The organism is Arthrobacter globiformis (assembly GCF_003261175.1).
Taxonomy (GTDB): Bacteria; Actinomycetota; Actinomycetes; order Actinomycetales; family Micrococcaceae; genus Arthrobacter; species Arthrobacter globiformis_A.
Genome location: NZ_QLNP01000105.1, coordinates 1 through 113,823 on the forward strand (window position 1 = coordinate 1; position 113,823 = coordinate 113,823).

The following is a 113,823-nucleotide window of genomic DNA, read 5'->3' on the forward strand; positions in this document are numbered from 1 at the left end:
GCGGCACGCGGCACCGCGGGCGCCGCCGAACCCGCACCGGACGGCGGTTCGGTCGCCGCGCCGCAGCCGGCCAAAAACACGCTGGCGGCGATGACCGGGCCAATCAGGAGGGCCCGCGTCGAGGCTTGTAACATCCGTGGACTCCTGGCCTGTTCGTAAGTGGTCTAGCAATAGTGGTGGATCACTTTCGGAAAAGCCAGTGATTTTGCTCACGTGACGCGCCGCCGGATTCACGATTTGGTAACGCGCCGGATGTGGGGGGAGGTTTCCGTTTTAGGCCAATAAATGGCTCAGCGTTTAGACTGGAGGCAGGTGCCCTGTGTAAAGGGTCTGATCCGTCGTGCGTTCCGGTTGGAAATGTCGCGATACAACAGCTGACTTCACCACTGAATCGAGCAATAACGCATGTCTGAAACCACCACCAACACCGCGGTAGCAACTGCAGTTCGCAGTGACCTGCGCAACGTCGCGATTGTGGCCCACGTTGACCACGGCAAGACCACCCTTGTGGACGCCATGCTCAAGCAGACCAACTCCTTTGCCGAGCACAACCACCTCGAAGACCGCGTCATGGACTCCGGTGACCTGGAGCGCGAAAAGGGCATCACCATCCTGGCCAAGAACACCACGGTGGCCTACAACGGACCGTCCTCCAACGGCGAAACCATCACCATCAACGTCATCGACACCCCCGGCCACGCCGACTTCGGCGGCGAAGTGGAACGCGGACTGTCCATGGTGGACGGCGTTGTTCTTCTCGTGGATGCCTCTGAGGGCCCGCTGCCCCAGACCCGCTTCGTCCTCCGCAAGGCACTCGCCGCGCACCTGCCGGTGATCCTCCTGGTCAACAAGACCGACCGCCCCGACGCCCGCATCGAAGAGGTCGTCCACGAGTCCATGGACCTGCTCCTGGGCCTGGCCTCCGACCTTGCCGATGAGGTGCCGGACCTTGACCTGGACAAGATCCTCAACGTCCCGGTGGTTTACGCCGCCGCAAAGGTAGGCCGCGCCTCCCTCGAGCAGCCGGCCGACGGCACTGCCCCGGAGAACGAGGACCTCGAGCCGCTCTTCAGCGCGATCATCGAGCACATCCCCGCCCCCACCTACAACCCGGAAGGTGTCCTGCAGGCGCACGTCACCAACCTGGACGCCTCCCCGTTCCTGGGCCGTCTCGCCCTGCTGCGCATCTACAACGGCACCCTCCGCAAGGGCCAGCAGGTTGCCTGGGCCCGCGCCAACGGTGAGCTGAAGACCGTCAAGATCACTGAACTCCTCGCCACCAAGGCGCTCGAGCGCGTTCCGGCCGAGTCCGCCGGCCCGGGCGAGATCGTCGCCGTCGCCGGCATCGAGGAAATCACCATCGGCGAGACCCTGACCGACGTCGAGAACCCGCAGCCGCTGCCCCTGATCACCGTTGACGATCCCGCCATCTCGATGACCATCGGTATCAACACGTCCCCGCTGGCCGGCAAGGTCAAGGGCGCCAAGGTCACGGCCCGCCAGGTGAAGGACCGCCTGGACAAGGAACTGATCGGTAACGTCTCCATCAAGGTCCTCCCCACCGAGCGCCCGGATGCCTGGGAAGTCCAGGGCCGCGGCGAGCTCGCGCTGGCCATCCTGGTGGAGCAGATGCGCCGCGAAGGCTTCGAACTGACCGTGGGCAAGCCGCAGGTTGTCACCCGGACGGTCGACGGCAAGATCCACGAGCCGATGGAGCACATGACCATCGACGTGCCGGAAGAGTACCTCGGCGCCGTCACCCAGCTCATGGCCGCCCGCAAGGGCCGCATGACCAACATGGCGAACCACGGCACCGGCTGGTGCCGCATGGAGTTCATCGTTCCCGCCCGCGGCCTGATCGGCTTCCGCACCAAGTTCCTCACGGACACCCGCGGCGCCGGCATCGCAGCCTCCATCTCCGAGGGCTACGAGCCCTGGGCCGGCCCGATTGAATACCGCACCAACGGTTCCATGGTGGCTGACCGTGCAGGCGTCGTGACCCCGTTCGCCATGATCAACCTGCAGGAACGCGGCTCCTTCTTCGTCAAGCCCACCTCCGAGGTGTACGAAGGCATGATTGTGGGCGAGAACTCCCGCGCCGACGACATGGACGTGAACATCACGAAGGAAAAGAAGCTCACCAACATGCGTGCGGCTTCCTCGGACACCTTCGAGAACCTGACGCCGCCGCGCGACCTGACCCTCGAAGAGTCCCTCGAATTCGCCCGCGAGGACGAGTGCGTTGAGGTTACCCCGGACGCCATCCGCATCCGCAAGGTCATCCTTGACACCAACGAGCGCGCCAAGGCCAACCGCGCCCGCGCAAAGGCATAACGGCACCCTTCGCGGGGAACTGAAATCGTGAACAGAAGAACTGCCGGCATGGCAGGCGGCCTGGCCGCCGCCGTGCCGGCAGCTCTTTTTGCAGCCCTCGCCGGAACCGCGCTGCACGGCCAGGAGCTTGCCGCCGCCGGTTCCGCTCTGCCGGTGGGTGCCGTGGCAGCGCTGTTGCTCCTGGCGTCGCTTCAGCTGTTTCTCGGGGCGGCGTTCCGGACGCTGATTCCGACGGCGGTGTGCGGCGCGGTCTGTTATGCCTTGGCCGGCTGGTGGTCCGGGATGGAGCCGGGCAAGCGGCTCATCGCCGGTGACCTGGCCGGCGGCATCTGGGTCTACGGGATCGTGGTGGTTACCGTCGCGATGCTGGCCTGGTGCCGGCGGTACAGCCGCTCGTCCAGTTCCGCCCGCTAGTCTGCCGCCGGGTCCCGGTGGTGGGCAATCATGAGTGAGGTTGCCTCGCCGTCGTCGTCTGCGGGAAGTGCCATGTACTCCTCCATCACGGCGCGGAGCTTGGCCAGCATTTCCTCTCGCCTGGCGGCGTTGAACTTCACACCGAGGCGCCACACCTCGATGTCCTCGGGCGGAAGGTCCCGCGTTTCCAGCAGGAACGTCTCGATGAGGATGGGCGCAACGTTGTCCACTGGAGTGCTCCACGACTTGTGGCTGGCGATGTAGGGCACCTCGGTGGCTCCCCGCCGCCCTTTCCGGCGCTCCTCGGCCACCAGGAACCCGGTCCTCACCAGGGTGCGGACGTGGTGGAGGCTGGACGCGGGATTGAGGCCCAGCAGCTCGGCGATCTCCTTGTTGGTACGTGACTGGTGCAGGCATAGACGAAGAATCCTCAGCCGTAGCGGAGAACTCAGTGCGCGGCCCTTTGCCACCAGGTCTGCATCATCGCTTTCCGGCGGGGGTGTCATAGACGCCAGTGTAACGAGCAATGAACGATTGACGTATGCCAATCACTGCCCCAAAAATGGAGCCAATGCGCGGGAGGCCGGTTGTCACTCCGCGGCTGGCGGGGTCAGCCGCGAACTCCGCCGCGGAGGTGCCGGCGGCACCTGTTTGGCGGCCACCACGCTGTCTAGGGGAATGCCGACGTCGGACCTGCGGGTCCGCACGGTGCACTCACTTTCCCCGCACTCCAGGAGGTCTCCCAGCGCATCCGTAAAGCCGCCGTCGATCCTGTACCGCACCACCACGCGTGTTCCGGCCGGGGCTGTGGCCAGGAACTGCCGGGGCGTTGGTGTTGTCTGACTCACCGGTCCATCGTATGACGCGTCCGGAGTGTGACGCGCCCGCTTCGTTCGCGGGACTGGCCTGGGAGATAATAGGCTCTGAAGTGGACAGCCCGGCATGCAGGCCGGATGCAGCAACCGGCCAGTCGCCGGGAATCAACGTGGAGAGGCAAGGGACGTGACGTACGTAATCGCGCAGCCGTGTGTAGATGTTAAGGACAAGGCATGCATTGAGGAGTGCCCCGTCGATTGCATCTACGAAGGCGATCGCTCCCTCTATATCCATCCCGATGAGTGCGTCGACTGCGGTGCATGCGAGCCCGTCTGCCCGGTGGAAGCCATCTACTACGAGGATGACACCCCGGAGGAGTGGGCAGACTACTACAAGGCGAACGTCGAGTTCTTTGACGACCTCGGCTCCCCGGGCGGCGCCGCCAAGGTGGGCAATACGGGGAAGGACCACCCGATGATTGCAGCGCTCCCGCCGCAGAACCAGGACCACTGAGGCGGACCCCTTCGTGACTATAGCTGTGCGCAGTTTCGGCCTTAGCCTGCCCGACTACCCGTGGGAAGCGATGGCGCCGTACCTGGCCAAAGCGGCTGAACACCCGGGCGGTGCGGTCAACCTGTCCATCGGCACGCCCGTGGACCCGACGCCGCCTATCATCCAGGACGCCCTGACGGCGGCCGCGGATGCGCCCGGTTACCCCACCGTGCACGGCACGCCCGCGCTGCGGGAGGCCATCGCCGCGTGGTTCGCCCGCCGCCGCGGCGTCGAGGGGCTGGACCCCCGTGCCGTCATGCCGACCGTGGGCTCCAAGGAGCTCGTGGCGTGGCTGCCGTTCCTGCTGGGCCTCATGCCGGGAGACGTCGTCGTCCGGCCCACGGTCGCCTACCCCACCTACGACATCGGAGCCACGTTCGCCGGGGCCACGGCGGTTGCGGCTGATGACCTCGACGAACTGGACGCGGCCACCCGGGCGAAGGTGCGGCTGGTCTGGGTCAACTCGCCGGGCAACCCCACAGGCAGCGTTCGGGACGCCGCGTCGCTGAAGAAGATCGTGGGCCAGGCCCGCGAAATCGGCGCCTTGGTGGCATCCGATGAATGCTACGCCGAGCTTGGGTGGGGCGAATGGGACCTTCAGCGCGGGGGACAGGCTGTTCCGAGCATCCTGGATCCGCGCGTCGCCGGTGCGTCCCACGACGGACTCCTCGCCGTGTACTCGCTGAGCAAGCAGTCCAACGTTGCCGGCTACCGGGCCGCCTTCGTCGCCGGCGATGCGGCCCTCATGGCCAACCTCGTCAACAGCCGCAAGCACGCCGGCATGATCGTGCCGTATCCCGTGCAGGAAGCCATGCGCGTGGCCCTTGGCGACGACGCGCACGTGCAGGCACAGAAGGATCTGTACCGCGGGCGGCGGGAGCGGCTCCTGCCGGCGCTCGAGGCCTTCGGGCTGAAGCTGCACGAGTCCGCCGCCGGCCTCTACCTGTGGTGCACGGCGGGCGAAGCAACCTGGGACACCGTGGCACGCCTCGCCGAGCGCGGGATTGTGGTGGGTCCGGGGGTGTTCTACGGCGACGCGGGGCAGGGCTATGTTCGCGTGGCCCTCACCGGAACCGACGAACGGATCGACGCCGCGGTGTCCCGCCTGGCATAGGGCGGCGCCGTAACAATGGTGTGACTCGCGCCACAACTTGCCCGTTTTGAGGATAATTTGGCGCTTCCGGATTAGTGGCAGCCCGCAAGTGGCGGTAGTTTTTAACTGACTATCAATGGTGGCTTTCTACAAGAAGGCAGCACGGCCGTTGGATGTCCCGCCGTGCGGGATCCCGCGCGGCTCACCTGATGTTGGATCAAGCTTTCTAGCGAGGCCAAGAGGCCTCATGAAGGGGACTCCATGACTGAGACCACCAGCGCAACTGAGACCACCAGTGCGATCTTGCGCCACGCAGGCGGCGAACTCGAACTTCCGCGCATCAAGGTTGTTGAGGGAAACGAAGGCTACGACGTTTCCAAGCTCCTGAAGCAGACCGGCGCCGTTGCCTTTGACCCTGGCTTCATGAACACGGCTGCCACGACGTCGGCCATCACCTACATCGACGGCGACGCAGGCATCCTGCGGTACCGCGGTTACCCGATCGAGCAGCTTGCCCAGCACTCCAGCTTCCTGGAAGTCTCGTACCTGCTGATCTACGGCAACCTTCCGACGCCGGCCGAGCTGGAGGACTTCGATCAGAAGATCCGCCGCCACACCCTGCTGCACGAGGAGCTCAAGGGCTTCTTCGGCGGCTTCCCCCGGGACGCGCACCCGATGCCCGTCCTGTCCTCGGCTGTGTCCGCGCTGTCCACCTTCTACCAGGACTCGCTGGACCCGTTCAATGACGAGCAGGTGGAGGTTTCCACCATCCGCCTGATGGCGAAGCTGCCGGTCATTGCGGCCTACGCCCACAAGAAGTCGATCGGGCAGCCGATGCTGTACCCGGACAACTCCCACAACCTGGTGGAGAACTTCCTGCGCCTGAGCTTCGGCCTGCCGGCCGAGCAGTACGAGGTTGACCCGGTGGTCGCCAAGGCACTGGATCTGCTCCTCATCCTGCACGCCGACCACGAGCAGAACTGCTCGACCTCCACGGTCCGGCTGGTGGGCTCTTCCAACGCCAACCTCTTCGCCTCCGTGTCCGCAGGCATCAACGCCCTCTTCGGCCCCGCCCACGGCGGCGCCAACGAGGCCGTCCTGAAGATGCTCCGCCAGATACAGGCCGACGGCACCAAGCCCGAGGACTACATGGAGAAGGTCAAGAACAAGGAAGACGGCGTCCGCCTCATGGGCTTCGGCCACCGGGTCTACAAGAACTACGACCCGCGCGCCAAGATCGTGAAGGCAACCGCGCACGAGATCCTCAGCAAGCTCGGCGGCCACGACGAACTCCTGGAGATCGCCCTGCGCCTCGAAGAGAAGGCCCTGAATGATGACTACTTCATCCAGCGCAAGCTGTACCCGAACGTGGACTTCTACACCGGCCTGATCTACAAGGCCATGGGCTTCCCGGAGAAGATGTTCACCGTGCTGTTCGCCATCGGCCGCCTGCCGGGCTGGATTGCCCAGTGGCGCGAAATGATCAACGATCCGAACACCAAGATCGGCCGTCCGCGGCAGCTCTACACAGGAGAGCCCGAGCGGCAGTACCCCGCCCGCTGAAATCACGACGGCGGCCGTCCACGTTAGGTGGGCGGCCGCCGTCGCGCTTTAACCACGACCTAAACCGCTGACCATATGTGGGGGAGTCGCCGCCGTTTCGGCGCACGCCCGTGCTAAAAACAAGAGTGCCGAAAATTGTGGACGCCGCGCAGCGCCGGCAGGAGATCGTAGGCGCCGTGTGCAGGATCATCGCCACAGACGGGCTGGAAGGCGCGTCCCTGCGGGAAGTGGCGGATGAGGCGGGCCTCGCCGTGGGCTCCGTCCGGCACTACTTCGACAGCAGCGATGACCTGCTGAACTACTCCTTTACAGCTGTTTCCGACCGCATCCTGACGCGCCTCAACAAAGCGCTTATAGGGCTCGGGCCCGCCGCCGGTGACCCGGACGCGGGCCGTGCTGTATTAACACTGCTGGGCGAATTCCTGCCCCTGGACGAAGAACGAGCCCTGGATGCGTGCGCCTGGCTGGCGTTCCGGAACGCGGCGAGGATCAGGCCCTTCCTGGCCACCGAGGCGGACAGGAGCCACCGGGCCGTGGCTGCCGTCATCGGCCGGGTGATCACCCGGCTTCTGCATGCGGACGACACCAAGGGGGCCGACACTGCGCCGCAGCTCGTGACTGCGGCCGAACACCTGCTGGCCACTTTGGACGGTTTGGTCATGCATGCCCTGCTGCAGCCCGGCTGGATGTCCCCGGAAATGTGCCTTGACGTGCTCGAATCCCACCTCGAGGGCCTTCGCAGGAGGGTCGGCGCAAGCCATTAACCTCCCCGGGCTGGGGGAATAGACTGAAAGCCGGAGAGCGGGTTGCCGGCACAACGCGGTGGAAATCGAGATGCCAAGGAGGCATACGCATGCAGCACACAGGCGGTCCAGGCTGGCGAATCACTATGGACACGTCGGGTCCCATGCTTATTGCCCTTTATATACGTGATGTTGCCGGGCTCGACGGTGCGGGCTTTCCGCCGCTTTCGCATGCCGCGCCCAAGGTCCGCCACGTGGACCATTCCCACCTCACCGCCGAAGTGGGCGGCATCAGCGCCCTGAAAACCGAGTGGGAAGCCTGGTGGGAGCAGCTCCTCAAGGCACACCCGCAGATGTCCCCTGAACTGTCGCCCCCGGGATTCCGCTCCTTTGCCAACTCGCCGGCGTTGCGCAAGGTCCTGCAGGCGCACTTCGGCGCAGCCCTGACGTGGGCCAGGGAGCGGCGCGCGGAGTATGCCGAACTGGAGGCCGAACGCGTGGCCGGAGGCTCCGCGCACCTCATCGAGGACATCGTGGAGGACCGGCTGATGGAGGTGGGCCGGGATTCGCGGGACTTTGCGCTGACGATTATCGAACTGCCGCTCGATGAGCAGCGGGCGTGGTACCTGGAACCGGACAAGATCATCATGAGCCACGAGCTGCTCTCGCAGCCCGAAGTTTTCCGCAGCTACGTGCAGCCGGTCGTGGAGATCCTCGTCTAAGTCCGCGGATTCAGGACCCGGCGCACTCAGGACCTGGCGGACTCAGGACCCGGCAGCAAGCGTGATGGCCACCGCGCCGCCGGCGTCCGGCGCATCCTGCCAGCCGTTGCGGGCTTTCCTGTCCCACCGCTTTCCGTCCACGTCAACGCGTTCCAACGAAAGGTCCTTGGCGTTGGCCACCGCCCAGTGGGCCACGGACCAGGCATAGCTGTCGGTGACGTCGACCTCCACTGTCCGGCCGTTGGCGGTTGTGGGGATGTTCCCGTAGGCGGCTTCCAGCTGCGTCAGCAGGGCGTCGGTGTTGCCGGCGGCGTCCGGTGAACGGAGCGTGCAGTTGAGGGCGGCGGGCGTTTCGCCTGTCAGTGCCGAGGCGAAGGACCGTCCCATCGCCTCGTGCTCCGCGTACGCAGTGGGGTAGGCCGAGCGCTGAACGCGCTGGGCGGCGTCGGTGATTTCCAGGGTGGCGTAGCCGGGCACCCTCACGAGGGCATCGAAGAAGGCATTCGTGGCGTAGATCGGGTCCATGACCTGGTCCTGTGTGCCCCAGCCCTGGGACGGGCGCTGCTGGAAGAGGCCCCTGGAATCCGGACCGGCGAGGTCGCCGTGGCCGATGTTCCGAAGCTTGGATTCCTGCATGGCGGTGGCCAGGGCAATGCTGGCTGCACGCGGCGGAAGCCCGCGGCGCACCGAGACAGCCGTAATCAGGGCCGCGTTTGCAGCCTGGTCCGTGGCCAGGACGGCCCGCTGCGTGCCGACGGTGGCGGTGCATTCCTCGGTAATCAGCTGCTCGGAGCGCTGCAGCAAAGTGGCCGCGGTGTAGATGCCGCCGGCGACCAGGACCAGGGAGAGGCCGCCGATGACAGCCCTGCGCAGCCTGCGTCTGCGTGTCACGTTGTTACTCCAGCAATCCGCCGGCACGCCCGTCTGGATGACGTGCCGGCTATGTCCTCACGGTCGGTGGGCGTGCCGTCAGTTGGCGTGCAGGGCGTCGTTCAGTTCCACGGTCTGGCCCCGGCGGGGCAGGACTTCGACTTCACCCGTGGTGGAGTTGCGGCGGAAGAGCAGGTTTGGCACGCCGGACAGCTCCACGGCCTTGACGATCTTGCTGGTGTCCTCGCCGTCGGCGTCCTTGGGCCCGGCAAGGCGGACGCGGGTGCCTGCCGTGACGTACAGCCCGGCCTCCACCACGGAGTCGTCCCCGATGCTGATGCCGACGCCGGAGTTGGCACCCAGCAGGACCCGCTGGCCCAGCGACACCTTTTCCTTGCCGCCGCCGGAGAGGGTGCCCATGATCGAGGCGCCGCCGCCGACGTCGGTGCCGTCTCCGGCCACCACGCCGGCGGAGATGCGGCCTTCAACCATGGAGGTCCCCAGGGTGCCGGCGTTGAAGTTCACGAAGCCCTCGTGCATGACGGTGGTGCCCTCGGCCAGGTGGGCACCCAGGCGCACACGGTCGGCGTCGGCAATGCGGACGCCCGCCGGAACGACGTAGTCCACCATGCGCGGGAACTTGTCCACGCCGTAGACGGTGACCGCGCCGCGCTTGCGCAGCTTGGCGCGGGTCAGCTCGAACCCGTCCACGGCGCACGGGCCGAAGTTGGTCCAGACGACGTTCGGGAGCTTGCCGAAGATGCCGTCCAGGTTGATGCTGTTGGGCCGGACCAGGCGGTGCGAGAGCAGGTGCAGGCGCAGGTAGGCATCAGCGGTGTCCGCCGGGGCCTCGTCCAGGTTGATCTGGACGAACACCACCTTCTGCTCCGTGCCGCGGTCGGCGTCAGTGCCGGCGGCCGCGATGTCTGTCAGGGTTTCGTCGGCGTTTTCCACGGCGCGGAGGCTTTCGGCGGCAACACCGAGGGCGGGGGCGGGGAACCAGGCATCCAGCACGGTGGCTTCGCCGTTCCGCGTGGCGATGGTGGCTACGCCGAACCCATAGGCCGAACGGGACTCGTCGGACAGTGTCTGGGCAGCGGGCACGGCGGAAGAAGCGGTTTCAGTCATGCGCCAAGTCTATCGAGGCGACATGCGCGCACCGAAACCGGTCCGCACATCTCTGAGTCGCATTTGAGGGCGTTCCCGGCGCTGGGAACGCCCTGGGCTGCCACCTGGTTAGGGACGGGCAGGTGCGGGATACAGTGGGATGGTGATTGCCGAAACAGCCCCCGTAACCCTTGATCTGCGCCAGGACGTGGCACTGCTGACCGCCGCGCTTATCGACATCGACAGCGTCTCCGGCAACGAGCGCCAGTTGGCGGACGCCGTCGAGTCGGCACTCCGCCAGCTCCCCGGCTTGGAGCTGGTACGTGACGGCGACTCCATCATCGCCCGGACCAACCTCGGCCGCAGCGAACGGGTCATCCTGGCGGGCCACCTGGACACCGTGCCGCTGCCGGTCACGGAAGGCTCGCTGGGAACGGTGCCGTCCACCTGGCCGTCGGGGGTCCCCGGCGGCGGCGTCCTGTACGGCCGCGGCGCCACGGACATGAAGGGCGGCGTTGCGGTCCAGCTTGCACTGGCGGCGTCCATGTTCGACGGCGGGGCGGAACCGGGCAAGGACGTCACCTTCGTGTTCTACGACCATGAGGAGGTGGAGGCCGTCAAGAGCGGGCTCGGCCGGCTGGTGCGGAACCACGGCGGGCTCCTCGGCGGCGACTTTGCCATCCTGCTCGAACCGACCGACGGCACCGTAGAGGGCGGCTGCAACGGCACCATGCGGTTCCACGCCACCACCTCCGGCGAGGCGGCCCACTCCGCCAGGGCTTGGATGGGCCGCAACGCGATCCACGCGGCCGCGCCCATCCTGGAACGCCTCGCGGCCTACAGCCCGCAGACTGTAACGGTGGACGGGCTGGACTACCGCGAAAGCCTGAACGCGGTGAAGATCCACGGCGGCACCGCGGGCAACGTCATCCCGGACCGCTGCGTCGTGGAGATCAACTACCGCTTCGCCCCGGACAAAACCCCCGACCAGGCAGAAGAGCACGTGCGCGCGCTGCTGGACGGGTTCGACGTCGTCCGCACTGACAGCGCCGCTGGCGCGCGCCCCGGACTTAATCACCCTGCCGCCGCGTCCTTCGTGGCCGCCGTGGGCCGCGTGCCGAAACCCAAATATGGCTGGACCGACGTCGCGCGCTTCAGCGAACTGGGCATCCCGGCAGTGAACTTCGGGCCCGGCGACGCGCTGCTGGCCCACAAGGACAACGAACACGTGGCGGCCGAAGCCGTCCGCACCTGCCTGCGCGCACTGCAGACGTGGCTGTCCTGAGTATCGCAAGATAAACACGAAGGGTCCGCAGCCGGTTGGCTGCGGACCCTTCGCTGTTAGTGCCTGCCGATCTATTTCACCACGGTCGACACGCCGGCGGTGGGGGCCTTCGCCACTCCGCCGGCGGCCTTCTTGGAACCGCGCCGCTCGATCCAGATTGCCAGCCGGGACACGGCCAGGTTGATGGCGATGTAGATGGCTGCGGCCACGAAGAAGACCGGGAACAGGAACTGCGGGCCCAGGAAGTCAGCCATCACCTGCACTGCGCGCAGCAGTTCAGCGTAGGCAACGATGTACCCCAGCGACGTGTCCTTCAGCAGGACCACGAGCTGCGCCACGAGGGACGGCAGCATGCGGCGGACCGCCTGCGGCAGTTCGATGGTCAGCCGGGACTGGAAGCTGGTCAGGCCGATCGCCAGACCCGCTTCACGCTGGCCGCGGGGGAGCGACTGGATGCCTGCGCGGATGATCTCCGCGAAGATCGCGGCGTTGTACAGGACCAGGCCGGCCACTACGGCGATGAAGGAGCTGGTGGCGAATACCAGCAGCACAAACAGCATCATCAGGACCACGGGCATGCCCCGCAGGAACTCGAGCACGATCCTGGTGGGAATCCTGATCCAGGCGACGTCGGAGATGCGCATCAGGCACAGCAGAAGCCCCAGCGGAAAGGCGATGACCGCTGCGATGGCCGCCGCGGCCAGCGTCGCGCCGATGCCGCTGGCGATCAGCGACCAAACATCAGCCTGGCCGAAGATCGCCCAGCGCTGTGCCTGGAAGATCCCCTGCTGGGCCAGGGTCATGATGGCCCAGGCCAGCAGGGCGGCGATCAACACGACGCCGATCACGGACCCGATCAGCGAGACGCGGCGGGCCTTGGGGCCGGGGACGTCGTAGAGAACCGAACTCATCGTGCGATCGCCACCTTTCGTTCGACCTGGTGGGCGAGGTAGCCCAGCGGCACGGTGATCAGGAGATAGAAGAAGGCAACGCCCACCAGCACCCACATGACGGCGTCACCGTGGTCGTTGGCCAGCTGCTTGCCGTAGCCGAACAGCTCCAGCACGTAGAAGGCGCCGGCAACCGAGGAGTTCTTGACGAGCGCGATGAGGATGTTGATCATCGGCGGGATCACGGTGCGGAGCGCCTGCGGAAGGATGATGAGGGAGAGCACCTGGCCGAACTTCATGCCGATGCTGCGGGCTGCCTCGGCCTGGCCGACCGGAACGCTGTTGACGCCCGAGCGGACAGCCTCGGCGATGAAGGCGGCGGTGTAAGCGCTCAGGGCGATGATGGCCGCGACTTCGAACTGCTGGAAGGTCACGCCCAGGCGGGGAAGGACCACCGCCGCGAAAAAGAAGGCAATGGTCAGCGGGGTGTTACGCACCACTTCAACGTAGGCCATGCTGAAGCCGCGGAGTGCTGCAACGGGGGACACTCGGGCGGCGGCCAGCAGCGTGCCTGCCACCAAGGCGATGATGCCGGAAACGGCGGCCAGGAACAGGGTTCTGAGAAAGCCGTCCCAGTATTGGGGGAGGCTTTCAATGATGACGTCCATAGGATCCTTTAGCTGCGTTCAGGGGAATGTGCGGAAAACGGAAGCGGCGGTTACCGGCAGGCTGTGGCATGCACAGCCGCCGGTAACCGCCACGATCGTCTTAGTAGCGGTCGATGGCCGGAAGTTCCGGTGCCGTCTTGATGACCGCTCCGGCCGTGTCTTCCCAGGCCTTCTTATAGGAGCCGTCCTTGGAGAAGCTTTCCAGCTGGTCGTTGATCCAGTTGCGGAACTCGGTGTCGCCCTTCTTCAGGCCGATGCCGTAAGGCTCCTTGGTGAAGGTTTCGTCGGAAGCCAGCTTGAACGCGTCCGGCTCCTTGTTGACGAAGCCAGCCAGGATGACGTTGTCCGTGGTGACGGCTTCAACCTGCTTGTTGCGGAGCGGCTCGAGGCAGCCCGAGTAAGTGGCGGCCGGAACCAGGACTGCGCCGTACTTCTCCACGATGGTGGAGGCCGGGGTGGAGCCCGTTACGGAGCAGACGTTCTTGCCCTTGACGTCCTCGGGCTTGGTGATGGAGGTGTTGTCCTTGGTCACCATCAGCGCCTGGCCGGCTTCGTAGTACGGGCCGGCGAAGTCGACTTCAGTCTTGCGCTTGTCATTGATGGTGTAGGTGGCAACGATCAGGTCCACCTTGCCCTGCTTGATGAACTGCTCGCGGTTGGCGGAGACGGTCTCGACCCATTCAATCTTGTCCGCGGGGACGCCCAGCTTGGCAGCGAGCAGCTTACCGATTTCGACGTCGAAACCGACGGGCTTACCGTCCAGGCCCTTCTGGCCGAACAGCGGCTGGTCGAACTTGGTGCCGATGGTCACCTTGCCGGCCGAGGCGATCTTTTCCATGGTGGTGCCTGCAGCGAAGCTGGGCTTCTCGACCGGCGAGGGGTTGGAGCCGGTCCCGGTGCCGCCGCCGCCGCAAGCGCTCAGTGTAAGAGCGATGGCCGCGGATGCTGCTGCCAGAAGGGATTTCCTTCGGGTCAAAAATGCCTTCATGACATTCCTTTCATTGGGCGGCCGCCGGTGACGGCCAGGGTGCGAATTCGGGTGGTCTTGAAGCTGGAGGGGACTGCTGGTTCGGTGGTCAGTGCGTAAGCAGCTTGGACAGGAAGTCCTTGGCTCGGCTGCTCTGGGGATTGGTGAAGAACTCCTCGGGAGTGGCGTCCTCCACGATTTGTCCGTCAGCCATGAACACCACACGGTCGGCGGCCTTGCGGGCGAAGCCCATCTCGTGGGTCACCACGATCATGGTCATGCCCTCCTTGGCCAGCTGGATCATGACGTCCAGGACCTCGTTGATCATCTCGGGGTCGAGCGCGGAAGTGGGCTCGTCGAACAGCATGACCTTGGGCTTCATGGCGAGGGCACGGGCGATGGCCACACGCTGCTGCTGGCCGCCGGAGAGCTGAGCCGGGAGCTTGGGCGCCTGGTGGCCCACGCCCACGCGCTCGAGCAGGGCCATGGCATCCTTGTCCGCCTCCGCCTTGGAGACGCCCTTGACCTTGATGGGGCCAAGCGTCACGTTCTCCAGGATGGTTTTGTGCGCGAACAGGTTGAACGACTGGAACACCATGCCGACGTCGGCGCGCAGCCGGGCGAGCTCCTTGCCCTCCTCGGGCAGCTGCTTGCCGTCAATGGCGATGTCGCCGTCGTCGATGGTTTCCAGGCGGTTGATCGCCCGGCACAGCGTGGACTTCCCCGAACCTGACGGGCCGATGACCACCACCACCTCGCCCTTGCGGACCTGGAGGTTGATGTCCTTCAGAACGTGCAGCTGACCGTAATGCTTGTTGACGGCATTCAGAGAGACGAGTGCATCGCCGGGCAGTTGAGTAGTCATAAGTAAGAATCTAGCGAACATTGCCCGGTTATGACCGGAATCACCCCAACTTCCCGCTGATCGTAATTCAAGAGATACCTGCAGGTCAGCAGGTTAGCCTTGGGGGATGAGCATCAACGCAGATCCGTCGAAATCAGTACAGCCCCGCCGCAAAGGGCCCCTAGAACTGCGCCGCAAGCAGGCTGCCGTGGAGATGTCGGATCAGCGGCTCCTCGACACCAAGGGTCCCGGCCACTTCATCCACACCGACCCCTGGCGGGTCATGCGGATCCAAAGCGAGTTCGTGGAGGGCTTCGGTGCCCTCTCCGACCTGGGCCAGGCGGTCAGTGTCTTCGGCTCGGCGCGCACCAAGCCCGGCAGCGCCTTCTATGACATGGGCGTCGAGGTGGGGCGCAAACTGGCCGAAGCCGGCGTGGCCGTCATTACCGGCGGCGGACCGGGTTCGATGGAAGCCGCCAACAGGGGAGCAGTGGAAGGCAACGGCGTCTCCGTCGGCCTCGGCATTGAGCTGCCGTTCGAGCAAGGCTTGAACCAGTGGGTGGACCTCGGCATCAACTTCCGCTATTTCTTCGCTCGGAAGACCATGTTCGTGAAGTACGCCCAGGGCTTCATCGTCCTTCCCGGCGGCCTCGGCACCCTTGACGAGCTCTTCGAAGCCATGGTCCTCGTCCAGACACAGAAGGTGACCTCGTTCCCGATCGTCCTGCTGGGCGCGTCATTCTGGGGTCCGATGATCGAATGGATCAGGGGGACCCTGGTGGCTGAGGGAATGGTCTCGGAAAAGGACCTGGACCTCATCCAAGTGGTGGACACCCCGGCGGAAGCAGTGAATTTCGTCCTCCACGGCCATGTCCGGGCTCCGTCCTCTGACGAGGACCAGCGCCCCGAGTAGCAGCAGCCCGGGGACGCGGCCCGGGCAGCAGCTGCCTGGGTTAGGCCGCCGGCCGGGCTGCGTCTGGCACGATTGGTGGTGTGAGTTTCTTCCTCGTTTTCCTCGCCATCGTCCTGATTGGAGCCACCGCCCTCATCGGGACCGACCTCGGGGCGGGCATGCTGCGGAAGAAACAGGCCCGCACGCCTCTCGAAAGAGACGGCTTCAAGGACGGATTCGATGAACCCGTGGCCTCCTTGCCACCCGTGCTGCTCCCCGTCGACGCAAAACCAGCCGACGTCGACCAGGTCCGGTTTGCGCTGGGCTTGCGTGGTTACCGGATGGACCAGGTGGACCAGGTGCTGGACGACCTGCGCGACCAGCTGGCTGCCAGGAACGCTGAAATAGAAAGCCTTCGCGAGCAGCTGCGTGCCTGTGCCGCCGAGGACCGGACGTGAGCTCCCCAATGCCGCCTCCGGGCCCCGTGCAGCCAGCAACAGCCGGACCCCCGTCGCCGGATCACGGGACAAGGCTGGTCGGGACGCGGCTCGACAGGGCGTTCCGGACCGCCGCGGCACGGCTCGGCGGCCCCCTGGTCCGCTGGCCGTGGTGGGCCCAGGTGGCCGCGGTGTACGTGGCCGCGCGGCTGGTCAGTGCCTGCATCTTCATGTCGGCCGCGCTGCACCAGGGATTCAACCCCTGGTTCCCGGCCAAGCCCGACTACTGGAACTTCATCAACATCTGGGACGCGCGGTGGTACGAGTCCGTCATGACCGGCGGGTACCCGACCGAACTGCCGGTGGATGCGGCCGGCAACGTGCAGGAGAACACCTGGGCGTTCTATCCGCTGTTTCCAACGCTGGGGCGGATGCTCTCCGCTGCCACGGGCATGGGTCCCGCCGCCGTCCTTATCCTGATTGCAATGCTCGCCGGACTGGCGGCCTCGCTGGTGGTCTACCTGCTGTTCCGCACCAGGGCGGCCCACGGGCCGGCCCTGTGGGGCGCCGCGTTCTTCTCCACCTTCCCCGTCTCGCCGGTGCTCCAGGTGCCTTATGCGGAGTCCCTGAACCTCCTGCTGCTGGCCGCCGCGCTGCTGCTGGTGGTACGGCGGCACTACCTGTGGGCCATTCCCGTGGTACTGGCCATGTGCCTTTCCCGGCCCACGGGTGTTCCGTTTGCGGCGACCATCGGCATCCTGTTCCTGTACCGCGCCGGTGAGGCATGGTTCGAGGCGCGGAACCACGGACAGGCCGCCAAGGGGCGCCGCGTCCACAGCCGGAACGAACTGTGGTCCCTCGCCGGGCTGACCGCCGTCAGCGGTGCAGGTGCCCTCGCGTGGCCCGCTGTCGCGTGGGTTGCCACCGGAGACATCGCCGCGTACACGAAGACCGAGACCGTCTGGCGCGGACACGACCTGGTGCCCTTCAAACCGTGGTTCGACACCGGCGTCCTGCTGTTCGGTCCGGTGCTGGGGCTCGTGGCACCCTTCGTCTTCGTGGCGGTGTTCGGGCTCCTGATGGCCTCCCCGCCGGTGCGCCGGCTGGGAACAGAACTCCGGCTGTGGTGTGTGTGCTACATGGGGTACCTCGTGGTGTTCCTGCACCCGCAAACCAGCACCTTCCGCATGCTGCTGCCACTGTTTCCGCTTGCCCTGGCTGCCGCACTCGTTTCCCGGTCGCGCGCCTATCGTGGCGCCGTAATCACGATGTTTGTCCTGCTGCAGATCGTGTGGGTGGTGTGGCTCTGGGCATGGGCGCAACTGCCGGGCGGAGGGGACTATCCGCCATGACAGATCGTTGGTTCCCAGCGGGTTTTCCCAGATCAGCCCGCAGAAGGGCGCAGGAATCCGCTCATGAACGGATTGTCCATCGATTAGCTACAGACGGGTAATTACAGGATAATAGGTGATAAGCAAGGACAAAAAGCATTGGCATTGTTCAGCCATGGCGGCTGCCGAAAGGACCGCCAGAGCGGCTTTGTTTTAACCACGCGGACTCAGCCCGGCCGGGCTGCTCGGTCCTGGGACTACTGGAGGGGATATTCCTCATGGCGGCTATGAAACCACGCACCGGCGACGGCCCTATGGAAGTAACCAAGGAGGGCCGCAGCCTGATCATGCGTGTGCCGCTCGAAGGCGGGGGCCGGCTTGTGGTTGAACTTAATGCCGCAGAGGCGGCCAACCTCAAGGACTGCCTCGTCGGCGTCACCGAATAAGAGTAAAGGCAGGGCCCGCAGCAGGAAAGCTGCGGGCCCTGCCTTTTTGGTCTTCCGGGCCTGCCGGCCCCGCCCTAGCCGGCCGGCCTATTTCTTGACCGCTACCAGCAGCCCGTCACCGGTGGGGAGCATGGCGGAAGCCAGTCGGTCGTCGTCGCGCACTGCCCGGCCCACCTGGCGCAGCACAACGGTGGTTGCGTCGCGGGCTGCAGGGTTGGATACCCGGTCCTTGTCCAGGGCGTCATTGACGATCAGCAGTCCGCCGGTCTTGAGCAGGCGTACGGCCTGTTCGACGTAGCGGGGAAAGTTGGGCTTGTCGCCGTCGATGAAGACGAGGTCATAGGCGGCGTCGGTGAGCCTCGGCAGGACGTCACCGGCGCGGCCGGAAATGGTGCGCGTGCGGTTGGCCGGGCTGCCTGACTCCTGGAACGCTTCCCGGGCGGCCTTGAGGTGCTCGACGTCCACGTCGATGGTGGTGAGCACGGCCTGCGGACCGAGGCCGCGGAGCAGGCAGACGCCCGAGACGCCGGCGCCGGTACCGATCTCGACGGCGGTCTGCGCCTTGGATGCCGCCGCCAGTACAGTCAGCACGGCGCCAACGCCACGGCCGATGGGTGTCACGCCCAGCTCGAACGAACGCTCCCGGGCGCGCAGCAGGACCTCATCCTCGGCAGGCAGATCTTCTGCATAGGACCAGCTCGTGGACTTATCGGCGCTCATGGATTTCGCTTTCTGGGCGGCAGGGGGCATGTTATTACAGCGTACTGGGTTGGACGGCGCCCGAGGGGCAAGTGACGGCGGGCACGCCTGTGATGGCGGCTACTGTTCTGCTGCCCGGCGGAGGGTGACGAAAATTTACGGAATGCCAGCAGGAAATGCGGGCCCAAAAAGTTGCGCCGTAAGCAAAGAGGGCCCCCGCAGTCAGGAAATTCCCAGCCAACTTTGACATGATAATAATCCGCTCATCCAAGTGGTGATCGGCGCCGAACCATGATGTAAAGCACGTCAGGCGTTATTACATCCACGAGGGGAGTGGACGATGTCAGCATCCGTTGCGGCACCTGTCCCTGCAACAAAAGAGCAAGCTGCCGAGTGGGCCATGCCCACGTGGGAAGAAGTGGTCACCAACCACTCGGCCAAGGTGTACAGGCTCGCCTACCGGCTTACCGGTAACAAGTACGACGCCGAGGACCTCACCCAGGAGGTGTTCGTCCGCGTCTTCCGCTCCCTGGAGAACTTCAAACCGGGAACCCTGGACGGCTGGCTGCACCGGATCACCACCAACCTCTTCCTGGACCAGGCGCGGCGCAAGAGCCGGATCCGGTTTGACGCGCTGGCCGAGGACGCCGAATCACGGCTGCCCGGCCGTGAACCCGGCCCCGAGCAAAGCTTCGAACTCAACAACCTGGATCTCGACGTCCAGGCCGCCCTAGAGGAACTCCCGCCGGACTTCCGTGCCGCCGTCGTCCTGTGCGACCTTGAGGGACTGTCGTACGACGAAGTTGCCGAGGCCCTGGGCGTGAAGCTGGGCACGGTGCGTTCACGCATTCACCGCGGCCGGACCATGCTCCGCGAAAAGCTTGCCCACCGGGATCCGCGCCCGCAGCAGGCGCGCAAACCGCGGCTCAAGCTGCCCCGCATCGCCGGCGTTCTCTGATCGGCGACATGCGTCGGCTACATCGCTTGCTGGAGGGGCTCAGACAGAACTCAGGGTTGCCGCCGCTTGCCGGCGGACGGCACCCGCAGACAGCGGAACACATCCGTGCGTGCGCCGAATGCGCCAGCGCGCTACACCGGCAGCGCCAGTACATTGAGCGGCTCCGTACTGCTGCAGTTCCGGCGGCCAGTGACGAACTGACAGCGCGGCTCCTGCTCCGCACCCAGCAATTGGCCATGGCTCCGGCCCCGGTTGCCCGGCCCAGCCGGATGAGGCTGGCAGGGCTGGCCGGCGGGGTAGCCGTGGTGGCGGCAGGGGCCATCGGCGCCGGAGCCTACACGGTCGCCGGAGAACCCGGGCAGTACGCCGCGGGCACGGCCTCGCTCTACGGCCAGTCCGGGCATTCCCCGGGAACAGACAGCCGCCTCGCCGCGCTGCGGTCCTCCGGCTGGACCTGCCCTGAACTGCGTGCCATGGGTTTCCGCCTGGTATCTGCCAGCACGACCGTACTCGCAGGCCGCCCCACAGTGGAGCTGCGCCTCACAGACGGGCAGCATACAGCGAGGATTCTGGAACAGCACCAGGGGTCGCCGGCTGCGCCGTCTCCGGTCAACCCGCTGACAGGCCACCCGGCGGGAAGCGACGGTTACGTCGCCGCTGACCTGCCGGGAGCGACGGCGGACGGCCGGGTCTGGGTCAAGGCGGGGCCACCGTGGAGCGCGATCTACCAGACGCCACGGAGCACGTTCACCTACGTGTCGGACCTGCCCGCCACCTCGGCCGACGACGCTTTGCCGATGCTCGCCGCGCCCGGCAGCATGGCCGGTCCGGGTCTGGCCGCCGGCACCGACACGGCCGGAAACACCAGCGCAGCGCAGGAAAGTGTCGTGGACCGGGTCGAACGCGGCCTCCGTAAGATTGCCCGCCAGTTAGGGCTTTGAGACGCTTCCCCGTCCCTGCGGCATGCCCCCAGGGGGCCCGGGCCGGGTCGAAATCGTCACTGCCTCGCCGGAAAGGGTAATCTTCCTAAAGTGTTTGGAATCAACGGCCCGGAGTTTATCCTTCTGCTGCTCATCGGCATTCTGGTGATCGGTCCCCAGCGGCTGCCCGAATATACCCAAAAACTGGCAAACCTGGTCCGCGAAGTGCGTCGGATGGCCTCCGGTGCGCGGGAGCAGATCAAGGAAGAAGTCGGCATCGACATCGATGATGTCGACTGGAAGAAGTACGACCCCCGCCAGTACGATCCGCGGCGCATCATCAAGGAAGCCCTCCTCGAGGACGACACCAAGCCGGTCAGCGCCGGCGGTCCGGCGGCAGTAGCCGCCGCGGCATCAGCCGCCGCTTCCACCACCGAGGAGCGGCCGGCGCGCATCATTGAGCAGTTGCCCTACGGCGAAGCGGCCCCCTTCGATTCCGAGGCAACTTAGTCCCCAACCGCCCCCTAACCTCGCATGTCCCCACCGGCTCCCGGCCTTCGCAAGCTCAGGCCGGGTCCCTCGCCGGCGTGGGCCCAGGCCAGGGAACCCGGCGGTCGTGGCCCCAGATTAAGGGGCGGACCCAAACAATCAGCGGGGCTGGACGTCCAGCTTCATCCCGGCCAGTCCCCGGGGCCTGGCCGCAAGTTTCCCGGCGATGCCCGACAGCGCCACCGCGGCCGGAGTGTCCGGGCCGCCCAGGACGATGGGCCTGCCTGAGTCGCCGCCTTCGCGCAGGAGAATGTCCAGCGGAATCTGGCCCAGCAGCGGCACGTCCGTGCCGGTCGACGCACTGAGCCTCTCGGCGAGCACCTCCCCGCCGCCGGTGCCGAACAGATCCATCCGCCCGCCGTCGGGCATTTCCAGGAAGGACATGTTCTCGATGACCCCGGCCACCGTCTGCCCGGTCTGGGTGGCGATGGCGCCGGCACGCTCTGCGACGTCGGCCGCGGCGGCCTGGGGAGTGGTGACCACCAGGATCTCGGCCTTGGGCAACAGCTGCGCCACCGAGATGGCGATGTCACCGGTTCCCGGCGGGAGGTCCAGGAACAGCGCATCAAGGTCGCCGAAGTAGACATCGGTGAGGAACTGCTCGAGGGCCCGGTGCAGCATGGGTCCGCGCCAGGCCACGGGCTGGTTGCCGGTGACAAACATGCCGATGGAAATAACTTTCACGCCGTACGCCACCGGCGGGAGGATCATGTCGTCCACACGGGTGGGGGCCTGGGTGATCCCCATCAGGGCCGGCACCGAGAAACCGTACACGTCGGCATCCACGATGCCCACGCGCAGCCCCTGTGCCGCGAGCGAACAGGCGAGGTTCACCGTCACCGACGACTTTCCCACACCGCCCTTGCCGCTGGCCACCGCGAAGACCTTGGTGAGGGACCCCGGCTGGTTGAACGGGATTCCCCGCTCGCCGCCGGGGCCACGGAGCTGCTCCTTCAGCGCGTCGCGCTGCGCCTGGGTCATGACCTTGAGGTCCACCTCGACGGCGGCCACACCTGGCACATCCAGCAGCGCCGCCTCGGAGTCCCTGGTGATGGTGTCGCGCAGGGGGCAGCCCGCAATGGTGAGCAGCACCGCCAGGCGGACGGTCCCGTCGTCGGTGATCTCCACCGAATCAACCATGCCCAACTCGGTAATGGGGCGCCGGAGTTCCGGATCGATGACGGTTGCCAGGGCAGCGTTGACTGCCTGGAGGAGGGTGGTGCTCATGCCGTGGTGCTCAGCTTTCGGGAGAGGTGGGTCGGTGGGCTGCCCGGCCCTGCCGCGTCTTTTCGGACTTGATCTTGGGGATCTGCTGCGTGCGGGGGTTGCGTTGCTTTTCCCGCTTCTCCTTCAGCTTTTCCCGGACCAGTTCGCGCGGCGATTCATGGCTTCCGCGCCCGGAGGGTTCGTGCGTGCGGAGCTCTTCCTGGGCCTCCAGCAGGTCCTCCAGGAGGCTGCGAAGTTCCGCCCGGACGTAGTCACGGGTGGCCACTTCACGCAGCGCGATCCGCAGTGAGGCCAGTTCCCGCGTGAGGTATTCGGTGTCCGACAGGTTGCGCTCCGCCCGCTGGCGGTCCTGCTGCAGGGACACGCGGTCGCGGTCGTCCTGGCGGTTCTGTGCGAGGAGCAGCAGCGGCGCGGCGTAGGAAGCCTGCAGGGACAGCATCAGCGTCAGGAGCGTGAACCCGAGTTCCACCTTGTCGAACTGCCAGGCCGTGGGCGCGAAGGTATTCCAGGCCAGCCAGAAGACACAGAACACGGTCATGTAGAGCAGGAACTGCGGCGTGCCCATGAAGCGGGCGAAACCCTCCGTCGCATGGCCAAAGGCATCAGGGTTCGGCGAGAACTTGGGGAGGATGCGCTGGCGGCCGCTCAGCGGCGTGTCCAGGCTTCCCCGGGCTGCCGGCTTTCCGCCGGGTCGCGCCGCCTTTGCCGTGTTTTCAGCCAATGCGGCCACCAAGCTTCCTGACCGGGGCCTCGCCGTCGTTGGCCCGCCAGTCGTCGGGCAGCAGATGGTCCAGGACGTCGTCAACTGTCACTGCGCCCACCAACCGGCCGGCCTGGTTGACCACCGGAAGGGAATTCAGGTTGTACGTGGCGAGGGTGCGCGCGACTTCGCTGATGTGGGCCAGATCCGAGAGCGGCTCAAGGTTCTTGTCCACGAGGTTGCCCAGCGACTCGAACGGCGGGAATCGCAGCAGCTGCTGGATGTGCACCACACCGAGGAACCGGCCGGTGGGGGTTTCCAGCGGAGGACGGGCGATGAAGATGGACGAGGCGAGGGCAGGGGAGAGTTCCTCGCGCCGGACGTGGGCGAGGGCCTCCGCCACCGTGGCCTCCGGCGGCAGGATGACCGGGACGGGGGTCATGAGGCCGCCGGCGGTGTCCTCGTCGTATTCGAGGAGGCGCCGGACGTCCTCGGCGCCTTCGGGCTCCATCAGCTGAAGGAGTTCCTCCGCCTGGGCGGACGGCAGCTCGCCGAGGAGGTCGGCGGCGTCGTCGGGGTCCATCTCCTCCAGGACGTCCGCGGCGCGCTGGACGTCGAGGGCGGAGAGGATTTCCACCTGGTCGTCTTCTGGCAGCTCCTGCAGGACGTCGGCGAGCCGCTCGTCCTGCAGTTCGCTGGCCACCTCGAAGCGCCGCTTGTCGCTCATTTCCTGCAGTGCTTCGGCGAAGTCCGCGGGCTTGAGGTCCTCGTGGTTGGCCACGAACTGGGTGGCTGCCTGCGGTTCTGTCTTGGCCCCCTGGTGCGCGTCGGCCCAGTCGATGATCATGGTTTCGTTGCGGCGCAGCCTGCTCAGGGGCGCCAGGGAGTGTCCGCGCCGGACGAACAGCTTGCTCACGAACCAGTCGCCCGAGCGGTGCTGGTCCATGGCGATGTCCTCGATGGTGGCGTCGCCGCTGCCGTCCGTCAGGGTCACGCGGCGGTCGAACATTTCCGCGACGACCAGGGTCTCGGCGCCGCGCTGTTCGAAGCGCCGGAGGTTGACCAGGCCGGTGCAGATGACCTGCGTCTGGTCAATGGAGGTGATGCGGGTCATGGGGACGAAGACGCGCTTCTTGCCGGGAACTTCGACGACGATGCCCACCACGTGCGGGGCACCCCGGGTTCCGCGGGAGAGCACGACGACGTCACGCAGCCGCCCCAGACGGTCGCCCAACGGGTCGAAGACGTCCAGTCCCAGGAGGCGCGCGACAAAGACGCGGGTAGGATTCGTGCTCACCTCTACAGGCTACCGAGTCTGCTCTCTTTTAGCTGAATTTTCAGCTTTCACCCATCCTTATGGGCAAGAATGGGGTTATGGCTAACATTTTTGGTGCTCCGAAGGCTGCGCCCAACGGCTCGGACGAGTCGAAGACTGTCCCCTCGGGGGACACGGTCGGCTCGTATACCTCCTACCTGGACGCCCAAAAGGCCGTTGACTACCTCGCCGACCAGCAGTTCCCGGTGCACCTGGTGTCCATCGTGGGAAACGACCTCAAGATGGTGGAGCGGGTGACGGGCCGGCTCAGCTACCCGCGCGTGGCGCTCTCCGGTGCCCTGAGCGGCATGTGGTTCGGCCTCTTCGTCGGCGTCATGCTGTCCTTCTTCACGCCTGCGGGCGGGACGTTTTCCATCATCAGCTCGGTGCTGATGGGTGCGGCGTTCTTCATGCTGTTCGGGATCGTGACCTACGCCATGCAGCGGGGCAAGCGCGACTTCACGTCCACCAGCCAGGTGGTTGCCACCAATTACGACGTCGTCGTGGCCTTCGAGGCGGCCCAGGAGGCGCGCCGGCTGCTCCAGCAGCTCCCCATGACGCCGTCCGACGCCACCCCGGGTGCGCGCCCGGCGTCCCACACCCAGCACGACTACCAGAACCAGCCCTACCAGCAGCCGGGCCGGCACCAGGGACCGCCGCAGGGCCCGTCCCAGGGGCAGGCGCCGCAGCGGCCGGCGGGCTGGAACGATCCCTACGGCCAGCGCGGCCAGGACGCCAGCGGGCAGCACGGCACAGGCCAGCACGCTCAGGGCGGTCAGCCGCAGGACCCCAACCAGCAATACGGGGCACACCAGCAATACGGCACAGGCCAGCAGGGCCAGCCGTACGACGGCGAGCAGCAGTACGGCGCTAATCAGCAGTACGGCGCTAATCAGGAGGCAGGCGCCAACCAGCCAGCAGGCACCAACCAGCAGAGCCAGAGCGCAGAGGGCGGGCCGGCAGCCGGCCAGCGCCCGGCGTCGGCGGTCCGCTACCCGGACCTGCCGGACGGCCGCCCGCAGTACGGTGTGCGCGTGGATCCGAACCAGGCCGACCAGGGCCGGGACGGACAGCAGCAGTAGCCCGGGTAATTAGGCCAGGGCAGTAAGAAGGGACGGCCACCGGAGAATCCGGGCCGTCCCTTCTTTTGTTGTTCCCTTACCCCTTGGCGCCGATCTCCTGGTAGATGCCTGCCATCCAGGCCTCGACGTCGTCCGCTGTGCGGGGGAGCGCTGCGCTGAGGTTCACGGGGCCTTCGGCCGTCATCAGGATGTCGTCCTCGATGCGCACGCCAATGCCCCGGTACTCCTCGGGAATGGCGAGGTCTTCCTGCTTGAAGTACAGCCCCGGTTCGATGGTGAAGACCATCCCCTCCCGCAGCTCGCCGTCCAGGTAGAGTTCCCGCTTGGCCTGGGCGCAGTCGTGGACGTCGAGGCCGAGGTGGTGGCTGGTGCCGTGCGGCATCCAGCGCCGGTGCTGCTGGCCGTCCTCGCCGAGGGCCTCCTCGACGGAGACCGGGAGCAGGCCCCATTCCGCAAGCCGCTCCGCGAGGACGGTGGTTGCGGCGGTATGGATGTCTCGGAACTTCACGCCGATCCGGGCGGCCGCGAAACCGGCGTCGGCCGCGTCCAGGACCGCTTCGTAGATTTTGCGCTGCACGTCCGAGAATGTGCCGTTGGCCGGGAGCGTGCGGGTGATGTCCGCAGTGTAGAGCGAATCGGCCTCGACGCCGGCGTCCAGCAGGAGGAGCTCCCCGGCGTTGACCTTGCCCGTGTTGCGGGTCCAGTGGAGCACAGTGGCGTTGTTGCCGGAGGCGGCGATGGTGTCGTAGCCGAGTTCGTTGCCCTCCTCGCGGGCGCGGGCAAAGAAAGCGCCTTCCACCACGCGTTCGCCCCGGAAGTGGGTCAGGGCGCGGGGCAGGGCCTTGACCACTTCGGTGAAGCCTTCCACGGTGGCGGCCACAGCGGTCTGCATTTGCTCGATTTCCCACTCGTCCTTGGTCAGCCGCAGCTCGGAGAGTGCCTCGGTCAGCTTCTCGTCGAGGGCGTCCAGCACGCCAAGGTCCAGGTTGTCCGGATCTTTGGCCGTGTTGTAGCGGGCGGTGTCCACGAGCGCGTCGATGTTTTCGTCCACCTTGCGCACCAGGCGGACGGAGATGCCGCCGATTTCGGGGGCGCCGACGTTCTTGGTGACGGCCATCTCAAGTTCGTCGATGTGGGCGGTGGGGATTCCCAGCCGGGCCTCAAATTCGGCCAGCGTGGGCCGCGCCCCGATCCAGAACTCGCCCGACCGCGCGTCCGCGTAGAACTGTTCGGTGTCCCGCCCGGCCAGCGGCCGGAAGTAGAGCGTGGCGCGGTGGTTGCCGCCGTCGTCGCCCTTTCCCTGCCCGACAGGTTCGAAGATGAGCACGGCATCGGGCTCATGGTCCAGCCCGAGGCCGGTGAGGTGGGCAAAGCCGGAGTGCGGCCGGAACCGGTAGTCGCAGTCATTGGAGCGTACCTTCAGGGGCCCGGCCGGAAGCACCAGGCGTTCACCCTTGAACTGGTCGGAGATGGCACGGCGCCTCCTCGCGGCGTGGCTGGCGACGGCGTCCCGTTCAGGGGTCACCTGCGGCGCGGGCGCCCAGTTGCTTGCCATGAAGGCCTTGAAGGCGGCGGAACTGGGCCGCTGGGAGCGGTTGTTGACGCGCTCTTCCAGGGGCTGGGAAGCTGTGTTTTCACCGGTGTGGGTGTTGTCTGCATCGTTCACCGTCCAATAGTCTCACCAGCCGAGCGGCTTAGGCCAACACCGGCGCGGGAGGGAGAACCACGCCCATCCCGGCCACAGGGGCGCCCCATCTACTAGGCTGGGCTGGTGAGGATAGATCTGCACGCCCACTCGAATATTTCCGACGGCACGGAGACACCGGCGGAGGTCATGGCGGCCGCGGCGGCGGCGGGGCTGAACGTCATTGCGCTGACCGACCACGACTCCACGGACGGCTGGGCGGAAGCGTCCCGGGCGGCGATCGACAACGGCGTGGCACTGGTGCCCGGCATGGAGATTTCCTGCCGGACGGAGCACGGGATCAGCGTCCACCTCCTGAGCTACCTGCACGACCCCACGCACCCGGGCCTGCTCGAGGAAATCACGAAGGCCAGGGACGCCCGCCTGACCCGCGCGGAACGCATGGTCACGCTGCTTGCTGAGGATTACCCCCTGACCTGGGACGACGTGATCCACCATGTGGCGCCGGGGGCCACGCTGGGACGTCCGCACATCGCCGACGCCCTGGTGGCGGCGGGCGTGGTAGCGGACCGTTCCGAGGCCTTCACCTCGATCCTTACCTCCCGTTCGCGCTATTTCGTGCAGCACTACGCGCCGGAGCCTGCCCTCGCCGTCGAACTGGTCCGCGACGCCGGCGGCGTTCCCGTCTTTGCCCACCCTGTCGCCTCCGCACGGGGGCGGGTGGTGGGCGAGAGCACGTACCACGACATGATCGACGCCGGCCTGGCGGGACTGGAGGTCAACCACCGGGACAACCCCGAGGAGGGCCGGGAGTTCCTGCGGAAGCTTGCCGCCCAGCACGGGCTTATGGTGACCGGGTCGTCGGACTATCACGGCCTGGGCAAGCCGAACCGGCTGGGCGAGAACCTGACCGCCCCGGACGTCCTCGACCGGATCGAGGAGCTGGGCACAGGCACCGGCGTGGTGCGCTAAACCCACCGCCGTCGTCCGCTCAACCCAAGTAGGTAGCACTTCAGGGCGTTCCCAGCGCTGGGAACGCCTTGTGCTGCTACCTACTTGGGCGGGTACCTACACAGGAGGGTAAGAGGCGATCTCGGCGTGCGCCCCAAGCCGCCTGGCCATGACGTCGATGGCCGGCTGGTTCTGGTCCACGCAGACGAACCTGCGCCCCAACTTGGCCGCAACGGCGCCGAGTGTGCCGGAACCGGCGAAGAAATCGAGGCACCAGTCACCCGGACGGCTGGACGCGGCCACCACGCGGCGCACCAGGCCCTCGGGTTTCTGAGTCGGGTATCCGGTCTTTTCCTTGCCCGTGGGGGAAACGATGGTGTGCCACCAGACGTCGGTGGGCAGTTTGCCCAGCTCACGCTTGGCCGGCGTCACGAGCCCCGGGGCCATGTAGGGCTCCCGGTCCACCTCGGCGCTGTTGAAGTGGTACTTGGCCGGGTTTTTGACGTAGACGAGGATGTTGTCGTGTTTGGTGGGCCAACGGTTTTTGGCGCGTGCACCGTAGTCGTAGGCCCAGATGATCTCGTTCAGGAAGCATTCACGGCCAAAGATGGCATCCAGCATCACTTTGGCGTAGTGCACCTCGCGGTAGTCGAGGTGCAGGTACAGGGTGCCGTCGTCGGCCAGGAGCCGCCAGGCCTCCACCAGGCGCGGCTCGAGGAAGGACCAATAGTCGCTGAAGGCGTCGTCGTAGCGGTGCAGGGCGCCCTTGATCGTGTCGTAGGAGCGGCCCTTGAAGCCCACCCGGTCGCCGTCGCCGTCGGCGTTGAGCACCATCTTTGTTTCCTGGCGCTGCTGGGCCCGGCCGGTGTTGAAGGGCGGGTCCACGTAAATGAGTGTGAAGGCGCCGTCCGGCAGCGTGGGGAGGAAGTCCGCGTTATCCGCGTGCACCACCAGGTTGCTGCCGTCCGGCGCCCAGACAGTTTCAGTCATTGAGGCTATGGGGCCTCGGTGCCGGGCTGCGAGCCGGTTGCGGCGGATTCGCCGGAGACCACTTCGCCGTTGCGGCGGCGCGTGCGGGTGCGGTTGCGGCGCGCGCGCGCCGGCTGCTCGCCTTCAACGGTCGCAGTGGAAGCGGGGCCGGTTCCGGCCTCCGCGCCGATATCTGAAGAACGGCTGTCTGAAGAACGACGGCGGTGCTCGCCCGAACGCTTGGCCGCGTCACCGCCGCGGCGGCTGCCTTCCCTGCTGCCTTCCCTGCTGCCGGAGCGGCCGGAATCGCGGCCGCCGGAGCGGCTGTTCTTCTTGCCGGTCTCGCCCAGGTCCTCCAGGACCTCGGCGTCAACGCCGGCGAGGGTGCGCTTGCTGCGCGGGAGCCGGCCCTTGGTGCCCTCGGGGATGTCCAGGTCCTCGTACAGGTGAGCTGAGGAGGAGTAGGTTTCGACGGGCTCGGGAACGCTCAGCCCCAGCGCCTTGTTGATGAGGCCCCAGCGCGGCATGTCATCCCAGTCCACGAACGTGACGGCGGTGCCCTTGTTGCCGGCGCGGCCGGTGCGGCCCACGCGGTGCAGGTAGATCTTCTCGTCCTCGACGCACTGGTAGTTGATGACGTGCGTGACGTCGTCGACGTCGATTCCGCGGGCTGCGACGTCGGTGGCCACCAGGACGTCCACCTTGTTGTTGCGGAAAGCGCGGAGTGCCTGCTCGCGGGCTCCCTGGCCGAGATCGCCGTGGATGGCGGCGGCGGCGAACCCGCGGTCCACGAGTTCCTCCGCAACCTTTGCGGCGGTGCGCTTGGTCTTGGTGAAGATGATGGTGCGGCCGCGGCCGCGGGCCTGCAGGATACGGGCCACCACCTCGGTCTTATCCATGCTGTGTGCACGGTAGATGAGCTGACGGATGTCGCGCTTGGTCAGGCCCTCGTCGTCCGGATCCGCCGCGCGGATGTGGGTGGGCTGCGTCATGTAGCGGCGGGCCATGGCAATGACCGGGCCGGGCATCGTGGCCGAGAACAGGAGGGTCTGGCGGACTGGCGGGGTGCCGGCGATGAGGGTCTCGACGTCGGGCAGGAAGCCGAGGTCCAGCATCTCGTCCGCTTCGTCCAGCACCACGATCTTGACGTTCTTCAGAACCAGGTGCTTCTGCTTGTAGAGGTCGATGAGGCGGCCCGGCGTGCCGACCACCACCTCGACGCCCTTCTGCAGCGCATCGATCTGCGGCTCATAGGCGCGTCCGCCGTAAATCGTTGCGATCCGGGCGTTGCGCTTGCGGGATGCGGCCTGCAGATCGTTGGCAACCTGCACGGCGAGCTCGCGCGTGGGTACGATCACCATGGCCTGCGGCGCCCCGGGAGCGGGCAGTTTGTCGAAGCCGGCGTCGTCGCGGCCCACCACGCGCTGCAGCGCGGGAATGCCGAAGCCGAGGGTCTTGCCCGTGCCGGTCTTGGCCTGGCCGATGATGTCGTGGCCGGACAGCGCGACGGGCAGCGTCATGGCCTGGATGGGGAAGGGGTGCGTGATGCCGGCGTCGGCCAGGGACTCGACGATGTCGGCGCGGACATCGAAGTCCGCGAACGACTTTTCGGCTATTTCGTGCGGCTTCTCATCCGAGATGATGGTCTCTTCCGGCTCAATGGTCTCGGTGCCGGTGTCGTCGGAAAGAAGCTGGTGGGTATGCAATTCACTCACAGGGGAGTTTCCTTATTCATTTGGGCATTGGCGCCGCCTGCTCAACGGGCCGGCCCGCAGGGGCCGTTCCGGAGCACGCTCAGGCGCGCAAGCAATTCCAGTGGAAGCCGATCGCGGGCTATCTAAATGCCGGCACTGGGGACCGGCGGGTGTGACTCAAGATCGCGTAGGGGCGGGCTTGTTGAATTCAATTTACGGAAATCAACGACCGGGCATCCATTACTACCTAGCCAGTCTACTGGCAAACCCGTGTTTTCCTTGACTCGGGCCGCCGCGGGGACAGTTGCGGCCCGCGGGAGCGGTTCAGTTGACGAGCTCGAGGCGGATCTCCCGGGTTGCGATGTCCGAGGAAACGAGCCGGACCCGGACCCTGGTGCCGGGTTCCATCTCTCCCTCACATTTGGCCGTCACGGCCGGTTCGGCGATCTGGACGACGCCGGTGGGGCCGGATCCGTTGCTCCCCTTGCCGTTCAGGCCCTTCCCGTTGGTGCCGTTCCCGTTTCCGCTGCTGTTCCCTGCGGCATTGCCGCTGCCGTTCCCGTTGCCGTTTTTGGCCGGCTTTGACCCTGAGATCACCACTGCATCGAATTCCTGCCCGATGTGGTTGATCAGCAGCGCGGCTTCCACAGTGTCCAGGGCAAGCCGTTCCATCCTTGCCGCCAGCTGGTCCGAGTACGCCATGATCTCGGGCAGCGAGGGGAGCGCCTCCCGGGCCCAGGCCGGCACCGGCAGGCCATTGCTCAGTGCCTCGCAGATGACCAAAACAAACCGGTCCACGAGGCGGCGGAGCGGCGCGGTGGTGTGGGCGTACGCCGTGCCGATGGCTGACTGGACGGCGTCCTCCGGAACGGTTCCGTCGAAGTGCGTGTACGTGGCGCCGCGGAAGAGCATGCCGGCCGCGTGGAGGATCGCCAATTGCCGGTGGTCGGTGGGGTCCAGGGTGCGCAGGTACTCGCCGTAGGTCTCCTGCCCGTCCCACGGCTTGCCCAGCGCGGCTGTCTGCCGCCTGAAGTGGCTGAGGGAGCGTTCATCCGGGGCAGGCATGGTCCGCAGGATCCCCACTTTGCCGTTGAGCATCAGGGAAGCGGCGGCCATGCCGGTCATGAGCGAAATCTGGGCATTCCACTCCTCAACGGGAAGCTGGGGGACCGCCACGATCCGGTAGCCGCCGTCGGGAAGCTGGACGATCTCCTGTTCCGGCATGTTCAGGCTGGCCCCACCGCGGGCCCGTTCCAGGTCCACGCGCTTGCGCCCCACCTCGCGCAGGAGCTGCAGGATGGGAGGGGCCGTGCCGGCGTCCAGTTCTGCCTGGACGCCCTTGTAGTTGAGCTTGGCCCGGCTGCGCACGGCGGCCCGGCGCACCAGGACGGACACCACCTCGGCGGCGGCGTCGAGCTCGAACTCCCAGACGAAAGCGGAGCACAGCTGCCCGGCCAGCAGGCTGCCGGCGTTCTCGCTGATGACCTCCGGGTGCAGCGGGATCCGGCCGTCCGGGGCGTAGAAGGTCTGGCCGCGGCGGCGGGTCTCGGCGTCGAGCGCGCCGCCCGGCTGCACGAACGACGGAACATCGGCAATGGCATACAGGATCCGGTAGCCCTCGCCGAGGCGTTCGATGAACAGTGCCTGGTCAAGGTCGGTGGACGACGGCGGATCGATGGTCAGGAAGTCCACCCCGGTCAGGTCCAGGGCAGGGAATCCCCGGTCGGCGACGGCGGCTTCGGCTTCCTTGAGCACGTCCTCGGGGAATTCCCCCGGAAGCTCCAGTTCCGTCCGCAGCGCGCTCAAAGCCTCCGCGAGCGCGTTGGTCTGCTCGTGGACGCTGGGCGACAACCGATGATGTGACACGAAAATCAGGTTAGCCCGAATTGCGCCGTTAGTCTTGGATTATGGGCACATCCTCGGCTGACACCGCTCGCTACGACCGCTTCGTCGCAGACCTGTTCGGCGTGATGGCCTACGGCGAACTGTCCGCGTTCGAACGGCTCTCGTCCGACGCCCGCTACTCACCCACGCTGCACGACCGCGCCGTGCTCGGCCGGATCGCCGTCATCGAATTCCAGCACTACGAGCTGGTGAGCGCCAAGCTGGCCGGGATGGGCGTCGACGTCGAAGATGCGATGCTGCCGTTCCAGCTGGCCGTGGACCACTTCCATGAGCGGACCCGCCCGGCGGACTGGTACGAGTCCCTGATGAAGGCCTACGTGGTGGACACGGTGTCCGCCGATTTCTACCGGGCAGTGGCCCGGTTTGTGGATGCCGGAACCCGTGATGTCATCCAGCAGATCCAGTCGTCGGAAGAGGCCACGGCCGTGCTTCGGGAACGGCTCAGCGGGGCGCTGGCGGACGATCCCCGGCTCGCGTCCAGGCTGGCTCTGTGGGGCCGCCGCCTCCTCGGCGAAGCGATCACGCAGGCCCAGCGCGTGGGCCACGAGCACGCCTTTCTTGGCGAGCTGTTCGTCGAATCGGAGCCCGGTGCCACGGATGCCACCGCACGCGAGCTGGTGCGGGGCATCACCGCCGAAGTCGCGGAGAACCATTCCCGGCGGATGGTCCAGCTGGGCCTGAGCGGGTAAGCCGGGACCCGCTCTCGGTCGGCGCGCCGGCCGGTCCGCTTACGAGACGGCAGCCGGGGACGTTGCGTCGAGGGCGTCGAGCAGTTCCGCCGCGGCTGCTGCCGGGTCCGGCGCCTCGGTGATGGCCCGCACGACGACGATGCGGCTGGCTCCGGCCGCCAGGACCTGCTCCACGTTCGTGCGGTCGATCCCGCCGATCGCGAACCAGGGCAACAGCAGGCCGCCGACCCGTTCCTCGTTTGCGGTGCGGACGGCCTCCGCCGCATAGCGCACCAGGTCGAGCCCGACGGCGGCGCGCCCGGGCTTGGTGGGGGTGGCCCACAGCGGGCCCACGCAGAAATAGTCCAGGCCGCTGCGCCCGTGGGCGGCGCCGACGGCGGCATCCACCTGTTCCGTGCTGTGGGTGGACAGCCCGATCACGGTGGAATCGTGCAGCAGCTTCCGGGCGGCCCGGAGCGGCAGGTCCTTCTGGCCGATGTGGAACACGGGTGCACCGGCGATGGACGCGATGTCGGCGCGGTCATTCACGGCCCAGAGCCGGCCGTGCCTGCGGGCGGTGGCATGGACTACTTCCAGCAGTTCGAGTTCCTCGGCTGCCTCGATGCTCTTGTCCCGCAGTTGGATGATATCCACGCCGCCGGCAAACGCCGCGTCCACGAAGTCCGCAAAGTCCCCGCGGTCCTTGCGGGCGTCGGTGCAGAGGTACAGGCGGGCGGCGGTATGGGCAGAGTGCACGGTCATGGCAACACCTTAGTTCCTCTAAACTGGGCAGGTACCGCGGGAGCCCGTTACTGCTGTCATAAAGACGCAGGGCTGAGAGGGCGTCAGAGCCGACCGCTTGACCTGATCCGGTTAGTACCGGCGTAGGGAAGGAATTCCGTGAATCCTGAAACCAGCGGCGACGAACGCTCCGCAGGAGCCCTGGAGCCCGGCGGACTTGAGGCCGATGTAGCCGTCATTGGCGGCGGAGTGGTTGGCCATGGCATCGCCCGGGAGGCACGGCGCTCCGGCCGTTCGGTGGTGCTCATCGATGAAGCCCCGGGCAGCGGTGCAAGCTGGGCCGCGGCGGGCATGCTCGCCCCGGTCAGCGAACTGCATTACCAGGAGGAAGGGCTCCTGGAACTGATGCTGGAATCCTCCGCCAGATGGCCCGAGTTTGCGGCCACGCTCACCGCCGGCGGGGACGCCGGCTACCTGACGACGCCGACCCTGGCGGTGGGTGCCGATCCGGCCGACCGCCGGGCCCTGATGGACCTGCGGGACGTGCAGCGGGCCCACGGCCTGAACGTTGAACCGCTCACCATCCGCGAGGCACGTTCCCGGGAGCCGCTGCTCAGCCCCGGGATCTCCTGCGCCCTCGACATCCCGGCAGACCACCAGGTGGATCCGCGCAGACTCGTCCGGGCCCTTGCTGCCGAGCTGGCCGCGCAACGTCAGGAAAACGCGGCCGAAGAGGGATACGCGGTGCGGGAGCAGGCCGCCGGCCTGCTCTGGGACGGCGCACGGGTCTGCGGGGTCCGGCTGGCGGGCGGCGGGTCCGTCAGGGCGGCCGAGACGGTGGTGGCCAACGGCCTGGCCGCGACGAGCCTGCAGAACCTCCCGGAAGGCCTGCAGCTGCCGCTGCGCCCGGTCTACGGAGACATCCTCAGGCTCAGGGTCCCCGCACACCTGCAGCCCCTGCTCACCGCAACCGTGCGCGGCATGGTGCGGGGCGTGCCGGTGTACGTGGTGCCGCGCCGGGACGGCACGGTGGTGATCGGCGCTACCCAACGAGAGGACGGTGTGCCGGGCACCAGCGCCGGGGGCGTCTACCAGCTGCTGCGCGACGCCCAGGCACTGCTGCCGGCAGTTGCCGAGCTCGAGCTGGTCGAAGCCACCGCCCGGGCCCGGCCCGGCACGCCGGACAACGCCCCGCTGCTGGGCCGGGTGCCGGCCGGCGGGCAAGGTGCCGGCACGGACGTGGCGGGCCTCATCATCGCCACCGGCTTCTTCCGCCACGGCGTCCTGCTGACCCCGGCCGCTGCGGCCATCTGCCGCCAGCTCATGGACGGCATCACCGATCCGCGCTGGGCCGCCTTCCGGCCGGGCAGGTTTTCACCCGGGCTTTCGGACCCTCTGGGATCCGCCGCCGTACTCAGCATTTGACCCGCGTCACATTTGACCAGAACAGGGAACCAGCATGAACATCACACTGAACGGCGTCGAACAGGAAGTCAGCGACGGCGCCTCCGTTACCTCACTCGTCAGCCAGGTCACGGGGCGCCAACTGGCCCCCAGCGGGCAGGCCGCCGACGGCCAGCGGCTGGGTGTGGCGGTGGCCCGCAACTCGGCCGTCGTGCCGCGCAGCCAGTGGCACGCCACGGCGCTCGCAGACGGCGACGAGATCGAGCTTGTCACGGCAGTCCAGGGAGGATGAGAACGATGGCAGAAACAATGATTGAAACAGCAGACAGCCTGGTCATTGACGGGGTGGAGCTGACCTCGCGGCTCATCATGGGCACCGGCGGCGCTCCAAGCCTGGACGGTCTCGGCGCAGCGCTGCTCGCCTCCGGCACCCAGCTGACCACCGTCGCGATGCGGCGCTACTCGCCTGCCGAAACCGGCTCGCTGTTCCAGCTGCTGGTGGACCACAACATCCGCGTGCTCCCCAACACCGCCGGCTGCTTCACGGCCCGGGACGCTGTCATGACGGCGGAGCTCGCCCGGGAAGCGCTGGAGACTGACTGGGTCAAGCTCGAAGTCATCGCCGATGAGCACACGCTCCTGCCCGATGCCGTGGAACTGGTGGACGCCACGGAGCAGCTCGTCAACCGGGGCTTCAAGGTCTTCGCCTACACCAATGACGATCCCGTCCTGGCGCTGCGGCTGGAGAACCTCGGTGCATCGGCCGTCATGCCGCTGGGAGCGCCGATCGGCACGGGCCTGGGCATCCTCAATCCGCACAACATCGAGCTGATCGTGTCGCGGGCCTCCGTTCCCGTGGTCCTGGATGCAGGGATCGGCACAGCCTCGGACGCGGCCCTGGCGATGGAACTGGGGTGCGACGCCGTGCTGCTGGCCACCGCCGTGACCCGGGCCCAGAACCCCGCACTCATGGCAGAGGCCTTCAAACACTCGGTGATCGCCGGTAGGCTGGCGCGTGCGGCCGGGCGGATCCCGCGCCGTGAGCATGCCTTGGCGTCGTCGGCCATGGAGGGCCGGGCGGAGTTCCTCTAGCCCGGCCGACCCGTGCCCGCTGGCGCACGGCCGGCTCTACAGGTACTTCCCAGGAGCCAGCTGTGGCCGCCAGCGACGACATCCTCACCCGACCCCAGATCGACGAAGCGCTCGCCGGGCTGCCCGACTGGCGCTACCGCCTCGGTGGGCTTGTCACCGTCTATAAGACGCCGACGGCGGCGGTCGCACTGGAACTGATTGCCGCCGTCGGGCGTGTGGCAGAGGACATGGACCACCATCCGGACCTGGACTGGCGCTATAACCGGGTCTTCATCCGGTTCAGTTCCCACGACGTCGGCGGGGAGGTGTCCGCGCGGGATACCCGCGCTGCCGCCTCCGTCAGCGATGCCGCCTCAGCGGCTGGCGCCGAAGCCCAGCCCGGCGTGTACCGGTCGGTGGACATCGGCATCGACACGGCTGACGCGGCGGAAATTTCCGAGGTCTGGCGGGTAGCTCTGGGCTACCGGAAGGGCCGGTCCGGAGACCTGGTCGACCCCTACGGGCGCGGTCCCGGCCTCTGGTTCCAGGAGACACTGACGCCGAACGACAACCGCCTCCATCTGGACATCCACCGCTCCAAGGCCGAGTCGGCACCCGTCCTGGAGAAGACCGCGGCAACCGGGGCGCAAATGAACAGTGACCACGCTCCCAACTGGGTGGTGGTCACTGATGCCCAGGGAAACCGGCTTTGCCTGCACACCGAGGAAGGCCGCGGTCCGGACGTTGCCACCCCGCCGGAGTCTATTTAGCGGCCATGTCCAGGCCGAGTTCCCCAGGCGCGCCTCGCGGTGCAGCCATCGCAACAGCCGTCCGCGGCAGGATCAGACGATGCTTCCTAGCAGTTGAGCCACGGCTTGAGGCATCTTGAAGCAGGTTAAAGGACAGTGACCACGCACCCGCTTGGGTGGTGGTCACTGATGCCCAGGGGACGTGGCGCCGTCAGATCCTGCGCCGGCTAAATTTTCAGCGCTGCCGTCAGCCGCTGGGTGTCCTGCCTGGCGCGCGCCCGGCCGAGGTAGACCGCCACTGCCAGGGCAGCAGCCGTCCCGGCCGCCATGGGAAGGACCCACGACAGCCACGTCAGGCCCGGCTGGTAGCCCAGCCCCGCCCAGATGCAGATGATCCAGGCGAGCATGCCCACCGCAGCAGCGGTGCCCGCCGGCACCAGGATGCCGTACTTGGTGTGGCGCCGGTCGTTGGCCCAGACGATGAACCCGGCGGCAGCGGTCACCAGGACCACGATCACGAGGGACAGCACTGCTCGGCCTACAGTGCGCCGAAGCCGACCCGGCGCACTTCCTCTGCGCCGATTTCGACGTAGCCGAGAACGTTTGCCGGGATGATGATCTGGCGGCCCTTCTCGTCGTTCAGGCGCAGCTCGCTGCCCTTGGCGATGGCCTCGGCCACTACTTTGGCCACAGCGTCAGCATCCTGAGCCGATTCCAGCACAATTTCACGGCCGACGTTCTGAATGCCGATCTTTACTTCCACAGCAAGGCCTCCCAGCCAGTCAAGGTTGAAATTTCAAAGGTAGTTTCAGTTGTAGTCTAGGTCTCTTTGGGGAAGCGAGAGATTCCGCGCCAAGCTAAACGGTAAATCAGGTCGCTGGCCACATCGAGATCGAGATCTCCGTCTGTTTCGAGCCAGTAGCGCGCGCTGACCTGGGCCATGCCGGCAAGCCCGCGTCCCAGCAGCTGGGCCTCCAGCAGCGGGAGCTTGGTGTCCTCGGCGATGATCCGCGCTATGGCCTCGGCGAAGGTCTTGTTGAACGTCTCCAGGCGTGAGCTGACATCGGCGTCGTTGATCAGGTCGGACTCGAACACCAGCCGGTGCGCCTGGTCGTCGCTGTCAATGAAACGGAAATAGGCACGCATGACGGCCTGCACGCGTTCCTTGTTGTCAGTGGTGGAGTTCATCGCCCCGAGCATGAGCTCGGTCAGCGCCTCGAGATGGCTGTCCAGCAGCGCAAGGTACAGCTCACGCTTCGACGGGAAGTGCTGGTAGAGCACAGGCTTGCTGACGTGGGCCGTTTCCGCGATCTCGTCCATGGCGGCGCCGTGGTACCCGTTGGCGACAAAAACCTCCTGGGCTGCGGCCAGCAGCTGGGCCCGGCGCTCGTCGCGCGGCAGCCTGGCGGAACGCTGGCCGGAGGCGCGGACGGGGCCGGCATTGGATTGCGCGGCCTGAGTTCGATCAACCGGTGCATGATGAACCACTGTTGGCCTTCTTTCCTTTTCAGTTAACTTCACTTTACCCGGGGGTAATATGACCGCGCGGTATCTTCGGGCATACATTGAAGTATGGCTTCTCCGTCCACGGCAAATACAGTCCACACGCTCCCGGGCCCCCTCGTCGATCCCGCGCCCGGGCTCTCCACCGAAGAGGTGGAGCGGTATTCCCGGCACCTCATCATTCCCGAAATCGGCGCACTCGGCCAACGCCGGCTGAAGAACGCGCGAGTGCTGGTCATCGGGGCGGGCGGCCTGGGCTCGCCGGCGCTGCTCTACCTCGCAGCAGCCGGCGTGGGAACCATCGGGATCATCGACGACGACGCCGTGGACCTGAGCAACCTGCAGCGGCAGATCATCCACGGTGTGCGGGACGTGGGCCGGCCCAAGATCGAATCCGCCCGGGACGCCATCGCGGAACTGAACCCGCTGGTGGACGTCCGGCTGCACAACGTCAGGCTGGATGCCTCCAACGCCCTGGAGCTTTTCGCCGGTTATGACCTCATCCTGGACGGCGCGGACAACTTCGCCACGCGCTACCTGGTGAACGACGCCGCCGCCATCCTCGGCAAGCCATACGTGTGGGGGTCCATCTTCCGCTTCGACGGGCAGGTCAGTGTGTTCTGGGAGCAGCACGGCCCCACGTACCGGGACCTCTACCCGGAGGCGCCGCCGGCCGGTTCCGTGCCGTCGTGCGGGGAGGGCGGCGTGTTCGGGATGCTGTGCGCGGCCGTCGGATCGCTCATGGTGACGGAGGCCGTCAAGCTGATCACCGGCGTCGGGCGCTCCCTGCTGGGCCGCGTGGCGCTGTACGACGCCCTGGGCGGCAGCTGGCGCGAGATCAGGGTGTCCAAGGACCCGGACGCCCCGCGGATCACGGAACTCACCGACTACGAGGCCTTCTGCGGCGTCGCCCCGGCGGAGACCGCCGACGCCGGGCACACCGTGACGGCAACGCAGCTGGCCACGATGCTGGCCTCGCGGCAGGCCGGGCTGAAGGACTTCGACCTCGTGGACGTGCGTGAATCGGGGGAGTATGACATCGTCCGGATAGACGGCTCCGTCCTGATCCCGCAGGGGCGGATTCTCGCCGGCGAGGCGTGGAGCGAGTTGCCGCAGGACAGGGACATCGTGTTCCACTGCAAGGCCGGGACTCGCTCGGCCGCCGTGCTGGCAGCCGCCCGGAAGGCCGGCTACCAGCGCGTCAGCCATCTCGACGGCGGCATCCTCGCCTGGGTGCGCGACGTGGAACCGCAAAAGCCGGTCTACTGACCCAGCCTCCCTCACCGCGGTCTATTGAGGCTGGCACGCATGCGGCGAGCCGGTACCGGGCTCATGACCGGACCTGGGCGACCGTCAACAGCGGGAGCGCAAGGGCCCGAGGGGCGTCCTCGTCCAGCCCTGTGTACTCGATTTCCATGGCGACAGAATCGTGCGGGGCCAGGTAACTGATCCAGACCTTTTCGGTGGCGCCGGCGGCAATCGTGCCGGGGCCGCGGTCGGCGTCCTGCGGGGCTACCGTGATGCCCGAGGGCAGCAGCTTGAGGCGCAGCTGTCCCGGGCTGAACAGGACCGGCTCGGGCCGGACATTGGTGAGCGCCACTTCGAGCACGACGACGTCGCCCCACGTGAAGTTTCCGGGCTGCGGCCAGTCTGAGTCCAGGAGGGGGTCGCTGTGGTGGTCGTCCACCGCGGCACCTTGGCGGCTGGAAACGCGCTGGATTCCCGGGGGGCCTGCCGCAACGGCCCTGCGCGTTCCGTCCGTGACCTGGGACACGGCCGAGGCGAGCGGCGTGGCGGCGGGCTGCCCCTGGGCGTCAAGCCTGGCCAGGCGTCCGGCGTCGACGAGCGAAAGTGTGCCGAACGTTGTGGAGAGCCCGGCTCCGCCGCCGGGTCTGCCACGGGACACGATGCCGTACGTCCCGCCGCCTACCAGCAGGAGCGCTCCACCGCCCAGGATAAGTCCGAATTGCCGGCGGCTCAGGGACGGCACGGCAGAGGCCGGTGAAGAAAAATTCATGATGGCTCCCCAATATGGTGTTCACGGGCAACTTCAATGCTGCGCGGGGAACCTATGGAAAGCTTATGAGGTCCGGTTTGTCAGAACATATGCAGGCTAGGCGGAGTTCCTGCGTGCCTCATTTTCCTGCGGGAGTGCGGAGTCCTGCAGGGGCCCGGTATTCGACAGGCTGCCCGCAGCGAGTGCGCTGTGGTCCACGGGGCACTCGGCCTTGGACGCGGCGGCCGGCTGCTCCACAGTGATGCCGTACAGGGTTTCCAGCGCAGCGACGTAGTCGTCCTGCTGGCCGTTGGACGCCAGCTCGCGGGCGCGCACGGTGGGGACGTGGAGCAGCTGCTTCACCATCCGGCGCAGCGCAAACTCCACTTCTTCGGCGGCGGCGGTGCAGCCGTGTCGGGCGCGCACCTTTTCCATTTCCGCGTCGAGCACGTTCATGGTGTGGCGGCGGAGGGCCACAATGGCCGAATCCACGGAGCGTGCCTCGCGTTCCTGTTCAAACGCCTGGGCGGCCCCGGAAACAATGCTGCTGGCCTGCGCGAGTGACTCCGCCTGCTCCTGGGGTGCTGCAAGCCGGACGGATTCCAGCGTCAGCAGCTCCACGCCGTCGAGCTCTCCGACCGCGGGATCAAAATCGTGGGTGAGCGCCAGGTCGATGGCGATCAGCGGCTGGGCGGAGCCGGCGCGGACCTGGGCGAGCTCGGCGGCTTCCACCCTCGTGTCAGAGCCGCTGCAGCCGATCATGACGTCGGCGGCCGCGACGGCCGCGTGCAGCGTGTCGCCGTCGAGGGCGGTCCCGCCGCGCGTTGCCACGAAGGTGGCGGCACGTCCTGACGACGAGAACACCGCGATGTCGCGGCAGCCGCGTTCGCGGAGCAGGGCCATGGTGGCTCCGGCGTATGCGCCGGTGCCGAACACCACCACCTTCTTCTTCGACCAGTCGGTCTCTTCGGAAAGGTCGGTGGCGAGGTCGAGTGCGACCGAGACGATGGACAGGCCGCGGGAGCCGAGGGCTGTCTGCGCGCCGACATCCTTGGCGGTCTTGGAGGCGGCCTGGAACAGGCGGACCAGCCCGGCGCTGGCGGTTCCCTCGTGCTGGGCAGTGATCAGGGCCCGGCGCACCTGCCCGGCAATTTCACGCTCGCCCACGACGGCGGAGTCGAGTCCGGAGCTCACGGCAAAGAGGTGCTCGGTGACCTCGGGGCCGGTGCGGGTGCTGAACGACCGGGACACCAGCTGCTCGGTGAGGCCGCTCGAATCGCTGATCTGGCTGACAAGGGCGGCGCGTGCGGCCTCGACGTCGTCGGCGTGCGGCGCCTCGCCGTAGATTTCGTAGCGGTTGCAGGTGGCAAGGACAACCGCCCCCTTGACCGCCGGCGAACCGGCGAGGGCGGACGTGGCAATGCCAGAAGAACCGTTGCTTAGCTGAGCAACGGTTTCGAGGTCGATGTCGGCGTGTGTAGCCACCAATGAGAAAAGAACCACAGCAGGACAATCATAGCTTTTTCGCAGGCGCGTAGAACAACCCTTTGTCCGGATACCCGGTTTCCAGGCCTGTGATTCCTGCCACCCGTTGAAGGGACTGCCCCGGGTGACAGCCTGTCGTTATCTTTTGGGGGCGAATTTGGGCACAATCAAAGGCATGACTTCTAGCGCTGTAACCCCCGCCGGTACCGGACTCGACGCAGGCCATCCGCTTCGCGACGGACGCACTGCTGACTCTCCGCTTATTACGGCGTACCGGGGCGGCAAGCCGAGCCGCCGCCCGGTGTGGTTCATGCGCCAGGCGGGCCGCTCCCTGCCGGAATACCTGAAGCTCCGCGAAGGCGTCGCCATGCTGGACTCGTGCCTGCGTCCCGAACTTGCCTCGGAAATCACCCTGCAGCCGGTGCGCCGGCACGACGTTGATGCGGGCATCTTCTTCTCCGACATTGTCATTCCCCTCAAGCTGGCCGGCGTCGGTGTCGACATCGTGCCCGGCGTGGGGCCGGTCCTGGATAAGCCCGTGCGGACTGCCGCCGACGTAGCCGCCCTGCCGCGCCTCACCGAGGAGTCGCTGGAACCCATCCGGGAAGCCGTCCGGCTGACCGTGGATCAGCTCGGCAAGACCCCGCTCATCGGCTTTGCCGGCGCGCCTTTCACACTTGCCGCTTATATGGTGGAAGGCCGCCCCTCCCGGGATCACCTTGGCCCGCGAACCATGATGCACGCCGACCCCGAGACATGGACGGCGCTGGCCAACTGGGCCGCGGATGCCTCCGGCATGTTCCTGCGCGCCCAGCTGGAAGCGGGCGCCTCCGCGGGCCAGCTGTTTGACTCGTGGGCAGGCTCCCTTGGCCTGGCCGACTACACCCGTTTCGTCGCCGCAGCCTCGTCGCGCGCCCTGGACCACGTACGTGACCTGGGCGCGCCGCTGATCCATTTCGGCACCGGCACCTCCGAGCTTCTGGTGGCCATGCGCGACGTCGGCGTCGACGTCGTCGGCGTGGACTACCGGCTGCCGCTGGAGGAGGCCAACCGCAGGCTGGGCGGCGCCGTCCCGCTGCAGGGCAACATCGATCCTGCGCTGTTGTCTGCCCCGTGGGAGGTCCTTGAGGCGCACGTCCGCGAGGTCATCGCATCGGGCGCGGGGGCCCCCGGCCACGTGCTGAACCTCGGCCACGGCGTGCCGCCGGAAACGGACCCCGACGTCCTGACGCGCGTCGTCGAACTCATCCACTCCGTCTCCCCGGAGTAAAGGGCTGTGGCTGCGGGCAGTCCTCCGGCCGCCGGACGCACGGCGCTGGTGGTCGGCGGCGGCATCTCCGGGCTCCTGGCCGCCCGGGAACTGGCACGGGCGGGCCTCCACACCACGGTGCTGGAAGCCGCTGAAGCCTGGGGCGGCTGTGTCGGCAGGCATGACGTTGCGGGGCTGACCCTGGACAGCGGGGCTGAGTCCTTCGCCACCCGCTCCACTGCGGTGGCCGACCTCGCCGCCGAGCTCGGGCTGGGCGGACATATCGTTGCCCCGCGGCCGGGCGGCGCCTGGGTGCAGCTGCCGGCCGGACCCCGCGAACTTCCCAAGACGGGCGTGCTGGGCATCCCGGCCAATCCGTGGGACCCGGAGGTCCGCCGCTCGCTGGGCCTGGGCGGCTCCCTGCGCGCCGCGCTGGACAAACTGCTGCCCGCCTCCGTGGGGACCACCGCCGAGGTTTCCAGCGTCTCCGCGCTGGTGCGGGCCCGGATGGGACGCCGCGTCCTGGAACGGCTGGTCGAACCCGTGGTGGGCGGCGTGCATTCGGCTGACCCGGGTCTGCTCGACGTCGATATGGTGGCGCCGGGGTTGCGCGCCGGCATCGCCCGGCACGGCTCGCTGGCCGCCGCCGTGGCTGCCCAGCGCAAGGGGACAGGCACGCAAACCACGCCCACGCACGGCGCACCAACGGAAGCCAAGCCTGCCAAGGCAGGCTCCGCCGTCGCCGGCCTGAAGGGCGGCATGCACACCCTCGTCACGGAGCTCGTGGCGGACCTCCGGGCACGCGGCGTGCAGCTGATGCCGGGGACAGCGGCAACCGGCGCTGCGCGGACCCCGAACGGCTGGGAGGTAACGGCGGGGGAGAGCAGCTACAAGGCCGACGTCCTGGTGGTTGCCCTGGACGGACCATCCGCCATACGGCTCCTAGGGAAAGCGGTGCCGGCGCTGGCCGGGCATCAGCCCGGACCCGGGCCTGTGGTCAAGCTTGTGACACTCGTTGTTGACCTTCCCGCGCTGGACCGTCGTCCGCGCGGAACGGGAATCCTGGTGGCGCCGCAAACGGAGGGAATCCGGGCGAAGGCCCTCACCCATGCCACCGGCAAATGGGACTGGGTGGCGGACGCGGCCGGACCCGGCAGGCACGTGCTGCGGCTCTCCTACGGGCGCAGTGAGGGTGCGCAAGCCGCGGCGGCTGCCGCCGCACCGGGGCCGGAATCGGCATCGGATGAGGCATTGCTTGACACGGCTTTGCAGGATGCGTCAGCGCTGCTGACGGTGCCCGTCACACGGGAGGCGCTGGTGGACTGGGACGTCGTCAGCTGGGCCGGAGCGCTGCCTTTTGCCGCTGTGGGGCACCGGCAGCGGGTCGCCGAGGTGCGGCAGATCTGCGCCGGCACGGACGGACTGCTGATGGTTGGCGGCTGGCTGGCCGGCAACGGGCTGGCGGCTGTGGTGGCCGACACGAAAGCGCAAGTCACGTCCTTGCTGGCGTAGCCGTCCCCGCTCTCGCGGACGGTTGCGGGGAGGCAGCTTACCTGCCGCCCGCGATACCTTCCGGGAGGACCCTTCCGCAAGTTTTCCCCGGCGCGAAATTGTGTCTAGGGTCGATGACTATGGTCAATCAGAAGTCCGATGGTTTTCGTTCGCTGACTGGTTTCCATGGGGGACTTCGGCGCGGCACAGCAGCGGCAGCGTTCGGAGCGGTACTGGTCTTGTCCGCAGGGGTTCCTGCATCCAACGCTGCTGCGTCCGACCTGCTGGGAGACCCGGATGGCGGCACCACCGCCGCGGCGGGGCTGGGCGCCACCGTTGGCGACGCCGCGGGGCTCGAAGCCTGGGCGGCGGCCGCCCTGTCCAACGAGCGAACACTATCCAATGATCACCGGGATGGCGACCACAGGTCCGGCGATCCCCGGTCCTCGGACCGGCCCTCACCTTCCGTGCCGCCGTCGCTGGCGCCCGTGGCTCCGGTTCCGACGCCGGACCCGTCCGTGACCATCTCCGCCCGCCCGACGCCGGCCGTGCCCGTGCCGTCTCCTTCCGTCACGGTCCCGTCCGTCCCGGTTCCGACTCCGACGGTCCCGTCCGTTCCGGTTCCGACGGTTCCGTCCGCTCCGGTCCCCACCACTCCGGCGCCGTCATCTCCCGCCCCGCCGCCAAGCTCGTCGGGAAGTTCGGCGCCTGCCCCGACCCGGTCAGGAACCCCGGCCCCGGCGTCTTCGTCGGCAGCCCCGTCCTCCCCGGGAACGGCTCCGGCGCCTGGAACGGCAGCAGAAACCGGAGGCTGGTGGGGACCCTCAAACGGCACCGGCGGCTCTTCCCCCGCCGGATCCGCTCCCGGCTCCCCGGCGGCCGGCAGTTCGCAAAGCGCTGCGACCACCGAAACCCCCTCCGCGGACGCCAGCCCGTTCGAGGAGATCGCGGGCCTGTCGGCCGGCGCCGGCCTGCGGGGACGCTCGGCCGCGGGCGTTGCCGGCGGAGTCTGGGGCTCGGCGCAGCTGGCGGGCCCCAACAACATGGCCACGATCAGTTCGCCCTACACGCGCGGGCCGGCAGAGGGTGCCGTCATGGGCGTGTCACGGAGCGGAACCATTGAGCCACAGGTGTGGTGGGGTGCAGGGCTCCTCGCGCTTGCCGGGGCGGCGGGTGTGGCCGCAGTACGGATCCGGCGGTCGCTGTGAAATAAACCACTTCTACGCGACGTAGAAGTCGAGTTTTTCGACTTAGGCCGCATGGAAGGGGCAGGATAGTAACCATGAGCCACACTCCTGCCGAATCTGTCACCAAAACCGAAGAATCAGCCGAGCAGTTCTTCACCCTCTGGACCGTTTTCAAGCGCTCCGCCGAGGCCCTTCGCAGCGCCGATGCCGCCGAGGATTTCGACGCCCTGGTGGCGCGCCTGGCCGAGGGCGGGGTCACCCACCGCGGAAGCTACGATGTGTCCGCCATGCGGGCCGACGCCGACGTCATGGTCTGGCTCCACGGCCCCAAGCCCGAGGCGCTGCAGCAGGCCATCCGTGACATCCGCCGCAGCAAGCTGTTCGCGGGAACCGAGATCGTCTGGTCCGCCATGGGCGTGCACCGTGAAGCGGAGTTCGCCAAGAACCACACCCCGGCGTACTCACGCGGCGTGGCACCGGCCGAGTGGCTGTGCGTGTACCCGTTCGTCCGCTCCTACGAGTGGTACCTGCTGCCGGAGAACGAGCGCGGCCAGATGCTGCGCGACCACGGCCTGCTGGGCCGCGACTTCCCGCAGGTCATTTCGAACACCGTGTCATCCTTCGCGCTCGGGGACTGGGAATGGATCCTCGGCCTGGAGGCACCCGAGCTCGTGGATCTCGTGGACCTGATGCGCCACCTGCGCTCCACCGAAGCTCGCAACCACGTGCGCGAGGAGATCCCCTTCTACACCGGGCGGCGGATCACCGCGGGCGAGATCGCCGAGGTCCTCGCATGAGTCCGTTGGACCCGCAGGAAGACACCGCGAACCCTGTTACCGAGGCCGGCAGGCTAGCCCCCAAGGAATACGACGGCGTCCTCCTCGCCTCCTTCGGCGGCCCCGAAGGCCAGGACGACGTCATCCCGTTCCTCCGCAACGTCACGCGAGGCCGGGGTATCCCCGATGAGCGCCTCGAAGAGGTATCCCACCACTACCGTGCCAACGGCGGCATCAGCCCGATCAACCAGCAGAACCGCGAGCTGAAGGCCGCCCTCGAGGCTGAGCTGGCGGCGCGGGGCATCGACTTGCCCGTGCTGTGGGGCAACCGCAACTGGGATCCCTACATCCCGCAGACCCTCCAGGAAGCGTACGACGCCGGCCACCGCCGGCTGCTCATGCTCACCACGAGCGCGTACTCCTGCTACTCCAGCTGCCGCCAGTACCGCGAGGACATCGGCATGGCCCTGACCGAAACCGGGCTCGACGGCAGGCTGGAAGTGGACAAGGTCCGCCAGTACTTCGACCACCCCGGCTTCGTGGAACCCTTCATCGCGGGCACCACCGAGGGAGTCGCCGAGGTGCGCGCGCAGCTTGCCGCCGCCGGCAAGCCTGACGCACCCGTTCACGTTCTCTTTGCCACCCACTCCATCCCCACCCGGGATGCCGTGGCCGCCGGCCGTTCCGAGGACGAGCCCCGTGAGTTCGCGGAGGATTCCGCCTACGTGGCCCAGCACCTCGCGAACGGCACGGAGATCATGCGCCGCGTGGAAGCCGATTCCGGCCTGTCCGCCCCGTGGTCCCTCGTCTACCAGTCGCGGTCCGGCGCCCCGCACATCCCGTGGCTGGAGCCGGACATCAACGATGCCATCGAGGCCCTTGCCAAGCAGGGCGTCGCGGGCATCGTGATCGTGCCCCTGGGCTTTGTCAGCGACCACATGGAGGTGGTCTGGGACCTCGACACCGAAGCCCTGCAGACCTGCCGCGACCTCGGCCTCGCCGCCACACGCGTGCCCACGCCGGGAACGCACCGCCGCTTTGTCGAAGGTCTCGTCGAACTGATCTGCGAACGCACGGTAGCCAACAACATCGCGGACCGCCAGGCCGTCACCGGCCTCGGGCCCTGGTACGACGTATGCCGCCCCGGCTGCTGCGAAAACTTCCGCGGCGAAAAGCCCGCCATTGCCGGTGCCGACACCACCGTCGGACAGGGGCACGACCCCTACCCGGCTGCCGGGCAGGACGCGAAGTGACGGTACGGATCGGCACCAGGGCGAGCAAGCTCGCCCTGACCCAGACCCAGCAGACGGCCGACCGGCTGGCCGCCGTCGGGGGTTTCGATGTCGAACTCGTCCATGTCCGGACCGACGGCGATGTCCTCACCGGCTCGCTGTCCCAGATGGGTGGCACCGGCGTCTTCGTGGCCGCACTGCGTGACGCGCTGCTGCGGAACGAGTGCGACGTGGCTGTCCACTCCCTGAAGGACCTGCCCACGGGTTCAGCTCCGGGCCTGACGCTGGCCGCCACCCCGCCCCGCGTGGACGTCCGCGATGTCCTCTGCGCCCGGGACGGGCTCAAGCTGGCCGACCTGCCCAAGGGCGCCCGCGTCGGCACCGGCTCACCACGCCGGGCAGCACAGCTCCGCGCCGTACGCCCCGACCTGGACATCGTGGACATCCGCGGCAACGTGGACACGCGGCTGGGCCGGGTGCCAGGGCTTCCCGGGAACGCCACCGACGCTGTGGTTGACGGAAAGTCGTGTGACCTCGACGCCGTCGTCCTCGCCGCCGCGGGACTGGAACGGATCGGCCGCCTGGACACCGTCACCGAATACCTGGAGACGGACATCATGCTCCCGGCAGCCGGCCAGGGATCGCTGGCCATCGAATGCCGCACCGCCGAGGCACCCGCCCGCGCGGGCTCCAGCGGGGGGTCGCGGGGCGTGCTCGCCCAGGCGCTGACCGCCCTTGACGACGCCGACACCAGACTTGCGGTCACAGCCGAACGCGCGCTGCTTGCCCGGCTGGAGGCAGGCTGCGCCGCCCCCGTGGGCGCGTACGCCTACCGGAAGGGCAGCATGCTCCACCTGGAAGCCGTGGTCTGCGCCGTGGACGGCACCGCCTCGGTGCGGGACAAGCGGGCGACCGACGGACTCACCGAGGTGGGCGCCACCCTGCTCGGAATCGAACTGGCCGAGGTCCTGCTGGCAGCGGGGGCTGCGGACATCGCGGACCTGACGGCTTCCTGACCGCAGCCGGCCACCGTATGCGAATGACGAGCGGGGAGGACGAAGCGGGCGAACGTCCGGCGGAATCACGTCCGCTGGAAGAACGTCCGCTGGACGGACAACGCGTCCTGGTGACGCGGAGCCCCGAGCGGTCCGGGCCCCTCGCCGAGGCACTGCGGCTGGCCGGCGCCGTTCCCCTCCTGCTGCCGCTGACGGCCGCCGAACGCGCCCCGGACCAGGTAGCGTTCGACGACGCCTTTGAGGCTCTGGGCGCGGGCAGCTTCGAGTGGCTCGTGGTCAGCAGTGCCACCACCGTCCTGGCATTGCAGGAAAAGGCGGCAGAGCGCGCCGTGGAACTCGGAGACTGGCTTCCGGCCGGAACCCTGGTTGCCGCCGTGGGCCCCGCCAGCCGGAAGGCGCTTGAGGCTGCCGGAATTGCCGTGCACTTCGAGCCGGAGCAGGAACATTCAGCCGCCGGGATCGTCAGCGGGTGGCCCGGCGGCCCTGCCGCCGTGCTGCTGCCGCAGGCCGATATCGCGGCCCCTGCGCTGGCCCGGGGGCTTGCAGCGAAGGGCGCCCGGGTGCGCACCGTAGTGGCCTATTCCACCGTGGACTTCCCGGCCGAGCCGGCGCGGCGCCTTGGCCAAACTATTGGCGGCCTTGGCCGGACCGGCTGTGAAGGCGCCGATAGTGAAGGCACCACTTCGCTGCCGCTGCTCACGCCCGCCGAAGCGAAAGCCGAGGTTGACGACGGCGCCCTGGCCGCCGTCGTCGCCGCTTCACCCAGCGCGGTGCGGCGCATCGACGCCACCCTCGCGCCGCTCGGCTCCTGCCGCCTCGTGGCCATCGGCCCGGCGACAGCGGCTGAGGCGGAAGCCTTGGGACTCGTCGTGGCGGCCACGGCGCGGGAGGCTACGCCTGACGGGCTCGTGGCGGCCGTCATCCGGGCCTTCGCACCCTAAAACATCAATTCATTATCAGCAGTCACACAGTGAAGGACAGGACATGAGCTTTCCGCACCACCGCCCCCGGCGGCTCCGTACCACCCCCGCCATGCGCAGGCTCACGGCCGAGCACCGGCTTGCCCCGGCAGACCTGATCCTTCCCGCGTTCATCCGCGAGGGGCTCTCGGATCCCAACCCGATCGCCTCCATGCCGGGCGTCGTGCAGCACACCACCGACACCCTCAAGCGCGCGGCGGCCGAAGCCGTGGAGCTGGGCGTGGGCGGCATCATGCTGTTCGGCATTCCGGAGACCCGGGACGCAGAGGGCACGGCGTCGCTGGACCCGGACGGGGTGCTCAACAAGGCCATCCGCGACGTGCGGGCGGAGGTGGGGGACAGCCTTGTGGTGATGAGTGACGTCTGCCTGGACGAATTCACAGACCACGGCCACTGCGGCGTCCTCGACAGCGACGGCTACGTGGACAACGACGCCACGCTGGAGATCTACGCGAAAATGGCGGTGGCCCAGGCCGACGCCGGCGCCCACGTGCTGGGCCCGTCCGGAATGATGGACGGACAGATCGGCGTGATCCGCCAGGCACTTGAGGACGCCGGCCACGTAAACACCGCCGTGGTGGCCTATGCCGCGAAGTACGCGTCGGCTTTCTACGGCCCGTTCCGGGAAGCTGTGGACTCTCAGCTGAAGGGCGACCGCAGGACCTACCAGATGGACGCCGCCAACCGCCGCGAAGCCATCCAGGAGGTGGGACTGGATCTTGCCGAGGGAGCGGATATGGTGATGGTCAAGCCCGCCATGAGCTACCTCGACGTCCTGGCCGACGTCGCCCGGATGAGCCCCGTGCCGGTTGCCGCGTACCAGATCTCCGGGGAGTACGCCATGATCGAGGCCGCCGCGGCCAACGGCTGGATCGACCGGCGTGCCGCCATCACCGAATCGGTCCTCGGCATCCGCCGCGCCGGGGCCAACATGGTCCTCACGTACTGGGCCAGCGAAATCGCCGGCTGGCTCAAGGAATCCTGATGACGGAGCAGGCCCCGGGCCAGACCACAGAACCGGCCACAGGACCGACCGCTCCGGTGAGTCGGGGGCAGATCCTGCTGGGCCTGAACACGTTCGGCGACGTCGGCCTGGACGGTGCCGGCGAGCCTAAGCCGCATGCCCAGGTGCTGCGGGAGCTGCTGGACCAGGCGGCCCTGGCCGACGGCGTCGGACTTCACGCCTTCGGCGTGGGGGAGCACCACCGCCGCGACTTTGCCGTCTCGGCTCCCGAGGTGTTCCTGGCGGCCGCCGCGGCCAGGACCACCAACATCAGGCTCGGCTCGGCCGTGACCGTTTTGAGTTCGGACGACCCCATCCGCGTGTTCCAGCGCTTCTCCACAGTGGACGCCCTCTCCGGCGGCCGCGCCGAGGTGATGCTGGGCCGCGGCTCGTTTATCGAGTCCTTTCCGCTGTTCGGCCTGGACCTGGCGGACTACGAGGTGCTGTTCGAAGAGAAGCTTGAGCTCTTCGACAGGGTGCGCGCCCAGAAGCCGGTCCACTGGGAAGGGCGCACCCGGCCTTCCCTTGCCGGGCTGAGTGTCTATCCACCGCTGGAGCACCACCTGCTGCCGGCCTGGATCGGGGTGGGCGGCACGCCGGAGTCCGTGCTGCGCTGCGCGGAGTACGGCTACCCGATCATCTTTGCCGTCATCGGCGGCCAGCCGCGCGCCTTCGCGCCGCTGGTTGACCTGTACCGTGAGGCGATGGCCAAGTACGGCCGGCCGATGCAGCAGATCGCCACCCACTCGCCGGGCCATATCGCCGACACCGACGAGGCGGCCCGCGAGGAGCTCTTTCCGCACTGGCTTGCCCAGCGCAACAGGATCGGCGCCGAGCGGGGCTGGGGCCCGGGAAACCGGCGGGAATTCGACGCCATGTGCGGGCCCGAGGGCGCCCTGTACGTCGGGTCACCGGAGACGGTGGCGCAAAAGATCGCGCTGCTCAAGCGGAACCTCGGCGTGGACCGCTTCGACCTGAAATACGGCAACGGCACGCTGCCGCACGAATCCATGATGCGCTGCATCGAACTCTTCGGCACCGTGGTGGCACCGCGGGTGGCCGAGCTCCTGTCCGGTGACACTGATGACTCCGGTGACACTCCCACTGACTGAAAGAATGGGAACCATGACTTCCAGCACCCCTCGCAACGAGGAACTTTTCGACCGCGCCCGCCAGCTGATGCCCGGCGGCGTGAACTCCCCGGTCCGCGCCTTCGGTTCCGTCGGCGGGACGCCCCGCTTCATGGTGGCGGCCAAGGGCCCGTACCTGACCGACGCCGACGGCAAGGAGTACGTGGACCTGGTTTGCTCCTGGGGCCCGGCCTTGCTGGGGCACGCTCACCCGGCGGTCCTTGACGCCGTGCACGCCGCCGTGGACCGCGGCCTCTCCTTCGGTGCCTCGACCCCCGATGAGGCCAACCTCGCGGCCATCGTCAAGGAACGCGTTTCCGCCGTTGAACGGCTGCGCATGGTCTCCACTGGCACGGAAGCCACCATGACGGCGATCCGGCTCGCCCGGGGATTCACCGGCCGCAACCTGGTGATCAAGTTTGCCGGCTGCTACCACGGGCACCTTGACGGGCTGCTCGCGTCCGCAGGCTCCGGCGTGGCCACCCTCGCCCTGCCCGGTTCCGCCGGCGTCACGGCAGCCACCGCCGCCGAGACCCTGGTGCTGCCCTACAACGACCTCGGCGCCGTCGAGGCCGCCTTCGCCGAGCACGGCCCCAACATCGCCGCCGTCATCACCGAGGCAGCACCCGCCAACATGGGCGTCGTAACGCCGGGCGAAGGCTTCAATGCCGGCCTCTCACGGATCACCGCGGCCCACGGCGCCCTGCTGATCGTCGACGAGGTCCTGACCGGCTTCCGCACCGGATACTCGGGCTACTGGGGCCTCACCGGCGGCGCCGCCGACGCCACCGAGAAGTGGACCCCGGACCTTTTGACGTTCGGCAAGGTGATCGGCGGGGGCATGCCGACGGCGGCGCTCGGCGGACGCGCCGACGTCATGGACCACCTCGCGCCGCTCGGTCCCGTCTACCAGGCCGGTACGCTGTCGGGCAACCCGGTGGCCATGGCTGCCGGTGTGGCCACCCTGACCCACGCCACGCGGGAGGTGTACTCGTTTGTGGACGCGCGGTCGCTGGAACTGTCCGGCGCCCTGGCCTCAGCCTTGGATGCGGCCGGCGTGGACCACTCCATCCAGCGAGCCGGCAACCTGTTCTCGGTGGCGTTCGGCACGTCCGAGCAGGGGGTCCACAACTACAGCGACGCACTGAAGCAGGAGTCGTTCCGCTACGCGCCCTTCTTCCATTCGATGCTGGATTCGGGCGTCTACCTGCCGCCGTCCGTCTTCGAAGCCTGGTTCCTGTCCGCGGCACACGACGACGCCGCCATGAACCGGATCTTTGAGGCACTGCCCGCCGCCGCGGAGGCGGCCGCCGCAGCGAAGGCCTGACCCGCCGTCGGGCTTTCTTCTCGTTAAAAAACTCTGGCACCCGCCGCGGCGGGTGCCAGAGTTTTTTGGTTCTCAGTGCCCCGGCATGCCGGAAAGCCTGCCTAGAAGGCTACGGTCACGTCACCGTTGGGCCATTCCTTCTGGATGAAGGCCTTGACCTCGGCGGAGTGGAGCAGCTCGTCCAGCTTCTTGATGCGCGGATCGTCCTTGGACTCCGAGCGCCAGGCCAGGAAGTTGGCGTACGGGTTGTTCTCGGTGGATTCCACGGCCAGGGCTTCAGTGGTGCTGAGCCCGGCCTTGAGGATGAAGTTGCCGTTGATCAGTGCCAGGTCCACGGAGGGATCCTTCAGGTCGTTGATCAGCAGTTCCGGCTGGTTCTCGGAGAACTTCAGCTTCTTCGGGTTCTGGGCATCAGTCAGGGCGATGACGGAGGTGTCATCCTTGATGTCCTTGACCAGGCCGGCCTTTTCCAGCACCCGGAGCGCCCGGACCTGGTTGGAGGGATCGTTGGTGATGGCGATCTTGGCGCCGTCCTTGATCTCGCTGATGTTCTTGACCTTCTCGGAGAAGGCGGCGTACGGCTCGATGTGGACGCCGGCGCCGTGGCCAAAGTCGTAGCCCTTGGTCTTGACCTGGTCCTCGAACCACGGCAGGTGCTGGTAGTAGTTGGCATCCAGCGAGCCGTCGCTCAGCGCCGTGTTGGGCGTCTGATAGTCCTCGATCTCCTTGATATCCAGCTTGAGGCCGGCCTTCGGGGCGAGGTCCTGGTTCAGGAACTCAAGGATCTTGGCCTGCGGAACGGGGCTGGCACCGACGGTGAGGGTAACGGGCTTGGCCGGGTCAAGAGCCTGGCTCGACTCGGCGCTGGGGGCGGAGGAACCGCCGCACCCGGTCAGTGCCAGGGCCGCGGCGATGCCGGTGGCGAGGAGGGTGAGTGATTTACGCATGGGATGCGTTCCTTTCGAAATAACCTGGATCCCGACGGCGGCGCCGGGGAGATCCGATTCAGGTGCAGTGAGCGGCTACTCGCTGCCGTGAAGACTTTTAGCGGTGGTCCAGGCTGCGGGAGATCCATTCGCCCGTGAGCTGGATGAGCTGGACGAGGACAATGATCAGCACGATGGTGACGATCATGACCGTGACGTCGAAGCGCTGGAATCCGTAGTTGTAGGCGAGCTTGCCCAGTCCGCCGCCGCCGACGAGGCCGGCCATGGCGCTGTAGCCCACCAGGGTCACAACAGTGGTGGTTGCGGCTGCAACGAGCGCGGGCAGGGATTCGGGCAGCATCACCTTGCTGATGACCTGCATCCGGGTGGAGCCCATCACCTGGGCAGCGTCGATCTTGCCGTGGTGGACGTCGCGGAGACAGGCCTCCACGAGGCGGGCGAAGAACGGAATGGTTCCGATGGAGAGCGAAACGGAGGCAGCCACCGGCCCGAGGCTGGTCCCCACGAGGAGCCGGGCGAGCGGGATCAGGGCCACCATCAGGATCGCAAAGGGGATGGACCGGGTGATGTTCACGACGATGTCGCTGACGATCCGGTTGACTACCGGCATGGGCCGCAGCCCGCCGGGGACGGTGACGTGCAGGAAGACGCCGAGCGGCAGTCCGATCAGCACAGTGAAGAAGGCAGAGATTCCCACCATCTGGAGGGTCTCGACGATGGCCTCCGGCAGTGCCTTGGCCAGGACAGGGTTGCTGAAGATCTCGTTCACTTGGAGTCTCCCGTCTCGGCGGCGAAGTCAGTGTCCGCCGGGGCGAATTCAGCCAGTTCCGCCTCGTCGGCGACTGAACCTGCCAGCTTGGCGCTGATGCCACGGCTGCGGAGGTAGCCCAGGACGGCGTCGCGGTCGGCGTCGTCGCCCAGCTGGACCCGCAGGTGGCCGAACTGCTGGCCGCCGAGGGTTTCGACGCTGCCGGCAAGAACGTTCAGGTCAATGTCAAAATGCCGTGCCACCCCCGTGAGCACGGGCTCCTTGGCGCCGTCGCCGGAGAAAAGGATTTCCAGTACCGGCCCGGCCTGAAGGGCACCCTTGATGGGCTCCGACGCCGGCAGGGGCAGAAGTGCCCGCGCCAGCTTGCTGTCCAGGTCCGAGGCGACCTCGGCGAGCGGACCTGACTCGATGACCCGCCCCTTGGACAGCAGGGACACGGACCCGCAGACGCGCTTCACCACATGCATCTCGTGGGTGATGATGAGCACCGTGAGCTGCAGGCGGCGGGTCAGGTCCTGGATCAGGTCCAGGATTTCATCGGTGGTGGCGGGATCCAGCGCGGACGTGGGCTCGTCGCACAGCAGGACGTCCGGGTCCGATGCCAGGGCGCGGGCGATGCCAACGCGCTGGCGCTGTCCGCCGGAAAGCTGGGAGGGGTAGGCATTCTCGAAGCCTTCGAGGCCCACAAGCTTCAGCAGCTCGGCGACCTTGGCCCGGATCTTGTCCTTGGGCGCCTTGACCAGTTCCATGGGATGGGCCACGTTTCCGGCGGCCGTCCGCGAATCCATGAGGTTTGCGTGCTGGAAGACCATACCGATGCGGCGGCGGGCGGCACGGATTTCCGAGTCCCTGACAGAGCTCAGTTCAGTACCGTCAATGTTGACCGACCCCGACGTCGGGCGGTCCAGCAGTGTCAGGCAACGCACCAGGGTGGACTTGCCCGCTCCGGAATGGCCGATGATGCCGTGGATGGAGCCTTTGGGGACAGAAAGCGATACCCCGTCGAGGGCCACCACTTCCTTTTTCCCCTGACGGTAGACCTTGCGCAGGTCGGTGACTGTGATCATTTATCCTCAGGAGGTAGGACTTGGGCAGGGCATAGCACAAGCACGGTTCTGAACTAAATTATGTCAGCGCGGGGAAACGCCAGCCACTTCCGAACATTGTTCGGCCGTGCCCGATTCAGCCGCACTACTGACTGCTCATCTTGCCTGCAGGCCGCGTGAATGGCGGCCCCCAAGGGACTTCCTGAATCAGGATGACGGCGGGATGACCGCCAGGGCTTTTACCCGGTGCTGTGATCTTCGTCCCAGCGGCTTTCGTTCTGTTCCTGGCATGCTTCTTGGCTTATCGCCGCCTGGATTTAGAAGCCGCCGCGGCTGGCGTCCTCCGGCGGCAGCACGGGCCAGTCACCCTCGATAACAGCGGCGGGCTTGGTCTTGCGGAGGTACTGCTGGAAGTCAGCGGCCTGGCTGACCGCCCAGTCCACTTGAAGCTGGTGCAGCTGGCCGGCCGGCATGCTCAGCTTGGGGAACTTGCCGGCCATGGCATCGAGCATGCGCAGCGTGGCCAGGGCGTCCGCGGCAGATGTGTGGGCGTTTTCCAGCTCCACGCCATACTCCTCGCACAAGGCCGTCAGCGTCCTCTTGCCCTTGCGGTACCGGTCCACCTGCTTGTTCATGATGTAGGGGTCCAGGACGGGGAACCGGCTCAGCTGCGGCACGCCATAGCGGGCCGACTCGGCGGCCAGGACGGTGAAGTCGTAGCTGGCGTTGAACGCGATCACCGGAACGCCGTCGTCGAAGAGCCCCTGGAGCACGGCAGCGACTTCTTTGGTGACCTCGGCCGCAGGCCGGCCGTTGCTGCGGGCGTGTTCGGTGGTGATCCCGTGGATGTCGCTGGCCTCCGCCGGAATCTCAACCCCCGGGTCGGCAAGCCACTCATGCTCGCGAATCACGTTGCCGGAGTTGTCCACCACGGTGACAGAAGCCGTCACGATCCGGGCGGCACGGGAGTTGCGGCCCGTGGTTTCGAGGTCGAACGCGGCCCGGGGGAGAGTGTTCCAAGTGCTCATGGCTCCAAATTACCCGGAGCCACCGACAGTGAAGGTCCTTGCCCCGCGCGTGTCCGGCATGGTGTGCGAAGACACGCTGTGGGAAGGCGCACACGGCGCCTGTCGTGACAGCCGATGGTGCGTGCCGGCCGATAGTCTGAAGGCATGCGCGCGGAGTACGTGGAGGCGGTTTTGGCGGTGGTTGACCTCATCCCGGCCGGTTCGGCGGTGGCTTACGGCGACGTCGCTGAGCTTCTTGGCGCCGGAGGGCCCCGGCAGGTGGGGTCCGTGCTGAGCCACTACGGCAGCGGAGTCCCCTGGTGGCGGGTGCTGCGGGCCAGCGGACTGGCCCCGGATGGCCATGAGTCCGAGGCCCTCACCCACTACCTGCAGGAGGGCACACCCCTGCGCGGGGACTACCGCGGGTTTGCCAAGAGGGGTGAAGGACGGTGGCGGGTGGATCTTACCGCGGCGCGGTGGGCGCCGTCCGACGCCGATTTTGACGCCCTTGACGTGATCGCCGAGCGGCTGGAGGCGTTGCTGCGAAAATTGTCGGTCCCGGATGATGGAATGTCCGTGTGACCGTAGCACTCGACCAAACCTCCGCCGATCAGGCTTCCGCACTCACTTCGGAGCGGGACCACGGGGATTCTTTCTCCGCCGCCCCGTTTCGCCCTACGGGTCTTCGTTTGCTGCCCCCTCGCCAGGTGCACTCCCGGGTTCCGGTCCTCACAGCGGACCAGCAGGCCGCCGTCGAAGTGCCCCGGGGAGCTGGCCCCGTACTGGTCCCAGGAGCGCCCGGCACCGGCAAATCCACCGTGCTCATCGAAGCGGCAATCCGCCGGGTGGAGTCGGAAGGGGTCGACCCGGAGCGCATCCTCATACTCGCCCCCGGACGCCTTGCGGCCGACACCCTGCGGGACCGGTTTACTGCAAGGCTGAACAGGAGCCTGAGCACCACCCCGGCCCGCACCTGGGCGGCGTATGCCTTTGACCTCATCCGCCGTGCCAAGGCAGAAGGGCTCCTGCCGCTGTCAAAGGCGCCGCGGCTCCTGTCAGGCCCCGAGCAGGACCTCATCATCAAGGAACTGCTGGAGGGTCATGCCCTGCCGGGCCTCGGGCTGCCCTGGCCCGATGACCTCGCGGCCGCCCTGCCTACGCGCGGGTTCCGGCATGAGGTCCGCCAGCTCTTCGACCGGATCACAGAGACGGGCCGGACCGCCGAGGACCTCGTTGACCTGGGCCACGCCTGCGGACGGCCGGACTGGATCGCCGCTGCGGCACTGTATGCCGAGTACCGCGATGTCCTCGACCTCCGCATGCCGGAGGCGTTCGATCCCGCCGGCATCATCACCGCAGCCCGCCAACTCTTTCAGGATTTCCCGGACTTCCTGGCGGCCGAACGCGACCGTCTCCAGCTGATTCTTGTGGACGACATCCAGGAGGCCAATCCAGCCGTCTTCGAACTCCTGGCCGATGTGGCCGCCGGCAAGGATGTCTACGTGACGTCCGCACCGGACACTGTGGTGCAGGGATTCCGCGGAGCGCGGCCGGACCTCGTGGCCGAGCTCCCGGGCCTGCTCGGCGGCGAGGAACGGACAACCGCTGAGAAGCCGCTGTCCCGTGCCCACCGCCATCAGCCGGCCGTCGCCCGGGCCTGGCTCGGGGTGGCGGACCGGATTTCCCTCCGGGCCGGCGGCCAGCTCGCCCGCCGTCTGGACCCGGTTGGCTCCGACCCTGCGGATATTGCCGGGGAACGCGCTGACGCCACCCCGCCGGCAGGCGGCACCGTGGAAGCCCATCTGCTGCCCTCGGCTGTGCATGAGCAGCGGTACGTGGCCCAAAGAATTCTCGAGGCGCACCTCCGGGACGGGCGGTCGTTCGAGGACATTGCCGTCATTGTCCGGAACGGCGGCCAACTGAGCCAGCTACAGCGCTACCTCTCCGGCCAGGGCATTCCGGTGCGGATTCCGGTGGCTGAATCCGCCGTGCGCGACGAAGTGGCCGTCCGTCCGCTGCTCGACGCCTACGCGGTGGCCCTGGATCCGGAAGTCCTCACGCCCGAATCCGCTGTGTCGTTGCTTACTTCCCGCATTGGAGGGGCCACGTCCCTCGAACTGCGCCGGCTTCGCCAGTCGCTGCGGCGGGAGGAGCTGCTCGGCGGCGGCGGCCGCTCCAGCGATGCCCTGCTCGTGGAGGCGCTCCTTGAACCCGGCGCGCTCGGTGCACTCGGCATCGAGGGCCGCTCGGCCCGCAGGGTCGCCCGGATGGTCCAGGCCGGGCGGAAGGCCGTTGCCGAACCCGGGTCCAACGCCGAAACAGTGCTGTGGGCACTCTGGCACTCCACCGGCCTCGCGGCGGCATGGACGTCCGCTGCACTTGCAGGCGGGCTGGTGGGAGCCCGGGCGGACCGGGACCTGGACGCCATGATGGCTCTGTTCCACACGGCCGAGCGCTACGTGGACCAGATGCCCGGATCCGGCCCCGAACAGTTCCTCGAATACCTGCTCAACCAGGAACTGCCCATGGACACCCTGGCCGCGCGTGCCCAGGTTGACGACGCCGTCGAGCTCATGACGCCTGCCAGTGCCGCCGGCCGGGAATGGCCCTTCGTCATCGTTGCCGGCCTGCAGGAAGGTGTCTGGCCCAATACCCGACTCCGCGGCGAGCTCCTTGGCAGCACACTGTTCGCGGACGCCGTCGAACATGGCGTGGAGTATGCGCTCCAGCTCGGCCCGCTGAGCCGGCTGCGGGAGATCCGCTACGACGAACTCCGCAGCTTTTCGACGGCGGTATCCCGGGCCAGGGACGTGCTGCTGTGCACCGCCGTGTCGTCGGAAGATGAGCAGCCGTCCTCCTTTCTGGACTACGTCGCGCCGCTGCTGCCGGACCAGGAGGGGCGCGGCTACACCCCGGTGGAACGGCCCCTGACGCTGCGTGCGCTCGTGGCCGAACTCCGCCAGTACGCCCAGCTGGACGGCCGGCTGGCCGCAGAGGCGGACGAGGCCGTGCGTGTCCTGGCCCGGCTAGCCACGGCGGAGCCGCCAGTTCCCGGAGCCCATCCGGACTCCTGGTGGGGGCTGCCCCCGCTGACGTCCGTGGACCGTGTTGTGCCTCCTGGCGGCACCGTCTACGTTTCGCCGTCCAAGGTTGAGTCGGTGCAGAAGTCGCCGCTGGACTGGTTCGTCCAGGCCGCCGGAGGCGAGGCGGCCACGGACTTCGCCCGCAGCCTCGGCACCCTGGTGCACGCCATCGCCCAGGACCTCCCCGATGCCAGCGGAGCCGAATACCTTGCCGAACTCGTCCAGCGTTGGCCGGCCCTGGGCATGAAAGACAACTGGGAAGGCAAGCTGGACTTCCGCCGAGCGGAAGCCATGGTCCGGAAACTGGCGCAGTACATCCTCGTCATGCGCAGCGAGGGCCGGCGGCTGGCCGGCGTCGAGCAGGACTTCGAGGTGAGCCTGCCCGAGCCAGGGGCTGTTCCCCGCGGCGATGTTCCCACCGATGCAGGCCCTCGGTCAGCCGTCCTGCGCGGACAGGTGGACCGGCTGGAGATCGACGGCGAAGGGCGGCTGGTGATCGTCGACCTCAAGACGGGCAAACGGCAGCCGGGCAAGGCCGAACTGGGCCGGCACCCGCAGCTGGGCGCCTACCAGGCGGCCGTTCTGGCTGGCGGCTTTGGCGCCACCGCGGCATCCGAGGCCGAACCGAAGCCCGGCGGCGCCGTGCTGGCCCAGCTGGGCACCACCACCAAGAGCCCGGGTATCCAGCACCAGGATCCGCTGGACCCGGCGGATAACTGGGCGATGGAAATGGTGAACGACGCAGCCGCGGTGATGTCCGGCCACGAATTTGAGGCAAGGCACGATCCCGCCAAGGCCGGCTTCGGCGGCCACGGCTGCCGGTTGCCGGAGGTATGTCCGCTGTGTGCGCGGGGAAAGCAGGTTACCGAATGAGCCGGACGGCGGAGCTGCCCGAGCCCAGATTCAGTCCGGAAGAGTTGACCGTCCTGCTGGGCGAGAAAAACCTCCCGACCGCGGAACAGTCGGCCATCATCTCCTCGCCGCTTGCACCCCGGCTCGTCATCGCCGGGGCGGGCTCAGGTAAGACCGCCACCATGGCCGACCGCGTCGTCTGGCTGGTCGCGAACGGCTGGGTCAGGCCGGAGGAAGTCCTCGGTGTCACCTTCACGCGGAAGGCTGCCGGCGAGCTGGCCAGCCGCATCCGCGCCAAGCTCAGCGCGCTGCAGCGGACCGTCACCGGTGACGCCGCCGGCACTGGTGACTCTGGTGGTGCCGTGGCAGGGGCACTGCTCAGCGCCGACGCCCTGGAGCCGAAGGTTTCCACCTACCACTCGTTTGCCAGCGGCATCGTCTCCGACTACGGCCTGCGGCTCGGGATCGAGCGGGATGTCGTACTGCTGGGCGGCGCGCAGGCCTGGCAGCTGGCCAGTGAGGTAGTTGAAGCGTTCGACGGGGAGTACTCGCACTTCAGGGTGGCCAAGTCCACCCTCGTCAAAGCCGTCACCCAGCTCGCGGGGGAGTGCGCGGAGCACCTCCAGCAGCCGGACGGTGTCCAGGACTGGCTGATGCAGCGGCTCACCGAGTACGAGGCCCTGCCGTACGCGGCAGGGGCAAAGAAGAACCCCAGCCAGGCCGCCGGCGAAGTCGGAGCCATGCTCCGGACACGGGCAAGTGTGGCAGAGCTCGTGGGTCGGTATGCGGAGGCAAAGAGGGCACGCGGTGCCCTGGACTTCGGCGACCTCGTGGCGCTCGCGGCACGCGTGGCCCGCGAGGTGCCCCTGGCCGCCGAGATGGAGCGCCAGCGCTACAAGGTGGTGCTGCTGGACGAATTCCAGGACACGTCACACGCCCAGCTGGTGCTGTTCTCCAGGCTCTTCGGGGACGGCCACGCCGTCACAGCCGTGGGTGATCCGAACCAGTCCATCTACGGCTTCCGCGGGGCGTCCGCCGGACAGCTGTTCCACTTCGTCAACGAGTTTCCGGTCTGCGAGGACGGCCAGCCAGGGACGGCGTCCCGGCGTCCCGCCCCCGTTTCATACCTGACCACTGCCTGGCGGAACGGCCGCAATATCCTGGCCGCGGCCAACCTCATCTCGGCGCCGCTCAGCGCCGCCGCGGCCCAGGGCGGGCCGGCAGGGCAAAGGTCCTCCAGCGCCGCCGTAGAGGTGCCTGCGCTCCGGCCCAGCCCCGCCGCGGTGCAAGGCCGGGTGGTGATCGGCCGTTTTGCCACCGATGAAGATGAAGCAACGGCGATCGCCAAGGATCTCCTGAGGTTCCGGGCCACGGATTTCGACGGTTCCTCCCCGGAGCCGCGCATCCAACCGGCCATGGCCGTCCTGTGCCGGAGGCGCGCACAGATGGAATGCCTCCGCAAGGAATTCGAGGCCACAGGCATCCCGTACGAAATCGTGGGCCTCGGGGGCCTGCTGGACACTCCCGAAATTGTGGACCTGGTGTCCACGCTGCGGGTCCTGGCCGACCCCGGACGGTCGGATTCCTTGATGCGCCTCCTTGCCGGAGCCCGCTGGCGGATCGGTCCGGCTGACCTCATGGCGTTCCGGGACTGGTCCGCGTTTCTGGCCCGGCGCCGCGGCATTGTCGATGGCGGCCGTGGACTGGGCGGAAACGATCCGTCCGGCGACGAGGAAGCGGACGCCGCCGACGTCGTTATCGAGGGCGACATCACCGACGCCGCAAGCCTCGTCGAAGCCCTGGACTGGCTGCCCAAGGAAGGATGGACGTCGGCTCACGGCCGCAGCCTGACCCCTCCTGCACTGGAGCGGCTGCAGCGCCTGGGCACGGAGCTGCGGCAGCTTCGGGCGTTGATGGGGGAGGACCTGACCACCCTGCTGGGCGAGGTTGAACGGGCCATGCTGCTGGACATCGAGGTCGCTGCGAGGCCAGGCTTCAGCATTCACCAGGCGCGGCGGAACCTGGATGCGTTCCAGGACGCGGCCGCCGGGTTCCTGCAGACATCCCACCGGGTGGACGTCCTGGCCTTCCTTTCGTGGCTGGAAGCGGCGGCATCGGAGGAGGGCGGCCTGGACGTGCCGCCCGCGGACGTCAACCACGAGGCCGTGCAGCTGCTGACGGTGCACGCCTCGAAGGGACTCGAATGGGACGTCGTGTTCGTGCCCGGCCTGAACTCGGGCGCGTTCCCCAGCAGCCGTGATTCGAGGTGGAGCAGCGGCTCCGCGGCCCTGCCCTGGCCTCTGCGCGGCGACCGTGCCGATCTTCCGCAGTGGGATCTGGACCAGCCGGACCAGAAGGGCTGGCTGGACGCCGAGAAGATGTTCAAGGCCGACGTCCAGGCCCACGGCGAGGCTGAGGAACGGCGGCTGGCCTATGTTGCATACACGCGGGCCAAGCACGTGCTCTGGGTATCCAGCGGGGCCTGGGTGGGCGGACGCGGCGGGATGGCGGAGATGTCGCCGTTCCTTGCCGAGCTGGCGCCCCTGGCCGAAGAGGAAACTGCTGAGATCCACCCTAATTCTGTCGATGAGGAATCCCTGCCCCAGGAAAGTCCCCTGACCCGGGAGCTGGAGGTGGCGGCCTGGCCGTACGATCCGTTGGAAGGACCTGTGGACCCCCGCAGCGGGAACCGGTTGCGGCTAGTGCCGGGACGGCGGGAAGCGATGGACCGTGCCGCCGGGCGGCTGCTCGCCGAGATCGCCGCGGTCGAGGCCGGTACGCCGGGGCTCCCCGCGGGCCAGGGTCTCCGTGCCCAGGCCGCCGGCTGGGAACGTGAAGCCGCAGTCCTTCTGGAACGCCGCTTGAGGCGGGCCCGGAGCCGCGACGTTCATCTGCCCGGGCACATCTCAGCGTCCACCCTTGTTGACCTGGGTGAGGACGCCGAGGCCGTGGTCCAGCGGCTCAGGAGGCCTGTCCCGCGCGAACCGGGGATGTCGGCGCGCAAGGGAACTGCCTTCCATGCCTGGGTGGAAGAGTACTTTGGAACGGCGGGCATGCTGGATCTCGGCGAAGCGCCGGGCTCTGACAACCACATTGACGAGGCCTACGGCCTGGACGACATGGTGGCTACATTCAAGGACTCCCGCTGGGCACACAGATCGCCCGCCTACGTCGAAGTCCCCGTGGAGACCCGGATCGGCGACGTTGTTGTCCGCGGCCGCATTGACGCGGTGTTCCGGGACGCCGACGGCGGCTGGGACCTCGTGGACTGGAAGACCGGCCGCCGGCCGTCGGCAGGGCAGCTTAAGACCAAGAGCGTCCAGTTGGCTGTCTACCGGTTGGCCTGGGCCCGGCTCAAGGGCGTCCCGGTGGAGGAGGTCCGCGCTGCCTTCTTCTACGTGGCGGACAACCATGTGGTGCGCCCCCACGACCTGGCGTCAGGCGCCGAACTGGAAGGGATCGTGGCTGCCGCCCTCGCCGGTTAGGAAGCGCCGGCCGGTTTTGAAGACCGGCGGGTTCGGATGCGCAGCCCGGCCAGGCCGCCCTGGAAGGCTAGGTCGTCTTCGCGTCGACCACCGTGAGGGCAACAGTGGAGGTGTCGGCGCCGGAGGGTTTCGGAGCCGGGGCTTCCTGGTTCCCGTCATCCGAACCGGGGAATTCGGCACTGTCAGATGCGCCAGCATCCTCCGCCGCGTCATCATCCGCTGCATCGTGCGAGGCGTCCTGCCCTGCCGGCGGGCCGGTGGTGCCCCCGGCGTTCTCCCTGTCCGCCGGGATGGGCGTCACCTTGACCGGGACCGGTGCCATGTCAACAGGAATGGGCGTGACATGGACGGCGGGCATGGCCTCCGAGGCGTCGGTGGCTGCCGGGGCATCCACGAGGCCGGGAGCGGCCGCTGCCTGGCCGGTTGGCGGGGAGTCGGGCTTGGCCGGGGGCAGCGGTTCCACACTGATGGGCTGGCCGCCGTATTCGGCGATGTCGTCGGCCAGCGTGGAAAGCATGCCTTCCGCCTCAGCGATCATGTCGGCGTCGGCCGCCGCGATGCCCTTGACGAGGTACTGGGCCAGCGCAAACTCGGCGGAGAGCGCGGCGCGGCGCAGCAGGTGGTTGTCGGGCGCGTCGCGGCGCTTCGCGGTGTAGTGCTTCACCACGGCATCGACGAATTCGTGCTCATTGGATGCCACGAGCCAGGCGAGGTCGTCAGCGGGGTCGCCGATGCGCAGGTCGGTCCAGCCGGTCACGGCGGTGACGCGGTGGCCGTCGACCAGCAGGTTGTCCTCGTGCAGGTCACCGTGCACCACGCAGGGGTTGAAGCGCCACAGTGAGACGTCTTCCATGGCGTGTTCCCAGCGGCGGAGCAGGAGGGCGGGAATCTTGCCCGTGGTCGCGGCCATGTCGAGTTCGTTGAGCCTGCGCTGCCGGAACTCGTTCGGGGTGTAACTGGGCAGGTCGGCGTTGCTCACCAGCGCGCGGGGCAGGTCGTGAATGGCCGCCAGCGCCGTGCCGATCTCCTTCGCCAGCTCCTGCGGGCCCGCCGTCAGCTCTTCGACGGTGCGCGTGGTGCCTTGGAGGTGGGAGTACACAAAAGTGGTCAGGTCCTGCTGCCGGACGGTGCCGGCCACGGTCGGCATGAGAAACGGCAGTTCGGCCCGGATGGCGGGCGCGAAAGCACGCAGTACCAGGAACTCCGTCTCCAGCCTGGTGCTTGCTTCCGCGTGCCGGGGGGAGCGGACGCGCCAGCGCTTGCCTTCGGCATCAAGAAGGAGGGCCGAATCAAAGTCCGCCGGGTCGTCCGGGGCAGAGCTCACTGCAGTTGGGCTCAGTCCGGGGACTGCCGCGGTGGCCACAGCTGCCAGTTCGATTGGTTCTCTTCTCACGGTTCCACGGTAGATTGAGCGGCGTCCAAGACAATGATGTGTCGCGGCGAGTCTTGAGATCCGCCCAAATATGGGTACGGCGAGGCGAGTGGAAACTCACTGTCCGGGGCTGCCGCTGCCCTCCTGAAATGTAAATTGTCACTGCGAGTCAGTACGGTGGATACATGAGTCATGCGGAGGCCGCTGCGCCGGTCGGTCAAGCGGCGGGCGCCATCACGGAAAACCAGCTGCCGGCAGGCCAACTGCCGGCCAACCAACTCTTCAATACCGTGCTGCCGGTTCGGCCCGCAATGGTCAACAGGGGGTCGGTTGAACGGATGAGGCCTGGCCTCATTCCGGACCTGCTGGCGGCGGGAACCGCCAAGGCCATGCTCCTGTCCGGCCGGCATGCGCTGGTCCACGGGGACGCGCTCGTCCTGGCAGAGGCCGGACCGCTGCTGGACCGGCTTGAGGGAACGGCGTCCGGCCCGGCGCACGTCATCTATCTCGGCGCGGCCCTCGGCTCCGAGGACCTGCCTGCCGGAACGGGTGTCCTGCTCTTCATTCTGCCGGAACCGGTGGACCCCGGTACTGCAGGCCTGCCCGCCGACGCCACCTGGGAAGGCTTCCGGGACGTCGCCGCGCAACTGGACGCCACGCACACCGCCCTGTTCGTTGAGGCCAGTGCCATTGCCAACTGGCACGCCACCCACACCCACTGCCCCCGGTGCGGCGCCGTCACCAACGTGGAGGCCGGCGGATGGGTCCGGCGGTGCCCGGCCGACAACTCCGAACACTACCCGCGCACGGACCCGGCCATCATCGTCACGGTGGTTGGCCCGGACGGCCGCGTCCTGCTGGGCGGTGGCGGTCCGCTGGATGCGAAGAACTACTCCACCCTGGCCGGATTCGTCGAGCCCGGGGAATCCCTCGAACAGGCCGTCGTCCGGGAAATCCAGGAAGAGGTGGGCGTGCGGGTGCGGGCGTGCCAGTACCTCGGCTCCCAGTCGTGGCCGTTCCCGGCGTCCCTCATGCTCGGCTTTACAGCCGTCACCGACGACACAGAAGCAAAGCCCGACGGCGTCGAGGTCACCCGGGCGCGCTGGTACAGCCGGGAGGAACTCCAGGAGGCAGTGCTCAGCGGTGAAATTACCATCTCCACCCGGCTCTCCATCGCCAGGTCCCTCATCGAACACTGGTACGGCGGCGTGATCCAGGACCGTCCGGCTGACGACTGACCGGCGCGCCGGCCGGCAACATGCACACCGTTGACGCCACCATGGCGGAGCAGCCCATCCATCCATATGAAGCAAGCAGCAAGAAGTGACGACAGAAATTCCTGATGGCAACGCCTCCCTGGAGGACCGGATCCTAGGCGGCCTCGACGCGGAGCAGCGGGAAGTGGCCACCACCCTGACCGGCCCGCTCTGCGTGCTCGCCGGAGCCGGCACCGGCAAGACCCGCGCCATCACCCATCGGATCGCCTACGGCGTGCACTCGGGGGTCTACAGTCCGCAGCGGCTGCTGGCGGTCACATTTACGGCACGGGCGGCAGCGGAAATGCGCAGCCGGCTCCGCGATCTTGGGGTTGGGAACGTCCAGGCCAGGACGTTCCACGCGGCCGCGCTGCGGCAGCTCCAGTTTTTCTGGCCGCAGGCGGTGGGCGGGGCGCTGCCCAACCTGCTGGACCATAAGGCACAGATGATCGCCGAGGCCGCCCGCCGGCTTCGGCTGAGCACCGACCGTGCCTCCATCCGCGACCTGGCGTCAGAAATAGAGTGGGCCAAGGTATCCATGCTGACGCCCGCCAACTATCTGGAAAACGCGCAGGACAGGGGCGCGCCGGGAGGCTTTGACCTTACGGCCGTGGCCCGCGTGTTCCAGGCCTACGAGGACGTGAAGACCGACCGCAACGTCATCGACTTCGAGGACGTCCTCCTGATTACTGTGGGCATCCTGCAGGAAGACCCCAAGGTGGCGGCGACGGTCCGGGAACAGTACCGGCATTTCGTGGTGGACGAATACCAGGACGTTTCCCCGTTGCAGCAGCGCCTCCTGGAGCTCTGGCTCGGCGGCCGCAACGAGCTGTGCGTTGTGGGTGACGCCAGCCAGACCATTTACTCGTTCACCGGCGCATCCCCGAAGCACCTCCTCGGGTTCAAAGCCCAGTACCCGGACGCGAACGTGGTCAAGCTGGTCCGGGACTACCGCTCCACTCCGCAGGTGGTCAAGCTGGCAAACGATCTCCTCGCCTCGCGCCGGAGCGGCGGACCGGCGGCCGATGCTGCCTGGGCCGCGCCGCTGAAGCTCGTGGCCCAGCGGAACCCCGGACCCCTGCCGCAATTCACAGAATGCACGGATGACGAAGCCGAGGCTGCGACGGTCGCCGGCAAGATCCGAACACTCCTTGACAACGGCGTGCCGGCGAGTGAGATCGCTGTCCTGTTCCGGACCAACGGCCAGTCAGAGGCCTACGAGCAGGCTCTGGCGTCCGCGGGGATCGGCTACCAGCTGCGCGGCGGCGAGCGGTTCTTTGCCCGGAAGGAGGTCCGCGACGCGATCCTCCAGCTCCGTGCGGCCACCCGTGCCGTATCCGAGTCCGATCCCCAGCCGCTGGGCCAGCTGGTACGCGACATCGTCGCGTCGCTGGGTTACACGGACACTGCCCCGCACAGCGGCGGTGCCCTGCGGGAACGCTGGGAATCCCTGGCCGCGCTGGTGGCTCTGGCGGACGAGCTGGCGCAGAACCGGGGGCCGCAGTTCGGCCTGGCTGACTTCGTCAACGAACTTCAGGAACGCTCCGTTGCCCAGCACGCCCCCACCGTCCAAGGGGTCACGCTGGCTTCCCTGCACGCGGCGAAAGGCCTCGAATGGGACGCGGTTTTCCTCGTCGGGCTGAGCGAAGGCCTCATGCCCATCTCCTTCGCGGACGATCCCGCCGCGGTGGACGAGGAACGCCGGCTGCTCTATGTCGGCATCACGCGGGCCCGCGAGCACCTGTCCCTCTCGTGGTCCACCGCGCGGACCCCCGGCGGACGTGCCAACCGGAAACCGTCCCGCTTTCTTGACGGGCTGCGCCCGGACTCGGTGGCCAGCTCCACCGAGCGGGGGAGGGGACCCGCGCCGCGCCGCAAGGCGGCCGCCCCAGCATCCTGCCGGGTCTGCGGCAGCATGCTGGCCAGCGGAGCCGAGCGGAAGGTTGGCCGCTGCAGCCAGTGCCCGCCCAGCTATGAAGAGCAGACTTTCAACGCGCTCCGTGAATGGCGCAAAGAGGTCGCTCACTCCGCCGACGTCCCGGCCTTCGTGGTTTTCACGGACGCAACCCTGACTGCCATCGCCGAAGCCCGGCCGTCCTCGCTCGAGGAACTGGCCCGCCTCGCGGGCGTGGGCCCGTCCAAACTGGAGCGGTACGGCGAGGCAGTCCTCGCGGTGCTGACGGAAAGCAGCACACTCTGATGCCCGGAAAACAGATGCCCGCAAAACAAGTGACCAGCACTCCATTAGTCACCCATGACGGGGCTCCGGTTGAGATCCGTCGCTCTGCCCGCCGGCGCCGCACGGTCGCGGCCTTCTGGGAGAACGGCACTGCCGTCGTCGCGATCCCCGCCCACTTTAGCCGGGCGCAGGAGGCGGACTGGGTTCACCGCATGCTGGAGAAGCTCCGGACCCAGGGGGAGAAGCGTTCCAGCGGTGCGGGGCGGCGGCCTTCGTCGGACGCGGCGCTGGCCGCGCACGCGGCTCAGCTCTCGGCCAGGTACTTGGGCGGCAGGTCGGCCCCGACATCGGTCCGGTGGGTCAGCAACCAAAACTCCCGCTGGGGTTCGGCCACCCCCTCGGACGGGTCCATCCGGCTTTCAGACAAGCTCCGGCCCATGCCGCAGTGGGTCATTGACTACGTGCTGCTGCACGAACTGGCGCACCTGCTGGTGGCAGGCCATAACGCGGCGTTCTGGAAGCTGCTTGAGGCCTACCCCGAAACGGAGCGCGCCAAGGCTTTCCTCGAGGGCGTGTCGTTTGCCACGTCCCGCGGCCTGCCGGCAGGCGAAGCAGCACCGGCTCTTTAACGACCGCTGGTTGAGCTGGCCCCGCTGGTTGAGCAGGCCCCGCTGGTTGAGCTGGCCCCGCTGGTTGAGCTTGTCGAAACCAGCTCAACCAGCGGATACGCCTAGCTCTTCGGAGCGTCGCCCTCGTCGCCGGCAGATTTTTCGCCTTCGGTGGTTTCGTCGCCGTCACTCTTCTCGGCGTCGCCCTCGGCGGGGCTGTCAAAGCCGCCGTTCAGCAGCTTCTGAAGGGCATCGTCCACTTCGCTGTCACTGGCCTCGGCGAGCTTGCGGCGTTCGCTGAATCCCGTGGGATCGTCAAGATCCTCGGCGGTGGGGAGCAGGTCCGGATGCTTCCAGATGGCGTCGCGGCCGTCGATGCCGCGCTCGGCCTTGAGTGACGCCCACAGCGTGGCGGCTTCGCGGAGCCGGCGGGGCCGCAGCTCCAGTCCGACGAGGGAAGCGAACGCGTGTTCCGCGGGACCGCCGGTGGCCCGGCGGCGGCGGACCGTTTCGCGGAGCGCTGCGGCGGAGGGAAGGACCTTTTCGGTGGCGGCTGCGGTAAGCTCGTCCACCCATCCCTCAACGAGGGCCAGCGCGGTTTCCAGCTTCTGCAGTGCCTGGTCCTGTTCGGGCGTGCGCTGCGGCATGAAGACGCCCTGCGATAGGGCCTCCTGAATTCCCTCCGGGTTGCTGGGGTCAAGGTCCCGGGCCAGCTCCTCGATCCGCGATGTGTCGATGTGGATGCCGCGGGCGTAGGCCTCAATGGCACCGAGCAGGTGCCCGCGCAGCCACGGAACCTGGACGAACAGGCGGGCATGGGCGGCCTCGCGGACGGCGAGGAAGAGCCGGATGTCGTTTTCGGGAAGGCTGAGCCCCTCGCCGAACTTGGCCACGTTGCCGGGAAGCAGCGCCATCTCCAGATCGGCCAACGGAACTCCGATGTCCGTGGAGCTGACCACATCGGTGGACAGGGCCCCGATCGCCTGGCCCAGCTGCATGCCGAAGATGGCACCGCCCACGTTTTGCAACATGGACGAGGCGCCGCCCATCATGGACTTCATCTCCTCCGGCATCTGCTCCGTCATGGCGGTGGAGAGGGCGTTGGCCACACTGTTGGCCACGGGCTCCGTAAGTCGCTTCCAGGTGCCGAGTGTCTCCTCCACCCATTCGGCGCGGGACCACGCCTTCCCGATGAGGCCGGTAGCGGGCAGGTCGGTGACCTGGTCGAGCCATAGCTCGGCCAGCCGCAGCGCCTCATCCACTTCGCGTGACTGCGCGGAGGTGACTGAGGGGTCGGAGCTGCCTGCGGCGACGCGGCGGGCGTTGTCATGGGCGAGCTTCCAGTTGACAGGGCCCTCCGAGGGCGCGCTCATCATGGCCTGCACCTGGGAGAACATCTGGGCCAGCAGGTTGGGGTCGTTCGGCAGTCCGGCTGCTTTGGCCAGTTCTGCGGGGTCAATGTCACCCAGGCCCTTGCCGCCCATGAGGTTCTGCAGCATCTCCGCTAGCGGATCCTTTGGATTTTCGTCGCCATTGGACGGATTGAGTGGATTGGAGGTCATGATCCCGCCGATCGTCGGTGTGACTATTAATCAACTTCACGCTACCCCCGTGCGGGAGCGGCTGTCTGCCGAAAGCGGGGACGTTCGCTGTAGGCAAAGAGCTAACGGCAGGCCCGGACGCGTACTGTTAGAAGCCGGAACGTATGTAGGCTGCGCCCCGGCCGTCCGCCGGGCTGCGGCCGCGGTGCAGCGCTGAACGACGCGGTGCGGAGAGGTCCTTCAGTGACGATTACCAAGGGCGGCCAGCCCGCAGAGGAGTCCCCGGCGCCCGCCGCCGGCGGCGGGAATCCCGACGGAACCGGGGACGCCCGCCGGTCCCGGCGTGGCCGGGGGAGGGATCCCCGCATCTCCGCCATGACGTTGTCCGGGCTCCTGGCGCTCGGGCTGGGCGTGACGGCCGCCGTCCTTCCGGTCCCGTATGTGGTGGAATCGCCCGGGCCGACGTTCAACACCCTGGGCACGGAGAATGCGACGCCAGTGATCAGCGTTTCCGGCCGCGAGACGTTCCCGGCCAAGGGGAACCTCGACCTGACCACTGTCTATGTCGACGGCGGCCCCAACGGTCCCGTCAGCGTCTTTGAGGCGTTCTCGGCCTGGCTGGACGGCTCCAAGGCGGTGTATCCCGAGGAACTGATCTTCCCGGCGGGTGTGACCAAGGAAAGCTCGCAGCAGGAGAGTGCCGTGGCCATGGCCACGTCGCAGGAGAACGCGGTGGCGGCGGCCCTGAAGGGGCTGGATATCGCCTACACGCAGAAGCTCGAAGTGGCCGACCTGTCCGAGGGCTCGGCCGCGCAGGGCAAACTGCAGAAGGGTGACATCTTCACTTCCATCAACGGTAAACCCGTCACCTCACTGGAGGTGATCCAGGACGAACTGGCCGCCGGAAAGGAAAAGCCGGCCGTCGTCGTCGTAAGCCGGGACGGCAAGCAGGTCACGGAAACCGTGACACCGGCGAAGAACCCGTCCGGACGGTACATCCTGGGCGTACTGCTGCAGTACCGCTTCACCTTCCCGTTCGATGTGAAGATCTCCCTGGACAAAGTGGGCGGCCCGAGCGCCGGGATGATGTTCGCCCTGGGAATCATGGACACCCTGACGCCCGGCGATCTCACCGGGGGAAAACACATCGCGGGGACCGGCACCATCAGCCCCGACGGCGTGGTAGGCCCGATCGGCGGCATCGCGGTGAAGATGCATGGAGCCCAGGCTGACGGCGCCACCATGTTCCTGGCTCCGGCGGCGAACTGCGCAGAGGTTGTGGGTCATATTCCGGACGGGCTGCAGGTGGTCAAGGTGGAAAACCTGGACGAGGCAAAATCGGCCGTCGAACTGGCCGCCAAGGGCGCCGACACTTCGGGCCTTCCGGGCTGCACCAACAACTAGACTAAATCGAGGAACTAAGGCTCCGGTCCGCTCGTGGCACTTATTGACAGCATGCGCCGACGCTATGCACGCGTTCCACTGAAAACTTAAAATTAATACCAGCAACTGACAAAAAGCTATGAGGTACGAGTTTGTCCCGTCCTGCCAGCCCCACCCCGCCCGGAAAACTCCAGACAAGGCGAGGTGCCTTGACGCCCACGCTCATCGTCGTTGCGCTGGTTGTTGTCGGGTTCATCTTCTTCGCCAATGTGTGGACGGACGTCCTGTGGTACCAGCAGCTTGGCTACTTCGAAGTGTTCCTGACGGAGAACCTGGCCCGGATCGGCATTTTTGCCGCCGGCTTCCTACTTATGTTCGCGGCCGTGTTTTACGCGATCCGCATCGCCTACCACGCCCGGCCCGTCTATGCGCCGGACTCGGAAATCCGGGATAACCTCAACCGGTACCAGGCGCAGCTGGAACCCGTGCGGCGTGTGGTCATGATCGGGCTGCCTGTGCTGTTTGGGCTCTTCGCCGGCAGCGCCGCCTCCAGCCAGTGGCAAAAGGTCATGCTGTTCTTCAACCAGGAGTCCTTCGGCCAGAACGATCCGGAGTTCGGACTGGACATCGGTTTTTACCTGATGACGCTGCCGTTCCTGGGCTTCGTCACCGGGTTCCTGATCAGCGTGGCAATCGTGGCCGGCATCGCGGGCATCCTCACGCACTACCTCTACGGCAGCATCAGGATCATGGAACGCGGCATCTTCACCAGCCGCGCCGCGCAGATCCACCTCGCTGTCACCGGCGCTTCGTTCCTGATTCTGCTGGGCCTCAACTTCTGGCTGGACCGCTACTCCGCACTGCAGAACAGCGGTGGCCGCTGGGCCGGCGCCCTGTACACCGACGTCAACGCCGTCATTCCCACGAAGGCGATCCTGGCCGTGGCAGCGGCACTGGTCGCCATCCTCTTCATCGTCGCAGCCGTCATCGGCAAGTGGCGGCTTCCGGTCATCGGCACGGCGATGCTTGTCATCACCTCCATCCTTGCTGGCGGTGTCTACCCGTGGGTCATCCAGCAGTTCCAGGTCCGCCCCTCCGAGCAGACCCTTGAACGGAAGTACATCGAGCGCAACATCGGCATGACCCGGGCAGCCTACGGCCTGGACCAGGTAAAGGTGGAGCGGTACAACGCCACCACCACCACGACCGCCGGCGCCCTGGCCCCGGACGCGCAGACCACGGCCAACATCCGGCTCCTGGACCCCAACCTGATCTCGGACGCCTTCTCGCAGCTCGAGCAGTTCCGCCCGTACTACCAGTTCCCCAAGGCGCTTAACGTCGACCGGTACATGGTGGACGGCAAGATGCAGGACACCGTCATCGCGGTGCGCGAGCTGAACCCGGACGGCCTCAGCGCTGATCAGCAGTCGTGGCTAAACCGCCACATCGTCTACACGCACGGCTACGGCGTGGTCGCCGCGAAAGGCAACAAGTTTACGGCCGACGGAAAGCCGGAGTTCCTGCAGTCCGGCATTCCGTCCACCGGCGTCCTGGGCAACGATGAGACGTATGAACCGCGCATCTACTTCGGCGAGGACTCCCCGGAGTACTCGATTGTGGGTGCCCCCGAAGGCGCGCCGCACCGTGAGCAGGACCGCCCGGCGTCCAAGGACGGCGGCGAGACCCAGTACACCTTCACCGGCAACGGCGGGCCGAACGTCGGCAGCTTTTTCAACAAGGTCCTGTACTCCATCAAGTTCCAGTCCTCGGATCTGCTGCTGTCCGACGGCGTGAACGACGCCTCCCAGATCCTGTACGAACGCAACCCGCGTGAACGCGTGCAGAAGGTGGCGCCTTACCTGACGGTGGACGGCAATGCCTATCCCGCCGTCGTTGACGGCCGGGTCAAGTGGATCGTGGACGGCTACACCACCAGCCAGTACTACCCGTACTCGCAGCAGGAACAGCTTTCCGACGCCACCACGGATTCACAGACCACCGCCGGCCGCAACGTGGCACTGCCCAACAGCTCCGTCAACTACATCCGCAACTCGGTCAAGGCCACTGTTGATGCCTATGACGGTTCCGTCACCCTCTACGCCTGGGACGACCAGGATCCGCTCCTGAAGGCCTGGCAGAAGGTGTTCCCTTCCACCCTGAAGCCCTATTCGGAGATGTCCGCCGCTGTCATGAGCCACGTCCGCTACCCGGAGGACCTGTTCAAGGTGCAGCGTGAGCTGCTGGGCCGCTACCACGTTACGGACCCCGTGAGCTTCTACAAGAACGACGACGCATGGAGCGTGCCGAACGATCCCACCGTGTCCGAGGAGGTCAAGCAGCCGCCGTTCTACATGTCACTGCAGATGCCGGACCAGAAGGCGCCGGCGTTCCAGCTGACGTCGTCCTACATTCCGCAGGTGGTGAACAACAACGCCCGCAACGTCCTCTACGGCTTCCTCGCAGCGGATTCCGACGCGGGATCGAAGAAGGGCGTCAAGGCGGACAGCTACGGGCAGCTCCGGCTGCTGCAGGTTCCGCCCGAAGCCCAGGTGCCCGGCCCCGGCCAGGCGCAGAACAAATTCAACTCGGATCCCACCGTCTCGCAGGCGCTGAACCTGCTGCGGCAGGGCGCATCCGATGTGCTCAACGGCAACCTGCTGACGCTTCCTGCCGGCCGGGGCATGCTCTACATCCAGCCGGTGTACCTCAAGTCCACGGGTGAAACCTCCTATCCGACGCTGCAGAGGGTACTCGTGGCCTTTGGCGACAAGATCGGCTTCGCGCCCACCTTGGACGAGGCTCTCAACCAGCTGTTCGGCGGCCGGTCCGGAGCGACGGCCGGTGACTCCGACAACAACGGGCAGACGCCCGCACCGCCCGGCGGCGGAGGCGCCACTCCGGCCCCCGCGGCGGACGCCAAGGCGGCGCTGAAGGCGGCGCTGGATGAAGCAAACGCGGCCATCAAGGCCGGCCAGGAGGCGCTGGCCAAGGGCGACTTTGCGGCGTACGGCGAGCAGCAGAAGAAGCTGTCAGCGGCGCTGAAGAAAGCGCTCGACGCCGAGGCCAGGATTGGCAGCACCGGCACAGCCAGCAGCCAGACCTCGCCGTCCGCGACGCCGACGCCGACACCCAGCAGCTGACTGACAGCCGCTTGGCTGGACGCAGCTGAGTAAGTGAAGGCCGGCCCTCCCCGTGACGGGGATGGGCCGGCCCTTCGCGTATGGACGGGGCCTAGAGCTCCGGAGACGCAGATCACGTCGTTTGGATTTGGCCTCCTGTTCACCGGCCGGTAGAGTAGTTCTTGCGACGCGGGGTGGAGCAGTTCGGTAGCTCGCTGGGCTCATAACCCAGAGGTCACAGGTTCAAATCCTGTCCCCGCAACTGAAGAAAAGACCCGGATCACCGTATGGTGGTCCGGGTCTTTTGCTGTCCGGAGAGTTTCTGCCAAGCGAAACAGCAGTGGTCAAAGCCTCCGCAAAAGTAGGGTATTGTTGATCAAGCGACGCGGGGTGGAGCAGTTCGGTAGCTCGCTGGGCTCATAACCCAGAGGTCACAGGTTCAAATCCTGTCCCCGCAACCAGAAGGAAGCCCTGGCCACGATGTGGCTGGGGCTTTCTGCATTGCCGGAGCATTTGTTCATGTGCTCGGGGTTCCTAGTATTCTCTTTCGCAGGGCCCGGAATTCCTGGCCGGCGCAGGGCGCCTACACTGGTCAGTCATTCTCGAGAGGAATGGATAGCTCGATGTCCACAACGAAGAACAAGTCCGGCACTGCCAGGGGCAAGCGCGCCAGGCTGTACTGGGCGGTGCCTGCAGCGCTCGTGGCACTGGTGCTGGTCGTGCTCCTCGCAAAGTGGATCACCGGACTGTCCGCCGTTGCCTCCTTCATGGAGGACTACCCCGGGCATTCCGAGCTTCCCGCAGGCGCCCCCGTCGGCTTCCCGGCCTGGCTGGCCTGGCAGCACTTCTTGAACGCCTTCTTCCTGCTGCTCATTATCCGTTCAGGATGGCAGGTCCGTACCACCACCCGCCCCGGCGGATACTGGACCCGGAACAACAAGGGCCTCATCAAGACCCGGACGGCGCCCACCAAGATCAGCCTGGAGCTATGGTTCCACCTCACACTTGATGCGCTGTGGATCCTCAACGGACTCGTCTTTGTGATCCTGCTGTTCGCTACCGGCCAGTGGACGCGGATCGTTCCCACATCCTGGGATGTTTTCCCGAACGCCGTCTCTGCCGCCCTGCAGTACGCTTCGCTGAACTGGCCCACCGAGAACGGCTGGGTCAACTACAATGCCCTGCAGCTGCTGACCTACTTCGCCACGGTGTTCATCGCCGCTCCGCTGGCCTTCATCACGGGCCTGCGGATGTCCGCCGCGTGGCCCAAAAAGGCCGCCGGGTTGAACAAGGCCTTCCCCATCGAGGCCGCCCGGGCAGTGCACTTCCCGGTGATGATCTACTTCGTGGCCTTCATTGTGGTGCACGTGTTCCTGGTCCTGGCCACCGGCGCGCTCCGCAACCTCAACCACATGTACGGCGCCAGCGACGACGTGAGCTGGGTCGGTTTCTGGTTCTTCGTGGCGTCAGTTGCGGTCATGGTTGCGGCATGGTTCCTGGCCCGGCCGCTGTTCCTGCGTCCGATCGCGTCCCTCATGGGCAAGGTCACCAGCCGCTAGCCCGCCGGCGTTGCTGCCGCCCGGCTGCTCACCTGTCCTTGAGCCGCTGGTAAGTGTCCAGCGCCCTTTCCCGCGATTCCGGCAGGCCCACCAGCGGCTGGGGGTAGCCCGAAGCCGCCGCCGGGTTCTTCCACGGCTCGTGCACCGTCCGGTCATCCAAGTCTGCGAGTTCCGGTAGGTAGCCGCGAAGGTAACTGCCACCGGCGTCGAACTTCTTGCTCTGCGTCACCGGGTTGAAGATGCGGAAGTAAGGGGACGCGTCCGCGCCGGAGCCTGCCACCCATTGCCAGTTGGCCGGGTTGTTCGCTGCGTCGGCGTCGACCAGGGTGTCCCAGAACCAGGCCTCGCCCACGCGCCAGTCCGCAAGCATGTTCTTCACCAGGAACGACGCCGCAGCCATCCGCACCCTGTTGTGCATCCAGCCGGTCTGCCAAAGCTGCCGCATGCCGGCGTCCACCAGGGGATAGCCGGTGTGCCCCTGCTGCCAGGCTGCCAGTTCGGCGTCCGACGGCGTTTGCCAGGCAAAGTGGTCGAACTCCCGACGGTAGTTCTGCGTGGCCAGGTCCGGATTCTCGTACAGCAGCTGCCAGCAGAACTCACGCCAGCCGAGCTCACTGCGGAAGATCCCGACGTCGGCCGGTGCATGCCGCGGGAACCGTTCCCGGAGGGCATGCCAGACACGGAAGGGACTGATCTCGCCGAAGCGCAGGTGCGGTGAGAGGCGGCTGGTGCCCTCGACGCCCGGCAAGTCGCGGCCCCTGCCGTAGTCCTCCGCTGGACCGTCGAGAAAATATTCCAGCCGGTCGTGGGCGCCGTCCTCGCCCGGGGTCCACGTCCCGGCGAGGCCGCCACTCCAGTCCGGCTTGCGCGGGAGGAGCCGCCAACTGTCCAGCCGGTCACCGGCCGGCGGGCCGCCGGACGTTCCGGCCGCGGGCTGCGGAAACTGGTCCGGGGCATCGGCAGGAAGGCGCGGTTCGGCACCGGTCAGGCAGGAACGCCAGAACGGTGTGAAGACCTTGTACGGCCCGCCTGAACCGGTGCGCACCGTCCACGGCTCGAACAGCAGGTTTGCCTGGAAACTGGTGGTCACAATGCCCTGCCCGGCGGCCCACTCCTTGATGCCTGCGTCGATGGTCCGCTCCGGCTGGCCGTAACGCCGGTTCCAGAACAATCTGCCGGCGGCGGTCTCGGCAGCCAAATCCTCCATGATTGAAGCGGCGGGGCCCCGGCGCAGCAGGAGCCGTGACCCGCGCGCTTCGAGTCTGGCGGCGAGGGTGGACAGGGAGTGGTGGAGCCACCACCTGGCTGCCGCGCCCAGCGGGCGGATGCCGGGGGAGTCCTCGTCGAGGATGTACACCACCGTCACCGGATCCGGCAGTGCAGCCGCGGCGGCGAGGGCTGGATTGTCGTCGAGGCGCAGGTCGTCACGGAGCCAGACAATGGTGGAAGCCATGGATTCACGCTACACGTCCTGGAGACGGCAGAGGCCGGGATCCATGTGGATCCCGGCCCCGTAGCGGTGCGCGGTGTGGGCCGCAGCCTTACAACTTGTCGAAGTCCGCCTCGTCAACGGTGGACGACGAAGAGGAGGTTGCATTGTCCCCGGCCCCGATGGCCGGCTTGGCGTTGCCTGACTTCAGCGCGGCAAGCCGGGCCTCGATCTCGGTCTGCTCGCCGAGATCCTCGAGTTGATTGAACTGGGCATCGAGGCTCGAAGCGGCAAGCTCCTGCTGGCCGCGGACCTTGGCCTCTTCGCGCCGGATCTTTTCCTCGAACCGGCCCACCTCGCTGGTGGGGTCCAGAATGTCGATGCTGCGGAGCGCGTCGTGGACCTGGGACTGTGCGGCCGCGGTCTTGGAGCGGGCCACCAGTTCGTTGCGCTTGCTGGTGAGCTGGTTCAGCTTGCCCTTCATCTGGTCCAGGCCGGTCTTGAGGCGGTCCACCACATCGGACTGGGAGGCGATGTTGGGCTCGGCGGCGCGGGCCTCATTTTCCGATGACATCTGGCGCTGCAGTGCCACCTTGGCCAGGTTGTCGAACTTCTGTGCATCGGCCGCGTTGCCGGCGCTGCGGAACTCATCAGCCTTGCGGGAGGCCGCCAGGGCCTTGTTGCCCCAGTCCTGCGCGTTCTTGATGTCCTCGTTGTAGTCGTCCTGGAGCATGCGCAGGTTTCCGATGGTCTGGGCCACCGCGGACTCGGCTTCGGCAATGTTGTTGGAGTAGTCCCGGACCATCTGGTCCAGCATCTTCTGCGGATCCTCGGCCTGGTCCAGCAAGGCGTTGATGTTTGCCTTCGCCAGCTGCGCCATGCGGCCGAAAATGGACTGCTTAACCATGGTGTTACCTTTCGTCCTGCTCCGTGTGTGCCACTGAATACAGTGAACTGTTGTGATACCGCTTCTATCCGCCGGCCCGGCGGCCGGGCCGGCGCTTAGTTTTGCCGGCTAGAAACTCCCCGAGTCCCCGCCGCCGAAGTCGCCCCCGCCGAAGTCGCCCCCGCCGAAGCCGCCGGAGTCGCCGCCCCAGCCGCCGCCATCGTTGTGTCCGCCGCCCCAGCCGCCGCCGCTGCCGCCGTTGAGGATGGAGTTGATGAGGATGCCCCCAAGGATGGCGCCGCCCAGGCCGCCGCCTCCGCCGCCGCCGAACATGCCGCCGCGGCCGTATCCCTGGCCGTATCCTTGGTTGGCGTAGCCGAAGCTGTCGACGTCAGACTGTGCCAGCTGGGCCGCCTGGGCAGCCAGCGCATGGGCCTGCTGCGCGTAGGTCAGCGCTGTCACGGGGTCGTTTCGGGAGATGGAGAGCGCGTAATCGAGGTTGCGCTGGGCCTCCGCCAGTCGGGTCCGGGCCTCGGTGCCGACCCCGCCGCGGCGGGCGGTGATGTAATCCGATGTCGCGCTGATCTGTGCCTGGGCCGACATGATGGTCTGCTGCAGCGACGCCTGAGCCCTGCGGGCCTGTTCCTGTTGGTCCCGGATTCCGCCCAGGGCCTGGTCGAGGGCCTGGTGCGCCGACTCCACCCGCTCCAGCGTGGCGACCGGATCAATCTTGCCGCTTTGGATTTCGCTCTTCACGCGCGCGAGGGCCGCTTCGACGCCGGCCACGGGCCCCTCGAGCTCAGGATGGGCGCCGGACTGGATCATGGCCCTCGCCTGGGCAAGGTCCTGGGAGGTGTCCACAACAGCGGATTCCAGTCCCTGACGGGCCGAGTCCAGGTTGCCGGCCACCTTGGAGATTGCATCCAGCAGCACGTGGGTCTGGTGCAGGCTCTCCTCCGATGCCCGGACGGCCACGGCTGCGAGGCTTCCCTCTCCGGCCGCAAGCTTTTCACGTGCAGCGGCGCTGGCATTCTGCACGAAGGCCAGCCGTTCCTTGGCCTGGCTGATGTTGTCCGACACCTGGGCCAGCGCGCTGTCCGCGTACTTGCCGCGCAGTTCGGCCAGGGTCTGGTCAGCCCGGGCGATCTTGGCGTCCGCGTCCGCGGCGCCGGCGTCCACTGCCGCGAGGGCCTGCGGCGCGTTCTTCTCGAGTTCGCGCAGCGAGTCGAAGTCGGCCTTCTGCTCCTGCAGCGACGCCAGAGCCGCTTCCGACCTCCTGATGATTTCGCCGAGCCAGCTGCGCTGCTGTTCTTCGGTGTCGGGGATGTGATCGTCCAGCTGCTGCTGCAGCTTGAACGACTCGGACATGTGCGCTTTTGCCTCCTGGAGCGCCTTGGTGAAGTTGCCTACCGCCGCTTCCCCGTATTGCGCCTCCGCGAAGCCCAGTTCCTGCTCGCTCGACTTGATCGCGTCGTCGGCTTCAATCAGTAGGGAGCCGCTCTTCCGGCGCAGATCGTCGATGCTCATGCCGGCAAGGGGATCGAGCTCCGCGCCCTGCGGGCCGTAGCTTGCGCTGGATGCCTGTCCGGCCTTCTTGCGCCTGTTGCGCAGGTAAAGGTACGTGCCCGCGCCGCCGGCGGCCACGACGCCGGCGCCCACGAGGACCGCCGTGCCTGCACCGGCGCCCGAGGGTACTGTTCCGCTTCCGCCGCCTGCCGCGTCGCCGATGGCGCCCGCAGTATCAATGGCAGCCTGGGCGAAGTCCCTCTTGCCGCCGCCGAGGTTGGCCGCGATGGCGTTCTGCGTGATGGTGGTCCGTTTGGGGTAGATGGCGCTGGAGGTATTGGGCGCGAAGTAGTACCGGCCCTGGTCCGCAGCGATGGCGAGGATCACATCAGCGGGGCCCATACCCTTCCGCTCCGCGACGGCCCTGCCCCACGCGGCAGGATCAGCCGGATTTTCGAATGACTTCACGGTGACCACGTACAGGTTGTACTTATGGTCTTTGAGGAGCTTCTGGATGGCGTCCTCAACTTCGCCCTTGCGGCTGCCGAGCACATTCGCGTTGTCGACAATGTTTTGGCCGGAGGGGATGGTAACCGGCTCGTCCGCCCAGGCTGCCGCAGCCGGAGCCGCCAGCATTCCCGTCAGGCCGATCACGGCGAGAACTCGTTTCAACATTGACCGCATGGCAACCCTTCAGCACGCCGCGGCTGGTTCGGGACGAACAGCCGTCATAGAATGCAGCAGCGCCCCCACGCCGGGTGTAAAGCCGCAGGTCGCTGTGGCAATTCTTCTTGATTCTATGGTGCACCAGCGGGAGCGTCCACGGCGGGGAATATGCCACCAGCGAAAAGCGCTGGAGACGTTGGTGGCTTCCAGAACACTGGTCAGGAACACCATCCCGGAGGCCTTTCAGCAACCTCCCAGCCAACGTCCGTTTTAGTTTCAGTCGGATCGTCCATAGTTAATAGAGACGAGGATGAAAGGAAGTCCAATGACTGAGCACCCAGCACCGGGCGCAGCACCTGAGAACCGAGATCCTTCAGGGCGGCCTGTTGATCCGAACCCTCGGCCTGAGCCCGCCGAGGGTCTCCAGCCGCCTGCGCGGCAGGACAGCGAGCATCACACCGCCAACGCTTCCGAGAACCCGACGGTGCGCCTGGACTCCGATAGCAACCCCACCATGCCGCTGTACCGTCCCGCGCAGGACCCAAACCAGCAGCAGCGTTCCGGCGGCCCGCACCCCGTCTACCCGCAGCACGCCCCCTTCTACGGGCAGCAGTCGGCCCCGGCTACCCAGCCGATCGGGACCCAGTACTCCCAGCACAACGCGCATTCCGCGTTCCAGGACACCCGTGCCAGCCAGCCCAAGCGCAAGGCGACGTTCGGTGTGGGGACCCTCGTGGCCAGCATCCTCGCCGCAGGCCTCGTGGGCGGCGGTGTTGCAACCGTTGGCGCCGGCAACCTTTTCGACGCCGGCGGCACCGCACCGGCCGTCAGCTCCGGCAGCCAGCCCGGCACCGTCATCGTGAACAACCAGGATTCGGTCAACGAGATCACGGCCGCGGCCGTCAAAGCGTCACCGAGCGTCGTGACTATCAAAGCCACCAGCGGCAGCGACGGCGGCACGGGCTCGGGGATCATCCTCGACGACCAGGGCCACATCCTCACCAACACCCACGTGGTGACGCTGGACGGCGCCACCGCCAACGCGGAAATTCAGGTCCGCACGAGCGACGGCCGCGTCCTCAGCGCCAAGGTCGTTGGCACCGACCCGCTTTCCGACCTCGCGGTCATCAAGGTGGACAACCCGTCCGGGCTCACGCCGGCAGCCCTGGGTGATTCCAGCAAGCTGAACGTCGGGGACACGGCTGTTGCCATCGGTTCGCCGCTGGGCCTCACCGGCACGGTAACGGACGGCATCGTCTCCACGCTGAACAGGACCATCAGCGTCGCGTCCTCGGCAGCCCCGAAGCAGGGGACGGACAACTCCCAGGGCGGGGGCCAGGGCTTCGAGTTCGCTCCTCCGGGCCAGGGACAGGGCCAGAGCTCGGCCAGCAAGGGATCGATCTCCATCAATGTCATCCAGACGGATGCGGCCATCAACCCGGGCAACTCCGGTGGTGCCCTGGTGAACAGCAAGGGTGAAGTGATCGGCGTCAACGTCGCCATCGCCTCAGCCGGCGGCAGCTCCGCCGCAAGCGGAACAGGCAACATCGGCGTGGGCTTCAGCATCCCGATTAACAGTGCAAGGCGCGTGGCGCAGGAAATCATCGACAACGGCAAGGCCACGCACGGCCAGCTGGGCGTGAGCGTGCAGCCGAAGTCGGAATCGGATGCCGGGTTCTCGACGGGTGCCGATGTGGCCTCGGTGGAGCAGGGCTCCGCGGCGGCCAAGGCAGGGATCAAGGCGGGCGATGTGGTCACGCGCTTCAACGACCTGGCGATCAGTGACCCGAACCAGCTGACGGCAGCTGTCCGCGAGCAGCCGTCCGGCTCGTCGGTGAAGATCACGGTCCTGCGTAACGGCCGCGAACAGCAGATCGACGTGACTCTCGGCGCAGCCGCAGAGCAGTAGGCGGCAGTAACTGCGCCCAGCACGACGGCGGGCCGCACTCCTTGAGTTCGAGGGGTCGGCCCGCCGTCGTTGTCCCTGCCCTGGCCCAGGCCTTTGACACAGGCGTTAACGGGACGTCATATGACGGACCCAATATGGTTAGCTAGGAGCTACCCGTATCCCGGGCGTTCCACGGCCACGACCTCACCCGGCTGGCTATCCACGAGCACGGAAGGCTGCTGTAAATACAGTGGAAGAGACATTGAAGATCGTCGTCCTGGTCAAGCATGTGCCGGATGCCCAGTTCGACCGGCACCTCAGCGGCGAGGGCCACACCACGGACCGCGACGAGAGCATCCTGTCTGAACTGGATGAGTACGCCCTGGAGGCCGCGCTGCAGCTGGCCGAAGCCCGCGGCGGTGCCAAGGCCGGCAACAAGGTCATCGCATTGAGCATGGGACCGGCCGGCGCCGTGAACGCCATCAAGAAGTCCCTGCAGATCGGTGCCACCGAAGGCGTGCACCTCACGGACGGTGCCCTCGCCGGCTCCGACGCTGCGGCAACCTCCCTCGCGCTCGCTGCTGCCGTCCGCCACCTCGGCGCGGACACGCCCGTGGACCTGGTGCTGACCGGCATGGCCTCCACCGACGGCGAGACCTCCCTGGTGCCCGCGCAGCTCGCCGAGCGTCTGGGTCTTCCGCAGGTTACGTTCGCCTCCTCGCTGGAGGTCGACGACGGACGGGTCTCGGCGCGCCGCGATGCTGACACCCACTCGGAGACGGTTGAGGCGCCGCTGCCCGCAGTGGTTTCCGTGACCGACCAGATCAACGAACCGCGCTACCCGAACTTCAAGGGCATCATCGCGGCCAAGCGCAAGAGCATCACCACGCTCTCCCTTGCTGACATCGGAGTCGATTCCTCCCAGGTGGGCCACGCCGGATCCTGGACCCGCGTGACGGCGGCCGAGGAACGCCCGCCGCGCACTGCCGGCACCATCATCACGGACGAAGGCGACGCCGGCATCAAGCTGGTTGACTTCCTGGCCGCCCAGAAGCTGCTCTAAGGGGACTCCACAACATGGCAAACGTACTGGTATTCATTGACAACCCCGGGCAGGCTCTCAAGAAGAGCAGCCTGGAACTCCTCACCATCGCCCGTTCCCTCGGAGAGACTGCCGTGGCCGTCAACGGCGAACTGTCCGACGACGCCGCCGGCACCTTGGGCTCCTACGGTGCGGCCACCGTCTTCCGGCCGTCCGCAGCGGACCTCGACGATTACCTCGTCGCGCCGAAGGCCGCCTTCCTGGCTGCCGTAGCGGACAAGTCCGGTGCCACCACCGTCCTGCTCGAGAACTCGCCTGAGGGCAAGGAAATCGCGGCCCGGCTGGGCATCCGGCTGAGCGCCGGCGTCATCACCGACGTCGTCGCGGTGGACGCCGACGGCACCGCCCACAAGTCGGTGCTGGCCGGTTCGTACACCACGACGGCGAAGGCCACCACCGCGGTCACCGTGCTGTCCGTGAAGGCCAACACCGTGGACCCCGAACCCGCGGCGGTTCCAGGCGCACCCGAAACGCTCACTGTTGATGTCCCTGCCGACGCAACCGCTGCGGCAGCCCGCATTACCTCCCGGGAACAGAAGGTCGCCAGCGGCCGCCCTGACCTCACCGACGCACGCATCGTGGTGGCCGGCGGACGCGGCCTCGACGGCGACTTCGGCCCCGTGGAGGAATTGGCTGACGCGCTGGGTGCGGCCGTGGGCGCCTCCCGCGCGGCAACTGACGCCGGCTGGATCAACCACGACGCCCAGGTCGGCCAGACCGGCAAGACCGTCTCGCCTCAGCTCTACATTTCCGCCGGCATCTCCGGCGCCATCCAGCAGAAAGCGGGCATGCAGACGGCTAAGGTGATCGTCGCCGTGAACAAGGACGCCGAATCGCCGGTGTTCGAAATTGCGGACTTCGGCATCGTGGGCGATCTCTTCCAGGTGCTGCCGCAGGCAACTGAAGAAATCAAGAAGCGCAAGGCCTGAATCCTTGACCCCAAACGCTGCATCAGCGCAGAGCCCGTTCAATCCGGAACAGCACCGGATTGAGCGGGTGCTCTGTTTCTCAGCCCATCCGGACGACATCGATTTCGGCGCCGCCGGCACCATCGCCGGATGGACGGCGGCCGGCGTCGAGGTCAGCTACTGCATCATGACCGACGGCGACGCCGGCGGTTTCGATCCCCAGCAGCGTGCCGAAATCATCGCCCTCAGGGCGGCCGAACAGGAACGTGCCGCGGCCCTGGTCGGCGTCACGGACATCCACTACCTGCACCAGCGGGACGGGTACGTTGAACCGAACCACGAGGTGATGCGCGGAGTAGTGAAGCTGATCCGCGAAATCCGGCCCGACGTCGTGCTTTCCATGCATCCGGAGCGCAATTGGAAGCGCATCCAGAAGAGCCATCCGGACCACCTGGCGGTGGGGGAGGCGGTGACCCGTGCCATCTACCCTGCGGTGGAAAACCCGTTCGCTTACCCGGACCTCGCCGAGGCCGGCCTGGAGGCCTTCAAGCTTCCGTGGCTGTGGCTCTACGCCGGTCCGGAGGAGCGGGAAAACCACTTTGTGGACGTCACAGACCATGTAGAGAGCAAGCTCGAGGCGATCCACGTGCACGTCAGCCAGCATCCCGACGCCGAGGCCATGGAGACCACCGTCAGGCGCGGCCTGCAGCTGGCCGCCGATCGCTCCGGCCTCCCCGCTGGCCGGAGTGCCGAGGCGTTCCACGTGGTCATGGTCAACGGGCCGGGGACCATTGCCGGCTTCTAAGCTGACTTCCGGCGTGCTCTCAGCCTCCGGCTGAACTGAGCTGCGACGCCGCGTAGACCTTGATCCCCTCCAGCAGGTACGGGGCGAGGCCTGCGCGGCTCCTGTCGTAGAAGGCGGTGAAGCGGGGATCCTCGACGTACATCCGGCCCAGGCCAACGTAGCTGTCCGCATCCGGGGTCCAGCTGACGCAGATCCAGCGGTAGTGGCGTTCGACGGCGGCCTGCACCCGGGCGTCGTCCGCCGGCAGGCCGGCGTCCAGGCACCGGGCAAGCTCCTCGTTGATAGCACCGGCCTCGGCCAGAAAGGCCTCCTTGTCGGCAGCGCTCAGCGCGGCGTGCCGCGCCTTGCTGTCCTCGACTGCCTTATCGCCCCACCGCTCTCGGGCCTCCTCCTCGTAGGGGTTGGTGTCAAAGTCCTTGAAAATTTCTTCGCCTGACATGGCGTCTCCTCGCTGCAGTGCCGATATGGTGGCGCCGACGGTCCTGGCCATGCGGTCCAGGCGGTCGCGCTCAGCCAGCAGCCACTTCCGGTGCACACTCAGCGCATCCAGTTGGTCTGCCTGGCCGTCCAGAACCTGGCCAATGGTTTCCAGTCCCAGGCCAAGTTCGCGAAGAAGCAGGATCCTCTGAAGACGCAGCAGTTCAGGCTGCGTGTAGTAGCGGTAGCCGTTGTGCCCGGTGTAGGCAGGCGGCAGCAACCCCACCTGGTCGTAATGCCGGAGGGTCCTGGACGAGACCCTGCTCAGCTTCGCCAGTTCGACGGTGGACCAGCTCCGGAGTTCTTCCTGCTTCATGCCTCAAGCGTAGAAGTTGACGCAACGTCAACGTCAAGCCTTCATGAAGTGGCGCTGGTCCAGGTGGGTCAGCCAGGCTCAGGTGTTCAGCGGGGCGGCGGCCACAGTGGGGAGCGTCGGCGTAGCGGATCCGCCGACGGGTTCGACCGTGATGCCGAGCGAGGCCGCGGAGCCGATGCCCTTGACCAGGGCCGGCTTCGACAGTGCCTCCGCGTCCATCAGGCCCTGCGAGACAGGGGTGGAGCCGTCCTTGGGAATCAGCCACATCTGGTAGACCTTGCCCGCGGGCGGCGGCGGCACATCCTTCATCCGCACCACCAGCGCATCATGCGACTGCGAGATCGAAACCGTCGCCGTGCCTCCGCCATTGACGTCGACAGTCGCCTGCCGCGCGTCCTGTGCCTCGATGACCTGGTTGACGGGATCGTTCTGGTTGGCCAGGTAGGCACCGACCCCGACACCGCCGAGCGCGATCACGGCAGCAGCCGCAACACTGATGAGCCAGTTACGGAGCCCGGCTGACCGGCGTCGTACCTCACGGCGCTGGCGAGCAACGGAAAGTTCGTCGGCAGCGGGGGCCGGCTCGGCCGCAGACAGGGCAGCCGGCGCGCCGGCGACGATGGTTTCCGCCGCAGCGGCAGGTGCCCCGGCCGGCCCCGCCGGTGCAGCAGCGGGAAGCTGCGCGGCAATCCGGGCGAACAGGTCCGCAGGAGGCTCCTCCTCGGCCGTAAACGACAATGCCAGAGTCTCCCGCGCCTGGCGGACACGGTCGTTGAAGGACTGGCGTTCAGCCTCGGGAGCGCCGCTGACGTAGGCGTCGATGGCCTTCCGCTCAGCGTCGCTGATCGCGTCCAGGGCGTAAATTTCGGCGAGTTCCACCGCCCGGCCGGCCGCAAGGTCGGTGGGAATATCGGCAGCGAATGCCCTGGGCAGCTGGCGCCCGCGGGAATCATTCGTATCGGTCATGGTCACCTCACCCCCAGGCAGGTCTTGAGTCGGATCAGTCCGTCGCGGATGCGGGACTTGATGGTCGGAATGGCCGCGTTCAGCTTTTCAGCCACTTCGCGGTAGGTGAGGCCGCCGTAGTAGGCGAGTCGAACGGATTCCTGTTGCGTCTCGGTCAGGGTCTCCAGGCAGCGCACCACGGCTTCGGCCTCCAGCCGGCTGTCCACCTCGTCCGACACTGAGTCATGGTCGATGTCCTGGCTGTTGGCGCCGTACCTGGCCTCACGGTCGCTCGCGGACTGCGAGGACCGGACCTTGTCCACGGCCCGGCGGTGCGAAATGGTCATGAGCCAGGCCAGGGGACTTCCGCTCGCCGGATCGAACTTGGCGGCGTTTTGCCAGACCTGCAGGAAGACCTCCTGCGTGGTGTCCTCGCTGAGCTCCGGGTCGATGAGCACCCGGCGCGCCATGCCGAACACCCGCCGCGATGTCAGGCCGTAGAACTCGGCGAAGGACGCCTGGTCGCCTTGGGCAATGCGCTTTAGCAGCTGCGCCAGCTGCTGGTTAAGGTCGACGGCGGTGCCGGGCGGCGCGGTGGCGTCAAAGTTCGGCGCGTTAGGAGTTTCCATCACTCTCAAGCATAGGTTGCCTGCTGGCAGGCGAGGCACACCGTTTCCAGCGGTGACAGCACCGTGCCGTGCATAACGCAGCGCCGTGTTGCCCGGCCCAAGTGCTTTCACCTGCCGCTCCTTACGCCCTGCGGATGTACGCGTCCTTTTGGATGTGCTCAGAAGGGATTCGGTGCCGCTCAGGCCTTGGATGGGTGGCCGCACGGCCGGGTTACGGTTCTTAAAGCTTGGCGCCGGTGAAACCCTGCTGGCGCCAGGCCTCGTAGACGGCGATGGATGCCGCGTTCGCCAGATTCAGTGACCGCAGCGACGGCAGCATAGGCAGGCGGACCCGGGACGTGACGTGGGGATCGCGCTTCAGATCGTCCGGCAGGCCTACGGATTCCGGGCCGAACATCAGAACATCGCCCGGCCGGTAGGCAATGTCTGTGTAGGAAACCTCGCCGTCGGACGTGAACGCGAAGACGCGCTCCGGCTGCAGTGCCGCCCAGGCGGCCTCGATGCTGGAGTGAACGGTGACCACTGCAAGGTCGTGGTAGTCCAGGCCGGCGCGGCGCAGCTTGGCATCGGAGAAGTCGAAACCCAAAGGCTCCACGAGGTGGAGTTCGGCGCCGGTGATGGCGGCGAGACGGATGGCGTTGCCCGTATTGCCGGGAATTTCGGGCGTGTGGAAGAGGATGCGGAACACGGTTCAATCCTAGCGTCGGAAAATCCGTCATTCTTCGGGCCGGACCTCAGCGCCTGGCTTAGTGCATGCCCCTGAGCAGCCGGGCGAGCACCTGGACATTGACCGTGTTCGGCGCAGGGCCGGAGGACAGGAAATCCTTGAGCCCGCGGGCCAGGCCGGCGGCATTGACCACCTGGACGACGTCGGAGCCGCCGCGGGAGCGGCGGTGGCGGTCGATGACGGGTTCGTGGAGGTTGCCGTCCGGGCTGTGGACCACGGTCCACCCGGTCACGTTGAGCTCGGGAAAAATGTCCTGCATCTGCCAGACCACGTGGGCCAGCTGCGGCGGGGCGACCGACCTGCCGCCGTGATTGAGCGTGTTTCCGTCCCAGGCGTAGGCACCCTTGGGCAGGAGCATGGAGCCGATCAGCGCAAGCCGATAGCCCGAGAGCAGGGCGTGGTCAATGTGGCTGTTGTCCCCCGGGGACTGCAGCCCATTGATCAGGCGCGCCGCCGGGATCGCCGGCAGGACCTGCCTGCTGATCAGCTGTACCGTGCGCAGCTCACGCTGGATCCGGGCTTCCGCGCCGAAGATGCCCCGCTTCCTGGGCATGCCGTGCACCTGCTGGCTGGCCAGCTCCGGCGGGAGGAGCGGAACGGCGCCCGGCGTGTCGAAGGGCGGGACGTAGACTGGGGCGTCGCCGGAGGTGTTGCGCGGCGTTCCCGGCTTGTGGATGGTCGCCGAGGCGTGGCTGCCGGCGGCCGGGGCATCGAAGTGCGCTTCGTCGCCGTCTGCGCGGCTCCGGCGCGGGCCGGCCGCGTAGGAGCGGTCATAGGCGGCCCGCCGCTGGGGATCGATGAGCGTCTCATATGCAAGGGTCACCTGCCGGAACGCCGCGGCGTCGCCTCCGTGATCGGGATGCGAAACGCGGGCCGCCTTGCGGTAGGCCACCTTGATTTCGCGCTCCGTCGCGGTCACCGCCACGCGGAGCACTTCGTAGTGGGAACTGCTGCCCTTGGTCAAGCATGGTCCTTAAGTCGTTGTTGCCGGCGTGCATGCGCTGTCCGGTGTGCCAAGCATATAAGCCGGTCTTGAGGGTCTTCTGGGACAACGACCGCGGCAGGGTTGCAGGTTCCCGCCGGTGGAAACGCTAAGGGAACGCAGGGCGTCTAGACTTTTCGGAATGGAGGTTCGGACAGGTCGCGGTGATGCCCGCCGTGTGCACGTGGTGATGGCAGCCGTCGCGGCCGCTGCCCTTCTCGGCGGCTGCAGTGTGGGTGTGCCGGATCCGGCTGCCCCGAGTGACCGGCCTGTCAGCAGCGGCCCGGGCACGCCGACTATCACCCCCGGACACGACCCCGATGCCGTGGCCGCCCGCGACATGCCGTTCTCGGCAGGGGCCACGCTGGCACACGGGGTTCCCGTCGGGCTGTCGGAGGACCTGGCCGAAGCGCCGCAATGGAAACAGGTGGTCAGTAACGCCGGTGGCGCCAGCCGCTATCAAAAATCCGACGGCTGCCATGTGGCGGCTGAGGTGCGCCAGAACCAGTGGCCCCTGGTGGCGGCTGATGACAGGGAATCGACGGCGGCGCTGTTTGCCTATCTGGACCCCACTGTCCTGCCCGCCTATTTGAAGCCGGCATCGCTGCGGTGGGGCGGTGAGCGGGGCAAGCCGACGCCGGCCGTGGACGTACTGGTTCTGGAACGTGCCGCCAGGCCGGCAGGTCAGAAAGCCAACAGGGCCACCGCGGTGCTGGCCCGGGTTTTCGGTGAGGCAGGCTCGTCCGTTTATGTGTCGGCATCGTGCCCGACGGCGGCGGCGCTCGCCGCCGCCCGCGCAGACATTGCTCAGTGGCTGACGGTGGTTCCGCCGGGCTGATGAGCCGCTGGGGCGGAGGCCACCCGGTTGAGGGCCAGCGCACCCACGAACAGGCCGAAGTCGCGCAGGGCGACGTCGTAATAGGCTCCGAGGATGAGCAGGTTCACGATGATCCCCAGGAGCCAGGCAGCCACCACGAGCGACCCGATCCGCGGCCGCGCGGCTACCAGGATTCCCGCAATTATCTCGACGACGCCGACGGCGTACATCACCGTCTGCGCCGGCAAGTGCAAGGTATCCGGAACCATCGGTGCGAGGTAGCCGGTCCAGTCGGCCAGGAGGTTGGTGAACTTGTCCAGGCCGAACAGGATGGGCGCGACGGTGAACACGGTGCGCAGCAGCAGGAACGCCTGGCGGGCCGGATCCGCCGCGAGCGTGTGCGGGCTTGCGGAACCCTTCAGTGCTGTGGTTTTCATGGCGAGCTCCCTTCTAAAAGTTGATAACTTGATTTTAGAACCGCCTGTCCTTCTTTAGCAACGGATCTTGATTTTAGAGTTACGCTGGATCCATGAGCCGCCCGACTGAGAACCGCGAATCCAAGACCGCTCTTTCGTGGACCGGCCGCCTGGCAGCCCTGGCCTCGCTGGGTGACGCCAGCCGGCGGCGCCTTTTCGAGTACGTCACCGGGCAGCCGTCGGCGGTGGGGCGGGACGATGCTGCTGCTGCGCTGGGCATGCCCAGGTCCACGGCGTCCTTCCACTTGGACAGGCTGGTCCGCGACGGTTTGCTCGCCGTCGAGTTCCGCAAGCTCGGCGAAAAGGCCGGCCCGGGGTCGGGCCGTCCGGCGAAGCTGTACCGCCCGGCGCTGGAAGAAGTGGGTGCGTCGGTACCGGACCGGAGCTACGACCTGGCCGGAGAGCTGATGGCCACCGCGATTGAATCCTCCATGGCCGGCGGCGGAGGGGTGCGCGAGGCACTGGCTGACGCGTCCTACTCCCGGGGCCGTGCCCTGAGTGGAAACGGATCCTCCCTGGATGAGGTGCTCGGGCGCATTGGCTACATGCCCGAACAGGACGCGGATGGGGGCACCGTCCTGATGAACTGTCCCTTCCACCGGCTCGCTGACGGGCACGCAGACGTGGTGTGTGCCATGAACGGGGCGTTTTTGAGTGGCGCCGCCGCTGCCTGTGGGGTGCCGGAGGAGAAAGTGGTGGAAGACAGGACGGCAGGGCGCTGCTGCGCCAGGATCAAGCCCTGAGGCGGCTGAAACGCGGCGGCGTCTAGAATTTAAGCGTGCCTGTTTACCTGGACCATGCCGCCACCACGCCCATCGCAGCCGAAGCCCTGGCTGCACTGACGCGCGAGCTGTCCCGAACCGGGAACCCCTCGTCCCTTCATGGCTCGGGCCGCCGGGCGAGACGCTCCGTGGAGGATGCGCGGGAAACCCTTGCCGCCGCGGCAGGCGCCCATCCCTCGGAGGTCATCTTCACCTCGGGGGGCACCGAAGCGGACAATCTGGCCGTCAAGGGCCTGTACTGGTCCCGGGTGGCTGAAGACCCGCGCCGGCGGCGGATCCTGTGCTCCGCCGTCGAACACCATGCCGTGCTGGACACCGTGGAATGGCTGGAGCGCCACGAAGGGGCGGAAGTTTCCTGGCTGCCCGTCAGCCAGGAAGGCGTGCTGGACCTCGACGCGCTGCAGGCAGAACTTGCGCGTGACCCCGAGTCCATTGCCCTGGTGACGGTCATGTGGGCCAACAACGAGGTGGGCAGCATCCAGCCCGTCCATCGATTGGTGGAGCTCGCGCACGCCGCCGGCGTCCCGGTGCACTCGGACGCGGTGCAGGCGTTTGGCTCCGTTCCCGTGGATTACCGGGCCTCCGGGCTGGATGCCATGTCTATCTCAGGGCACAAGATTGGCGGACCGGTCGGCGTCGGCGCGCTCATTCTGGGGAGGTCAGTGAAGCTCACGCCGGTACAGCACGGCGGCGGCCAGGAGCGCGACGTCCGCTCGGGAACGCTGGACACGGCATCCATCGCGGCCTTCGCCGCCGCTGCTGACTCGGCCGCGAAGAACCTCGGCCCCGAGGCGGCGCGGCTTTCCGCGATGCGCGACCGGCTCATCACGGGGGTCCGTGACGCGGTTCCGGCGGCGGTGCTGCGGGGCGCGGAGGGCGACGGGCGGCTGCCCGGCAATGCCCACTTCACCTTTCCCGGGTGCGAGGGTGACTCCCTGCTGTTCCTCCTGGACCTCGCCGGCGTCGAGTCGTCCACCGGCTCCGCGTGCACGGCAGGTGTTCCGCGTCCGTCGCATGTCCTCCTTGCCATGGGCCTGGACGAGGAAACGGCGCGCGGTGCACAGCGCTTCACCCTGGGGCATCCTTCGACGGAAGCGGACGTCGACGCACTCCTCGCTGCCCTGCCCGGTGCTTATGCCCGGGCGCGGCAGGCCGGAATGGCCGGGCATGAATCCTCCATTCAGACGGCTGCCACCGTTGCCCGGCAGGGTTCTGGCATCAACTGATCCGGCATCAGCTGGCTCCCGGCATCAGCTGGTCGAGCGGAACCGTCTCGTCCGCCAGCCGCTCGGCAGGCACCTCGATCCGGCCGGTGATGAGCGCCTTGATGGTCTTCTGGGCACTCGGTTTGACGGACCTCGGCCAGTTGACGCTCATGCCGGCCACGACCCGCCCGTCCTGCTGCCAGAGCGCGACGAACTCCTTGCTGTCCAGCGAGCCGCGGATGACCGGAGCCGCCTTTGCTGCGAGGGACGGGAAGCCCGAGTACTCCATGCTGACGTCAAACTGGTCGGTGTAGAAGTAGGGGACCGTGTCCAGGGCAACGTCCTGGCCGAGCATGGCCCTGGCCGCCACCTTGCCGCCGTTGAGCGCGTTGGACCAGTGTTCGCTGCGGTGGTGCTCGCCGGTGAACGGATGCAGTGCATTGGCGGCGTCGCCGGCGGCAAAAATATCCGGGGCACTGGTGCGCAGCGAAGCGTCCGTGAGGACACCGTTGCGGACCTCCAGCCCGGCCGCGGTGGCGAGTGCCGTTTCCGGCACCACTCCAACGGCGATCACCACGATGTCCGCGGGCAGTAGTTCGCCGGTGTCGGTCAGCACGGCCGTCACCCGTCCGCTTTCTCCGGTAATTTCCTTGGCGGAAGCGGGTAGCCGGAAGCGGACTCCATGGTCCTCGTGCAGGGTACGGAAAAAGCTGCCCAGCTTCGGGCCGATCGCCGCGGCAAGCGGGATGTCCTCAAGCCCGAGCAGTGTGACCTGGTTGCCGTAGGTGCTTGCCGCCGCGGCCAGTTCCATCCCGATCCAGCCGGAACCGATGAGCACCACGTTCCGTCCGCCCGGCGACAGCTGTTCCCGCAGGCGGCGGCTGTCATCGAGCGTGCGGAAGGCGGTGACGCCGTCGAGTTCCGCGCCGTCCAGGGGCAGCGTCCGGGGGGTGGCTCCGGGTGCCAGCAGCAGTGACCCATAAGCCTGGACGGTCCCATCTGCGAAGCGGACGGTGTGGGCCGCCGGATCGACCAATGCCACAGGGTTGTCCAGCCGGAGGCTGACGTTGTTGTCCGCGTACCAGCCCTCCGGTACGACCTCGATGGCGTCCTCCCCGGCTTTGCCGAGCAGGTATTCCTTGGACAGCGGCGGCCGGAGATAGGGCGGGTGCGGCTCGGTCCCTGCGATGGTGATGTTCCCTGCATACCCTTCGGCGCGCAGGGTGCGGGCCGCTGTCGCTCCGGCCAGTCCGGCGCCCACGATGATGATGCTTTCAGGGTTCATGGCTACTCGATTCGCCCGGCAGGCCAGTAGCCCGCGTTCTAAAAATGATACTCGTGACTTTAGAAGCGCGGGCCGGAACCGTCAAGGAAATTTAGGCCCTGATTCCGGCAGCAAGTAGAATAGTTCGGCAACCCGTGCGTCATGGGTCCACATCCAACAGAAAGCCATAATGCGAGTTCTAGCAGCCATGAGCGGCGGAGTTGACTCCGCCGTTGCCGCCGCCCGCGCCGTCGAAGCGGGGCACGACGTCGTTGGCGTTCACCTCGCGCTGTCGAGGATGCCGGGTACCCTGCGCACCGGCAGCAGGGGCTGCTGCACGATTGAGGATTCGCGCGATGCCTGGCGGGCATGCGACGTCCTGGGGATTCCCTACTACGTGTGGGACTTCTCTGAGCGGTTCAAGGAGGATGTGGTCCAGGACTTCATCGACGAGTACGCCGCCGGCCGCACCCCCAACCCCTGCATGCGCTGCAACGAGCGCATCAAGTTTGCGGCCCTGCTCGAAAAGGCGATCGCCCTCGGGTTCGACGCCGTGTGCACGGGCCACTACGCCAAGGTCATAGAGGACGCAGACGGAAACCGCGAGCTGCACCGTGCCGCCGACTGGGCGAAGGACCAGAGCTACGTCCTGGGCGTGCTCACCCATGAGCAGCTGAAGCATTCCATGTTCCCCCTCGCGGACACACCTTCGAAGGCGGAGGTGCGCGCGGAGGCCGAGCGGCGCGGACTGTCAGTGGCCAACAAGCCGGACAGCCACGACATCTGCTTCATCCCGGACGGTGACACCGCAGGGTGGCTCGCGGAAAAGATCGACATGACCACCGGCGACATCGTGGACGAGACCGGCGCCAAGGTGGGCGAACACCCCGGAGCGAACGCGTTCACCGTCGGGCAGCGGCGGGGGCTGAAGCTTGGCCGGCCCGCCTCTGACGGCAAGCCGCGGTTCGTGCTGGAGATCCGGCCGAAGGAAAACAAGGTGGTGGTAGGGCCCGAGGCCCTGCTGGCCATCGACGAAATCCGCGGCATCAAGGTTTCGTGGGCCGGCCTGCCCATCGGCGAGGTTGATTCCGGAGCCGACTTTGACTGCCATGCGCAGGTGCGCGCGCACGGCGACCCCGTTCCTGCCATTGCGCGCATTGAGCGGGTTGCCGACGACGCCGGGATTGAGCGGGACAGCCTCGTGGTGACCCTGACCGATCCGCTGCGCGGTGTTTCGCCGGGCCAGACCGTGGTGCTCTACCAGGGCAGCAGGGTCCTCGGCCAGGCGACCATCGACGCTGCGCGGTCCCTGCAGCGGGCACAACTTTGACCGTGCTCCGGTCTCCGGAGTGACAACGGCCGGCGGAATTCCGCCGGCCGTTTTTTGTTGCCATTTCCCGGTTTCCGACCGTTCGGTCAGCCGACCGCAGTTCGTTCTGGTAAATTTTGTGTCTCAACTCACACGATGCAATGTTTCACCGGGCAACCTTCTGGTTGAATCAGAGGCATCAGCGGGCTGCCCGCACACGAGTCAGTTCGGGCACCCCGCGCGTACTCATCGAACAGAAAGTTCACAGATGGCAATGAATCAGAGGGCCTTGAAGAGCGCTATCGCGCTGGCAGGCGTTTCCGCTTTCGCACTCACAGCCTGCACCGGCCCGTCCGGAGGCGGGGGAACGTCCACCGGCGGCGCCGGCGGAGGCACCATCACCTACGGCACCACGGATAAAGTTGTCACCCTGGACCCCGCCGGCTCCTACGATGCAGGCTCATTCATGGTGATGAACCAGGTCTATCCGTTCCTCATGAACTCCAAGCCCGGATCAGCCGAGGCCAGCCCGGACATCGCGGAATCCGCCTCCTTCACGAGCCCCACGGAATACACCGTGAAGCTTAAGCCGGGCCTCAAGTTCGCCAACGGCCACGCGCTGACGGCCTCGGACGTCAAGTTCTCCATCGACCGCGTCGTTAAAATCGCGGACCCCAATGGACCGGCGTCATTGCTCGCGAATCTGAAATCGGTGGCAGCGAAGGATGACTCCACCGTCGTCTTTACGCTTAAGGCGGCGAACGACCAGGTCTTCCCGAGCGTCCTCGGTACCAACACCGGTCCCATCATCGATGAAGAAGTCTTCCCGGCGAACAAGATCATGAGTGATGACGAGATCGTCAAGGGCAAGCCCTTTGCGGGCCAGTACACGATCGAGAGCTACAAGAAGAACGAGCTTGTCAGCCTCAAGGCCAACCCGGACTACAACGGCGTGCTCGGCAAACCCGCCAACGACGGCGCCACCATCAAGTACTACGCCGACTCCAACAACCTGAAGCTGGACGTGCAGCAGGGCAACATCGACGTGGCCGGCCGCAGCCTGACAGCCACCGACGCCGCGGACCTTGAAAAGGACTCGAAGGTCAAGGTGCACAAGGGCCCCGGCGGTGAACTGCGCTACATCGTCTTCAACTTCGACACCATGCCCTTCGGCGCCAAGACGGCCGACGCCGACGCCAAGAAGGCGCTCGCCGTCCGCCAGGCCATGGCCGACATTGTGGACCGGGACGCCATCGCAACCCAGGTCTACAAAGGCACCTACCTTCCTGCGTTCTCGGTCGTTCCGGATGGCCTGCCAGGCGCAGCGCAGCCCCTCAAGGAGATGTACGGCGACGGCAACGGAAAGCCCGACCTTGACAAGGCCAGGAAGGCATTCGACGACGCCGGCATCACCGGCACGGTCAACATCAAACTGCAGTACAACCCGGACCACTACGGCAAGTCCTCCGGTGATGAATACGCCATGATCAAGGAACAGCTGGAAAAGTCGGGCCTGTTCAAGGTGGACCTGCAGTCCACGGAGTGGGTGACCTACTCCAAGGCACGCACCGCGGACGCCTACCCGGTCTACCAGCTTGGCTGGTTCCCGGACTACTCCGACGCGGACAACTACCTCACGCCGTTCTTTATCCCGGGTAACTTCCTCAAGAACCACTACGAGAACCCGGCGGTCACTGACATCATCAAGAAGCAACTGGTGACAGCTGACAAGACCGAGCGCGAAAAGTCTCTCGGCGACGCGCAGACGGCCGTTGCCAAGGACCTTTCCACGTTGCCGCTGCTGCAGGGCGCCCAGCTGATGGTTGCCGGCGCGGATGTCAAGGGCGTGGAACAGACGCTGGACCCGTCATTCAAGACCCGCCTCGGAGTGATCTCGAAGTAGGGCCCCACCCCATCAGGTCCTGACCAGCCAAGGAGGCGGGACGCCTTCCGGGCGTTCCGCCTCCTTGCTGGCCGGTGAACAGCGGATTCCGGATCCGTGAACGGACCCGGAAACACAGAATCAGGCAGTAATGACAACTCTTATTGAGGCGCCGCCAAGCGACGCAGACGGCCTTTTGCCGACAAAGAAAAAGAAGTCCGGCGGGGGACTGGGCCAGTACATCCTGATCAGGTTCCTCCTGATCTTTCCAACCATTTTCATCCTGGTCACCATGGTGTTCTTCCTCATGAGGATCACCGGCGACCCCATCACGGCTGCCATGGGCGGCCGGCTGCCTCCGGACCAGCTGCAGCAGCGGATCCACGACGCCGGATATGACCGGCCGCTTCCCGTCCAGTACTTCGAATACCTGGGCCAACTGGTGACCGGCAATTTCGGCACCACCCTCTCTGACAACCGCCAGGTCACTGAGATGCTGGCAACCTACGGTGCGGCCACGCTCGAACTTACCGTCAACGCGCTCATCGTCGCGCTTCTGGTGGGCATTCCATTCGGGATGATCGCTGCCCACCGCAGGGACCACGCACCGGACGCGGTACTGCGCGTCTTTGCCATTCTCTGCTACGCCACGCCCGTATTTTTTGCCGGGCTGCTGCTGAAGCTGACCTTTGCCGTGTGGCTAGGCTGGCTGCCCGTGGCGGGTCGGGCGAAAACCTCCAGCGAACTTGCCCTCACGGGGCTCCAGGCGCCAAGCGGGATTTACTGGCTGGACGCGCTCAGAAGCGGCAATATGGCCGCCCTCGGCGACGTGATGGCGCATGCCGTCCTGCCCGCGGTTGCCCTCGGCCTGCTGACAGCGGGCATCTTCCTCCGTCTGGTGCGCACGAATCTCATCGGCACGCTGGGCCGCGACTACATCGAGGCGGGCCGCTCCCGCGGCGTTAGCGAATTCCGGCTGGTCACCAAGCACGCCTACAAGCCTGCCCTCATCCCCATCATCACCGTCATGGGCCTGCAGATCGCGGTGATGCTCGGCGGCGCCGTGCTTACGGAAAAAACCTTTGAGTGGAAAGGGCTGGGCTTCCAGCTGGCCAACTACCTGACGGCCCGTGACTTCGTGGCCGTACAGGGCATCGTGGTCCTCCTGGCCGTCATCGTCGCCATCACCAACTTCATCGTGGACATCGTGGCCGCGCTGATCGATCCCCGTGTGAGGTACTGACAATGAGCACCAACCCTCCAGTGGCAGCCACCATGCACCACAAGGCACCGCTGCTCAAACGGCTGCCCGTCATTTCCCACTTCAACAAAAGCGTCGGACTCCAGCGGGGCATGCTCGTCGTCGGCCTCGTCCTGACCGGCACGTTCCTCCTGACCGCCATTTTCGCGCCGCTCCTCGCCCCCTACGGATATGCGCAACTTTCCGACGCCGACGGCAGCTTTCCCACGCAGCAGCCCCCCGGCGGAAAGCATCTGTTGGGCACCACCGTCGGCGGCTATGATGTCCTGTCCCGGGTGATCTGGGGCTCCCAGACCGCCATCCTCGTGATCGTTGTGGCCGTGGTGCTGTCCATCTTCGCGGGCGTCATCCTCGGCCTGGTGAGCGGATACCTCGGCGGCTGGCTCGACCGTGTCCTCGTGGTGGTGGCAGACGCCATCTACGCATTCCCGTCATTGCTGGTGGCCATCGTCATGGCCATCGTCATCAGCGGCGGCGAGTCCAGCCTCTTCGGAGGCGTGCTCGCCGCGGCGATTTCCATCACGGTGGTGTTCATTCCGCAGTACTTCCGGGTCATCAGGGCGGAGACCATCAGGCTCAAGGCGGAACCCTTCGTCGAATCGGCGAAGGTGGTGGGCGCCTCCAGCGTCCGCATCATGGGCCGGCACATCTACCGGAATGCCACCCGCACCCTTCCGCTGATTTTCACCCTGAATGCTTCCGAGGCGATCCTGACCCTCGCAGGCCTGGGCTTCCTGGGATTCGGCATCGAGCCCTCGTCCGCCGCCGAATGGGGCTTCGACCTCAATAAGGCGCTGGCTGACACCACCTCGGGCATCTGGTGGACCGGCGTGTTCCCGGGCCTCGCCATCGTCTGGACTGTGCTTGGCCTGACACTGGTGGGGGAGAGCATCAATGACCTCAACGATCCCCGCCTCCGCGGGCGCAAGCGCGCCGGGAACAAGGGCGGACCGGACTCGACCGCGGCGGCCCAGGCAGCCATTTCAGCAGATGTGAGAAGCTCATGACCATCAATATCGGATCTGTTTCTGACCGGCACGCAGCCGGCGCCGGACCGGTGCTGGACATCGACCATCTCAAGGTCACGTTCGCCACCGACGCCGGGGACGTCCACGCCGTCAAGGACGTGAGCCTTGAAGTGAAGGCGGGGGAAGTGCTCGCCATCGTCGGCGAATCCGGCTCCGGCAAGACGGTGACGGCCAAGACCATCCTCGGCCTGCTGCCGGAAACCGCCATCAGCTCCGGCGCCGTGGTGATCAACGGCAGCAACGTCATCAGTGTCAGCCCGGGGAGGCTCCGCCAGATCCGGGGACGGGACGTGGCCATGGTCTTCCAGGAGCCGTCCACGGCGCTGAATCCCGTGTTCACCGTCGGGTGGCAAATCGCCGAAGGGATCCTCGCCCACGCCGGCCGGGACGGCGGCCAGCGCGTCACGGCAAAGGAAGCGAAGGTCCGGGCCATCGAGGCCCTGCGCAAGGTGGGCATCCCGGACCCTGAAACGCGCGTCAACTACTACCCGCATCAGTTCTCCGGCGGCCAGAAGCAGCGCGTGGTCATCGCCGCGGCGCTTGCCCTGAACCCGGGGCTGATCGTGGCGGACGAACCCACCACCGCCTTGGATGTCACTGTGCAGGCGGAAATCCTGGAGCTCCTGCGGGACCTGAGGGACAAGTACGGGACGTCCATTGTGCTGATCACGCACAACATGGGCGTCGTGGCCGACCTCGCCGACCGCGTCGTGGTGATGTACCAGGGCGACGTTGTCGAGGAAGCCAGCGCGAAATCCCTCTTCGCCGAGCCGCGGCAGGACTACACCCGGAAGCTGCTGGCCGCCGTCCCGCACCTTGGCCGGCACTCGGCGTCCGAAGGAATGACGGAGCGGGCGCACCAAGGCGGGCAGGTGCTGGTGGAGGCCAAAGGCCTCACCATCGAATACCCGGGCAGGCTGGGCAGCCCGGCTTTCAAGGCCGTTGACGGCGTCAGCTTCACGGTATCCGAGGGCGAAGTGTTCGGACTCGTTGGCGAATCCGGTTCCGGAAAGACCACCATCGGCCGGGCCATCGCCGGCCTTAACCGGACCACCGGCGGAAGCCTGAACGTCCTGGGCTACGAGATGCTGAACTTCAAGGAACGGACCTTCAAGCCGCTCCGCAAGGAAATCGGGTTCGTCTTCCAGGACCCGGCAGCGTCCTTCAACCCGCAGCTGACCATCGGCGACTGCGTTGCCGAACCGCTGGTCATCCACACCAACCCTTCACCGGCGCAGGCGCGCAAGCGCGTGGGTGAGCTGCTGGAGTCAGTCCAGCTGCCGGCGTCGTACGCTGACCGTTTCCCGCATGAGCTCAGCGGCGGGCAGCGCCAGCGCGCATCACTGGCGCGTGCGCTGATCCTGAACCCGAAATTGCTCATCGCCGATGAGCCGACGTCGGCACTGGACGTTTCGGTGCAGGCGAAAGTACTAGAGCTCTTCCGCGAAATCCAGCAGGAGTTCGGGTTCGCGGCGCTGTTCATCAGCCACGACCTGGCTGTGGTGGACATGCTGTCGCACTGGGTCGGGGTGCTGTACAAGGGCAAGCTCGTTGAGCAGGGAATCGGTCACCACGTCATGGGCTCCCCGCAGCATGACTACACGAAGCGCCTGATCGCGTCGCTGCCTGTCCCGGATCCGGCCGAGCAGGCCAAACGCCGGGAGGACCACCGCGCCCTGCTGGGCATCTGAGCACAAATTACACGGCAGACCGGCGTCCCCGCCCCAGTCAGAGGGCAGGGACGCCGGTCTCCGACGTTCTAGTCAGATACCACCTTGATGTTGAACACATTGTTCCCCTGCTTCAAAAAAATCCGCAGCCACAGCGGCAGCCACATTTCCAGGCCCCGCGCCGACTCGAGCGGGCCCAGGTCCCGGATGTGTTCAGTCCGCCAGCCGAATTCCCGCAGGATTCCGGCCACCACTGCCTTGGCCTCCGCGTCGTCCCCGGCCATGAACACGTCGTGATCCCCGCCCGCCAGCCGGTCCGGCGCCACCATGACATCAGCGCGCATGGTGTTCAGTGCCTTCACCACGCGGGCCGTGGGAAACGCCCGCTGGATGGTTTCCGCCAGGCTGTCGGTGTTCGAGATGGAGAGCGACGGCGGAAAGCCGGCGGAGTGGTCCAGCGGGTTGGCCACATCGATCAGCACCTTGCCGGCGAGGTTCTTTGTGCTGGCCGCAGCCAGCACCTCCAGCGAAACGGCGCCGGGCGTCGCGTTGATGACCACCTCGGCCTCCGCGGCGGCGTCGAAGAACGTCGCGGCTTTGGCCCGCGGCCCCGCTTCAGCGGCCCACCCCACGGCAGCTTCGTTGGTGGCGGTCCGTGACCCGAGCACCACGTCGTGCCCGGACTCCACGAGTTTTCCCGCCAAGGTCCTGCCCGCCACACCGGTACCAAGAACTGCAATCCTCATGTGCATCCTCCCTCATCGGTATGTGCGAACACTTACATTCTCCGCCGGCATCCTTAACACGGGCAGGGAGCCCTGCAGTGCCCATAGACTGGAACCATGACCGAGCTGAACCATGATCTGCCTGACACCGACTCCTACAATCCTGCCGCCAGCTCCCTGGCCGGGCATGTGGATCCTGCGGTGATGGCGGAGCTGCTATCAATCCGGTCAAGCATCGACAACATCGATGCAACCCTCGTCTACCTTCTCGCGGAGCGGTTCAAGGCGACACAGAAGGTGGGTTTCCTTAAGGCTGCGCACCGCCTTCCCGCCGGGGATCCCGGCCGTGAAACCGCCCAGATTGCCCGGCTTCGACGCCTTGCCGAGGACGCCCAGCTGGACCCGGCGTTCGCGGAAAAGTTCCTGAACTTCATCATCGGCGAGGTGATCCGGCACCACGAGGCGATCGCCGAGGACCACAACGCCGCCGGAACAGCCGACGGGTCGGCCAGCCACTCCGCACCGCTTACCGCCTAAGCCGTGCCGGACCCAGAGCTCCAGCTGCCCGCCCAGGTAACCGCCACCGCCCTGGGACCCTGGCCGGGCCAGGACCCGGTGGAGGCCACCCGCATCATCCGCGGTGAGCTCGGCAGCCCGCACCTGCCCTTTCTTGCCGAACTGCCTGACCGTGGCGTCGGTGCCGACGCCATAGGCCGCACCGCCTCACTCCTGGTGGACCTGGCAGTGGACGTGCAGCCGCACGGCTGGCGGATCGTTGACCGGCCCGGGCGCGACCTGGTCCGGGCAAGGTCCGCCCTGTCCACGGACATCAACGTGCTGGCCGACATCGCCGGCGAAGAGGACATCGCCGCCGACGAATTCAAGGTCCAGCTGCGCGGCCCCCTGAGCCTGGCCGCCGGCCTGCACCTCCACAACGGCGAGCGTGCCCTGATCGACTACGGCGCCCGCCGCGACATCGCTGCTTCCCTCGCCGCCGGGGTCGGCGCGCACCTGACGAAGGTGTCCGCCGCCGTTCCCGGGGCCAGGCTCGTGGTGCAGCTCGACGAACCGGACATTGCCTCGGTCCTCGCTGGCACCATCCCCACCTCCAGCGGCTACCGGACCCTGCGCTCCGTCGCCGGACACGAGGTCACGGAGCTCTGGCGCGTGGTAGTTGATGCGCTCCGGGAGGCGGGGGCGGCCGAGATCGCCATCGCAGTCCCGGAGATCGAGGCCCCATTCGAACGTATCGTGGCTGCCGGCGCGGACGCCATCGCGGTTCCACTGCGGGCCCTGACCGCCAGGCAGTGGGAACAGCTCGCGGAGGCAGTCGAAGCCGGCAAGCGGCTCTGGGCCGGGGCCCTGCAGGCCGACGGACCGGGCGGCGTGCCGAAGGCATCCGACGTTGTTGAATCTGTCCGCCGTCCGTGGCAGCAGCTTGGACTGCCGCTGGCGTCGCTCGGCACGGTGCGGGTCACGCCGTCGGGCGGCCTTGAAAGGCAGTCACCAGCCGCCGCGACGGAGGTCCTTACCCGCCTGACACAGGTTGCCGACGGCCTGAACCAGCTGGCGCTCGGCTAATCAGCGCCAGGGTCAGCAGGCTGGGGCTTCCTCAGCTTCGTCGCTCCCAGCGGTCGGGCCTGGCATACGCCGGGAGGAAACCGGCTGAAGAACTTCCGGACGGATAGGGTTCCAGGCGGTAGTCGAAATGGCCGGCGTAGACCAGGACGAGGCCGAGCTGCGGCTGGATTACCTTCACCTGGATCCTGTGCCGTCCAGTTTCCCCCGCGTCCGGGTCCCACCACTGCTCCGCGTACGCTTTCGCGTCAAGGGCGCCCGGCAGCGGCAACCGGAGCGGGCCGAGGAACAGCCGTGATACTTCGGAGACTCCGCGCAACCTACCCTCCGCTGTCACGTCGAGATTCAGGTCCGTGACCAGCCGGCGGTACCGGCCCACGTAGTCCACCAGGCGTGCTTTGCCATCGCCGGCGCCCGCTTCCATGCTGGTGGTGTCCTGAAAGATCCTCGTCCTGCCGGGGAAGAATATCTCGCGCCTGGCAGTCAGGCTGGTGCGGCCGAACGGATCGAGATGCGCATGGTTTTCGATCCGGAACGGCACGCCCTCGCCGTACTCCGGAAAGAAGGCCTGCTCACCGGCGATCAGCCGAAGCATCGGCCGCAGCCGCTGCTGCGTGCAGCCCACCACGTCGAAAACGCCCTCGCCGACGCCGAAGCTGCCGGAACCCGGGGCGAGCGAAAAGTACTCCTGCAGTTCCGGCTGCAGCCGGAAGAAGGCGGCGCCCAGCGCCTGGCGGTAAATCGGGGTGTTCACGGCGGCTCCTGACATCCGGCCTGATGATTCTGCATTCCCGCTGACACTCACAGCCGCCCCGCCGCTTTGAGCCGGATGTAGGCATCGGCCAGCGCCGGCGGCAGCTGGTGCGGTTCGGCGTCCACCACTTCGACGCCGAGTTGGCGCAACTGGGCACTCACGGCCTCCCGCTCGAGCAGGGCCCGTTCCGCGGCCGCTGCGCGGAACACCTGGGCCGCCGTCGTCCTGTCCTGGAGCATCTCGCCAAGCAGCGGGTCCCGGACCGACGCCACCACCACTACGTGCTGCTGGGCGAGGCGCGCCGCCATCGGAATAAGGCCTTCCTCCGGCGCGCCGCTATCCAGGGAGGTCAGCAGCACCACGAGCGAACGGTGCGCGGACACCGCACGGACCTGGGCCGGCACCTGTGCCCAGTCCAGCTCGATGAGTTCAGCCTGCAGCGGCGCTGCCGCCTGGACCAGCTGCCCCAGCAGGTTGCCGCCCGCCGTCGTGCCGGCCCGGGCGCGCATTCTCCGGTCGAAGGCGAAGAAGTCGACGCGGTCACCCCCGCGTTCGGCAAGGACACCAAGCAGCAATGCGGCCTCGATGCCGGTATCCAGCCGGGGCTCGTCGTTCACGCGCGCAGCGGCGGTCCGCGACGTGTCCAGCATGATCACCACGCGGCGGTCGCGCTCCGGCCGCCAGGTGCGGACGACGACGGCGGACCGTCTCGCCGTCGCTCGCCAGTCGATGGAACGGACGTCATCGCCCCGGACGTAGTCGCGCAGGGAGTCGAATTCAGTTCCGGCGCCGCGGATTTGCACTGCCGCCTTGCCGTCGAGCTCCCGCAGCCGACGCAGCTTTGACGGCAGGTGCCGCCGGGAATTAAAAGGCGGCAGCACCCGAAGCGATCCGGGAGCGTGCACCGTTTTTTGGCGGGCGGCCAGCCGGAGCGGGCCGAAGGAGCGGACGGTGATGTGGGGCGCCTTGAGGTCACCCCGCCGGACGGGCCTGAGCCTGATGCCCAGGCGGCGCCGTTCACCGGCCGGAACGTCTGCCGTCTGGACCGGGTTTTCCGCCCCGGCCGAGGGCTGCCAGGCGTCACGCACGACCGCCCTGAGCCTGCGCGTGCCTCGGTTATTCACCGTCAACACGGAGTCCGCCGTGCCCCCGAGCGTGACGTTGGCGGGCGCTGACCTTTCCACCGAGACCTGCTGCAGTGCCGCAGCCAGCAGTACGTCCAGCAGGACCAGGGCGCCAAGAACCAGGAGCACGGCAAGCACGGTCAGCCAGCCGGGAAAGAGGAGCACCGGTGCCAGGCCGGCCGCCGCCAGGAGTACCAACCGTCCGGAAATGGCCACGGGATCAGCGGGGGACCGGTACGGAGGCCAGGATGCTGCCCAGCACGTCGTCCACCTGGACACCGTCCATCAGGGCTTCGGGCCGGAGCGCCACGCGGTGCCGCAGGCACGGCTGGGCCAGCGCCTTGACGTCATCCGGAGTGACAAAGTTCCGGCCGGACAGCCAGGCCCAGGCCCGCGAGGTGTTCAGCAGCGCTGTGGCACCTCGCGGCGAGACGCCAAGCTGGAAGGACGGGGCGGCGCGGGTGGCCCGGACCACGTCAACGATGTAGCCCAGCACCTCCGGCGCCACTTCGACAGTGGCTACGGCCCGCCTTGCCCGTTCCACTTCGTCGGCGCCCGCCACGGGGCGGATGCCGGCCGCGGCGAGGTCACGGGGATCGAAGCCGGCGGCGTGCCTGCGAACGACCTCGATTTCGGCGGCACGGTCAGGCAGGGGCATGGTGAGCTTGAGGAGGAACCGGTCCAGCTGGGCCTCCGGCAGCGGGTAGGTGCCCTCGTACTCGATTGGGTTTTGCGTGGCCGCCACGATGAAGGGCACCGGCAGCCGGCGCGACACGCCATCCACGGACACCTGGCGCTCCTCCATGGCTTCCAGCAGTGAGGCCTGGGTCTTGGGCGGCGTCCTGTTGATTTCGTCGGCCAGGAGCATGTTGGTGAAGACGGGACCCTCGCGGAAACTGAAGTCCGAATTGGCGGCGTCGTACACCAGGGACCCCGTGACGTCACCGGGCATGAGGTCCGGTGTGAACTGCACGCGCTTGGTGTCCAGGCTCAGGGCAGCGGACAGGGCCCGGACCAGGAGTGTCTTTGCCACGCCCGGCACGCCTTCGAGCAGCACATGTCCGCGCGACAGCAGGGCAATCAGCATTCCGGTGACCGTGGAATCCTGGCCCACCACTGCCTTGGCCACCTCCTGCCTGACGTCAAGCAGCGCCTGCCGGACAGGATCCGGGGCATGATCCGGGGTGTGCGGAGCGGCCATGGTGCCGACGGGCGCTTCGCCGTGGGTGCTGTTGCCGTTCATTCCGTTGACGTTGGTTCCGTAGCCGTTGGTCCCGTGCGGGTGGCCGTTTGGCTGCTGGCTCATCTGGCCTGTACCTCTTTCTCTACTAGGACAAGGTCCTGGGCCCAGCGCACAAGCTGGGCCTCGGTCGCGGGACGGTGTTGCAGGAGCTGCTGTATTTCGGCGGCGTTCCGGTCCAGATGCCGGGCTGCGGCGGCCGCCACGTCAGAGCCGGTAACGTCAGAAAGCCCGGCTGCGGTGCGCACCCGGAGTGCCGAGGCAAGCCGGACGATGGTGCCGGCACGGAGGGTGTCCGCCGCCCGGGCAACGTCGTGGGCCTCGTGGTACAGACGGGCCCTGCCCTCGGCGGTTTCCGCGGACTTCACCACCACCGGCATGGGTTCGAAGACCAGCGGGCCCAGACGGCGCCCGCGCCACGCTACGGCAAACAGGGCCACCACAATGAGCCACGGGGCCACAAACGCCGACCACGCCGGGGCAAGCTCGGCCAGGGTCTTCGGTGCGGGGCTGCCCGCGAGGTCCCCGGGGCCCGGCAGGTACCAGACGAGGTCGCCCTGGCTGCCCAGGGTCCGCAGGGTGAGCGCGGCGTTGCCGTTGGCGGCCAGAAACTGGTTGCTGATCACAGCTGTGCTGCCGATGACCACGAGCTTGCCGTCCTCTGCCGACGCGTAAAGGCCCCGCCCGCTCCCGCCGGCGCCGTAGCAGACGGTGCCGCCGCTGTAGAGGAAGCCTCCGTCCGCGCTGATGTCACCGGCGGCCTGGGCATCGGCAACGGTGCATCCAGGCTGGAGGGTCTGCTCCGAGCCCGGGACCACCCCGGCCTGCCGGATGGCGCTGCCCAGGCCGGTCAGTGTGGCCAGGCGCGGCGAGACCACCACCAGCCGGTCCGTCTCTGCAAGCAGCCGGCGAAGCCGTTCGGGAGCAAGGAACCCGCGCTGGTCGTAGACCAGGACCGTAGACCCCGGCCCTCTGCTGGGGCCTGCACGCACCGCTGCCAGAGTCTCCTCAAACGACGCCGTCTGTTCAACAGCGACGCCTTGCGCACCAAGGATTTGTGCTGCTGCCCTGGCGCCCTGCGGGCCGGGGTTGCGGATGGACAGCTCCTGGTTGTCGCCCTGTTGCGTCGGCTGGAACGCCAGGACCACCGCAAGGGCAACGGCCATGGCCAGGCCGAAGAGCACCCCCGCCCTGTGCCTGCGGATCCAGCCGGTCTTCCTGCGTCGGGCTGCGACCATGACGCCGGCTGCGGGCCTGCCGCCGTCGGACGGGGCATCCGTGCCGGCTGCCTCCGCGCTGCCTGCTTCCGTGGCGGCCGGTTCGGTGCGGGGGAGATGCGTCACCTGGGTACCGCCAGTCCGCCGGGTGCGGCCCCTGCATAGGAAGGCGTGAGCCTTTCCAAGGTCGAGTCCAGCCCAGCTACCGCGGCGTGGTCGGCTGCAACGGCGCTCCCGCTGCCGTAGCGGACGGCATCGAACATGCGGGCAGCTGCCTCGAGCCGGCCACTGGCCGCGGGGAACGCCCGGATGAGCTGTCCGGCAGCCTCGTCGGCTGTGCGGCCAGGCTGGGGGTCCAGGACGGCGCGGTCCTCGGCCGAACTCACCAGCGCGCGGAACTGTTCGACGACGGCGGCCGCCCAGTCGCCACGTGCGGCCGCGGCTTTTGCGCGCTCCCGGTAGTCGGCTGCCGTGGCGGCTGCTTCGGCGTCGAAGATCTCCTTCGGAGGGCGGCGGCGGGCGTTCAGCCGTGGCCGCGCCAGGATGATGGCCACAGCTATCAGAATGGCGATGCCCAGGCCGATGAAGGGCCCCACCGGAGGCCCCTCGGCAGGGGACTGGCCATCGGTCACGGACTGCAGCCAGTCGAGGAACTGCTGCCACAGGGTTTCCAGCCAGCCGGGCGCCGCCTCCCTGTACTCGCGTTTGGAGAGCTTCTCCGCCGCCCATCGGCGCGCTTCTTCCCGGCCAGGCTGCACCGGTGGTTCCAGGGTCCGGTTCAGCAGTGCCGTGGCGTGCTGCAGGACCGGGACGAAGCCGACGGGGCTCATCCCGGCATCGTCGGCGGCCCCGGGGGCGGCGGCCAGCCTGCTGAGTTCCCGTATGGGCCTGCCTGATGGGGTCCGGGTTGGTAGGGGCCCTGGTGGTAAGGCCAGGACTGGTGAGGGCCGGCGCCGTTCCGGCCCGGGGTGTAGACGGGCACGCCCCGGCCCGGGATGCCGCCGTCGTCATGGCCCGTTTCCAGCAGCCGGAGCAGCGCGATGTCCAGTCCGTCGTTGCGCATCCGCAAATCCATGTAGAGCAAAGCCATGACCGACGTCTGGAAGGCGAACGCCACGGCGCCGACGGCGGCGGACACGATCGCCGTGGCGACACCGACCACCACCTGCAGGGCGGCCGCCTGGCCGGCCGGGTCCTGGGGGCCGGCCACGGAGGCGAGCAGCCCGGTCAGCAGGGTGAGCGGGATGAGGACGATCTGGCCAATGATGCCGACGAGGAGTGACACCACAAGGACAATGCCGAAGACCCGCCACCAGCTTCTCCGGGTGACGGCCCAGGAACGCCGGATGCCATCCATCGCTCCCACGTCCTCGACGACGATGACCGCAGGTGCGACGGTCAGCTTGACCGACACCCAGATCATGGCGGCGATAAAGGCCAGAAACAGCGGAAGCACGATGACCAGCGACCCGGTTCCCATCGAATTGGCCAGCAGTACGGTGGCCAGTGCGATGAGGGCCCCGCCCAGCAGCACGGCTGCCACCCCGATGCCGGCCAGGCGAACCAGCGCCCACGCCCGGCCGCGCGCCAGCAGCCACATCTGCCGGAAGCCGGTTTGCCGGTTGAGGATGGACCTGGCCACGGGGACCACCATGGCGCCCTGCATCACCACGGAGATAAACACGGTCACCAGGCCGAAAAGCACAAAGCCGCCCGCCACGCCCGCAAAGAGGGAGGTCATCTCAGAATTGCTGAGGTTCGCCAGCCAGGCCTCCGCGGAAGCATCGGATGCCGGGGTGAACACCGGGACGACGCCGGCAATCACTGCGCCCAACGCCTGGGCAACGAGGCCTGCCCCGAGCATCGCCTTGGGATTCCGCCGGATCGTCTTAAAGGCCCCGTCCATGATTTCGCCGAACATGAGCGGCCGCAGCGGCACCACGCCGGGCTTCGGCGGGGCCGCGTAGACGGGAAAGGGAACGGCGGGGTTCGGTCCAGTGCGGTTGGGCGGCGCTGCGGGATACGGGTTTGCGCTCCACTGTTGGGGCGGCCCGTAGGGCTGGTGGGAACTGGGCTGGTACGGTCCGGGCTGGTAGGGCTCGGGCTGCTGGCTGCCCCACTGCGGGGGTGCGCCCCATGGCTGTTCAGGCGGCCTTTCTCCGGACGGCGGATGCTGCGGATCCTGCTCTGACAACCTGTTCCTCCCCAAGGTGCGCACTGGCCGACGGCCGGGCACCTCCAGACTATAGTTCCGCCGTCGGGCATCCTAGCTTCCGGCCGGTTTGGGCTGCGGCGGACCGCCGGGGTGCCGTGTCCGGCACCCCGGCACGCGCCCCGCCGAAACTCCATCAATAGGACAAAGCAACAGCAATAAGGGAATATATAACTATGAAGGCACGCATTCTGGTGGTTGATGATGACGAGGCGCTCGCAGAAATGATCGGCATTGTCCTGCGCAACGACGGCTTTGAGCCCGTCTTCTGCGCGGACGGCGGACAGGCTCTGGACGTCTTTCGCTCGTCAAAGCCGGATCTCGTGCTCCTCGACCTGATGCTGCCGGGAACGGACGGCATCGAGGTATGCCGGCAGATCCGCTCCGAGTCAGACGTGCCGATCGTCATGCTGACGGCCAAATCAGACACCTCTGATGTGGTCAGGGGACTGGAGTCGGGTGCCGACGATTACGTGCCCAAGCCCTTCAAGCCGGCGGAACTTGTCGCCCGGGTGCGGGCGCGCCTGCGCCCCGGTGACCAGAAGGCGCCCGAAACGCTGCGCATCGCTGACATCACCATCGACGTCGCCGGCCACCTGGTAAGCCGTGGCGACGAGCGGATTTCACTGACCCCGCTCGAATTCGATCTCCTGGTTGCCCTGGCGCGTAAGCCCTGGCAGGTATTCACCCGTGAGCTGCTTCTTGAGCAGGTCTGGGGCTACCGGCACGCGGCTGACACCCGGCTGGTCAATGTCCATGTCCAGCGACTGCGGTCCAAGATTGAACGTGATCCGGAAGCTCCGGAAGTTGTGATGACGGTTCGTGGTGTCGGCTACAAAGCAGGGTCCTGAACCCCAGGGCCAGAATCCCCCTGAGATGCCCGTGGGAACCGGATCCGGCCCCCGCGGCGACTCTCCCGCGGCAGAGAACGCCCGGGACGGTCGCAACCCCGCTTCGCGTCCAGGCCCGGAGCACACGGACGCCTTCGGTGCCGGGCTCGCGGGGCTGGCTTTGCGCGCCCGCATCTGGCGGCGCCGCGCCCTCATCGTCGTGCTGCGCGTCGGACGCCTGGTGCGCACCGGCGTCGACCGCATCTTTCCCGGCATCCGGTATCTGCTGCATTCCCTGCAGCGGCGGTGGCGCAGGTCGCTACAGTTCCGCACCGTCCTGACCACGCTGCTGCTGTCCATCAGTTCGTTCGCCATCGTCGGCGCTTACCTGTCCAACCAGATTGCCAACAACCTGTTCCACGAACGGCTGACGCAGGCGGAGTCCGAGACCCGCTACAACGTCAAGCAGGTGCAGGACACGTTCGACGGCGCCCAGGTCACCGACCAGTCCAGCGTGATCACGCTCGTCTACGACACCCTCAACGCCGTTGAGGGCAAGGGCTCGGTGATCCAGCGCCGCTACGTATTTGAAGCGATGCCGGAGCAGACCAAGCCCCGCAACCGGTGGGTGGAGTCGCGCGCATCCGACCAATTGACCATCAGCGTCATCCCTCCGGACCTCCGGGCGGCAGTCCAGGACTCCGGCAAGGAGCAGTTCTGGGCGTCCACGGAATTCCCGGTGGGAACCGAAGACCGGCCGGGCATCGCCGTCGGCAACAAGGTGACGTTCAACGGCACGGTGTACGAGCTTTACCTGATCTACGACCTCAACACGGCACAGCAGACCCTGAACGAAATCCAGAATGTCCTCTGGGCCGGCGGCGCTGCGCTGATCCTCATGATCGGCGGCATCGCCTGGTACGTCACGCGCAACGTGGTGAGTCCCGTCAGCCACGCCGCCGTGGTCTCGGAAAAGCTGGCAGCAGGCCAGCTGCAGGAACGCATGGTGGTCAAGGGGGAGGACGAGGTGGCACGCCTCGGCGCCTCGTTCAACCACATGGCCGCAAGCCTGCAGGAGCAGATCACGCAGCTGGCCACGCTGTCCCAGATGCAGCAGCGGTTCGTTTCCGACGTGTCCCACGAGCTCCGGACCCCGCTGACCACCGTCCGGATGGCCGCTGAGGTGCTGTACGACGCCCGCAACGATTTCGACCCCATCAACAAGAGGTCAGCCGAACTGCTCTACAACCAGGTGGAAAGGTTCCAGTCGCTACTGGCGGACCTGCTGGAAATTTCCAGGTTCGACGCCGGCGTGGCCATGCTCGATGCCGAGGCGACGGACATCGTCCAGCTCATCTCGCATGTGATGGAGGGCGCGGCG

The 113,823-nt window shown here is 67.2% G+C and carries 103 protein-coding genes, 2 tRNA genes and 1 riboswitch (1 of these 106 only partly in view); of the genes, 60 read left to right on the forward strand and 45 right to left on the reverse strand.

What is annotated here, in order from left to right:
* The first annotated feature begins 405 nt into the window (after positions 1-405).
* A complete protein-coding gene (gene typA, locus DBZ45_RS20795; protein WP_111905723.1) occupies positions 406-2,334 on the forward strand; it encodes a translational GTPase TypA in 1,929 nt (642 codons plus the stop codon).
* A gap of 27 nt (positions 2,335-2,361) precedes the next feature.
* Positions 2,362-2,748, forward strand: a complete 387-nt coding sequence (locus DBZ45_RS20800; RefSeq protein WP_223257202.1) for a hypothetical protein — start codon at positions 2,362-2,364, stop codon at positions 2,746-2,748.
* Here the strand turns inward: DBZ45_RS20800 and DBZ45_RS20805 are convergent.
* Positions 2,745-3,254, reverse strand: coding sequence for a helix-turn-helix domain-containing protein (locus DBZ45_RS20805; RefSeq protein WP_111905725.1), 510 nt, complete (start codon positions 3,252-3,254; stop codon positions 2,745-2,747). The two genes, DBZ45_RS20800 and DBZ45_RS20805, sit on opposite strands and share 4 nt — an antisense overlap.
* 84 nt (positions 3,255-3,338) lie before the next feature.
* Entirely contained in the window at positions 3,339-3,596 is a 258-nt protein-coding gene (locus tag DBZ45_RS20810; protein WP_111905726.1) for a putative acetyltransferase, read from the reverse strand.
* A gap of 154 nt (positions 3,597-3,750) precedes the next feature.
* On the opposite strand from DBZ45_RS20810, the gene fdxA reads away from it, so the two are divergent.
* The 5 genes from fdxA (at position 3,751) to DBZ45_RS20835 (ending at position 8,237) form a co-directional block, all read left to right on the forward strand.
* Positions 3,751-4,077, forward strand: a complete 327-nt coding sequence (gene fdxA / locus DBZ45_RS20815; protein WP_102973806.1) for a ferredoxin — start codon at positions 3,751-3,753, stop codon at positions 4,075-4,077.
* Positions 4,078-4,090: 13 nt separating this feature from the next.
* Positions 4,091-5,230 (forward strand): succinyldiaminopimelate transaminase, encoded by a 1,140-nt coding sequence (gene dapC, locus DBZ45_RS20820; protein ID WP_111906005.1) that lies wholly within the window; start codon positions 4,091-4,093, stop codon positions 5,228-5,230.
* Positions 5,231-5,470: 240 nt separating this feature from the next.
* A complete protein-coding gene (locus tag DBZ45_RS20825; protein ID WP_111905727.1) occupies positions 5,471-6,772 on the forward strand; it encodes a citrate synthase in 1,302 nt (433 codons plus the stop codon).
* 125 nt (positions 6,773-6,897) lie between these two features.
* Positions 6,898-7,536 (forward strand): TetR/AcrR family transcriptional regulator, encoded by a 639-nt coding sequence (locus DBZ45_RS20830; protein ID WP_111905728.1) that lies wholly within the window; start codon positions 6,898-6,900, stop codon positions 7,534-7,536.
* An 89-nt stretch (positions 7,537-7,625) separates the two neighbouring features.
* Entirely contained in the window at positions 7,626-8,237 is a 612-nt protein-coding gene (locus DBZ45_RS20835; protein ID WP_111905729.1) for a hypothetical protein, read from the forward strand.
* A 42-nt stretch (positions 8,238-8,279) separates the two neighbouring features.
* On the opposite strand, the gene DBZ45_RS20840 is transcribed toward DBZ45_RS20835, so the two are convergent.
* Both DBZ45_RS20840 and dapD read right to left on the reverse strand, forming a co-directional pair.
* The gene (locus DBZ45_RS20840; protein WP_111905730.1) at positions 8,280-9,128 is read right to left on the reverse strand and encodes a hypothetical protein; all 849 of its coding nucleotides are present in this window, start codon (positions 9,126-9,128) and stop codon (positions 8,280-8,282) included.
* 78 nt (positions 9,129-9,206) lie between these two features.
* A complete protein-coding gene (dapD, locus tag DBZ45_RS20845) occupies positions 9,207-10,235 on the reverse strand; it encodes a 2,3,4,5-tetrahydropyridine-2,6-dicarboxylate N-succinyltransferase (protein WP_111905731.1) in 1,029 nt (342 codons plus the stop codon).
* A gap of 139 nt (positions 10,236-10,374) precedes the next feature.
* Here dapD and dapE point away from each other — a divergent pair, with 139 nt between their 5' ends.
* Positions 10,375-11,499 carry a succinyl-diaminopimelate desuccinylase gene (gene dapE / locus DBZ45_RS20850; protein WP_111905732.1) on the forward strand — a complete coding sequence of 375 codons (1,125 nt, stop codon included), beginning with the start codon at positions 10,375-10,377 and terminating at the stop codon, positions 11,497-11,499.
* 71 nt (positions 11,500-11,570) lie between these two features.
* On the opposite strand, the gene DBZ45_RS20855 is transcribed toward dapE, so the two are convergent.
* From DBZ45_RS20855 to DBZ45_RS20870, 4 genes are all read right to left on the reverse strand, one after another.
* Positions 11,571-12,410 (reverse strand): amino acid ABC transporter permease, encoded by an 840-nt coding sequence (locus tag DBZ45_RS20855; protein ID WP_111905733.1) that lies wholly within the window; start codon positions 12,408-12,410, stop codon positions 11,571-11,573.
* On the reverse strand, positions 12,407-13,057 hold the full coding sequence (locus DBZ45_RS20860) for an amino acid ABC transporter permease (protein WP_111905734.1): 651 nt from the start codon (positions 13,055-13,057) through the stop codon (positions 12,407-12,409). Before DBZ45_RS20860 ends, DBZ45_RS20855 begins: the two co-directional genes overlap by 4 nt.
* Before the next feature lie 100 nt (positions 13,058-13,157).
* The gene (locus DBZ45_RS20865) at positions 13,158-14,045 is read right to left on the reverse strand and encodes a glutamate ABC transporter substrate-binding protein (protein ID WP_111905735.1); all 888 of its coding nucleotides are present in this window, start codon (positions 14,043-14,045) and stop codon (positions 13,158-13,160) included.
* Positions 14,046-14,133: 88 nt separating this feature from the next.
* A complete protein-coding gene (locus DBZ45_RS20870; protein WP_111905736.1) occupies positions 14,134-14,889 on the reverse strand; it encodes an amino acid ABC transporter ATP-binding protein in 756 nt (251 codons plus the stop codon).
* 106 nt (positions 14,890-14,995) lie between these two features.
* On the opposite strand from DBZ45_RS20870, the gene DBZ45_RS20875 reads away from it, so the two are divergent.
* From DBZ45_RS20875 to DBZ45_RS20890, 4 genes are all read left to right on the forward strand, one after another.
* The gene (locus tag DBZ45_RS20875; RefSeq protein WP_111905737.1) at positions 14,996-15,781 is read left to right on the forward strand and encodes a TIGR00730 family Rossman fold protein; all 786 of its coding nucleotides are present in this window, start codon (positions 14,996-14,998) and stop codon (positions 15,779-15,781) included.
* Positions 15,782-15,861: 80 nt separating this feature from the next.
* Positions 15,862-16,218 carry a DivIVA domain-containing protein gene (locus DBZ45_RS20880; RefSeq protein ID WP_111905738.1) on the forward strand — a complete coding sequence of 119 codons (357 nt, stop codon included), beginning with the start codon at positions 15,862-15,864 and terminating at the stop codon, positions 16,216-16,218.
* Entirely contained in the window at positions 16,215-17,549 is a 1,335-nt protein-coding gene (locus tag DBZ45_RS20885; protein WP_111905739.1) for a hypothetical protein, read from the forward strand. The genes DBZ45_RS20880 and DBZ45_RS20885 overlap by 4 nt, the downstream gene beginning before the upstream one ends.
* A 257-nt stretch (positions 17,550-17,806) precedes the next feature.
* Positions 17,807-17,974, forward strand: a complete 168-nt coding sequence (locus DBZ45_RS20890) for a DUF3117 domain-containing protein (protein WP_102973820.1) — start codon at positions 17,807-17,809, stop codon at positions 17,972-17,974.
* Between the two features lie 87 nt (positions 17,975-18,061).
* Here DBZ45_RS20890 and DBZ45_RS20895 read toward each other — a convergent pair whose 3' ends face one another.
* The gene (locus DBZ45_RS20895; protein ID WP_102973821.1) at positions 18,062-18,694 is read right to left on the reverse strand and encodes an O-methyltransferase; all 633 of its coding nucleotides are present in this window, start codon (positions 18,692-18,694) and stop codon (positions 18,062-18,064) included.
* 319 nt (positions 18,695-19,013) lie between these two features.
* On the opposite strand from DBZ45_RS20895, the gene sigE reads away from it, so the two are divergent.
* The 3 genes from sigE (at position 19,014) to DBZ45_RS20910 (ending at position 21,061) form a co-directional block, all read left to right on the forward strand.
* Entirely contained in the window at positions 19,014-19,631 is a 618-nt protein-coding gene (gene sigE, locus DBZ45_RS20900; RefSeq protein WP_111905740.1) for an RNA polymerase sigma factor SigE, read from the forward strand.
* 56 nt (positions 19,632-19,687) lie between these two features.
* Positions 19,688-20,572 (forward strand): anti-sigma factor, encoded by an 885-nt coding sequence (locus DBZ45_RS20905; protein ID WP_111905741.1) that lies wholly within the window; start codon positions 19,688-19,690, stop codon positions 20,570-20,572.
* 90 nt (positions 20,573-20,662) lie between these two features.
* The gene (locus DBZ45_RS20910) at positions 20,663-21,061 is read left to right on the forward strand and encodes a twin-arginine translocase TatA/TatE family subunit (protein WP_111905742.1); all 399 of its coding nucleotides are present in this window, start codon (positions 20,663-20,665) and stop codon (positions 21,059-21,061) included.
* A 138-nt stretch (positions 21,062-21,199) separates the two neighbouring features.
* Here the strand turns inward: DBZ45_RS20910 and DBZ45_RS20915 are convergent, their stop codons facing one another.
* Genes DBZ45_RS20915 through DBZ45_RS20925 form a run of 3 tightly spaced genes read right to left on the reverse strand, consistent with a single transcriptional unit; the run spans position 21,200 to position 24,324 of the window.
* Positions 21,200-22,327 carry an Mrp/NBP35 family ATP-binding protein gene (locus DBZ45_RS20915; RefSeq protein ID WP_111905743.1) on the reverse strand — a complete coding sequence of 376 codons (1,128 nt, stop codon included), beginning with the start codon at positions 22,325-22,327 and terminating at the stop codon, positions 21,200-21,202.
* A 10-nt stretch (positions 22,328-22,337) separates the two neighbouring features.
* Entirely contained in the window at positions 22,338-23,057 is a 720-nt protein-coding gene (locus DBZ45_RS20920) for a DUF1003 domain-containing protein (RefSeq protein WP_111905744.1), read from the reverse strand.
* Positions 23,041-24,324: a magnesium transporter MgtE N-terminal domain-containing protein gene (locus DBZ45_RS20925; protein ID WP_003805129.1), complete on the reverse strand. Its 1,284-nt coding sequence runs from the start codon at positions 24,322-24,324 to the stop codon at positions 23,041-23,043. The genes DBZ45_RS20920 and DBZ45_RS20925 overlap by 17 nt, the downstream gene beginning before the upstream one ends.
* A 77-nt stretch (positions 24,325-24,401) precedes the next feature.
* Between DBZ45_RS20925 and DBZ45_RS20930 the strand changes: the two genes are divergently transcribed.
* Complete coding sequence (locus DBZ45_RS20930; RefSeq protein ID WP_111905745.1) at positions 24,402-25,424, forward strand: general stress protein; 1,023 nt, start codon at positions 24,402-24,404, stop codon at positions 25,422-25,424.
* Between the two features lie 76 nt (positions 25,425-25,500).
* Here DBZ45_RS20930 and DBZ45_RS20935 read toward each other — a convergent pair whose 3' ends face one another.
* On the reverse strand, positions 25,501-27,090 hold the full coding sequence (locus tag DBZ45_RS20935) for an aminopeptidase P family protein (protein ID WP_111905746.1): 1,590 nt from the start codon (positions 27,088-27,090) through the stop codon (positions 25,501-25,503).
* Positions 27,091-27,195: 105 nt separating this feature from the next.
* Here DBZ45_RS20935 and DBZ45_RS20940 point away from each other — a divergent pair, with 105 nt between their 5' ends.
* On the forward strand, positions 27,196-28,041 hold the full coding sequence (locus DBZ45_RS20940; protein WP_111905747.1) for a PHP domain-containing protein: 846 nt from the start codon (positions 27,196-27,198) through the stop codon (positions 28,039-28,041).
* Between the two features lie 96 nt (positions 28,042-28,137).
* On the opposite strand, the gene DBZ45_RS20945 is transcribed toward DBZ45_RS20940, so the two are convergent.
* The 3 genes from DBZ45_RS20945 to DBZ45_RS20955 form a co-directional block, all read right to left on the reverse strand.
* Positions 28,138-29,010, reverse strand: a complete 873-nt coding sequence (locus DBZ45_RS20945) for a DNA-methyltransferase (protein WP_111905748.1) — start codon at positions 29,008-29,010, stop codon at positions 28,138-28,140.
* A gap of 5 nt (positions 29,011-29,015) precedes the next feature.
* Positions 29,016-30,704, reverse strand: coding sequence for a DEAD/DEAH box helicase (locus tag DBZ45_RS20950; RefSeq protein ID WP_111905749.1), 1,689 nt, complete (start codon positions 30,702-30,704; stop codon positions 29,016-29,018).
* A gap of 303 nt (positions 30,705-31,007) precedes the next feature.
* Entirely contained in the window at positions 31,008-32,549 is a 1,542-nt protein-coding gene (locus tag DBZ45_RS20955; RefSeq protein ID WP_111905750.1) for an RNB domain-containing ribonuclease, read from the reverse strand.
* Between the two features lie 41 nt (positions 32,550-32,590).
* Between DBZ45_RS20955 and DBZ45_RS20960 the strand changes: the two genes are divergently transcribed.
* Positions 32,591-33,277 (forward strand): ferritin-like fold-containing protein, encoded by a 687-nt coding sequence (locus DBZ45_RS20960; protein WP_111905751.1) that lies wholly within the window; start codon positions 32,591-32,593, stop codon positions 33,275-33,277.
* A 39-nt stretch (positions 33,278-33,316) separates the two neighbouring features.
* On the opposite strand, the gene thiE is transcribed toward DBZ45_RS20960, so the two are convergent.
* Positions 33,317-34,018: a thiamine phosphate synthase gene (gene thiE / locus DBZ45_RS20965; RefSeq protein WP_111905752.1), complete on the reverse strand. Its 702-nt coding sequence runs from the start codon at positions 34,016-34,018 to the stop codon at positions 33,317-33,319.
* A gap of 26 nt (positions 34,019-34,044) precedes the next feature.
* Positions 34,045-34,165: riboswitch (TPP riboswitch) on the forward strand.
* Between thiE and thiO the strand changes: the two genes are divergently transcribed.
* From thiO to DBZ45_RS20985, 4 genes are all read left to right on the forward strand, one after another.
* A complete protein-coding gene (gene thiO, locus DBZ45_RS20970; RefSeq protein WP_111906006.1) occupies positions 34,157-35,422 on the forward strand; it encodes a glycine oxidase ThiO in 1,266 nt (421 codons plus the stop codon). Its footprint overlaps the riboswitch before it by 9 nt.
* 34 nt (positions 35,423-35,456) lie before the next feature.
* Positions 35,457-35,693, forward strand: coding sequence for a sulfur carrier protein ThiS (gene thiS, locus DBZ45_RS20975; RefSeq protein ID WP_111905753.1), 237 nt, complete (start codon positions 35,457-35,459; stop codon positions 35,691-35,693).
* A 17-nt stretch (positions 35,694-35,710) separates the two neighbouring features.
* Complete coding sequence (locus DBZ45_RS20980) at positions 35,711-36,493, forward strand: thiazole synthase (protein ID WP_440130542.1); 783 nt, start codon at positions 35,711-35,713, stop codon at positions 36,491-36,493.
* Positions 36,494-36,555: 62 nt separating this feature from the next.
* Complete coding sequence (locus DBZ45_RS20985; protein WP_111905755.1) at positions 36,556-37,242, forward strand: 4a-hydroxytetrahydrobiopterin dehydratase; 687 nt, start codon at positions 36,556-36,558, stop codon at positions 37,240-37,242.
* A 206-nt stretch (positions 37,243-37,448) separates the two neighbouring features.
* Here the strand turns inward: DBZ45_RS20985 and DBZ45_RS20990 are convergent, their stop codons facing one another.
* From DBZ45_RS20990 to DBZ45_RS21000, 3 genes are read right to left on the reverse strand one after another with little or no spacing between them, the layout of a single operon-like run.
* Complete coding sequence (locus DBZ45_RS20990) at positions 37,449-37,751, reverse strand: hypothetical protein (protein WP_111905756.1); 303 nt, start codon at positions 37,749-37,751, stop codon at positions 37,449-37,451.
* 8 nt (positions 37,752-37,759) lie between these two features.
* A complete protein-coding gene (locus DBZ45_RS20995) occupies positions 37,760-37,984 on the reverse strand; it encodes a DUF3107 domain-containing protein (RefSeq protein WP_003805104.1) in 225 nt (74 codons plus the stop codon).
* 56 nt (positions 37,985-38,040) lie between these two features.
* Positions 38,041-38,709 carry a TetR/AcrR family transcriptional regulator gene (locus DBZ45_RS21000; RefSeq protein ID WP_111905757.1) on the reverse strand — a complete coding sequence of 223 codons (669 nt, stop codon included), beginning with the start codon at positions 38,707-38,709 and terminating at the stop codon, positions 38,041-38,043.
* A gap of 84 nt (positions 38,710-38,793) precedes the next feature.
* Between DBZ45_RS21000 and moeB the strand changes: the two genes are divergently transcribed.
* A complete protein-coding gene (moeB, locus tag DBZ45_RS21005; protein ID WP_111905758.1) occupies positions 38,794-39,993 on the forward strand; it encodes a molybdopterin-synthase adenylyltransferase MoeB in 1,200 nt (399 codons plus the stop codon).
* Between the two features lie 61 nt (positions 39,994-40,054).
* On the opposite strand, the gene DBZ45_RS21010 is transcribed toward moeB, so the two are convergent.
* Both DBZ45_RS21010 and DBZ45_RS21015 read right to left on the reverse strand, forming a co-directional pair.
* Positions 40,055-40,741, reverse strand: a complete 687-nt coding sequence (locus DBZ45_RS21010) for a hypothetical protein (protein WP_111905759.1) — start codon at positions 40,739-40,741, stop codon at positions 40,055-40,057.
* A 96-nt stretch (positions 40,742-40,837) separates the two neighbouring features.
* On the reverse strand, positions 40,838-42,223 hold the full coding sequence (locus DBZ45_RS21015; protein WP_223257203.1) for a glutamyl-tRNA reductase: 1,386 nt from the start codon (positions 42,221-42,223) through the stop codon (positions 40,838-40,840).
* Between the two features lie 157 nt (positions 42,224-42,380).
* Between DBZ45_RS21015 and hemE the strand changes: the two genes are divergently transcribed.
* The 10 genes from hemE (at position 42,381) to hemL (ending at position 53,596) form a co-directional block, all read left to right on the forward strand.
* Positions 42,381-43,475: a uroporphyrinogen decarboxylase gene (gene hemE / locus DBZ45_RS21020; RefSeq protein ID WP_111905761.1), complete on the forward strand. Its 1,095-nt coding sequence runs from the start codon at positions 42,381-42,383 to the stop codon at positions 43,473-43,475.
* 6 nt (positions 43,476-43,481) lie between these two features.
* Positions 43,482-44,966, forward strand: coding sequence for a protoporphyrinogen oxidase (gene hemG, locus DBZ45_RS21025; protein WP_111905762.1), 1,485 nt, complete (start codon positions 43,482-43,484; stop codon positions 44,964-44,966).
* Positions 44,967-45,085: 119 nt separating this feature from the next.
* Positions 45,086-46,153 (forward strand): hypothetical protein, encoded by a 1,068-nt coding sequence (locus tag DBZ45_RS22745; RefSeq protein ID WP_146617548.1) that lies wholly within the window; start codon positions 45,086-45,088, stop codon positions 46,151-46,153.
* A gap of 74 nt (positions 46,154-46,227) precedes the next feature.
* Positions 46,228-46,929, forward strand: a complete 702-nt coding sequence (gene hemQ, locus DBZ45_RS21035) for a hydrogen peroxide-dependent heme synthase (protein WP_111905764.1) — start codon at positions 46,228-46,230, stop codon at positions 46,927-46,929.
* Positions 46,926-48,161, forward strand: coding sequence for a ferrochelatase (locus DBZ45_RS21040; protein ID WP_111905765.1), 1,236 nt, complete (start codon positions 46,926-46,928; stop codon positions 48,159-48,161). The genes hemQ and DBZ45_RS21040 overlap by 4 nt, the downstream gene beginning before the upstream one ends.
* Positions 48,158-49,156 (forward strand): hydroxymethylbilane synthase, encoded by a 999-nt coding sequence (gene hemC / locus DBZ45_RS21045; RefSeq protein WP_111905766.1) that lies wholly within the window; start codon positions 48,158-48,160, stop codon positions 49,154-49,156. The genes DBZ45_RS21040 and hemC overlap by 4 nt, the downstream gene beginning before the upstream one ends.
* Before the next feature lie 23 nt (positions 49,157-49,179).
* On the forward strand, positions 49,180-50,097 hold the full coding sequence (locus DBZ45_RS21050; protein WP_111905767.1) for a uroporphyrinogen-III synthase: 918 nt from the start codon (positions 49,180-49,182) through the stop codon (positions 50,095-50,097).
* Positions 50,098-50,140: 43 nt separating this feature from the next.
* Positions 50,141-51,121 (forward strand): porphobilinogen synthase, encoded by a 981-nt coding sequence (hemB, locus tag DBZ45_RS21055; protein ID WP_111905768.1) that lies wholly within the window; start codon positions 50,141-50,143, stop codon positions 51,119-51,121.
* Positions 51,121-52,251: an LLM class flavin-dependent oxidoreductase gene (locus DBZ45_RS21060; protein WP_111905769.1), complete on the forward strand. Its 1,131-nt coding sequence runs from the start codon at positions 51,121-51,123 to the stop codon at positions 52,249-52,251. The genes hemB and DBZ45_RS21060 overlap by 1 nt, the downstream gene beginning before the upstream one ends.
* A gap of 13 nt (positions 52,252-52,264) precedes the next feature.
* Positions 52,265-53,596: a glutamate-1-semialdehyde 2,1-aminomutase gene (gene hemL / locus DBZ45_RS21065; RefSeq protein ID WP_111905770.1), complete on the forward strand. Its 1,332-nt coding sequence runs from the start codon at positions 52,265-52,267 to the stop codon at positions 53,594-53,596.
* A gap of 101 nt (positions 53,597-53,697) precedes the next feature.
* Here the strand turns inward: hemL and DBZ45_RS21070 are convergent, their stop codons facing one another.
* From DBZ45_RS21070 to DBZ45_RS21085, 4 genes are all read right to left on the reverse strand, one after another.
* A complete protein-coding gene (locus tag DBZ45_RS21070) occupies positions 53,698-54,543 on the reverse strand; it encodes a MetQ/NlpA family ABC transporter substrate-binding protein (RefSeq protein ID WP_111905771.1) in 846 nt (281 codons plus the stop codon).
* A 97-nt stretch (positions 54,544-54,640) separates the two neighbouring features.
* Positions 54,641-55,312 (reverse strand): methionine ABC transporter permease, encoded by a 672-nt coding sequence (locus tag DBZ45_RS21075; protein ID WP_111905772.1) that lies wholly within the window; start codon positions 55,310-55,312, stop codon positions 54,641-54,643.
* The gene (locus DBZ45_RS21080) at positions 55,309-56,379 is read right to left on the reverse strand and encodes a methionine ABC transporter ATP-binding protein (RefSeq protein WP_223257204.1); all 1,071 of its coding nucleotides are present in this window, start codon (positions 56,377-56,379) and stop codon (positions 55,309-55,311) included. Before DBZ45_RS21080 ends, DBZ45_RS21075 begins: the two co-directional genes overlap by 4 nt.
* A gap of 296 nt (positions 56,380-56,675) precedes the next feature.
* The gene (locus tag DBZ45_RS21085; protein ID WP_111905773.1) at positions 56,676-57,386 is read right to left on the reverse strand and encodes a 3'-5' exonuclease; all 711 of its coding nucleotides are present in this window, start codon (positions 57,384-57,386) and stop codon (positions 56,676-56,678) included.
* A gap of 144 nt (positions 57,387-57,530) precedes the next feature.
* On the opposite strand from DBZ45_RS21085, the gene DBZ45_RS21090 reads away from it, so the two are divergent.
* The 3 genes from DBZ45_RS21090 (at position 57,531) to DBZ45_RS21100 (ending at position 64,785) form a co-directional block, all read left to right on the forward strand.
* Positions 57,531-57,947, forward strand: coding sequence for an MGMT family protein (locus DBZ45_RS21090; protein WP_111905774.1), 417 nt, complete (start codon positions 57,531-57,533; stop codon positions 57,945-57,947).
* Positions 57,948-58,072: 125 nt separating this feature from the next.
* A complete protein-coding gene (locus tag DBZ45_RS21095; protein ID WP_223257220.1) occupies positions 58,073-61,321 on the forward strand; it encodes an ATP-dependent helicase in 3,249 nt (1,082 codons plus the stop codon).
* Positions 61,318-64,785, forward strand: a complete 3,468-nt coding sequence (locus DBZ45_RS21100) for an ATP-dependent helicase (protein WP_111905775.1) — start codon at positions 61,318-61,320, stop codon at positions 64,783-64,785. Before DBZ45_RS21095 ends, DBZ45_RS21100 begins: the two co-directional genes overlap by 4 nt.
* Before the next feature lie 67 nt (positions 64,786-64,852).
* Here the strand turns inward: DBZ45_RS21100 and DBZ45_RS21105 are convergent, their stop codons facing one another.
* Positions 64,853-66,178 (reverse strand): macrolide 2'-phosphotransferase, encoded by a 1,326-nt coding sequence (locus DBZ45_RS21105; protein WP_223257205.1) that lies wholly within the window; start codon positions 66,176-66,178, stop codon positions 64,853-64,855.
* Positions 66,179-66,342: 164 nt separating this feature from the next.
* Between DBZ45_RS21105 and nudC the strand changes: the two genes are divergently transcribed.
* The 3 genes from nudC (at position 66,343) to DBZ45_RS21120 (ending at position 70,221) form a co-directional block, all read left to right on the forward strand.
* On the forward strand, positions 66,343-67,395 hold the full coding sequence (gene nudC / locus DBZ45_RS21110) for an NAD(+) diphosphatase (RefSeq protein WP_111905777.1): 1,053 nt from the start codon (positions 66,343-66,345) through the stop codon (positions 67,393-67,395).
* 85 nt (positions 67,396-67,480) lie between these two features.
* A complete protein-coding gene (locus tag DBZ45_RS21115) occupies positions 67,481-69,613 on the forward strand; it encodes an ATP-dependent DNA helicase UvrD2 (RefSeq protein ID WP_111905778.1) in 2,133 nt (710 codons plus the stop codon).
* Between the two features lie 14 nt (positions 69,614-69,627).
* On the forward strand, positions 69,628-70,221 hold the full coding sequence (locus tag DBZ45_RS21120; protein ID WP_111906008.1) for a M48 metallopeptidase family protein: 594 nt from the start codon (positions 69,628-69,630) through the stop codon (positions 70,219-70,221).
* Between the two features lie 101 nt (positions 70,222-70,322).
* On the opposite strand, the gene DBZ45_RS21125 is transcribed toward DBZ45_RS21120, so the two are convergent.
* The gene (locus DBZ45_RS21125) at positions 70,323-71,762 is read right to left on the reverse strand and encodes a zinc-dependent metalloprotease (protein WP_111905779.1); all 1,440 of its coding nucleotides are present in this window, start codon (positions 71,760-71,762) and stop codon (positions 70,323-70,325) included.
* A gap of 222 nt (positions 71,763-71,984) precedes the next feature.
* Between DBZ45_RS21125 and DBZ45_RS21130 the strand changes: the two genes are divergently transcribed.
* The 5 genes from DBZ45_RS21130 (at position 71,985) to DBZ45_RS21150 (ending at position 77,802) form a co-directional block, all read left to right on the forward strand.
* On the forward strand, positions 71,985-73,145 hold the full coding sequence (locus tag DBZ45_RS21130) for a YlbL family protein (RefSeq protein WP_111905780.1): 1,161 nt from the start codon (positions 71,985-71,987) through the stop codon (positions 73,143-73,145).
* A gap of 131 nt (positions 73,146-73,276) precedes the next feature.
* Positions 73,277-76,264: a UPF0182 family membrane protein gene (locus DBZ45_RS21135; protein WP_111905781.1), complete on the forward strand. Its 2,988-nt coding sequence runs from the start codon at positions 73,277-73,279 to the stop codon at positions 76,262-76,264.
* Between the two features lie 167 nt (positions 76,265-76,431).
* Positions 76,432-76,505, forward strand: a tRNA-Met gene (locus DBZ45_RS21140).
* A gap of 122 nt (positions 76,506-76,627) precedes the next feature.
* A tRNA-Met gene (locus DBZ45_RS21145) sits at positions 76,628-76,704 on the forward strand.
* A gap of 162 nt (positions 76,705-76,866) precedes the next feature.
* Complete coding sequence (locus DBZ45_RS21150; RefSeq protein WP_111905782.1) at positions 76,867-77,802, forward strand: cytochrome b/b6 domain-containing protein; 936 nt, start codon at positions 76,867-76,869, stop codon at positions 77,800-77,802.
* Positions 77,803-77,830: 28 nt separating this feature from the next.
* Here the strand turns inward: DBZ45_RS21150 and DBZ45_RS21155 are convergent, their stop codons facing one another.
* From DBZ45_RS21155 to DBZ45_RS21165, 3 genes are all read right to left on the reverse strand, one after another.
* Positions 77,831-79,255, reverse strand: a complete 1,425-nt coding sequence (locus tag DBZ45_RS21155) for a cryptochrome/photolyase family protein (RefSeq protein ID WP_111905783.1) — start codon at positions 79,253-79,255, stop codon at positions 77,831-77,833.
* An 88-nt stretch (positions 79,256-79,343) separates the two neighbouring features.
* Positions 79,344-80,138 carry a PspA/IM30 family protein gene (locus DBZ45_RS21160; protein ID WP_111905784.1) on the reverse strand — a complete coding sequence of 265 codons (795 nt, stop codon included), beginning with the start codon at positions 80,136-80,138 and terminating at the stop codon, positions 79,344-79,346.
* Positions 80,139-80,246: 108 nt separating this feature from the next.
* Positions 80,247-82,307, reverse strand: coding sequence for a TPM domain-containing protein (locus DBZ45_RS21165; protein WP_111905785.1), 2,061 nt, complete (start codon positions 82,305-82,307; stop codon positions 80,247-80,249).
* Between the two features lie 307 nt (positions 82,308-82,614).
* Here DBZ45_RS21165 and DBZ45_RS21170 point away from each other — a divergent pair, with 307 nt between their 5' ends.
* The 4 genes from DBZ45_RS21170 to DBZ45_RS21185 all read left to right on the forward strand — a co-directional run bounded on the left by DBZ45_RS21170 (position 82,615) and on the right by DBZ45_RS21185 (position 86,992).
* A complete protein-coding gene (locus DBZ45_RS21170) occupies positions 82,615-84,198 on the forward strand; it encodes a trypsin-like peptidase domain-containing protein (protein WP_111905786.1) in 1,584 nt (527 codons plus the stop codon).
* Between the two features lie 241 nt (positions 84,199-84,439).
* Positions 84,440-85,240 (forward strand): electron transfer flavoprotein subunit beta/FixA family protein, encoded by an 801-nt coding sequence (locus DBZ45_RS21175; protein WP_111905787.1) that lies wholly within the window; start codon positions 84,440-84,442, stop codon positions 85,238-85,240.
* Between the two features lie 14 nt (positions 85,241-85,254).
* Entirely contained in the window at positions 85,255-86,208 is a 954-nt protein-coding gene (locus DBZ45_RS21180; protein WP_111905788.1) for an electron transfer flavoprotein subunit alpha/FixB family protein, read from the forward strand.
* Between the two features lie 4 nt (positions 86,209-86,212).
* A complete protein-coding gene (locus DBZ45_RS21185; RefSeq protein WP_111905789.1) occupies positions 86,213-86,992 on the forward strand; it encodes a PIG-L deacetylase family protein in 780 nt (259 codons plus the stop codon).
* Positions 86,993-87,011: 19 nt separating this feature from the next.
* Here DBZ45_RS21185 and DBZ45_RS21190 read toward each other — a convergent pair whose 3' ends face one another.
* From DBZ45_RS21190 to DBZ45_RS21210, 5 genes are all read right to left on the reverse strand, one after another.
* Positions 87,012-87,785, reverse strand: a complete 774-nt coding sequence (locus DBZ45_RS21190; protein WP_111905790.1) for a MerR family transcriptional regulator — start codon at positions 87,783-87,785, stop codon at positions 87,012-87,014.
* A gap of 78 nt (positions 87,786-87,863) precedes the next feature.
* Positions 87,864-88,751: an anti-sigma factor gene (locus tag DBZ45_RS21195; RefSeq protein ID WP_111905791.1), complete on the reverse strand. Its 888-nt coding sequence runs from the start codon at positions 88,749-88,751 to the stop codon at positions 87,864-87,866.
* A gap of 2 nt (positions 88,752-88,753) precedes the next feature.
* Complete coding sequence (locus DBZ45_RS21200) at positions 88,754-89,359, reverse strand: sigma-70 family RNA polymerase sigma factor (protein ID WP_111905792.1); 606 nt, start codon at positions 89,357-89,359, stop codon at positions 88,754-88,756.
* 220 nt (positions 89,360-89,579) lie between these two features.
* Entirely contained in the window at positions 89,580-90,047 is a 468-nt protein-coding gene (locus tag DBZ45_RS21205) for a tRNA (cytidine(34)-2'-O)-methyltransferase (protein ID WP_111905793.1), read from the reverse strand.
* A gap of 58 nt (positions 90,048-90,105) precedes the next feature.
* Entirely contained in the window at positions 90,106-91,050 is a 945-nt protein-coding gene (locus DBZ45_RS21210; protein WP_111905794.1) for a J domain-containing protein, read from the reverse strand.
* Between the two features lie 160 nt (positions 91,051-91,210).
* Here DBZ45_RS21210 and DBZ45_RS21215 point away from each other — a divergent pair, with 160 nt between their 5' ends.
* Positions 91,211-91,906 carry a hypothetical protein gene (locus tag DBZ45_RS21215; protein ID WP_223257206.1) on the forward strand — a complete coding sequence of 232 codons (696 nt, stop codon included), beginning with the start codon at positions 91,211-91,213 and terminating at the stop codon, positions 91,904-91,906.
* Here the strand turns inward: DBZ45_RS21215 and DBZ45_RS21220 are convergent.
* Complete coding sequence (locus tag DBZ45_RS21220) at positions 91,876-92,322, reverse strand: hypothetical protein (RefSeq protein WP_111905795.1); 447 nt, start codon at positions 92,320-92,322, stop codon at positions 91,876-91,878. The two genes, DBZ45_RS21215 and DBZ45_RS21220, sit on opposite strands and share 31 nt — an antisense overlap.
* A 92-nt stretch (positions 92,323-92,414) precedes the next feature.
* Here DBZ45_RS21220 and DBZ45_RS21225 point away from each other — a divergent pair, with 92 nt between their 5' ends.
* Both DBZ45_RS21225 and DBZ45_RS21230 read left to right on the forward strand, forming a co-directional pair.
* On the forward strand, positions 92,415-93,104 hold the full coding sequence (locus DBZ45_RS21225) for a helix-turn-helix transcriptional regulator (protein WP_111905796.1): 690 nt from the start codon (positions 92,415-92,417) through the stop codon (positions 93,102-93,104).
* A gap of 35 nt (positions 93,105-93,139) precedes the next feature.
* Entirely contained in the window at positions 93,140-94,369 is a 1,230-nt protein-coding gene (locus DBZ45_RS21230; RefSeq protein ID WP_111905797.1) for a cysteine desulfurase family protein, read from the forward strand.
* A gap of 7 nt (positions 94,370-94,376) precedes the next feature.
* Here DBZ45_RS21230 and DBZ45_RS21235 read toward each other — a convergent pair whose 3' ends face one another.
* Positions 94,377-95,633, reverse strand: a complete 1,257-nt coding sequence (locus tag DBZ45_RS21235) for an NAD(P)/FAD-dependent oxidoreductase (RefSeq protein ID WP_111905798.1) — start codon at positions 95,631-95,633, stop codon at positions 94,377-94,379.
* A 169-nt stretch (positions 95,634-95,802) separates the two neighbouring features.
* Here DBZ45_RS21235 and mnmA point away from each other — a divergent pair, with 169 nt between their 5' ends.
* The 5 genes from mnmA (at position 95,803) to DBZ45_RS21260 (ending at position 102,783) form a co-directional block, all read left to right on the forward strand.
* Entirely contained in the window at positions 95,803-96,942 is a 1,140-nt protein-coding gene (gene mnmA, locus DBZ45_RS21240) for a tRNA 2-thiouridine(34) synthase MnmA (RefSeq protein WP_111905799.1), read from the forward strand.
* A gap of 247 nt (positions 96,943-97,189) precedes the next feature.
* Positions 97,190-98,824 (forward strand): ABC transporter substrate-binding protein, encoded by a 1,635-nt coding sequence (locus DBZ45_RS21245; protein ID WP_111905800.1) that lies wholly within the window; start codon positions 97,190-97,192, stop codon positions 98,822-98,824.
* Between the two features lie 130 nt (positions 98,825-98,954).
* Positions 98,955-100,046 carry an ABC transporter permease gene (locus DBZ45_RS21250; RefSeq protein WP_111905801.1) on the forward strand — a complete coding sequence of 364 codons (1,092 nt, stop codon included), beginning with the start codon at positions 98,955-98,957 and terminating at the stop codon, positions 100,044-100,046.
* Between the two features lie 2 nt (positions 100,047-100,048).
* Entirely contained in the window at positions 100,049-101,071 is a 1,023-nt protein-coding gene (locus tag DBZ45_RS21255) for an ABC transporter permease (RefSeq protein WP_111905802.1), read from the forward strand.
* The gene (locus DBZ45_RS21260; protein ID WP_111905803.1) at positions 101,068-102,783 is read left to right on the forward strand and encodes an ABC transporter ATP-binding protein; all 1,716 of its coding nucleotides are present in this window, start codon (positions 101,068-101,070) and stop codon (positions 102,781-102,783) included. The genes DBZ45_RS21255 and DBZ45_RS21260 overlap by 4 nt, the downstream gene beginning before the upstream one ends.
* A gap of 68 nt (positions 102,784-102,851) precedes the next feature.
* Here the strand turns inward: DBZ45_RS21260 and DBZ45_RS21265 are convergent, their stop codons facing one another.
* Positions 102,852-103,508 carry an NADPH-dependent F420 reductase gene (locus tag DBZ45_RS21265; RefSeq protein WP_111905804.1) on the reverse strand — a complete coding sequence of 219 codons (657 nt, stop codon included), beginning with the start codon at positions 103,506-103,508 and terminating at the stop codon, positions 102,852-102,854.
* Positions 103,509-103,604: 96 nt separating this feature from the next.
* Between DBZ45_RS21265 and DBZ45_RS21270 the strand changes: the two genes are divergently transcribed.
* Together DBZ45_RS21270 and DBZ45_RS21275 are read left to right on the forward strand one after the other, a co-directional pair.
* Positions 103,605-104,024, forward strand: coding sequence for a chorismate mutase (locus tag DBZ45_RS21270; protein WP_111905805.1), 420 nt, complete (start codon positions 103,605-103,607; stop codon positions 104,022-104,024).
* A 3-nt stretch (positions 104,025-104,027) separates the two neighbouring features.
* Complete coding sequence (locus tag DBZ45_RS21275; RefSeq protein WP_111905806.1) at positions 104,028-105,068, forward strand: hypothetical protein; 1,041 nt, start codon at positions 104,028-104,030, stop codon at positions 105,066-105,068.
* 31 nt (positions 105,069-105,099) lie between these two features.
* Here DBZ45_RS21275 and DBZ45_RS21280 read toward each other — a convergent pair whose 3' ends face one another.
* The 6 genes from DBZ45_RS21280 to DBZ45_RS21305 all read right to left on the reverse strand — a co-directional run bounded on the left by DBZ45_RS21280 (position 105,100) and on the right by DBZ45_RS21305 (position 111,594).
* On the reverse strand, positions 105,100-105,819 hold the full coding sequence (locus DBZ45_RS21280) for a DUF4166 domain-containing protein (RefSeq protein ID WP_111906010.1): 720 nt from the start codon (positions 105,817-105,819) through the stop codon (positions 105,100-105,102).
* 47 nt (positions 105,820-105,866) lie between these two features.
* On the reverse strand, positions 105,867-107,159 hold the full coding sequence (locus DBZ45_RS21285) for a DUF58 domain-containing protein (RefSeq protein WP_111905807.1): 1,293 nt from the start codon (positions 107,157-107,159) through the stop codon (positions 105,867-105,869).
* A gap of 4 nt (positions 107,160-107,163) precedes the next feature.
* Positions 107,164-108,144 (reverse strand): AAA family ATPase, encoded by a 981-nt coding sequence (locus DBZ45_RS21290; protein WP_111906011.1) that lies wholly within the window; start codon positions 108,142-108,144, stop codon positions 107,164-107,166.
* A gap of 101 nt (positions 108,145-108,245) precedes the next feature.
* Positions 108,246-109,526 (reverse strand): DUF4350 domain-containing protein, encoded by a 1,281-nt coding sequence (locus tag DBZ45_RS21295; protein WP_223257207.1) that lies wholly within the window; start codon positions 109,524-109,526, stop codon positions 108,246-108,248.
* Positions 109,523-110,230, reverse strand: coding sequence for a DUF4129 domain-containing protein (locus DBZ45_RS21300; RefSeq protein ID WP_111905808.1), 708 nt, complete (start codon positions 110,228-110,230; stop codon positions 109,523-109,525). The genes DBZ45_RS21295 and DBZ45_RS21300 overlap by 4 nt, the downstream gene beginning before the upstream one ends.
* Entirely contained in the window at positions 110,227-111,594 is a 1,368-nt protein-coding gene (locus DBZ45_RS21305) for a DUF7847 domain-containing protein (RefSeq protein ID WP_146617549.1), read from the reverse strand. The genes DBZ45_RS21300 and DBZ45_RS21305 overlap by 4 nt, the downstream gene beginning before the upstream one ends.
* 194 nt (positions 111,595-111,788) lie before the next feature.
* Between DBZ45_RS21305 and mtrA the strand changes: the two genes are divergently transcribed.
* Entirely contained in the window at positions 111,789-112,463 is a 675-nt protein-coding gene (gene mtrA / locus DBZ45_RS21310; RefSeq protein ID WP_003804986.1) for an MtrAB system response regulator MtrA, read from the forward strand.
* A gap of 25 nt (positions 112,464-112,488) precedes the next feature.
* Positions 112,489-113,823, forward strand: the 5' portion of a protein-coding gene (gene mtrB / locus DBZ45_RS21315; RefSeq protein WP_262982878.1) for an MtrAB system histidine kinase MtrB. Its footprint extends 639 nt past the window's final position; 1,335 of the gene's 1,974 nt are visible here — the first part of the coding sequence; its start codon is at positions 112,489-112,491; its stop codon lies beyond the right edge, outside the window.

Bases quoted from the DNA above. Each gene is read 5' to 3' on its own strand.
- typA (WP_111905723.1), top strand. From the start codon at position 406: ATGTCTGAAACCACCACCAACACCGCGGTAGCAACTGCAGTTCGCAGT.
- DBZ45_RS20805 (WP_111905725.1), bottom strand. From the start codon at position 3,254: ATGACACCCCCGCCGGAAAGCGATGATGCAGACCTGGTGGCAAAGGGC.
- DBZ45_RS20825 (WP_111905727.1), top strand. From the start codon at position 5,471: ATGACTGAGACCACCAGCGCAACTGAGACCACCAGTGCGATCTTGCGC.
- DBZ45_RS20835 (WP_111905729.1), top strand. From the start codon at position 7,626: ATGCAGCACACAGGCGGTCCAGGCTGGCGAATCACTATGGACACGTCG.
- dapD (WP_111905731.1), bottom strand. From the start codon at position 10,235: ATGACTGAAACCGCTTCTTCCGCCGTGCCCGCTGCCCAGACACTGTCC.
- dapE (WP_111905732.1), top strand. From the start codon at position 10,375: ATGGTGATTGCCGAAACAGCCCCCGTAACCCTTGATCTGCGCCAGGAC.
- DBZ45_RS20855 (WP_111905733.1), bottom strand. From the start codon at position 12,410: ATGAGTTCGGTTCTCTACGACGTCCCCGGCCCCAAGGCCCGCCGCGTC.
- DBZ45_RS20860 (WP_111905734.1), bottom strand. From the start codon at position 13,057: ATGGACGTCATCATTGAAAGCCTCCCCCAATACTGGGACGGCTTTCTC.
- DBZ45_RS20865 (WP_111905735.1), bottom strand. From the start codon at position 14,045: ATGAAGGCATTTTTGACCCGAAGGAAATCCCTTCTGGCAGCAGCATCC.
- DBZ45_RS20870 (WP_111905736.1), bottom strand. From the start codon at position 14,889: ATGACTACTCAACTGCCCGGCGATGCACTCGTCTCTCTGAATGCCGTC.
- DBZ45_RS20875 (WP_111905737.1), top strand. From the start codon at position 14,996: ATGAGCATCAACGCAGATCCGTCGAAATCAGTACAGCCCCGCCGCAAA.
- DBZ45_RS20890 (WP_102973820.1), top strand. From the start codon at position 17,807: ATGGCGGCTATGAAACCACGCACCGGCGACGGCCCTATGGAAGTAACC.
- DBZ45_RS20895 (WP_102973821.1), bottom strand. From the start codon at position 18,694: ATGAGCGCCGATAAGTCCACGAGCTGGTCCTATGCAGAAGATCTGCCT.
- sigE (WP_111905740.1), top strand. From the start codon at position 19,014: ATGTCAGCATCCGTTGCGGCACCTGTCCCTGCAACAAAAGAGCAAGCT.
- DBZ45_RS20915 (WP_111905743.1), bottom strand. From the start codon at position 22,327: ATGAGCACCACCCTCCTCCAGGCAGTCAACGCTGCCCTGGCAACCGTC.
- DBZ45_RS20930 (WP_111905745.1), top strand. From the start codon at position 24,402: ATGGCTAACATTTTTGGTGCTCCGAAGGCTGCGCCCAACGGCTCGGAC.
- DBZ45_RS20945 (WP_111905748.1), bottom strand. From the start codon at position 29,010: ATGACTGAAACTGTCTGGGCGCCGGACGGCAGCAACCTGGTGGTGCAC.
- DBZ45_RS20960 (WP_111905751.1), top strand. From the start codon at position 32,591: ATGGGCACATCCTCGGCTGACACCGCTCGCTACGACCGCTTCGTCGCA.
- thiE (WP_111905752.1), bottom strand. From the start codon at position 34,018: ATGACCGTGCACTCTGCCCATACCGCCGCCCGCCTGTACCTCTGCACC.
- thiS (WP_111905753.1), top strand. From the start codon at position 35,457: ATGAACATCACACTGAACGGCGTCGAACAGGAAGTCAGCGACGGCGCC.
- DBZ45_RS20980 (WP_440130542.1), top strand. From the start codon at position 35,711: ATGATTGAAACAGCAGACAGCCTGGTCATTGACGGGGTGGAGCTGACC.
- moeB (WP_111905758.1), top strand. From the start codon at position 38,794: ATGGCTTCTCCGTCCACGGCAAATACAGTCCACACGCTCCCGGGCCCC.
- DBZ45_RS21010 (WP_111905759.1), bottom strand. From the start codon at position 40,741: ATGAATTTTTCTTCACCGGCCTCTGCCGTGCCGTCCCTGAGCCGCCGG.
- hemE (WP_111905761.1), top strand. From the start codon at position 42,381: ATGACTTCTAGCGCTGTAACCCCCGCCGGTACCGGACTCGACGCAGGC.
- DBZ45_RS22745 (WP_146617548.1), top strand. From the start codon at position 45,086: ATGGTCAATCAGAAGTCCGATGGTTTTCGTTCGCTGACTGGTTTCCAT.
- hemQ (WP_111905764.1), top strand. From the start codon at position 46,228: ATGAGCCACACTCCTGCCGAATCTGTCACCAAAACCGAAGAATCAGCC.
- DBZ45_RS21040 (WP_111905765.1), top strand. From the start codon at position 46,926: ATGAGTCCGTTGGACCCGCAGGAAGACACCGCGAACCCTGTTACCGAG.
- DBZ45_RS21050 (WP_111905767.1), top strand. From the start codon at position 49,180: ATGACGAGCGGGGAGGACGAAGCGGGCGAACGTCCGGCGGAATCACGT.
- hemB (WP_111905768.1), top strand. From the start codon at position 50,141: ATGAGCTTTCCGCACCACCGCCCCCGGCGGCTCCGTACCACCCCCGCC.
- DBZ45_RS21060 (WP_111905769.1), top strand. From the start codon at position 51,121: ATGACGGAGCAGGCCCCGGGCCAGACCACAGAACCGGCCACAGGACCG.
- hemL (WP_111905770.1), top strand. From the start codon at position 52,265: ATGACTTCCAGCACCCCTCGCAACGAGGAACTTTTCGACCGCGCCCGC.
- DBZ45_RS21070 (WP_111905771.1), bottom strand. From the start codon at position 54,543: ATGCGTAAATCACTCACCCTCCTCGCCACCGGCATCGCCGCGGCCCTG.
- DBZ45_RS21080 (WP_223257204.1), bottom strand. From the start codon at position 56,379: ATGATCACAGTCACCGACCTGCGCAAGGTCTACCGTCAGGGGAAAAAG.
- DBZ45_RS21085 (WP_111905773.1), bottom strand. From the start codon at position 57,386: ATGAGCACTTGGAACACTCTCCCCCGGGCCGCGTTCGACCTCGAAACC.
- DBZ45_RS21090 (WP_111905774.1), top strand. From the start codon at position 57,531: ATGCGCGCGGAGTACGTGGAGGCGGTTTTGGCGGTGGTTGACCTCATC.
- DBZ45_RS21100 (WP_111905775.1), top strand. From the start codon at position 61,318: ATGAGCCGGACGGCGGAGCTGCCCGAGCCCAGATTCAGTCCGGAAGAG.
- nudC (WP_111905777.1), top strand. From the start codon at position 66,343: ATGAGTCATGCGGAGGCCGCTGCGCCGGTCGGTCAAGCGGCGGGCGCC.
- DBZ45_RS21120 (WP_111906008.1), top strand. From the start codon at position 69,628: ATGCCCGCAAAACAAGTGACCAGCACTCCATTAGTCACCCATGACGGG.
- DBZ45_RS21125 (WP_111905779.1), bottom strand. From the start codon at position 71,762: ATGACCTCCAATCCACTCAATCCGTCCAATGGCGACGAAAATCCAAAG.
- DBZ45_RS21150 (WP_111905782.1), top strand. From the start codon at position 76,867: ATGTCCACAACGAAGAACAAGTCCGGCACTGCCAGGGGCAAGCGCGCC.
- DBZ45_RS21155 (WP_111905783.1), bottom strand. From the start codon at position 79,255: ATGGCTTCCACCATTGTCTGGCTCCGTGACGACCTGCGCCTCGACGAC.
- DBZ45_RS21160 (WP_111905784.1), bottom strand. From the start codon at position 80,138: ATGGTTAAGCAGTCCATTTTCGGCCGCATGGCGCAGCTGGCGAAGGCA.
- DBZ45_RS21165 (WP_111905785.1), bottom strand. From the start codon at position 82,307: ATGCGGTCAATGTTGAAACGAGTTCTCGCCGTGATCGGCCTGACGGGA.
- DBZ45_RS21170 (WP_111905786.1), top strand. From the start codon at position 82,615: ATGACTGAGCACCCAGCACCGGGCGCAGCACCTGAGAACCGAGATCCT.
- DBZ45_RS21180 (WP_111905788.1), top strand. From the start codon at position 85,255: ATGGCAAACGTACTGGTATTCATTGACAACCCCGGGCAGGCTCTCAAG.
- DBZ45_RS21190 (WP_111905790.1), bottom strand. From the start codon at position 87,785: ATGAAGCAGGAAGAACTCCGGAGCTGGTCCACCGTCGAACTGGCGAAG.
- DBZ45_RS21195 (WP_111905791.1), bottom strand. From the start codon at position 88,751: ATGACCGATACGAATGATTCCCGCGGGCGCCAGCTGCCCAGGGCATTC.
- DBZ45_RS21200 (WP_111905792.1), bottom strand. From the start codon at position 89,359: ATGGAAACTCCTAACGCGCCGAACTTTGACGCCACCGCGCCGCCCGGC.
- DBZ45_RS21215 (WP_223257206.1), top strand. From the start codon at position 91,211: ATGGAGGTTCGGACAGGTCGCGGTGATGCCCGCCGTGTGCACGTGGTG.
- DBZ45_RS21220 (WP_111905795.1), bottom strand. From the start codon at position 92,322: ATGAAAACCACAGCACTGAAGGGTTCCGCAAGCCCGCACACGCTCGCG.
- DBZ45_RS21225 (WP_111905796.1), top strand. From the start codon at position 92,415: ATGAGCCGCCCGACTGAGAACCGCGAATCCAAGACCGCTCTTTCGTGG.
- DBZ45_RS21235 (WP_111905798.1), bottom strand. From the start codon at position 95,633: ATGAACCCTGAAAGCATCATCATCGTGGGCGCCGGACTGGCCGGAGCG.
- mnmA (WP_111905799.1), top strand. From the start codon at position 95,803: ATGCGAGTTCTAGCAGCCATGAGCGGCGGAGTTGACTCCGCCGTTGCC.
- DBZ45_RS21245 (WP_111905800.1), top strand. From the start codon at position 97,190: ATGGCAATGAATCAGAGGGCCTTGAAGAGCGCTATCGCGCTGGCAGGC.
- DBZ45_RS21250 (WP_111905801.1), top strand. From the start codon at position 98,955: ATGACAACTCTTATTGAGGCGCCGCCAAGCGACGCAGACGGCCTTTTG.
- DBZ45_RS21255 (WP_111905802.1), top strand. From the start codon at position 100,049: ATGAGCACCAACCCTCCAGTGGCAGCCACCATGCACCACAAGGCACCG.
- DBZ45_RS21260 (WP_111905803.1), top strand. From the start codon at position 101,068: ATGACCATCAATATCGGATCTGTTTCTGACCGGCACGCAGCCGGCGCC.
- DBZ45_RS21265 (WP_111905804.1), bottom strand. From the start codon at position 103,508: ATGAGGATTGCAGTTCTTGGTACCGGTGTGGCGGGCAGGACCTTGGCG.
- DBZ45_RS21270 (WP_111905805.1), top strand. From the start codon at position 103,605: ATGACCGAGCTGAACCATGATCTGCCTGACACCGACTCCTACAATCCT.
- DBZ45_RS21290 (WP_111906011.1), bottom strand. From the start codon at position 108,144: ATGGCCGCTCCGCACACCCCGGATCATGCCCCGGATCCTGTCCGGCAG.
- DBZ45_RS21300 (WP_111905808.1), bottom strand. From the start codon at position 110,230: ATGAGCCCCGTCGGCTTCGTCCCGGTCCTGCAGCACGCCACGGCACTG.
- mtrA (WP_003804986.1), top strand. From the start codon at position 111,789: ATGAAGGCACGCATTCTGGTGGTTGATGATGACGAGGCGCTCGCAGAA.